The sequence below is a fragment of the Larkinella punicea genome, from assembly GCF_003334855.1.
GTDB classification, from domain to species: domain Bacteria; phylum Bacteroidota; class Bacteroidia; order Cytophagales; family Spirosomataceae; genus Larkinella; species Larkinella punicea.
Genome location: NZ_QOWE01000010.1, coordinates 57,672 through 173,014 on the forward strand (window position 1 = coordinate 57,672; position 115,343 = coordinate 173,014).

A 115,343-nucleotide genomic window follows, 5' to 3' on the forward strand; every position below is an offset into this window, starting at 1 on the left:
AACTCCGCAGCGTTACGACCGGGCAGAAAATTTCGCGGTTGATCAACTCGACATACAATCGCCGAAGTTCGGCCATCGCGTGGGTATTTTCCGTTCGAACCACCAGCACAACGTGTTGATCTTCACTGAGCGCACTAGCTAATTCATCCGAAAAGTCACCCAGTTGGGTCACAACGAAATTGAGAAGCGGGTGCAAACCGCCCGGTTTTTGCCGACTGTTCAGGTAGGTACTCGTGTCAAGCAAGGGGAATTTATGAACCTGATCGGTGGCGGAAAGCCAGACCGAATAATCCAGAATTTCTTTCAAGCCGTTGGGTAACATGAACGAAGCGGGCTGAGAACCGGTGTACAGGTAGTCGGCACCCAGGTCATTCATCCGCCATTTGTCGGGAACGGGCAGGTAAAAGTGGCCGATGGGCCGGAGTTGCTCGTGGTGGGTGACCGGTATTTCGGAATAATCGGCAATCACGCGCGGTACGTTGACCCCACCGAAATTGGCGACTTCGCGGGTTTTCCGCCGGGTATACTGATACGGATTGATGGGATACTGCCGGATTTCCGGAATCTGGCTGTGGCCCGCCCGTTTTGCATAGCGGTCGATGAGTGCCTGCGCTACCGGCGCTTCCAGTTCGGGATCTTCCGTTAGGGAAACCCGGACGGTATCGCCCAAACCGTCTTCCAGCAACGTGCCAATGCCAACAGCGGATTTAATCCGGCCATCTTCCGCTTCCCCCGCTTCGGTGACGCCCAAATGCAGCGGATACGGTTTTAAGCCTTCGGCATCCAGTCGCTGAACCAGCAAACGGTAGGCTTCTACCATCACCTGCGGATTGCTGGATTTCATCGATAGGACGATGCTGTGGTAGTTTTCATCGTCGCAAATCCGCAGAAATTCCAGGGCTGATTCCACCATGCCGAGGGGCGTATCGCCGTAGCGACTCAGAATCCGGTCCGACAGCGAACCGTGGTTGGTGCCAATCCGCATCGCCGTGCCGTATTCTTTGCAAATCCGGATCAGCGGCAGGAATTTGGCCCGAATCCGTTCCAGTTCGGCGGCATAGGACGCGTCGGTGTATTCGATCACTTCAAACCGCTTCCGGTCGGCATAATTGCCGGGATTGATCCGGACTTTTTCGACGATGCGGGCGGCCAGTTCGGCGGCATTGGGGGTAAAATGTATATCAGCGACGAGGGGTGTCGTGTAGCCCCGGGCGCGTAATTCCTTGCGGATGTTTTCGAGATTTTGGGCTTCCTTGACGCTGGGTGCCGTAATCCGGATGTATTCGCAGCCCGCTTCGATCATTTTAATCGACTGTTCCACCGAACCCAGGGTGTTCATGGTGTCGATGGTCGTCATCGACTGAACCCGGATGGGATAATCGGAGCCTAACGGGACGTTGCCGATGGGAACCGTGATGGTTTTGCGACGGGAATATCCGGTTAAGGAGTTGCAATAGAGAGCCGGTTTTTCGGCGGATGGTACTAAAGACGGTGTTGCGAAGTCAAGCATAGCCTAAACAGCGAGTGCGGAAGAGGATACAAAGGTACAAAACCGGCGCGTTTTCCCCGCAAAAGCTAGTAATAGAACCCGCTTTTCTCCGAAATTGTTCATTTCGGAAAGTTAGAAAAAGAGATGTATATACGTTGATAATCAGTCGGTTATTCTATTCTTCAACCTTGGTGCCTTCGTCTACCCGAATAATATAGGCCGCACCGCCCTGGCGTTCAATGGCTTCGGCGACGGCTCCGGCATGACCGGGCGCGTAGGCAAACATACACCCACCGCCACCCGAACCGTTAATTTTACCGCCCAGCGCCCCGGCATTCAAAGCTGCTTCGAGCATCCGGTCGATTTTGGGTGTCGAAATGCGTTGGGCATCCCGCAGATTGGTGTGGTGGCGATTGAGCAAGTTGCCAAGCCGGATGTGATCGAGATCGGCTGATTCCAGCACCTGGCGGGCTTCGCGGAGGAGATCACGATTCGATACCGTGCCCTCCAGCAGCGTATTTTCTCCGCCCGATAAGAAAGGGCGGTAGTCGTCAAGTTCCAGAACATCGGTGGTATGGAGCGAGAATTCCGGGTTGACAGCTTTGATTTTCCGGACAATCTCGTTGACGCCATTCCGCACCCGGCCCAGAATATCCAGCGTATCTTTGGCTTCCAGCGAGTCGCCCAGCACGAAAGCACCGAGTTTGGGCCGTAATTCTTCGATTTCGATGCGCGGTTCCGATTCCAGATAAATAACATCGCCGATGGCGGTGGAATAATGATCCATCATGCCGCCCGGTTCGCCAAATTCAAGCACTTCGGCTTCATTGGCCAGGTTGCCAATTTCCTGCCGACTCAGCAGACGCGGACGGTCGCTCAGGCGCATCAGAAAATGCAGCCAGGAAGCCACCAGCGCCGATGAACTCGACGTACCGGAATTGATCGGGATATTTCCGTGAACCTCACATTCCACCCCCTTCGAAAACCGGTAACCGTGTTTTAACAGAACATTGTAGCTGCTCCGGAAATAATCACGCGGTTTGGTATACACCAGACTGGCGTCTGATAGCTCGAATTCTTCCCGCTCGTTTACATCCGGCAGATTGATCACCACTTTCCGATCCGCCCGGTGTGAACCGGTAATCCGGATTCGCCGGTTGATGGCTGCGGCAATGACGGGCAGCCCCAAATAATCCAGGTGTTCGCCGAATAAACAGATTCTGCCGGGGGTGGAAACGATTAATTGACTCATTACCAGGTGTGTTTTTTGCTTCCTGACAGCGCGTAATACAAGATGTAGCTTAGCAGGGGCAGGATCATAGCGTACGCTAATTTCGGACTAACGGCGTCGGTTAGGTAACCGTGCAGCAGGGGCAGTAACGCACCACCGGAAATACCCATAATTAATAAAGCAGAGCCTAATTTGGTGAATTTTCCCAGCCGGTCGAGCGACAACGGCCAGAGGGCCGGCCAGATTGGCGCGATGGCGAAACCCAGGAGCGCGATGCACAAAACGGACGTGAAACCGTCGGTCAGCAAAGCCCCAACGGTTAAAACCAGTCCGAGACTTGTGCCAATGATGAGTGATTTCTGTTGCGAAAGGAAACGCGGAATGAGAATGATGCCCAGAATGTAACCACCGAGCATACCGTATAAAGTATAGGCCGTAAAGTATTTGGCTTGATCATTGGAGAACCCCAGCGCAACGCCGTAATTGATGATCGTGTCGCCCGAAATGACTTCGACTCCCACGTAGCAAAAAATGGCCAGAACGCCGAGTACCAGGTTGGCATGTTGCCAAACGCTATCAGTAGTTAATGGCTTGGTTATTATGTTTTTATCTTCTTCCTGCTCTTCAGATACTTCAGGTAAAGTCGAAAACCGGATCAGCATGGCGAGTACCAACAAAACGCCCGTCAGAATCAAATAAGGCGTTACCACTTTATTCAGCGATTCTTCGGCCGATATGACATTGGCACCGGTTAACAACAAACCGCCGAAAATAAACTGGCTGATAATCCCCGCTAATTTGTTGGCGACACCCATGAAGCTAATCCGTTGTGCGGCACTTTCGCGGGGGCCGAGGATGGTCACGTAGGGATTGGAAGCCGTTTGCAGAACCGTTAAGCCAATACCGATCAGAAACAAACCGACCAGGAACAACGGATACGAAACCGCCTTGGCAGCCGGTATGAACGTGACTGTGCCGATGGCCATGATGATGAGGCCCAGCGACATCCCGTTTTTAAATCCCGTTTTCTTGAGCAGCCAGGACGACGGAATCGCCATGAGCGTGTAGGAAATGAAAAACGCCGACACCACCAGGTTCGAACCCACGGTGCTGAGCTGAAAAGCCTGTTTGAAAAAGGTAATCAGCACCCCATTGACCCAGGTGACAAATCCGAAAATGAAAAATAACATGCCGACAATGAGCAGCGGCCCAAGGTAGCTATTGGTTGAATTCCGGGTTGCAGTCGGAGTCATTTTTTGTGAAGTTTGGAGAAATTGAGAACGAGCCTGCAATATAGCACGCGGTCGTTCAATATATTTTAAATTTTTTTATTAATTAAGAATTTTATTCTGATTATCGGGCCGTTGCCGAATTAATAGTCATCCGTTAACGCAAAAATGGGTTTATTCGTCTTCCATTTTCCGCGCGTAAAGTCCGGAATTTCAATCGGTTTGCTGCCTTTGGCGATGGATTCTTCCGAAAGTGGACTGATGGCGCTCCAAACCGCTGCGTCATACACGTCGATTGGGGGTGGCACTTTCCGTTTGACGGACTCGATAAAGGCCCGGATCACGAAAAAGTCGATTCCGCCGTGGCCCGCATTTTCGGCGGTTTGGGCGTGGCGCTTCCATATCGGGTGATCATATTGGTCCTGGTATTCTTTAAAAGGCTCCCACTGGTGCGGTTTGGCGCTTTTTCCTTCAATATAAATGGTTTTGCCATCGTCCATCCAGATGCCTTGGGTTCCCTGCGCCCGGAAGCCCAGCGAATAGGGGCGGGGTGAGTTCGTATCGTGCATGATGACGATGTTTTCGCCATTCGCACAGTTGATGACCGTCGTAACGATATCGCCCAGCTTGAAATTCACTTTGGCGTTCGGGTGATTGGCTCCGCCTTTGTCCACCACAAATTTGTGCAGACTCCGGGCTTTGGTCGCGGTGGACGTCAGGTACGTAAACCGGTTGCCGCGATTGATGTCCAGCCAGTGGGCGACCGGCCCTAAACCGTGGGTAGGGTACAGATCTCCGTTGCGATCGACGGAGTGTTGGGTGCGCCAGCGGGCTTCGGAATAGCCTTTGGCTCCGAATTCGACGCCTTCTTTGCCCATGCCGCCGTTAAACTTGACGGTTCGCAGGTCGTGCTGGTACCCGCAGTGGGCATACAGCATTTCGCCGAACAGACCCTGACGAATCATGTTCAAAACCGCCATGACATCGCGCCGGTAGCAGACGTTCTCCAGAATCATGCAGGGCATCCCGCTTTTTTCCGATGCTTCGATCAGATCCCAGGATTCTTTCAGCGTAACCGTCGCCGACACCTCAACGCCCGCGTATTTACCCGCTTTCATCGTAGCCACCGACATCGGAACGTGCCATTCCCAGGGAGTGGCAATCACAACGCCGTCGATGTCGTCGCGTTTGAGCATGTTCAGAAAATCTTCGTCTGTTTTGCCAAAAACCGCCGGCTCGGGCCGCCCGGCTTTGCTAATCATGGCTTTGGTGCGGTTGATGGCATCGGGATCGATGTCGCAAATGGCCGTAATGGCCACATCGTTCCGATAAATGGCCTGATCGACGTGGCTGCGGCCCCGGCCACCCACACCGATAAAAGCCAGCCGGACTTTTTTGTCCTGGGCCGGGGCACCGGTCAGAATGGTCGGAAATAAATGGGCGGAAGAAACGGTTGCGGCCGCAGAACGCAAAAAATGACGTCGATTCGTTTTCAAGGAGGTTCGGTCGTTAAGGGTTTGTTAAGGACTAAGCCGTAAAAAAAGGCAAAATATCGGTAGAGCCAAAAAAATGACGGGATTACTTGTATTTTTATCCGTGGCGTTGTCCGCAGGCGTCTCCGGAAGGCTTATAAATTTCTTAAAACCGCCGGTATATACGTATGAACCAAATCAGAAACCGGGCTGTTATCCCTGCGAAACTGACTGAAATTGCTTCCTGAAGGCGGACTATCCCACCGCTTGACGGCTCAAATGTGTTGCAGACAACCTTTCTGACGACATTTTGGTCGAGAATTAGTATCAATCGAAAAATCCGGGCGACCGGTTCTGACAGAATGGACAAAAAACGGGTAGCAGTGTTCCGTAAAGAACACTTCAACGCGGCTCATCGTCTCCACATTCCGGAATGGTCGGATGAAGAGAACAAACGGGTTTTTGGCAAGTGCAATAATCCTCATTACCACGGCCATAATTATGAGCTGATTGTGCAGGTCACGGGCGAGGTTGACCCTGTTACGGGTTTCGTCATGGACATGAAATTGCTCAGTGATTTGATCAAAGACCGTGTTACGGACCGGTTTGACCACAAAAACCTCAATTTAGACACGGAAGAATTTAAAACCCTCAATCCCTCCGCCGAACACATTGCCATTGTTATTTACGATTCGCTGCGCAGCCAGCTAGATTCATCTCTGGATTTGAAAATCAGACTCTATGAAACCGAACGGAACTTCGTTGAATACCCGGTCTAACGGCCATCATCCTGCTTATGACCTGCTTCATGACGTAACAGTCGATGAAATGGGTGATGACCACGTGGCGTCTTCCATCGAAACTCCGTTGCGTGATGATGCCTTTGACTTGAGTGATGAGGCAAAAATGGACCTGATTGAAGGCCATTTTCGGCACATTATGAACATTTTAGGCTTGGATTTAACCGATGACAGCCTGAAAGGAACGCCCCGGCGTGTCGCTAAAATGTACGTGAAGGAAATTTTCAGCGGACTCAATCCGGCAAAAAAACCGCAGGCGGCCCTGTTTGAAAACAAATACCAGTACAATGAAATGCTGGTGGAAAAAGGCATCACCGTTCATTCGCACTGTGAACACCATTTTGTCCCGATCATCGGCCGCGCCCACGTGGCCTATATTTCGAGTGGGAAGGTAATTGGTTTGTCCAAACTCAACCGCATTGTGCAGTATTTCGCCAAGCGCCCCCAGGTGCAGGAGCGGTTAACGGTGCAGATTGCCAATGAGTTGAAAGCCGTGCTGGAAACCGAGGACGTGGCGGTGGTAATCGACGCCCGGCACCTGTGCGTTTCGATGCGCGGGGTCCAGGATGTCAACAGCTCGACGGTTACGGTGCATTACGGCGGCAAATTCAAGTCCGATGAAGCCACCCGCCAGGAATTCCTGCGCCACGTTAGCGAACCAACCGCTGCTTTGTAGTTAAGAGTGATGAGTTAAGAATTAAGAGTTAATGGCACAAGCACGCATTTAACTTTTAATTCTTAACTCATCACTCTTAACTAAATTAGAGTTCCCACGCGCTCCAGAAGCGCTTTTGTTTTTTTGATGCCTTCGTATTCGCTCAGGGTTGAGCCTTCGTATTCGATCCCGGCGATGCCTTTGAAACCGCTGTCTTTCACGATTTTCATCATGCGCATGTAGTCGGTGTCCGTGCAGTTGCCGCTGGCGTCGAAATCGTGGGTTTTGGCACTGACACCCTTGGCGAACGGCATCATTTCACCCACGCCCTTGTAGCGGTCGTATTCTTCCACACATTTGCCGCCCCATTCGGAATTGTCGCTGCGTTTGATGCAGAAATTGCCGAAATCGGGCAGAATACCGACGTTTTTCATGTTGACCTGCTTCATCACGCCCGTCAGCCACTGGCCGTTGGACGAGTAACTGCCGTGGTTTTCGACAATCACGTTGATGTTCATGGTTTTGGCAAATTCGCCCAGTTTTCCCAGTCCTTCCACGGCGGCTTTGGCCACTTCTTCTGCCGTTCCTTTTCCAAAGGCATTGACGCGGATGGTTTTGCAGCCCAACGTTTTGGCGCATTCGACCCAGGGCTTGTGTTTTTCAACGGCTTCGTTGCGTTTGGCCGCATCGGTTTCGCCCAGGTAGCCCTCTCCGTCGATCATAATCAGGTGATTCCGAACGCCGTTGTCCTTGCAGCGCATCATCAGTTCTTTTAGATAGGTAGCATCCTGCGCCTTGTCCTTGAAAAATTGGTTGACGTATTCGACGATATCGATGCCAAATTCATTTTTAGCGAGGGCCGGAAAGTCCAGGTTCGTAATTTTTTTCTCGTTGAACAACGCCTTGTGCAGCGACCATTCGGCCAGGGAAATCTCGAAGAACGGTTTTTTGGCAGCGGCCTCAGCCAGAGCGGGAAAGGCCGACGCCGTGGCGGTCAGGACGCTGAGTTGTTTTAAAAAGGAGCGACGCGATGTCATAGGTTAATCGTTTTAAATGGGTTAATCTCGAAACTGGTACATGTATCAGGAGGAAAGATACTAAAAAGGTCCTTTTGATTTAACCACCAACTGAATGGATTTTGAAATCAGTTTCTAATGCAATACATTTACGGTGTACTATCTATCTAATACACTAATACAGATAGAGGGCGATCTCACAATGACCATTAACGTACTATTGACTTCACCTTGTTAACCTTACTTTGTATGTTCAGAAGCTTTTTAATTACGGCATTTAGGAATCTAAAAAAGAACAGATTATACGCTGTTATTAATTTATTGGGCCTGTCTCTCGGCGTTGCTTGTTGTATGGTCATTTTCGTAATCGTCAGATATGAAACTTCCTTTGATAAATATCACAGCAAATCGAGTCGAATTTACCGGGTGAACTTATACCAACAAACTGAAAATGGAACCCAGTTTAATGGTTGTAATTATTCACCTTTGGCAGAGGCTATCCGAAAGGATGTTTCTGGGCTCGAAGCGGTGACCGGTGTCTATTGTTTACAAGTTTACCAGTTTTCCAGAGGAACCGATCTATTTGAAGATCAATACGCTTTTTTTGCTGACCAGCACTATTTTGATGTCTTTGATGTGAAGTGGATAGCTGGTAACAAAGCGGACGCGTTAACCAATCCGAATTCTGTGGTTGTTACGGATGTTTTCGCCGAAAAATTTCTTGGCGGACCCCGTGAAGCCCTGGGGAAAACTTTTGTGTTGGAAAATAAGCTAAACCTGACTGTGTCGGGAATTGTCGAAGCGCCCCCTACAAACACGGATCATCCGTATAGTATTCTGATATCTTATCCGTCACTGGCCATGTTTGTCCCAGACCAGGTCAATAATTGGGAAACAGTTGGTGCTGGAGCAACTTATGTGGTATTTAACCACAACACGAAAAAGGATAAGATCGATAGTCAGTTCAAAAATGTTGTCAATAAATATCTGAGAGAGGACAGAGCGAAAAATACAACATTTTTTTTACTGCCCCTGGAAGATAACCACGACAGGAATTACGATTACACCAGTTTTACCTACGACTTCCCGGTACCGGTTATGACAATTTTGGCAATCATTGCCGGAATGATTGCTTTTATTGCCTGTATTAATTTTGTGAATTTGGCAACAGCCCAATCATTGAAAAGGGCCAGGGAGGTAGGCGTTAGAAAAACCATGGGCAGCAGCCGTCTTCAGCTCATTGTACAGTATGTGACTGAAGCTTTCATCATTACGTTGTTAGCTGTTGTTGTGGGATTGGTACTGTCAAAGGCAAGTTTAACGCAGCTTAATCAGGCATACGGGGTAAATTACCAATTAAATTTTTTAAACGACCCCTCTACATGGCTGTTTAGTGCCTGTGTGACTATTTTTGTAACCCTTTTGGCTGGTTTTTATCCTTCCTTTATCCTATCAGGATACAAACCTGTTTTGGCCCTGCAATCCCAAACTTTTAAAGGAAAATCCAAAGGGCTCCCGATCCGAAGAGCACTTGTTATTTCACAATTTGCCGCTGCACAGCTATTGATCATTGTAACGACCATTATGATCAATCAGGTTAGTCATTTCAAGGATCGTCCAACCCCTTTCGATCCAAAGAAAATTGTTGTGATTCCATCGCTTCGGGGGAATGAAAAGCAGCAACATCAGAAGCTGCGGTATGAATTACAAAAAGTGCCGGGCCTCGTTAGCTATAGTTTTGGAAACGTGGGCAACGAAATGGGCGAAATCTATATCGACAAGCAAAAAAAACACGCTGGAATGATCAGCTATGCTGACACCTCATACATTCACACCTTTCGGATGGAATTGTTGGCGGGAAGGAATTTGTCTTCCGATACGGACGGAACTTCTTCACAGGTCCTGGTCAACCAGGCTTTGATCAAGACGCTGGGCCTTGCAAATCCCGCATCCGCTATTGGGAAGACCTATGTATTGAAGGGAAAGACCGTTGTGATCCGAGGAGTCATCAGGGATTCTTATACACAGCCAATGAGCAATAAAGTTGATCCCGTAAGCATTCTGTTTAACCCACACAAATTTACAGGCGTAGCGATGAGTATCTCCGCCAGTAACGCATCTGAAACCCTGGCCGGTATTGAGAGGGCCTGGAAAAGCGTTTACCCGGATTACCTTTGTAAATATCAGTTTATGGATGATTCTTTGAACCGGGAGTATGGATCGTATAATGTAATGTTTTCTATTCTCGGAACCGCTTCTTTTCTGGCCATATTGATCGGATGCCTGGGTTTGTATGGATTAGTTTCCTTTATGGCGATACAGCGTACAAAAGAAATTGGGATTCGCAAAGTATTTGGGGCTACGATCTCAAATATTATGATGATGTTCACAAAAGAATCGGCAGTGCTGATTATGATCTCTTTTGCAGTTGCCGCCCCACTGGCACATTTTGCGGGTATCGGAATGTTGATGGAATTTCCTGAGCGCGTGGAGCCAGGAATAGGAATTTTCATAACTGGTTTTTTTGCTTCACTGCTTATCGCACTGTTTACGGTAGGCTATCGCTCTTTTATTGCGGCCATTCAAAATCCTGCTGAAAGTCTCAAAAGTGATGGCTGAAAGATCCTGGGGATTGGAAGATGGGGAAAAGCCGAATAGTTCCCTCCCGGTTTAGAATGCCGCTTGATAAATATCTATTTTGGGAGGTGTATAACTAAAGTATAACTCAAAAAGGAAAAAGGCCCTCAGCAGCGTGTGCGGGGGCCTTTTTAACCGAGATATGAATACAACCTGAATTAAGTATCTCATTTGAGCACTAAATTCTCACCGAAAATTACAAAAAAGTTGATAACGGCCAACTTTTTTAATCGGATTTTGTGAAATTTTTTTGAAAAAGAACCGCATCAATTCGGCTCGGCTTCCGTGACAAAGTGTTTTTGGTTGGTCGAAATGTTGGCAATCGTCCATTCCACATCACCGGAGAACGCGTGAGCCCGCACCGGACAGTCGGCAATGCGGCAATAGTGGCAACACTCGGGCAAACACGGATCGACGTGAATGAATATTTCCACTTCCGTATCAATTTCCCGCTTCAGCACCTCTTCAAACTCGTGAACTTCCTGGTGAACCTGCGCCAGCGTCCAGTAGTAAGGCAACGTCAAATGGCAGTCGATGTGCAGATCGGCCCCGTACCGCTGCACGCGCGTGTTGTGAATATCGATCCAGTTGCTGCGCTTGTGCTGATTCAGAATGTTGAGAATGCGTTGTAGCAGCGCCAGATCGGTTTCGTCCATCAAACCCGCTACCGAGTGCCGGATCAGGCCGAGGCCGTTGAAAATGATCACCCCGGACAGAATGAGCGACAACACACCGTCGAGCCAGGTCAAATCGGTGAGCCAGATGAGGCCGATGCCCACCACCACGATCAAACTGCTCAGGCTATCGACCAGCAGGTGACGGCCGTCGGCAATGAGGGTGATTGAACGGGTTGACCGTCCGTTTCGGATCAGCAGCCAGCCCACCAGGGCGTTGGCCACCGTGGTCAGGGCAATCAGCGCCAGACCCCAGTCCAGGTTGGTGATGGATTGCGGATCGGAAAAGGATTGAATGGCCTGGAAAATGATGAAAAGCCCCGCCGAGAGAATTAACGCCCCTTCAAATCCAGACGAGAAAAATTCAATTTTACCGTGGCCGTACGGATGATTTCGGTCGCGGGGCTGTCCGGAAAGGTAAATGCTGTACAAGGCAAACCCACTGGCAATCACGTTGATAATGGATTCGAGGGCATCCGTCAAAACCGCCGTGGACGACGTCAGCCACCAGGCCGTGAATTTGAGAATCATCAGTGCCACACTCAGTCCCAATGAGATCGACATCCACTTGTATTTGATTCGCTGACTGGGTTGCATGAAGCCGTTGGCTGGTTTATAGCCTGCAAAGGTAGCAAACTGTAAAGGATTTCTCTTTACATTTGCTGGTATGGAGTTTACGGAAAATCCCTGGAAAACGCTTACGTCAACGGTTGTGTACGACAACAACTGGTTGAAAATCAGACATGAAGAGGTGGTTACACCCGCTAACACCCCCGGCATCTATGGGGTGGTCAGTTTCAAGAATAAAGCGGTGGTCGTGGTGCCCATCGATCAGGATGGGTATACCTACCTGGTAGGCCAATATCGCTATCCGCTCGATGAGTATTCCTGGGAGGTGCCGGAAGGCGGTGCTCCCGTTGGCACGGATTTGCTGGAATCGGCCCGGCGCGAACTGAAAGAAGAAACCGGTCTGGAAGCCGAAAAGTGGACGATGATTGGCCGCATTCACACCTCCAATTCGGCCACCGACGAGGAGGGCTTTCTGTACATCGCCGAGGAACTGAGCCAGGGAGCGCACGAACCGGAAGAAACGGAACAATTGCAAATCCGGCGGGTTTCCTTAGCGGACGCCGTTGACATGGTGATGAATAGTGAAATTACCGATGCCCTCAGCGTCTGCGCCCTGCTGAAAGTAGCGCGCTTGAAACAGATCTGATCGCATGATGATTGAAGCTATTTTCTACGGTTTCATAGCGGGTATTCTGCTTTGCCTGACGTTCGGAACCGTATTTTTTTCCCTGATGCAAAACAGTGTCGACAATGGCTACCGCTCGGGCATCAAGATTGCCTTTGGCGTGGTGGTTTGCGATGCCATTTTTGTCGTTTGTGCGTTGTTCGGTACGGCTTTTCTACCCCAGATCGACGGTTTTGAGTTCTATTTAACGCTGTTTGGCGTGATTCTCCTGATGGCGATGGGCGTTGCCAACCTCTTTAAAGGGACGCCCCGGCTGGCGTATCCGAAAACCCGCTTCGGTAATTTCCTCTACTACTTTACGACGGGTTTTGTCCTGAATGCCATCAATCCGATCAACTTCATTACCTGGGTTACGCTGGCGGCTTACCTGACCAATTCGCTGCACTACAGCCACCAGGAACGCTACGGTTTTATGATCGCCAGTCTGGTCAGTATCTTCCTGACCGAATCGGCTCTGGCGGTTTTTGCCCACAAACTGAAACGTTTTTTTACGCCCAAAGTCGTGCTGATCTTTAACCGGGTCACCGGGGTCGTCTTCATTTTCATTTCCCTGCAACTGGCCTGGACCCGGCTATACGATCCACTGATTGCGATGTTGAAGCAATAACCGGACATAACCCCGTCAGCGATTCTAACCCCGTCAGCGGTCGAAGACCCTGACAGCGGTTAGAATCGCTGACGGGGTTACAGGCGCGCAGCACCCACTTCGATGCCCTGCGTTTTCAAAAAGCCTTCCCAGTCGGAGATCATATTTTTCTTCAAAACCCGGGGAAATTTGTTCTGACCGCCCATTTTTCCCTTGGCTTCCATCCACTTGTAGAAGGTAGTGGCGGGTAAAACAGTAACAAATACATCCTTGAGGGCGTGTCGGCGTTCCACCGCGTAATCATCATTCAGTTCTTTCAATTTGGCGTCGATGAGGTTTTTCAAAACCGTTTCATCGACCGGGTCGTTGGTGCCAATGTACCAGTGGTGGGCGAAAAGAGTGTCGTGGGAAATACCGGCGACCGTAAACTCCCGCACATCGATGTTGAGTTCCTGCGAAGCCAGCTCAACGGCTTTGTTCATGTTATCCACCGACAGGTGTTCTCCGCACAGGCTCAAAAAGTGCTTGGTGCGTCCGGTAATGACGATCTCGCTGTGTTTTTTGGAGACAAATTTGATCGTATCACCGATCAGATACCGCCAGGCTCCCGAACAGGTCGAAATCAGCAGGGCGTATTCCTTTCCTTCCTCCACTTCGTCGATCATCAGCGCCTGTGGTTTGTCGATCACCTCGCCGTCGGCATTGAAATTTTCGTCGTTGAAGGGGATAAATTCAAAAAAAATGCCGTTGTCGAGCACCAACTGCATGCCTTCCGCGTTGGGGTGCGTCTGGTAGGCAATAAAGCCTTCCGACGCCAGATACGTTTCGATGTAGGTGATCGGACGGGCCAGCAGGTGCTCAAAACCGTGCCGATAGGGTTCGAACGATACCCCGCCGTGGCAGAACACCATCAGATTCGGCCAGATGTCGTGAATGGTTTTGACCTTGTAATGGGCGATGATTTTCTCCATTAGCAACTGAATCCAGGCCGGAACGCCCACCACAAAACCGATGTCCCACTGACTCGCCTGTTCCGTAATTTCGTCCAGTTTCAACGCCCAGTCGCGTTCCTGCGCAATTTCTTTGCCCGGTTTATAAAACTGCTGAAACCAGAATGGAATCTGGCTGGCCGTAATCCCGCTCAAATCGCCTTCAAAATGGTTATCGCGGTAATTCAGTGTCGTGCTGCCCCCCAGCATCAGAAAGCCCTTTTCGTAGAGTTGCGAGGGCAGGTGCTGGTAGCGACCCAGGCTCAGAATTTGCCGGATGCTGGTTTTCTGAATCGCCTTCGACATGGTTTTTGTAACGGGAATGTATTTGGAAGCTGCTTCCGAGGTGCCGGAACTCAGCGCAAAATACTTGACCCGACCCGGCCAGCAGACGTTTTTTTCGCCGTTGATCGACCGTTGCCACCAGTCCTTGTAAATCTTGTTGTAATCATAAATGGGAACAATCTCCCGAAACTTGTTATAAAATGCCTTTTCGTCTTCGAAAAAGGCGGCATTCTCAATATCTTCAAACTGAAAAGCCTGTCCAAATTGCGTGTAACGGGCTTTTCCGATCAGCTTGACAAAGGTTTTCTTCTGTAGTTTGAGGGCATTCAATTTTTTCCGCCGAACCACGTTGGTCAGCGAAATACCCCTTTTCAATAAGCTTCCTAATAAGGCCATAGGGCAAAATCGTTAGGATTGTTGTTTACCGGTTTCGAGCAGTTCATTCGGTTCAGCGGGCGCCGGGATGGCCGAATTCCGTTCGTTGATATTCCAGGATTTCATCGTTTCAATGATCTTGTAATCCGTCAGATCCAGTTGGCAGGGAACCACCGATGTGCAGTTTTGCGACAGCGCGTATTCGTCGGTATCCTCGCCGGTATCGTCATTGACAAATTTTCCGGACATCCAGAAGTAGCTCCGGCCGTAGGGGTCCTTGCGTTGATCGAATTCTTCCTGCCAGCGCGCATCCGCCTGCCGACAGATCCGGATTTCCTGCAAAGGTTTGTCCGATTTGGCCGGAAAATTGACATTCAGCGTAACGCCTTTGGGAATACCGTGTTCGAGGGCGTGTCCGGCAATTTTCAGAATATGGTCGTGGGTATGGGAAAAATCGGGTTCGTGGGCGTAATCACAGAGCGAAAAACCGATCGCGGGAATGCCTTCGATGGCCGCTTCGATGGCCGCCGACATGGTTCCCGAATACAGCACACTGATGGACGTATTGCTGCCGTGATTGATGCCGCTCACCACCAGATCAGGACTGCGGTCTTTCAGCACAAAATGTTTCGCCAGCTTGACACAATCGGCGGGCGTCCCGGAGCATTCATAGGCGGGCGTCCCCGGATAAAGATCGACTTCGTTTAAGCGCAGGGGAGAGGCAATCGTGATGGCGTGACCCATGCCCGACTGCGGGCTGTTGGGTGCAACCACCACAACGTCACCCAGTTGTTTCATTAAACCCACCAGCGTTCGAATGCCGTGGGCGGTAATGCCATCATCGTTTGTGACTAGAATAAGCGGTTTTTGTTCCGACATGATACTTCGGTTTGTGTGTTTACTGGATGCCAAAGGTAAGGGTTTCGTCTCTTTTCCCGCTCGTCTCCCATCTTTTCCGTTAATTTTGTACGGCTAAATCGTAAACTACATGTCACTCGAGTTCAAAACCGCAACGCTTTCCGACATCGAATCCATCATTGCCCTGCAGGAACAAATCTGGGAGCCGACCTACCGTGCCATTCTCGACCAGGAACAGATTACGTACATGTTTCAGGCCATTTATTCACAGGAGGCCCTCCGGGAGCAAATGACCGTCGAAAAACAGGAGTTTATTCTGGCCTTTTCCAATCTGAAATTGACCGGTTTTGCGGCATTCTCGCGGAATGAAGCCGACGACGAGCGGTTTAAGTTACACAAAATCTACGTATTGCCGACCGAACAGGGCAAGGGAACCGGTCGGCTTTTGCTGGAAGAAGTCATCCGTCGGTGCCTGGCGGCTGGCGGAAACCGCCTGTATCTGAACGTAAACCGGTATAACAAAGCCCGGCAATTCTACGAACGGCTGGGCTTTAAAGTGGTCCGGGAAGAAGACATTCCGATTGGACCGTACTGGATGAATGATTTTGTTCTCGAAAAACCTTTAGTGACTCAGGGTTGATTGCTGACTCCGGTAGCCCAGCAGGGGCGAATACCCCCGCGTTTCCTTCGCGTAATAGCCGGTGCCGTCGTAGGGGCGCAGGGCCGGATCGTTTTTGCAGGCATCCGCGCAGGTTCCCTGGTGTTCGGCTCCACACGCTTCGCAGAGCGTTACGTGGTTGTTACAGGCCGGGCTGGCGCAGTTAATCATTCGATCGGTGTGGGTGCCGCAGCGGTAGCAGGTTGAAATCACCACCGGGTTCACCTGGTTGACATCGACCGCGACCCGGTTATCGAACACGTAACACTTGCCGTCGAAGTCTTCACCGCCTTCTTCAATGCCGTATTTGATAATACCGCCGTGAAGCTGGTAAACGTTCTCAAACCCCTGATCGAGCAGGTACGCACTGGCTTTTTCGCATTTGATACCGCCCGTGCAATACGTAATGATTTTTTTGTTTTTCAGGTGTTTGATTTCGTCCATGTGCTGCGGCAGTTCCCGCAGATTCTCCATGTCGAACGTAATCGCTCCTTTGAATTTGCCGACGGAATGTTCGTAATTGGAACGCATGTCGATCAACACCACGTCTTCGTCGTCCTTCATCTGCCGGAATTCATCCGGTTCGAGGTGAATGCCGGTTTTTATGCGCGGGTCAACGGGCAGGTCGGAATTGACGATCTCGTCTTTCAACCGCACGTTCAGTTTCTGAAAAGCGTGGCTGGCGTAATCATCGACCTTGAATTCCAGGCTTTCAAACCGCGGGTCGGACTTCACAATCCGCATGTATTCGTCACAATCGGCGGGCAAACCCGACACCGTGCCGTTCAAACCCTCGGGCGCGATGATGATTCGGCCCAGCAAATTGAGCCGGATGCACAGCCGGTGGTGTTCATCCCGAAACTGCTCCGGGTTTTCAATGGTTGTATAGCAGTAATATAATAAAACGCGATAGGGCTTCATAACACAAACAATTCCTGTCACTGGTTCACACACAAAGATACAAAAAGTATCCCTGACGTCCACGTTTGGGTAACTGATGACCGCTATGCACATCGCGATAACCGGAAATATCGGGGCCGGCAAAACGACACTGGCCCATTTACTAGGCACACATTATGGGTGGGAAGTCCTGAGAGAAGCCGTCGATGACAATCCGTATCTGGTGGATTTCTACGAAGATATGAGTCGCTGGTCGTTCAACCTCCAGATTTATTTTCTGAACAGCCGGTTTGAGCAGATGCTGACGATCAATACCGGAAACCGGTCGGTGGTGCAGGATCGAACGATTTATGAGGATGCCTCCATTTTTGCCCGCAACCTGCACGAGAGCGGTTTGATGAGTCCGCGCGATTACCAGACCTACCGCCGGGTGTTCGAAAACTTGCTGGAACTGGTTCGTCCGCCGGATCTGATGATTTACCTGCGCGCGGATATTCCCAAACTGCGGGAGCAGATCCGCAAGCGGGGCCGGGACTATGAGAGATCCATCAGCCCGGCGTATCTGGCGAATTTAAACCGGTATTACGAAGCTTTTACGGCCGACTACACCGCCGGAAAGTTGCTGGTGATCGATGTGAACGAGCTGGATTACGTGAACAGTTCTGACGATTTACGGGCGGTTATTGCGCGGGTTGATCGGGTGTTGGGAGTGAATTGAAGCCATTACGCTATCACCTTCGCTTCCATCTGCCCCTCGTCCAGCGGCTGCATCAGCTCCCTGATTTCGGCCTTGGTCAGCTCCGGGTCAAGCCAGCGCCGTTCTTCTTCGCGGTTCAGAATGAGCGGCATGCGCTTTTTGGTGTTGTGGATGTAGGCCATCAGCGGGTTGGCATTGGTGGTCACGATCGAGAACGTCGGCCGGTTTTTCCAGACCGAATAAATGCAGCCCAGCGCAAACGGTCTTTGATCCGTCAGGGTGATGTAATACGGAATTTTCTGTTTCCCTTCGTGACGCCATTCGTAAAAACCGTCGATCAGCAGCAGGCAGCGTTTCGAGCCGATGCTATCCCGAAAAGACGGTTTTTCGAAGATCGAATCTTCCCTGGCATTGAGGGTCATGTTGGCCAGTTCGGCCGCTTGGTCTTCTTTGGCCCAGGCGGGTAGTAATCCCCATTGAAAAAGCTGGATTTCCCGCGGATTTTCCTGCGTAATAACGGGCAACAGCGGATGAGTAAAACCGGAAATTTTTCCGGCTGGAACGTACGAATCCGGATACTGAGAGATTTTATTCAATTTTGCCAATTCGACCAGTTCAGCCAGGGCATTGACGGAATAACACATGGAAAAATCAGTTGTTGAGCACTTGTAAGATACCAAATTTCTCGGCTATAAGGAAGAGAATGCCGGGCCATAGGATGGAATAATAGGTGAAAAAGATTAAAAACCGTACCGTAAAAGTAGCTAGTGGTCAATCCCGAAAATCAGGATCAATTTTTGTTAGGCATAGCAATTATCAGACAGCTATATAAAGTATCTAAGAATAAACCTATCTTGCACTTTTAGAATCTCTGGGCCTTTTCATGAAAATCTTTATTCTCTCGCTGCTGGCCTTTTTCCTGGTTTTTTCCGCTTCCGTAGCCCAGACGGGGCCGGTACGGTTTAAGCACATTACTACCCATGACGGACTTTCCCAAAGCAATGTCACCTGTATTATTCAGGATCAGCAGGGCTTTATGTGGTTTGGAACGCAGGATGGACTCAATCTCTACGACGGTTATTCGTTTACGGTTTACCGCAATGATCCACACCGGCACAACAGCCTGAGTGATAATTATGTTCGCTCCCTCTATGAAGACCGGCAGGGCCGCCTGTGGGTCGGAACCGACGCCGGGGGGTTATGTCTGTTTGATAAAAAAACCGGAGGCTTTACATCGTATAAACGCATTGAGCGAGATTCTAAAAGCTTGAATAACAACCGGGTAACTGCCATTTCCGAAGACCGGAACGGCCATCTCTGGATCGGAACCGACGGAGGTCTCAACCGGTTCAATCCCGTCGACCATACCTTTACGCCTTACAGCCATCAGCCCGGTGTCCCCACCAGTTTGAGCAGTGATTTGGTTCAGGATGTGGTGATCGACCGCGCGGGCCGGATCTGGGTATCGACTTTTGGCGGAGGGCTCAACCGGCTGGATACCGTCACACATACGTTTCAGCACTATGAAAACCGCCCGGCCGATCCGTCGTCGCTGAGCCACAATAATCTTCGGCAACTGTTTGAGGATTCGAAGGGTCAACTCTGGATTGCCACGGAAGGGGGCGGGCTCAACCGGCTGAATCCCGACCTGGAAACCTTTACACGCTATCAGTACAATTCGGCCGATCCGGGCACCATTAGTCACAATGATTTGAATTCGCTCGGAGAAGATCGCCATGGGAATTTATGGATTGGAACCGAAAACGGTGGAATCAGTGTGCTCAATCAAAACCGCACCAGGTTTACCCGGTATCTGTACGACGAAAACCAGGAAGACGGCATCAATGATGCGTCGGTGTATGCCATTTGCCGGGATCGCAGCGGCAACATGTGGATTGGTACGTATAACCAGGGAATCAATTTTCTGGATCACCAACCGGCCAAATTTGTGCTCTACAGGCGGGATAAAAATAATCCGAATACGCTGAACAACACCAACATCATGTCGATGCTGGTGGACCCGCAGGGCAATTTGTGGATGGGAACGGATGGGGGAGGCTTGAATGTCCTGATGAAATCCACACAAAAATACCAGTACTACAAACACCGTCCGACCGATCCGGGCAGTGTAGGCAGTAACTTTATCATGAGTGTCTATCAGGATTCCGACAAGGATATTTGGGTGGGAAACTACAAGGGAGGTCTCAGCCTGTTTAATCAATCGACCGGCACGTTCACCAACTTCCGGCAAACCAACAATGCCAAAGGACTCAGCCACGAAACGGTTTGCACCCTCGTTGAGGGCAAAAAAGGAGAAATCTGGCTGGGAACGCTGGGGGCTGGTATCAGTCGGTACGACAAAAAAACCGGGCAGTTCACGCACTTCCGGCCTGACCCTTCCCGCCCCGGCAGCATCAGCGAGGGCTACATCAGTTCACTCTGCTACGACCACACCGGCACCTTGTGGGTAGGGACGGAAGGCGGTGGTTTAAACCGGTTTAATCCCGAAACCGGCACCTTTACAGTGTACCGGCACAACCGGCAGGTGGCCGGCACGATCAGCCATAATTTGATCAACAGCCTGTATGAAGACCCCACCGGCAAACTCTGGGTGGGCACCAACGGTGGTCTGAACCGTTTCGACCGGCGAAAACAGACTTTTGTGGCTTTCCGAAAGAAAAACGGGCTGACCAACGAAGTGATTCGGGCCATTACCAGCGACCGGCGTGGCAACATCTGGATCAGCACCAACAAAGGACTCGCCCGCTTCGATCAGAACAACCAGACGTTTCGCAATTATGACACCGGCGATGGCCTGCAACGGGGTTTTTTCAACCGCATGTCGGTTTTCAAAACCAGGCAGGGCGAGTTATACTTTGGGGGCATCGGGGGAATGAACGTGTTTTCACCCGATAGTCTGCGGGATAATCCCGATATTCCGCCGGTTTACATCACGAGTCTGCACGTTTTCGACCAGCCCGTCTGGCTCCGGTCGAACAAAATCAGCCTATCTGCCGAACAATCGACGCTTACCTTCGAATTTGCCGCCTTGAATTATTCCCTGCCCGAAAAAAACCAGTATGCCTACAAACTGGAAGGGTTTGATCAGGGCTGGAACTACAAAAACCACAAACGGGTGGTTACCTACACCAACCTCGACCCCGGTTTTTACACCTTTCGGGTGAAGGCGTCCAACAACGACGGCGTTTGGAATGAACAGGGGACGGCTTTCCGGGTCATCATCAAACCGCCGTTCTGGCAAACCTGGTGGTTCGGATCGCTGATGGCCCTGGCATTTCTGGCCAGCCCCAACCTGATTATCCGCTGGCGAACCCGGGCGCTCAAGGCCCAAAAAGAGAAACTGGAAGAAATCGTGACCGAGCGGACGGCCCAGGTGCTTTACCAAAAAGAAGAACTCCAATCCCAGTCGGAACATTTGCAGGCCCTGGTTGAAGAAATTCACGAGCAGCAGATACAGGAAAAAAAGGCCCGGGAAGAAGCGGAGCAAGCCAACCAGGCCAAGAGCGTTTTTCTGGCCACGATGAGCCACGAAATCCGGACGCCCATGAACGGCGTGCTGGGCATGACCTATTTGTTGCAGGAAACGGAACTGTCGGAAGAACAGCACGAATACGTCGACACCATTCACCAGTGCGGAACGAACCTGTTGGGCGTAATCAATGACATTCTTGATTTTTCCAAGATCGAATCCGGAAGTCTGGAACTGGAAGAGGGCGACATCGACCTGCTGCATTGTGTGGAGGACGTGCTGGATCTGTTTGCCGGAAAAGCCGCCGAAAATGGGCTGGATCTGGTCTATCAGTTTGAGCATCAGGTGCCGCTGCATGTGATTGGAGACGGGTTGCGGTTGCGTCAGATTCTGATCAACCTGGTCGGAAATGCGGTCAAATTCACCCACAAAGGCGAGGTGTTTGTGCGGGCCGACGTTCGTCAGCGCATCAACGACAACGAGCTGGAGCTGGCGTTTCAGGTACGGGACACGGGCATTGGCATTCCTGAAGACAAACGTCAGCGGCTTTTCAAGGCGTTCTCCCAGGTCGATTCATCCATGACCCGGCGCTATGGCGGAACGGGTCTGGGGCTGGCCATCAGCGAGCGGCTGGTCAAATTGATGGGTGGTGAAATCGACGTCGAAAGCGAGGAGGGCCGGGGCACTACCTTCACCTTTACCGTTCGTTGCCGGGTCAGTCAACAGGCCAAGCGGCATTATATTTTGTTCAATACCACCGAAAACGAGGGCAAACGGGTGTTGGTGGTCGATGATAACCAGACTAACCTGACCATTCTGAAATCGCAACTTGAGCAGTGGAAGCTGGTACCGGTTACGGCCTTGTCGGGCGCCCAGGCGCTGACACTTCTGTCGGCCAATCCGTTGTTTCAACTGGTTGTTACCGATATGCAGATGCCGGGAATGAACGGGGTGGAACTGGCCCGGAACATCCGGATGCAGCATCCCCGGCTCCCGATCATTCTGCTGAGTTCGGTGGGTGAAGAAACCCGAAAATCATACCCGGATCTTTTTTCGGCGATTCTGACCAAACCCATCCGCCAACAGCAGCTTTTCGATCTGGTTCAACGGCAACTGAAACAGCCCGACGAGAACCAGTCGACGGTTTTTCGACCCATTCAGCACAGTTTATCCGACGACTTTGCCCGGCAAAACCCCCTCGATATTCTGGTTGCGGAGGATTATCTGGCCAATCAGAAACTTATTCTGAACATTCTGAACAAGTTGGGGTATCAGCCCGATCTGGCCCAAAACGGGAGCGAAGTGCTGGCCATGTTGCAGGGAAAATCGTATGATGCCATTTTGATGGATGTTCAGATGCCGGAAATGAACGGTCTGGAAGCCACCCGGCGCATTCGCCGTCAGGCTGGTCCGCAGCCCATCATCATTGCGATGACGGCCAATGCCATGAAAGAAGATGAGCAGGAGTGTCTGGAAGCCGGCATGGACGATTACATTTCCAAACCGCTCTTGCTTGATGTGCTGAAAACCGCCCTGGAAAAAGCGTCAGTTCGGCGGCAGCAGCGGGTATAGGAGAGAAACCGGGTTTAAGTGAGCAGAAAAAATCCCTATTGCCTGGCAATCTGCACTTGATGATTTATTGGAAAATGCAAGGTCAGATTACAGGAGCAACCCGAAGGTGAAAGTGTCCAATAATAGCAATCCAAATAATAGTAGGACTTACGTCTGATAAATTTATTTGCATTTAAAACGCCCCTCGATCCCGAAACGTCGGCCCGGCCTAAAGGGGACTTTTAGCATCCGGATTTGACAGTCCCCTTTAGGCCGGGCCGACGTTTCGGGATTGAGGGGCAAAAAGCGAAAGTCCTAAATAGGTTTTGGTGAATTTTTTAAACTGTAGATTTTAAAAGATGAGAATAGTCATTAACCCGTTCAATGTACCAGTCAGAATGAGTATATCTCAAAATTGTCAATGAAGTGTTGTTTAGCTGAATTTTATGAGTCATCGCAGGAGAAGAGTCCAATATTTTACGCAGCAAGCACTTTATTGCCATACCATGTGTAACAATTCCAACTGTTACTTCAGAAGGTAACGTCAAAAGTGGACTTATAAAATCATACATTCTATTTTCCACCTCGAACTGGGATTCCCCGTTGTGGTCCTTAAAATGCCAATTGTCAGTACTCATGATCCGTACGGTTTCCTCTGTGTATATCTGAGTTCGTAGCTGACCTTCCCAATCTCCCATCCATTGCTCCTGTAGTTGGTCCGAGAGCAGGGCTTGAGGTAGATTAGCAATACGTCCAATAATGGCTGCAGTTTGCACGGTTCGTTCGGCAGGACTGGAAAACCAATGCTTAAACTGAATACATTCTTCTTTTAATCGTCGGCCAAGCTTTTCTGATTGCGCAATTCCCTCGTTTGATAACAGGTAGTGGTTAGAACGGCCACATATCAAATGCGGTTTTTGGTTTCCTTCACTCTCTGCATGACGAATGAGGTAGAATGTAGGCATAAGTTTAAAGTTTATCCTGAATTATTTTAGGGATTAAAGACACCGGTTTGAAACAGAAAAACCGCCAAATCAGCTTGATTTGGCGGTTTTAGTTCTTTTCTGTGTCCACGGAGGGATTCGAACCCTCACACCATGACGGCACCACCCCCTCAAGATGGCGTGTCTACCAATTCCACCACATGGACAGGAAACCGTATTTTTTGTGGATGCAAAAGTAGACACTTGCGCTCAAAAAACCAAGACGTCCTTACTTATTACTAAAAAATGATGCGACCATCAGTAAGTGCAGCAAGCTCCGTGCCTTTATGACCCAGAACGTATAGTGGGTCGTAACCGGCCGGACTGGTTCGTTCATCATAGGTTAGCACTGAACCTGGCTCTTCTCCCGATAGAAGAGCCAGTGTTTTTTGGAGAGGTGAGAGGATAGACAAGAGAGACAAAAAGAGTACGTTTGAAAAGTCTCACCTCTCTTGTCTATCCTCTCACCTCTCTCTGATCTATTCTTCCCGCAGCACCACCACCATTTCATCGATGGCGGCCCGGATGTTGTCGCGGACGTCCAGGATAGACGCTTCCATCATGTAACAGGGCGCACTGATAATCTTGTTTTCCCGATCGACTGAAATTTCCCGTACGGTTTTCATCTCGGCGTGGTGGCCCAGCGAAGTAATTCCGGCAGCAATTCCACTGATTTCGTACGGACTTTCTTCCCGATCCGAACCCACCGTGAGCGTGGCCGAAATCCCGCTGCCTTCCAGGGCTTTGGCCAGCGTGGTGGGGCTCATGCACAGCGCGACAATCGGTTTCTTGAGCGAAATCAGGTCGAGGATGAATTGCTTCACCGGTTCCAGAATCGCTCCCTGCGGGCCTTCGAATGCCCATTTCGTAATATTTTTGGCCGTGCCGAAACCGCCCGGCATCACCAGACCATCCAGTTCGTCGGCAGTCAGGGTGGCCAGATTCCGGATGTTGCCCCGTGCAATCCGGGCCGATTCGACCAGCACGTTGCGGGTTTCCGGCATTTCTTCGCCCGTCAGGTGGTTAATCGCGTGGTATTGGTCCACATCCGGCGCGATGCAAACCGTCTCGGCGCCCACTTCCGCCAGGGCCAGCAGGGTCAGGACGGCTTCGTGAATTTCGGTGCCGTCGTAGACGCCGTTTCCGTGTAGCAAGACTCCGATTTTCATAATTCAGGGGATCAATGAGGTGGTTTTTTGGGGAAAATTAAGCCAAAAAGTTGTAACTTCAACGATTCATTTCAACCTTCGCCGGACGAAACGAAATTCTGCTAGTAGTAAACAAAAAGAAAATAACAGAGAGCATATGGCAATGGAATTAGTAGGTAAACTGGTGAAAGTTTTACCTGAACAATCGGGTCAGGGGAAAAACGGAACCTGGACGAAGCAACAATTTGTACTCGAAACCATCGACCAGTTTCCCAAACAAGTCTGCCTGATGGCCTGGGGCGAAAAAGCCGCCGAACTGGCGCAGTATGCGCCGGGCGACACGATGAAATGTGCCATCAGCATCGAATCCCGCGAATACAACGACCGGTGGTATACCGACGTGCGGGCCTGGCGGATCGAGGCAGCAGAAGGCGGTGGAGGAGGATACGAACCGCAACCGGCCCCAGCCGCTGCCCCCCGTCGCTCCGAGCCCCGCGCAGCCGCGGCAGACCGTCCTCTGACGACGTTTGAAGAAGAAGACAACGGACTTCCGTTCTAAGGCTAAACTGACCAACCGGGTGATTTTTGGTTCTGCCGAAAATCACCCGAATCAGAGTTTGGAAAACAGCTTTTCCATCCCTTCATCGATCTGTTTCTGAAGCTTCTCCGGCTTCTTCGGGATAACCCCTTCCACAATTCCCTGCCAAACCATCTCATTCCGCTTCGAATCGATCAGGTGTACGTCGATCGTTCCCTGCCGGTATTTTCCCACGGGGACTTCCTGACTCCGCCAGCTATAGCGCCGTTGCCCGATGTAATAGGGCGGATCGGTGCGAAAATTCGTTTCACGGGTCTGCGTCTTCTCATCGACGGCAATGCCGATGTTCATCATCAGATCCGGCTGCGTGTCCACCCGGCGCAAACCCTTGCTCACCAGTTGTTTTTCAATGGCGGTTTTCAACGCATCGACCTGTGACCGGTAAAAACCGCTCTGGGGAATATCGCCCGTCGATTCGATGTCTGAAAAGGCAAACGTTCGATAGTTCGACAACGCAAAGTTGGGAGCCGGTTCGGTTTTAACGACACGAATCGAGCTACAGGCAGCGCCTACCATCAAAAGAAAGAAAAGGCAGGCCGGTGTGAGGGCTTTCATGGATTGGATGGTTCATTCATTTGCTTTTAAAACGAATGGCCGGTGAAAAAGTTGGCGGGAGCGTAAACGGATGGTGGAATGCAATAAAAATCCCGCCCCTGAGAAGGATGCGGGTTCGTGAAGAAAGCGTGTCTTCGCTGTATTTTTGGTGATCCGGCTGGGATTCGAACCCAGGACCCATACATTAAAAGTGTATTGCTCTACCAGCTGAGCTACCAGATCGTTAGCAATTGTCAGTGATCAGACATGAGGAACTCGATGCGACTGAAGAATTAACACTGAAAACTGTAGACTTCTTATTTTTTTAGTGATCCGGCTGGGATTCGAACCCAGGACCCATACATTAAAAGTGTATTGCTCTACCAGCTGAGCTACCAGATCGGAAAAAGGAGCAGATGAAAAGAAATGATATAAACCGTAACCTTTCTACTTTTACCTTTTGTAATTTTGAGTCGCTTCCCAAAATTGCGATGCAAAAGTACCTTTTCTGACGTGAAAATGCAAGGTCACTCTTTAAAATTGCTCTATTTTTTTTCATTTGTGCTGTTCCTGCGGGTCGGAAATGCAGTCGCAGCATCGACGTCCGTCACCCTCTATCAGGCTGATTCTCTGTTTGCTGCGGGGCTCTACCCGGCTGCCGTAGAGGCCTATGAATCCCATCTGCGAAAAGGCTACAAACCAACTGATCCGATGCTTCTCAAGCTGGCCTACGTGTGGGAAAAGCAGGGTGACGTGGCCAAAATGCTCTATTACCTGCAAGTTTATTTCGACCGCCGACCCGACGAAGCCATCCTGAAAAAAATGCACGATGTGGCGATTCAGAATAATCTTAGAGGCTATGAAACCGACGACCTGAATTATTTTTACCTGTTCTATAAACAGTACGGACTTTACATCACGCTGGGGCTGGTGTTGCTGGGGACCTACGCCTTTGGCATTTTCTGGCTGAAATACCGCAACCACGAACCGGCCCGCAGGCGGCATAAACTCATCGTCCTGGCCTACCTCACGGGCTTGCTGCTGCTGGTCAACTTGCCCGAACGCTACCAGTCCGGGATCATCAACCGCGACCGCGTTCTGCTCCGGCGCGACCCTTCTTCGGCGGCTCCGGTTGCCGATGTCATCAACCGGGGCCACAAAGTCAACATCCTCGGCAGCCAGGACGTCTGGCTCCACGTCTTCTGGAACGACGGCCTGTATTATGTCCGTAAGGATAGTGTGTGGTTAATTTGAAATGAGTTAAGGATGATGAGTGAAGAGTTAAAAATTAAAAGTAGGTAGGACTTTCGCTTTTTGCCCCTAAATCCCCTAAAGGGGACTTGGACGCGGCTTAATCCGGACGCTATAGGTCCCCTTTAGGGGATTTAGGGGCAAAAGCGAAAGTCCTAGTTGGCTGACGCAAGCTGAAAATAAAGTGCGTCAGCCAACTCTTCACTCATAACTCTTCACTAATTTTTTTTCCTCAAAGGTGAGTCTTTCTCCTTCGCCAGGGTGTTGTACACCATCCGATCCATGAGTCCGGGCATCCATTTGTTGAGGAAAACCGTCAGCTTCCCCTGAAAGGTCAGAATCAGGTCGCGTTTCCGGCGCTTGACGGCCTTTACGATGTGATCGGCACATTCTTCCGCGCTCATCATTTTACTCTCGTCACGCATCGTTTCTCCCGCCACCCGGCCCTCGTTGTTCAGGGAGGAAACGCGGATGTTGGAAGCCGTAAAACCCGGACACGCCACCAGCACGTGAACGCCGGTGTCGAGCAGTTCGGTGCGGAGGGCTTCCAGAAAACCGTTCATGGCAAATTTAGAGGCCGAATAACCGCTGCGAACCGGCAGCCCCCGGTAGCCGGCAATCGACGAAATGCCGACGATGGAACCTTTGGTTTTCAGAATGTGGGGCAACGCGTAGCGGGTGGCATACACCGTTCCCATGAAATTGATGTCCATCACTTTCCGAATCACGTCCGGGTCCACATCCCGCAGCATTGAGCGCATGCTGATGCCGGCATTGTTGATCAGAATATCGAGTCGGCCATAGGTTTGGATGGTCGCATCGATCAACTTCCGGACGTCGGCTTCCTGGCTTACGTCGGCCTGAACGGCCAGGGTATCGATGCCGCTCCGGCGCAATTCATCACGGACGGTTTCGAGCGATTCGGGCGAACGGGCGCAAATGACGATGGAAGCCTGCTCGCGGCCAAACGCAAAAGCGAGTGCTTTGCCAATTCCCGACGAAGCACCCGTAATCAAAACAACTTTATCTTTCATGAAACTGGGGAAATTCCGGATGAGAACCGAAAGGGGGGCGGATAAATAATTATCAGTTTTTGGTAGAAACTTCTCATTTTAATAAGTTATCTAGGTATTGCCCGCCTGAGGTTGCAGAGAATTAGAGCAAAGTTAGTATTATTGCGGAGCAATCTGGACCATTTACTATTTACGATTTATGAAAAGAACATTTGCGTATCTGATGACCGCCTTTGTGGCAGCAGCCCTGACGGTGACATCCTGCTCACCCATTAAAGACGCTCCCGACAAGAATGATACGGTCGAATTTGTAGCCACCCTGAACGGTGCGCAGGAGGTGCCCGGCAATGCTTCGGCAGCAACCGGCACAATGACAGGTACTTATAACAAAGCCGCCAAGGAACTGAGCTATACCATCAATTACACCGGCATAACGCCGACGGCTGGCCATATCCACCTGGCACCCGGTGGCCCGGGGACGAATGGTGGCGTTATCATCCCGTTTGCCTCCCTGACGAGTCCGATTAGTGGAAAAAGCACGCTGAACCAAGTGCAGGAAAACGCCTTGATGGAAGGTCGGCTGTATGCTAACCTTCACACAGCTTTGTTCCCCGCTGGAGAAATTCGCGGTAATATCATGCGGAAAGAGTTCTAAAAATTGACTCCGTTAAGACGCACAAAAAAAGCGATCCCGGAAAGGATCGCTTTTTTTGTGCGTCTTAACGGAGGAGTGTCACCGTGCCTTTGTACGACCGGTTGGTGTACTGAATCAGATAAAAATACTGCCCCGGTGGATAATCCTCCCCATCCCAGCGGAAAAGCCGGTTGGTGGATGAAAAAACCGCTTTTCCCCACCGATTCACGATGTCGACCCGGCGAAACTGGTCGGAGCAATTGTCCAGCGGTAAGTTAGGAACGCTGAACACATCATTTTTGCCATCCTCATTGGGCGTAATGACGTTCGTAATGGTGATGTTGTAATCGACCGGAATGTCTTTCACTACGAAGGTGACGCGGGTCGTATCGTAGCGGTTCGGGCAACTGCTGTCCTGCGAAATAAAATCGAGTTCAAATGTGGCCTGCTCTTTTCCCTGTAGCACCGAGCAATCGGGTTGCCAGACAAAGGGTGAGGTCAGTGGCCCCGGCCCGGTTTTGTTTTCAAACTGCATACCCAGGCTTTTCCAGTCGAAATTTCGCCCCACCGCCGTTAGTTTCAGCACGTCGGGATCGGGATCTTCGGCAATGGCATCGAAGCGAACCGCGGCCGGAACCGAGTCGCCGTGCGTAATGGTCAGCTCAACGACCGGATCGGTCAGCGTGGTTCGGACCGTGGGCGGTCGGCCGGTTGCGGGTGTTGCTTTCAGCCGGACGGTTACCGTGTCACGCAGATTTCGGTTGCAGCGGGTGTCGGTCACGATGAAATCAACGACATATTCCGTGTTTTTGACCTGATCACACTGCGGATTCCAGTTAAATTGCGAACTCACCGAACCCTGTCCCGAAACCGCGGAGAAGCTCATGCCGACCTGAGCGAGCGTAAAACCGCGTCCGACGGCCGTCAACGTGATCATATCCTGGTCGGCATCGGTTCCCAACACGTTGAACTGAAGGTTTTTGCCCGCCTGTATGGTCGTCTGGTTGTCGGGCAGGGTCGTTTCTGCATCCGGTCGGCGGTTGAGTTCTGGTTCGAGTAGCAGGGTGACGAAAAGCGTGTCTTTCAACCCTTGTGGACAGCCCTCGTCGGTCGCCAGCAGGGCCAGTTGCAGCGGTTTTCCATCGGCCAGGCATTTGTCGAAACAAATACGGGTCCGAACCGAATCGCCGGAAGTGCGAATGGTCACTTCATCCGGTGAAAACGTAATCCCCTGCGCCGGGCCGTTCAAGACCGACAGCTTGACCTTCTGGTTGGCATCCAGGTCGGTGACGTACACATCCACGCAATTGGCATCCTGGGTGCTTAATTTCAATACCGTGCCTTCTTTGTAAAAAGCCGACTGTCCGGTCTGGCGCATCGCCACGGCGGGCGGGTTATTCTTCTGGCAGTCGATGACTTTTAACTGGAAATCCCGACGGACGAGGCCGATGCGCTGGTAAACGCCCGACGCATTTTTTCGGTACTCTTCCACTTGAACGCAAAAAACAAACAGACCCACCTGCCCGGCGGTTACGGTAAGCTGGCCGGTTCGGGTATTGACCCGCAACGGCAGCGGCCCCGGAATGGCCCGATCCTGGTTGAGTCCGCTGCTCCACCGGACTTCGGGATAAGACGAACTGGGCAATGCCACCTGCGGGCGTGGGTTTTGCGACGTGCTGAAACCGTTGTAGGGTGTCACGAGCCGGTAGGCCAGGCTGTCGCCGTCCGCGTCGGTAGCACCAAAATCGAACGCAAAAGGCTGGTTGATGCAGATGTAATCGCCCTGCACAGGCCGGAAGGTCGGCGATGAGTTGAAAATGTCCGTGCTGCCGGTTCGCTGGGCCGGAAACTCCAGGTAAAACGTGGAACCGGCCTGAGCGGGATTCTGGATGTTGCTGATGGAATTGTTGCGGCAACAGCGCTCCCAGACCATGTAATAGCCGCGCGGATCGTTGAACGCATTGAGATTGAACACCACATTTCCGCCATATTTCAGCAAACGCGTACGAAGCGACGGCAGGGCACACTCCGGTTTGGTGTAGTCGACGGGCTGCGAGCCGATTTGCGGCAGTTCGACCGAACCAATGAACGCATTGTCGCCTTTGCGGTAAATAAAAATGACAACGGTGGGATCTTCGGCCTGCGGATTGCCGTTCAGATCGTCGAAATAAAGGTTGAGGTTGATTTGATGGGTAAACGGGTTTTGATTGGTCAGTCTTTTCAACTCCAGTTCTCCCCCCACGATGTGCGTTGCCAAAGCCGGAAAAATCAGGCCCATCCAGCCCACTACCAACCAACACCACCAGGCTGTAATCCGATAAAACTGTTTCATTCAAATACGGATAGGGTTGTTGAAACCAAAATACGGTGCTTAATTTACAGAATTTATTACAGTTTATTATGTCAGGAAAGACCCAAAAGATGTCGCAACGGTTGCAAGCGATTCGGATTGATGATGTTGCGGCTGAAGGAAAATGTTTGATTCGAACGGATGAGGGAGTCATCTTTGTGGAAGGCCGTTCGGGCGGGCCGGTAGCAGCACCGGGCGACGTGGTCGATATTCGCATTGTCAACCGGAAAAAACAATACCGGGAAGCGGTGGTTGAAAAAATACATTCCTTTGGGCCGAGCCGGGCCGAACCGTTTTGTCCGCATTTTGGTACCTGTGGCGGGTGTAAATGGCAACATATTCGCTACGATGAGCAACTTCGGTTTAAGGGCCAGCAGGTGTTCGATCACCTGACCCGGATCGGGAAGGTGCAACTGCCGCCGGTTCGACCAACCCTACCCTCTGTGCAGACCACCTATTACCGCAACAAACTGGAATTTACCTGCGCCGACGGCCGGTGGATCACCGAGGAGGAGATTCGCTCCGGAATGTCGGTGGACAAACGGGCGGTCGGTTTTCACATTCCGAAGCGGTTTGATAAAATTCTGCCCATTCAGCATTGTTATTTGCAACCCGATCCGTCAAATGCCATCCGGCTGGCGGTGGGGGCGTATGCGTTCGAGCACGGTTTTACGATGTATAACCTGAACACGCACGTCGGTTTTCTGCGGACAGTCATTATCCGCACCGCTTCGACGGGGCAGGTGATGGTGGTGGTGCAGGTCGCCGAGGACCGGCCGGAGGAGTTGGCGGGACTGATGGACATGCTGAAAACGACCTTTCCCCAAATCGCTTCGCTGAATTATATTCTGAACACCAAACTGAATGATTCGTACCAGGATCAGACCGTGGTTCCGTATTGGGGAAAACCGTACATCGAGGAGCAGATGGAGGATGGCAGCGGCCAACCGTTAACCTTCCGGGTCGGCCCCAAATCCTTTTACCAGACCAATGCGGCCCAGGCCTTTGAACTCTACAAAATCACGCGCGACTGGGCGGGGCTGACGGGGTCGGAGCGGGTGTATGATCTCTACACCGGAACCGGAACCATTGGCCTATTTGTGGCCCGGAAAGCGAAGCAAGTGATTGGTATTGAGTACATTGAAGCGGCTGTTCAGGATGCGCGGGTGAATGCGTCCATCAATGGAATTCACAACGCGGAGTTTCTGGCGGGCGACATGGGGACCTTGTTGACACCGTCTCTTTTCAATAAATACGGCAAACCGGATGTGGTCATCACCGACCCACCCCGGGCGGGCATGGACGAAGCCGTGACGCGGAACCTGTTGCTGGCTGCTCCCCAACGCATTGTCTACGTGAGTTGCAACACCGCCACCCAGGCCCGCGATCTGGCCATTCTGGACGAATTATACGAAGTGAAAGACGTTCAGCCCGTTGACATGTTCCCACACACCCACCATGTGGAAAATGTGGTGAAGCTGGAGAAGAGGAATTAAGAGTGATGAGTTAAGAATTAAGAGTTAAGAGTGCGTCAGCCAACTCTTAACTCTTAACTCTTAACTCTTAACTCTTAACTCAAAACGGTGTTTCCTGTTGGTTGGGGTCGATGTGGCCGAAGTTGGTGAAGTTGCCGCCCGGCGTATTTAAGGTATTGGCTTTGCTTTTGACAATGCCGCCCTGGTTTTCGAAGGTCTGCGCGCCGGACGTTTTGGCGTCGAAACCGGCCGACGGACCACTGAATGGGGGAGGAGTCTGCGGCATGAAGAACGCATCCAGATCGGCAAACTTGGTGTATTTGCCCACAAAGCGCAATTGAACGGTATCCAGCGAACCCGACCGGTTTTTGGCAATGATGACCTCACCGATTCCGGATACGGAATTACCGGCTTCATCGGCGCTAATGCCGTAGTATTCAGGACGGTACAGGAAGATAACCATATCGGCATCCTGTTCGATCGAACCGGATTCCCGAAGGTCGGAGAGTTGCGGTTTTTTGTCGCCACCCCGGGTTTCAACGGCCCGGCTTAACTGTGACAGGGCAATGACCGGAACGTTCAGCTCTTTCGCAAGGTTTTTCATGGCCCGCGAAATCGAGGCAATTTCCTGTTCACGATTACCGCCCATTTTGCCCGACGTGTCGCCCTGCATCAACTGCAAATAGTCGATGACGACCAGTTGAATATCATGCTGGGCTTTCAACCGGCGGCATTTGGCGCGTAATTCCAGAATCGAAAGGGCTGGCGTGTCGTCGATGAAGATCGGCGCTTCAGTCAGTCGCTGGATTTTATGGTGAAGCTGCGCCCATTCGTGCGGAGCCAGATTTCCTTTCTTGATTTTTTCACTATCGATCTCCGCTTCCGCCGAGATAAGCCGGTTGACCAACTGAACCGACGACATTTCAAGCGAGAAAATCGCCACAGCCTGCCCAAAATCAACGGCGGCATTGCGGAGGGCGCTCACGACGAAGGCGGTATTGTGCGTAACGGTCATGTCCTCCAGGAGGAAGAGCCGGTTGCCATCAATCTCAAAACCGTAGTAGTCGTCTACCTTATCGTATTCAATTTCGATACCGGTTACCCGCCAGTCGACCGGACTCGCCCAGTGCCGCGCTTTTTTTCGAAGTATTCGAACCGGAATCCGGTTAATGTCACCGTAGATCCGAATGCGGTATACTTCGCTTTCAAAACCGATGCTGCGAATCGACGCTTTCTTGGCGTGAAGTGACGTTCGAAAGCCCAGCGAATTGCTCAGATACTGAATCTGCTGCGCAAAATCGAGGTACTTCGAGGTGATTTCGTAGCCATTTGACTGTTCCAGGAAATGCCCGTCACTATCGATCAAACCAGCCAGCAAACTCAACCGGTTGGCGGTTGAATTGGTCAGGTAATTCGCCGGGATGTGTTTGTTTTGCAGCAGGTTGAGCTGGCGTAATTCATTTTGCAGGGAGAAAAAGGTTCTTCCGCCCCGGCTTCCTTTTGTGATGGCGTAGTTGGCACACTTCCCTTCCTGCGTATATTCACAAACTTCCAGTTCCAGTTCGGCGGCATACTCCTGCAGGTAATTCACGATTTCGGAATCCTGGGTCGTAATCCGCGAACTGTAGGAGTGCCCGTCGCCCAGCCACAAGCCGATGAAATATGGATCGACCGGTACGGATTTTTCAGGGTATTCGACGGCTACTTTATAGCCTTTGTAATTCGATTTGAACTTGGTCGATTTGGTGAGGTAATCCCGAACCGTAATATTCAGAACATCGCCCCGTTGGTGTGAACCTTCGTTGCGACTGCGTTTCAGCGATAAGATATGGCTTTCATTGACCCGGTAATCGATCCCGTGGTTTTGGCGGACCCAGAACATGCGCTCCTGCCCACGGGCGATGGAAAGCACCCGACGGGGTGTAGAATCGTCGCCCATCAACAAATCACCCGCCTGAACGTCTTCGACTTTTTTGAGGGTGCCGTCAAACATGACCACCTTTGTGCCTTTGCCCAGGCATTTCCCCATCCCTGGCCTGGCCGCCAGAATGATCAATTCCGACCGCTGCCAGCCCGACGTCAGCCGGTCGAGGGCACTGAATCCCGACGGAACGCCCGTCAGGCCGTCTTTCATGTTCTTTTTCTGCTCCAGTTCCTCCAGGGCCTGCCGCATGATGGTACTCATGTCGGCGTAGTTCTTGCGGATGTTGGATTCGGAAATCTTGAACATCGACTGCTCGATGCGGTCGAGGAGGTTGAAAACGTCGGTGGTATCTTCGTAGGCGTCGCGCTGGATTTCGTTGGCAACCGTGATGAGCGCGCGTTTGATGGACGCTTCCGCAATGACGCGGGCGTGGTACTCGATGTTGGCGGCCGAGGTAACGCGGGTCGTGAGTTCCGTCACGTAGCCACCGCCCCCCACCATCTCAATTTCACCGGTTTTGCGCAGTTGCTGCGTCACCGTCAGCATGTCGACCGGTTCGGCATTTCCGAACAGGGTGACAATGGCGTTATAAATCCGATTGTTGGCTTCCTTGTAAAAACTTTCCGGCTTCAGAATGTCGATCACAGCCGAAAGCGCATCTTTTTCAATCATCAACGCACCCAGCACCGCTTCTTCCAGATCGATGGCCTGCGGGGGCAGCTTGCCCAGCCCCGTTGGCGTCAGCATGTGGTTTACACCGTCGGACAGGCTACGCCGATTGCCCATGTAAGGGGTCTTCCGAAAGTTAGAATTAGTAGGGCGATCGTTCTCCATTGCTTTGCAAGTATAGCCAATCGGTGGTAGAATGAAAAGCCGACAGGCCGGATGTCGATCGGTTCCGGAACGGTTGGCAGGTCACTAAGTTGTTGTCTCTAAAGTACATATTCCCCGACTGGCAGGGTGAAAAAAAAGTGAAAATGTTTTTTGTTTTTAGCTTACGGTTAATTCGATTTTATAGCCTTGCTGACCCATAGAATTCGGGGTTGACACTGGAAAAGGCAACTGATTAATCGTGAAGGATTTGCACAAATTTGGCAGGATTTGGAGATAATAATTGACGATTTTTGTTGTTTACTACGTATGATCCTCTAAATTTAGAAAGAAAATAAGGATCGGTCACACTGAAAATATGAACGGAGATTTGGTAGAAAAAGTAATCACCCTTGACAATGTATCGCTCATCGACTTTTTGGGAGTTGAAAACAACAACATCAAAGAGGTAGCAGCCGCCTTCCCGATGAGCAAGATTATATCCCGCGGGAACGAAATCCGTATTAAAGGTACGACCCCGGAGATTACGCGTATTACCGACATCCTGGACTCGCTGATCGAGCACTACCAGAAATACGGAAAACTCACCCACGAGAATGTTCGCAGCTTTCTCAAAAACAACGAACGTGAGCCGGTTGCGCTGCCCCAAACCGACGACAACGTGCTGGTGTATGGCACCAAAGGCGTCATTGTCCGGGCCAAAACCGCCAACCAGCAGCGGCTGGTGGATGTGTCCGAAAAATACGATCTGGTTTTCGCGGTGGGTCCGGCCGGAACCGGGAAAACCTACACCGCCGTGGCCATCGCCGTGCGCGCCCTGAAAAATAAGGAAGTACGGAAAATCATCATCACCCGCCCGGCGGTGGAAGCCGGCGAGAATCTGGGCTTTCTGCCCGGCGATCTGAAGGAAAAAATCGATCCGTATCTTCGCCCGATTTACGACGCGCTGGACGATATGATTCCCGCCGAAAAGCTGAAACTCTACATCGAAAGCCGCACGATTGAAATTGCTCCGCTGGCGTATATGCGGGGACGCACGCTCAACCATGCGTTTATCCTGCTGGACGAAGCGCAGAACACGACGCCGATGCAGATGAAGATGTTTCTGACGCGGATGGGACCAAGCTCCAAAGCGATCATCACCGGCGACCGTTCCCAGATCGACTTACCCAAAAACCAGCGCTCCGGGCTGACCGAAGCCGTTGAATTACTGAAGGATATCAAAGGAATCGGCTTTGTAGAACTGGATGGCAGCGATGTGGTGCGCCACCGGTTGGTTAAAGAAATTATCACCGCGTATGAACGGGCTGAAAAATAGGCAACTTTTTGCTGCGCTGGGATTCCTACTCAGCATCGGTCTAACGGAGTCACGGGCACAAACGCCCGTGACTCCGCAACGCTGTGGCATCGATGTGCGTGAGCAAACCCTTCAACGACGGGATGCGCAGCGACTGACCAAACGCCTGAAGCTTAACGAAAAGATTGAAGACCTTATTCGGCAGCGAACCGAAGAACCCGGAAAAGCCCGGGTGGGAGAGGTTGTTTACCGGATTCCGGTGGTGGTGCATGTGGTGCATACCAACTCGTCCGGTTTTGTGGGCGGGGCCAACAATTCCAACATTTCCGACGAGCAGATTGCCTCCCAGATCCGGGTTTTGAACGAAGATTACCGCCGGATGGCCGACACCCGGGGCTTCAACACCAACCCGATTGGGGCCGACACCGGCATTGAATTTTTTCTGGCCCGCACCGATCCCGACGGGCTTCAAACCACCGGCATTACCCGGCATTATACCCAGAAAACGAGCTTTAACATCTACGACGGTTCCAGTGGTGACGACGTTCAGTTGTCGCAGATTGCCTATTGGCCCAGCGATCAATACCTGAATATTTGGGTGACGACCTTACGGAACGATTACCTGGGGTACGCCCAATTTCCGGAAGCGGAAGGCATTGACGGTCTCTCGTCCCTGGAAAATGAATTGACAGACGGCGTCATCATCGATTACCGGTATTTTGGCAGCGACATCGGGGCCGTTACGAGCCCAACTTATCGGTATGGCCGAACCACCACGCACGAAGTGGGTCACTGGCTGGGACTGATTCATACCTGGGGTGATGCGGTTTGCGGAACGGATTACTGCAACGACACGCCACCGACCGAAAGTGCCAACCAGACGACAGCCTGCGCCGAGCGGTTTTCTACCTGCAACGGTACCCGAACCCGCAACCAGATCGAAAATTACCTCGACTACACCCCCGATGCCTGCATGAATTTGTTCACGCAAGATCAGCGAACCCGGATGCGGGCGGTGATTGAAGCCAGCCCCCGGCGTCAGCGCGTGGTGCGGTCTGCAGACCCGTTGCCCCAAACCGAATCGCTGACGGTGAATGTTTTTCCGAATCCTTCCCAGAAACTATCGACACTGGAAGTGCTGTTCACCGGTTTTCAATCGTTTCAGGTCGACATCACCGATCTGTCGGGGCGGATCGTCCGCACCCAGAATTATACCAATTATCCCAGTTCTTCCATCAGCCTGCCGTTGGATACGCTGGCTCGGGGTGTTTATTTTGTGAAAGTGCATACCGACAAAGAAACGGCGTCCAAAAGGTTGCTGATTCGTTAAATACTGGTTTGCGGTAAACCGACTAACTTTCCTGCCGTATGATTGAAGTGATTCAGGTTATCCGTCCGGCTGAAATGCAGCAAGTTTTTGCCATTCGAGAGGCTGTGTTCGTGAAAGAACAGCACGTTCGGGCGGAAGATGAGTATGATGAATTTGAAACCACCAGCCGCCATTTTCTGGCTTTCTGCGACGGAACACCCTGCGGAGCCGCCCGCTGGCGTACGACATCTAACGGTGTAAAGCTGGAGCGGTTTGCTGTTTTGGCCCCTTTTCGGGGCAAGGGCGTCGGTCAGGCGTTGGTTCGGACGGTGCTCGACGATGTGCTGAGTCAGCAGCCGGAACCCATCGAGTCGGTTTATCTGAACGCCCAGCTAACGGCCATGCCGCTGTATGCGAAGTTTGGGTTTAAAGCCGTTGGTCCGATGTTTGAAGAATGCGGTATTCAGCATTACAAAATGGTGCTGCCCGCTTCGTCCTTTCCGGCCTGATGCTGCGCTGGAACGCCTTCCCGTTTGTTCGCTACGTCGTGGCACTGATGAGCGGAATAACCGCCTATCTGTATTTTCCGGACTATTTCCGGCTTGTCACCGGCATACTCCTGATTGGCTTCCTGAGTTTGGGCATGCTGTTTTTCGTAAGAGACAAACCCCATGCCGTCCTCAAAGGCATCGCCGGCTGGCTGACTCTGGGAGCCATCGGCTGGCTGGTGACTTCGTTGCATACCCCGCTGAACGACCCTGCGAATCTGGTTCACCTCCGCCGACCCATTCGGGCGTATGAAGCCGTGGTGGGCTCACAGGCCGAAAACCGTGCCAAAACCTTTCGGTTGGAACTGGAGGTGCGGAAGGTGTTGACCGATCGCACCTGGCAACCGGCGAGCGGACGTCTCATCGTCTACATCGATAAAACCGTGGCCCAAAAACCGCGCTACGGCGATGTCTGGCTGGTTCGGGGTGAGCCCCGGACGATTGACCCGCCCCTGAATCCCGGCGAGTTTAACTACAAACGGCACCTGGCCCACCGGGGGATCTACCACCAGCAGTATTTACGACCGAATGATCGAGTCATTCTGGGCTATCGTCCTTTAAATCAGTTGACTGCACAAGCATACAAAATCAATGAATGGGCCGACAGCGTTTTTACCAGTCATCTGGGGAACGGCCAGGAATTTGCCATTGTAAAAGCGATGATTCTGGGCGTTCGCGACGGCATCGATCCCGAACTGCAGCAAGCCTATTCGGCGGCTGGAGCGGTGCATATCCTGTCGGTTTCGGGGCTACACGTGGGGGTTTTGTTTGCTGCGGTCAGCTTTGTGCTGGGTTTTGTGAAGCGCCGAAAGGGCGGAAAATACGTCTTTGCGGTGATCATGCTGGCATTGCTCTGGTTTTACGCGCTGATGACCGGTTTTTCCGCCCCGGTTTTGCGGTCGGCGTTTATGTTCAGTTTGCTGCTCATCGGCCAGACCCTGGGGCGCGCCAACAGTCCCCTCAATACGCTGGCAGCATCGGCATTCCTGATTTTACTGCTTGATCCGTACGCGATGACGACCGCCGGTTTTCAGTTGTCGTACCTGGCCGTTGGCGGCTTGACCCTCTGGTACGAAAGCCTCTACCAGAGCCTGACATTTCGATTCTGGCTGGCCGATAAGATCTGGAAAATAACGGCCATGTCGCTGGTGGCGCAAGTAATTACCTTTCCGCTGGGTGTGTATTATTTCCACCAGTTTCCCACCTACTTCTGGCTAGCCAATCCGCTGGTGATTCCGGTTTCGTCACTGGTTTTGATTCTGGCGATGGGGTTGCTGGTCGTGGGCTGGATTCCGTATCTGGGTTTGCTGGTTGGAAAAGCACTGTTTGCATCGATGTGGCTCCTGAATCAGTGCATCATCTGGACAGAGCGACTGCCGCATTCCATCCTGAAACCACTCATGGCCAGCGGTTTTGAACTGGGGCTGTTGTATGCGATTATTCTGTTCGGAGCGGCATTGCTGTTGTTCCGGAAAAAACGATTCGGCTGGTGGCTGGCCATCAGTGCGGTTTTGCTGACCGGGTCGGTTGGGATGACCACACTCCATCGAAAAAAACAGCGGTTGCTGCTGGTTCATTTCGTGCCGCACCAGTCGGCGATCAGTTTTGTAGAGGGCAACAAGGCGGTTTTGCTGAGCCGGGATTCGCTGTCGGATCAAAGCCGGGAAGTGACGTTTTACATCCGGAATACCTGGGACAGTCTGGGCGTCGACCGAATCACGTATGCGCAACCGGGTCAAACGAACCCTGGATTGCCGCTGTTTCAGAACCGGGCCATCACGCTGGTGAACTGGCAGGGAAAAAGTGTACTGATCATCAACCGGCTGCCTGCCCGGAAAGGGTGGCGATTGCCCGCCGTGATCGATTACGTCATCATCAGCCGGAACGCGCTGCAATCCTGGAGCCAACTGAAAGGCCGCGTAGCCGCCCGGCATTTGATTTTCGATGATTCCAACAAAACCCCGCTGACGGACCGGTTGCTGGCGGACGCCCGAAAACTCGGCATTCCGTGTCACTCGGTTCGTCAGCAGGGCGCGTATCTGGCGACCTTTTGAGGATTATTTCAACACTTTCCGGATAAAATACTGGTTGCCCAGCCGAATCGTCACCAGATAAAACCCTTTGGGCAATGACTGCACCTGAAGCGTCTGGCTGTGACTTTTCCCGGTTTTGTTCCCACGCTGGCTGAGCCATTGTTTCCCGCTCAGGTCGGCCACCTCGATGTAGATAATGCCGGTTTCGGCGGTTTCAAATTCAACGCTCAACTGATTGGCCACGGGATTCGGGAACACACGGACCGCGGTAGTTTGATCCCCCAGGATGACAGACAGGATTTTCGAATAGGCAACCGTTCCGTCCGCATCGACCTGTTTCAACCGGTAATAATAGGTCTCGGCCAACGCACCCAAATCGGTGTACCGGTACTCTTTCCGGCCATTTTGTGTGCCAAACGGGTCGATGACTTCGCCACTGATGGGTGAAAAATCGAGGGCATTATAAGATCGTTCAACGATGAAAAACCGGTGATTCAACTCGTTGGTCGTTTGCCACTCCAGACGAACCCCGGTTTCCAGCGGCTGGGCACGGAAGTAGGCATACGTAACGGGCATGGCGTTGGCACAACCCGTGCAGTTGGTCGTCACCGTGGCCGAACCCAGGTTGGAGGGCGTAAAGGTGCCGGGGAGACAGACCAGCACATCCGGGGAAGTGGTCAGGGGATTGTTCAGAAAGGTCTGCCCATCCTGGGGTTGAGCAATCGACAGACAGCCTTTGGTCGACTGGGCGGTGGTTTGATTGGAACTATTGTTCTGGAAATACTGGGTATGAATCTGGCCCATGTTGGCCATACAAATACTGCCACTGCCGTTGACCCGCGTCAGATTCGTTACATTGACCGTACCGCCATCGACCACCAGACTGCTGTTGATGTCCAGCGAGTTCATGTTCAGCACCCCGCCGTTTTCAACGATCACCCGGACGTTGTTAAAACTGGTATTTGAGGGATTGGAAAGCGTGCCCTGTACCCGGATATCCCCCGAATTGGAGTTGAGATTGGACAGGCTTCCGGAATTGTAAATCAAGATGCCACCGTTCAGGTTGGAATTGGTAAGCGAACCGCCACTCATGCAGACAACAGCCCCGCTAGGAATGGTCAGGTTCGAAATGGCGGTGGTGATGCAGTACGTGCCGCTGGCCAGTGTTTGATTACCGGTGGTTAAGGCTACACAGCCCGAGCAGGAGGGAACTGGGGGCGTACATTGTGCAAAGCCGGATTTTGGTAAAAATGTAACCACTAAAACGAAAAAGTAAATGATTTTTTTCACGGGAAAGTCTTGATTAATAGATCAATCCCAAAAGTAAATCAGCTTGCATAGACAAGCAAATAATAGTGACTTTTTCTTAAGTAATTCCTGCAAGATGCGCACCGGAGCACAGGCAACTCTGCCCCATCACTGTGCTGTCCAGCCGCCATCGATGGGCAGAGCCGCCCCGGTTAAGGTAGCCGCACTTTCGGACGCCAGAAACAGACAAAGTGCGGCAATGGATTCGGCGGGGATGAACTGTTTGAGAGCCTGTTTGGCCAGTAATATTTTTTCGACTACGTCTTGCTCTGAAAGCTGGTGGGTTCGGGCCTGATCGGCAATCTGTTTGTCTACGAGGGCGGTTTTGACGTAGCCGGGGCAGATGGCGTTGGCGGTAATGCCGCAGGGGGCACCTTCGAGGGCGATGGTTTTGGTAAAGCCAATTAAACCGTGTTTGGCCGCGACATAAGCACTTTTGTATTCAGACGCCACCAGACCGTGGGCCGAAGCGATGTTGATGATCCGGCCGAATTGCTGTTTTTTCATGAACGGCCACACGGCTTTCGTCAGGTGAAAGGCCGAAGTCAGGTTCACGCCCAGAATGGCATCCCAACGGTCTTCCGGAAATTCCTCGATCGGTGAGACGTACTGAATGCCGGCGTTGTTGACCAGCACGTCAATTCCTCCGAATTTTTCCCCGGCCCGGCTTACCATTGCCCGCAGGGCGGCCGGGTCCAGCATGTTCGCCGGATCAAAGTCCGCGTTAATGCTGAATTCTGCCGCCATCGTTTCGGCCAGTTGGGGGCCGTTGGCTTCCAACCCGTTCAGAATCAGATTGTAGCCCTGCTGGGCAAAGGCCGTGGCAATGGAAAGGCCAATGCCGCTGGTGCTTCCGGTAATCAGAACGGTTCTTTTTTGCATCATTTCAGGATGAATTAGCACCCAAAGCTACAACAGAGCGGGAATAGTTTGGTCACGGAAAGGCGGTTTTCCGGGCTGAATGTGTGCTTCGACCCGGAAAACCGCTTACTTTTGTGAAACCGTTTGTTTACAAATTCATTACCAACCCGATCCAGTATGGCCTCCTTCGATATTGTCAGTAAAGTTGATTTGCAAACATTAGACAACGCTATTAATGTGGCAATCAAAGAGATAGCGAACCGGTATGACTTGCGGAACAGCAAAACCAGCGTAGAACTCAATAAAAAAGACCTGACGGTGAAGATCGATACCGACAACGACATGAGCCTGAAATCGGTGGAGGATATTCTGCTGACCCGGGTGATCAAACAGGGCGTCGATGGGCGGAGTCTGGACTTCACCGCCGAGCCCCACCAGTCGGGAAACCGCCTGCGGCACGAGCTGAAAGTCCGGCAGGGGCTCGACAAAGACCAGCAGCGCAAAATTCTGAAACTGATCAAGGAAAGCTTTCCGAAACTGACCGCCCAGGCCATGGATGATCAGGTGCGGGTGACGAGCAAAAAAATCGACGATCTGCAGGCTGTCATCGGGATGTTGCGCCGGGCAGAACTGGAAATATCTTTGCAATTTGTGAACATGAAAAGCTAAACTTTTTTGCTGAACACTGCGTTCGTCAGGTATGGAAAAACTGGAAAAAATCCGTAAAGCCTATACCGACTATGTGCTTGAAAACGGAACCCCACCACCGAGTGTTTTTCAATTTGCGAAGAAGCTGAAAATTTCAGAAGCGGACTTCTATCAGGAGTATACCTCTTTTGAATCCATTGAAGCGGATGTCTGGCTGTCCTTTTTCAAACAGGCCCAGCAAACCGTTGAGTCTGATCCGATTTACCAGACGTATTCGGTCCGCGAAAAGCTCCTCGCGTTCTATTATACCTGGGTGGAGGTGTTGAAAGCCCAGCGCAGTTTTGTGGTGTTTAGCTACAACCAACTACGCCCGTCTACCGCCAATCTGTCGCCCATGGCGAAAGCCCGGATGGGAAAACCGTCGCCCCGGGTCCTGCAACTCTTCAAAGAAGCCTACTACGACTACGCTCGGGATTTGCTGGCCGAAGGCCGGGAAAGCAAGGAGGTCGAACCCCGGCCGTTCCTGTCCGACCGCTACGCCGACGGCTTGTGGACGCAAACCCTGTTCATCCTGCATTTCTGGGTCAACGACGTCAGCAAGAATTTTGAAAAAACCGATACCGCCATCGAAAAATCGGTCAACACCGCCTTCGATCTGATCGGCCGCTCCCCGCTGGATTCGTTGTTCGACCTGGCGAAGTTCATCTATCAAAATAAATGATGGGTTGTCAACGATGAATTATGAATGATGAACGATGGATGTGCTCATCATTCATCCATCGTTCATCATTCATAATTCATCGTTCAATTTCTGTCATTTCCAGCCATGAAAACGCAAAACCATATCCCCACCACCAAAGTTGCCCGGGCCAGCCAGTTTGTGAAGGCAGGGGTGAAAGTCGGCGGGAATTATTTGAAGCATTACGGGAAAAAGTTACTCGATCCCAGCCTGACGAAAGAAGAACTGCATCAGGACAATGCGACCGATATTTACAATGCCCTGAGCGAACTGAAAGGCAGCGCGCTGAAAATGGCGCAGATGCTGAGCATGGACCGCAACATCCTGCCGCGGGCGTACGTCGACCAGTTTGCCATGTCGCAGTATTCGGCCCCGCCCTTGTCGGGGCCGCTGGTGGTCAAGATGTTCCGGACCTATTTTGGAAAATCCCCCCAGCAGATTTACGATCGGTTCGAGATGGAAGCGGTCAACGCGGCCTCCATCGGGCAGGTGCATCTGGCCTGGAAAGACGACCGGAAACTAGCGGTGAAGGTGCAGTATCCAGGTGTCGCCGACAGTGTCAGTTCGGATTTGCGAATTGCCAAACCGCTGGCTATTCGGCTGCTGAACCTGAACGAAAAGGACATCAACCGGTATATGGGGGAGGTGGAGTCCAAATTGCTGGAAGAAACCGACTACGAACTCGAACTGAAACGATCGATGTACATTTCGGAGCAGTGTGCGTCGATTCCGAACCTCGTTTTCCCGAAATATTACCCCGATCTGTCGAGCAAACGCATTCTGACGATGGACTGGCTGGACGGTTTTCACATGAAGGATTTTCTGAAAACCAATCCGTCGCAGGAAATCCGGGACCGCATCGGGCAGGCTTTGTGGGATTTTTACAATTTCCAGATTCACGACCTCAAGCAGGTTCACGCCGATCCGCACCCCGGTAACTTCCTGATGCGGGCCAACGGCACGATGGGCGTCATCGACTTCGGCTGTGTGAAAGTGATCTCCGAATTCTTTTACGACAATTATTTTCGGCTGATCAATTTCGACATGCTCGACGATGAGGAAGCCACCCTGGAAACGTTCCGCAATCTGGAGTTTATCGTTCCCGAAGATTCGCCGAAAGAGCAGGCCTTTTTTGTCGATCTGTTCAAGAAAATGATCGTTTTGCTCGGAAAACCGTTCGAGAAACAGACCTTCGATTTTGGGGATAATTCCTATTTCGACACGGTGTATGCGTTTGCTGAAGAACTGGCCCAGGTGGAAGAACTGAAAAACTCGAAAGTCGCCCGTGGCTCGCAGCACGGTTTGTACATCAATCGGACGTATTTTGGTTTGTATTCGATGCTCAACGAACTGAAAGCCAAGGTGATTACGCACAAGCCGGATTGGCTGGTTTCCAAAAAACTGCGACTGGAAATGGAAACTGCGGCTTGACAAGCGGGTAAATAGTTTTAAGTTTATGGTTGGATAGGGACACGGATTGAACGGATTCAGCGGATTTTCACGGATAAAATCTGTTTAATCCGTTCAATCCGTGTTCCCATCAATCTATCTACTATAAACTAAGTTTGATGAGCAAGCCCCGGTTTGACGATATTTTCATGGAACTGGCCGTCAATCTTTCGAAGCGGTCGCACTGCATCAAGGCGCAGGTGGGTGCGGTGTTGACGAAAGAAACCCGGATTATTTCCATTGGCTACAACGGGCCACCGTCGGGAACGCACAATTGCGACGAAGAATTTCCGGAAGTCGGCTGTCCGCGCGACTCCAAAGGAAGTTGTTCACTGGCGCTTCATGCCGAGCAAAATGCGATTCTGTACGCAGCCAAAAACGGTGCGGTGATTGAAGGGGCAACCATCTACGTCACGCTGTCGCCCTGCATCGCCTGTGCGCGGATTATCTTCAGTATGAAAATTGCCAAGGTGGTTTTTCTGCATTCCTACGCGCAGTACAAAGGCATTCCGACGGACGAGGGTGTCGAGTTTTTGCGTAAATTCGGGGTAGAAACCGTCCAATACCAGCCCACGGCGGGGTTTGAAACTGTGCTTGCGCAGGGCGACCCGCATCTGTAGGCGGTCTGATCGATGAATATATTAGCACATGCGTACCTATCGGGCGATGATGAAGGGCTGTTGATCGGCAATTTTATCGCGGATTTCATCAAAGGAAATCCCGGTCATCCCCGGCATGGGTTATCGACGGCAGTGCAGCGCGGCATCTGGCTCCACCGCCAGATCGATCAGTTTACGGATCATCATCCCCTGGTGGAGGAAATGCGAATATTGGTTCGGCCCCGTTGCCATAAATACGCCGGAGCGGCCATTGATGTGTTCCTGGATCATTTTCTGGCAGTTCACTTTACGGAAATTTCCGGACGGTCGTTGACTGAATTTGTGCCGGCCTTCTACCAGTTTCTGAAAAACCACCGGACTCAATTGCCCGATGCCGCCTGGCGCATGGCCGGTTACATGATTCAACACGACTGGCTGACGAATTACCAGTTTCTGGAAGGCATCGACCGGAGCCTGAAAGGAATGTCCCGGCGCACGGCATTTCCGTCGAATCTGGACACCGCCATCGAAGATTTGAATGATAATTACGCTAGTTTTGAGAAGTATTTCCGCCGGTTTTTTCCTGAATTAGAACAGCATGTGCGTGATTTTCAGGCGATGAACCCGCCGGTTGTGTAATCGTTTCTTTTTTTTGTTTTATTACGTATATAGAGTACCGTTATGACCCCGGCTATTGACCAGATTCTGAAAGATGTTCGGAAGAAAAACTTTGCACCCCTGTATTTGTTGCACGGTGACGAAACGTATTTCGTGGATCTGATTGCGGATGAAATCGAAAAAGTGGCGGTTCCTGAGCACGAAAAGGGTTTTAATCAATTTACGGTTTTTGGCAAGGACACCCAGGTGGGGGCGGTAATCAACCTGGCCCGGCGCTATCCGTTCATGGCCGACCGGCAGTTGGTGCTGGTGAAGGAAGCCCAGCAGATGGGCGGTTTGAATGAAAAAGCCAGCCAGTCGTTGCTGGAAGATTACGCCAAATCACCGCTGCCTTCCACGATTCTGGTGTTGTGCCATACCGGCCCCTACGACGAACGCAAGGCCCTCGCCAAAGCCATCGGCCAGAAAGGCGTATTGCTGAATTCCAAAAAACTGTATGATAACAAAGTGCCGGACTGGATTGGGGACTATTGCCGCCAGCAGAACGTAAAAATCAGCTTGAAAGCCATCCAGATGCTGTTCGACTACATTGGCAACGACCTGAAACGGCTGGCCAGTGAGATCGACAAAATCATGATCAACCTGAAAGTCGGCGAGGAAATCAGCGCCGACACCGTGGAGCGGCTCGTCGGCATCAGCAAGGAATACAATGTGTTTGAACTGCAAAAAGCCCTCACGTTGCGGGATGTGCTGAAAGCCAACCGGATTGCCGATTATTTCGGTCGGAATCCGAAAGACAATCCGTTGCCGCCGATGCTGATCATTCTGTACCAGTTTTTTACAAAAGTGTTGATGGTACAGGCGTCCCGCGACCAATCCGAAAAAACCTTATCGACCTTGCTGGGTGTTCACACCTTTTTTGTGAAGGACTATCTGCAAACCGCCCGGGCCTATCCGTTGTGGAAAGTGGCCGGGATCATCCATTCCATCCGGCAGGCCGATGCGTTGTCGAAAGGCATCGAGGCACCGTCGCTGAACGAAGGCGCTATTTTGAAGCAACTGGTGTACGAGATTCTGCACTAACCTTCCGCCCCCCCGGTGTTTCGCCCCCCACCCCCTAAAGGGGGGCTTAAAAAAAACGGATCTAGAAGCCCCCTTTAGGGGGTGGGGGGCAAAAACCGCTGACCCAGTCAAAAACGCAAAAAACCGCCTGAAGGGGCGGTTTTGCTTTTCGTAGCGGGGACGAGAGTTGAACTCGTGACCTCAGGGTTATGAATCCTGTGCTCTAACCAACTGAGCTACCCCGCCAGATTTTTCGTGCCACAAAAGTAAGAAAAAAAAACATCTACTCCAACAAACCTTTTTGAGTCTCGTGTTAAAATTCTGCTAACTTTGCCACATTACCTATTAAAAATCACTGATATGGAAAACTATAAATTTATTGCGGAATACGAGCTGCGGGCATCTCCAAAGGTCCTTTTTCCCTATATCAGCACGGCTTCGGGCCTCTCTCAATGGTTTGCATCGAAAGTAAACGTCCGGCCGGATCATCAGTTTGATTTTTACTGGGACAACGAGAGTCACCCCGCCAAACAGGTTTCCATGCGTCAGAATAAAAGCGTTCGGTTCGAGTTTTTGAATGGCAATGACACCCCAACCGGCGAACATACCTACATCGACTTCCGGGTGGATGTCAGCGAACTGACCCAGTCGACGTTTCTACGCATCACCGACTACTCTTCCAATACCGATCCCGACGAACTTAAATCCCTTTGGAACAGTTTAATCGATAAGTTAAAAGAAATCGTGGGAAGTTGATTGCCAATGAAAAAAATTGACAAGCTCATACTGAAGTCGTTTTGGGGGCCGTTCGTATTGACGCTTTGTGTAGTCGTGTTTATCTTTCTGATGCGTCTGATGATGTTTTACATCGACCAGTTTGTATCGAAAGACGTGGAGTTGCAGGTCTTTGCTAAGATCCTCTTCTATTTCAGCCTCATTACCATTCCCATTGCCCTGCCGCTGGCGGTGCTGCTGTCATCCCTGATGACCTACGGGAACCTCGGTGAATTCTTTGAACTGACGGCCTTGAAAAGCGCCGGTATTTCCCTGACCCGGGCCATGCGCCCCCTGCTGATCGTCGCCACCGGCATTGCTATTTTCTCCTTCTGGTTCAACAACAAAGTCGCCCCCTGGGCCAACCTTAAGGGCTACAGTCTGTTGTGGGACATTAAATCGTCGAAGGCCACGCTGAGCATCAAAGAAGGGATTTTTTACAACGATCTGCCCGGTTACAGCATCAAAGCGGATAAGAAGGATGGCGAAACCCTGCGCGGGATGGTGATTTACAAGCATCAGGAAAACGGTATGGAAACCGGAAACCGCGAAATTATTCTGGCGGATTCGGGACGCATGTTTACCACGCCCGACAAACAATACCTGATTTTTGAGTTGTATAACGGCAACGATTACACCGAATATACCGATAACACCAGCGGTGTAACGTATGCCAGCAACGGTTCGCCCAACCAACTGGCCAAGTTTTTGCGGAATGGGTTTCAGCACTACAAGCTCCGGATCAGCCTGGATTCATACGGGTTGAAACGGACGGACGAACAGCAGTTCGAATACCACGAGTACATGAAAAATCTGACGGAGCTGGCCACGCTGACCGATTCGCTGAAGAAAGAACTGAAAGCCAGCCTGGCCGGAACGGCGACAACTTCCCGGCAATACTATAGTTACCAGTTCAAGCAGCCGCAACCCGTGATCGTCACCAATCCCAACACGCCGGTGCCGCCCGTGGTGAAGGCCGGCAAGTGGATCGATTCGCTGCTGGCGCGGCCTGTGGAGGCCCGAATCAAGGGCGAAACCAACGAAATGGCCTTGTCGCAGGCCCGCAACATGCTTTCCTACGCCGAATCGAACCAGACCTATCTGAAAGAGAAAGGCAAAACCGTCAACCGGTATGAACTCGAGAGCCACCATAAGTTTACTCAGGCCATTTCGTGTTTCATCATGTTTCTGATCGGGGCGCCCCTGGGGGCGATTATCAAAAAAGGCGGTTTTGGTATTCCGGTGCTGGTGTCGATTATCTTCTTCATTCTGCTGTACGTTCTGACCCTGACGGGCGATAAATACGCCAAAGATGGGTTGATCTGGGTACCGGCCGGGGCCTGGATGGCGAACGCGATTTTGCTGCCGGTCGGGCTTTATCTCATGAAACAGGCCCGCAACGATTCCCGGCTGTTTGACAAGGATGTCTACGTCATCGCCTTCGAGCGGCTGAAAAAGCGGTATATCAACTGGCGCACGAGCCGCCGGGAAACCCGGGTCGCCTGAAATATTCTGCACCGGTTTTTCAGCAGATAAGAAATAAAATCGTACTTTTGCGTTTCATTCATTTTTTCATTACTATTAGCTATCTGACGATGTATTTAAATACCGAGAAAAAGCAAGAAATCTTTGCTGCTCAGGGGTTCAACAGAACTGCGGAAGACTCTGGGTCGGCTGAATCTCAGATTGCACTGTTCACATTCCGGATTAACCACCTGACAGAGCATCTGAAAAAGCACAAACACGATTATGGCACCCGGCTTGGCCTGCTGAAACTGGTAGGAAAGCGCCGTCGGTTGCTGGATTATCTGATTAAAAAAGATATTAGTCGTTACCGGGCCATCATTGTCGAATTAGGTCTCCGGAAGTAATTCCTTCTTTGCATCAGGGAACCCCTCAAACCGGTTCCCTGATTTCATGTTTTACGTTTCGTATTTACGCTGTTTTTTAGATTTTTTTACGTTCGGATGGTCCGACGAAGCGGTCTGCGAGTAAGTTTAGTATAGTTGCGGTCTTTCAGTAGAAACAATCGGTTTATAAAGCGGCAGTCGTGTATTATTCTCTAAAGTATGTCACAAATCATCACGCAATCCATTAACCTTCCAGACGGACGTACCATCACCATCGAAACGGGCAAACTGGCCCGTCAGGCCGATGGTGCCGTAGTCGTTCGGTTGGGCGATACCATGTTGCTGGCAACAGTGGTCTCGAATAAAGAAGGAAAAGAAGGCGCAGATTTTCTGCCCCTTTCCGTCGATTATCAGGAAAAATTCGCGGCTTCCGGTCGCATTCCGGGGAGCTTTCAGCGCCGGGAAGGCCGGTTGGGCGATCACGAAGTATTGATCAGCCGCCTGGTTGACCGCGCCCTGCGCCCCATCTTCCCCGAAGATTATCATGCCGACACCCAGGTCATGATCACGTTGATTTCGGCGGATGCCGAAGTTCTGCCGGATGCCCTGGCGGCTTTGGCGGCATCGTCCGCCCTGGCGGTTTCGGACATCCCCTTCAACGGGCCGATTTCCGAAGTACGGGTTGCTAAAATCGACGGCGCTTATCAGATTAACCCCAAAACCTCCGATCTGGAACGGGCAACGCTCGACCTGATCGTGGCCGCTACGGCGAAAGACGTTTGTATGGTCGAAGGCCAGATGAACGAGTGTTCGGAAGAAGAAGTGGTCGAGGCCATTAAAGCCGCTCACGAAGTCATCAAATTGCAGTGTGCCGCTCAGAAAGAACTGGAAGCCGCCGTTGGCAAGCAGGAGAAGCGGGTCTACAGCCACGAAACGCACGACGAAGAACTCCGTCAGTTGGTTCACCAGCAGTGTTACGACAAAGTTTACGCGGTGGCCCTGCAGGCGAATAAAAATAAGAAAGTTCGCAGCGAATCGTTCAAAGCGGTTTTCGACGAATTCAAGAATATTCTTTTCCCGGATGGCGACGTCGATGGCTTTAAATTGTCATTGGCGAAAACCTATTTTCACGATGTCCAGTGGGAAGCCTCCCGCCGATTGGTGCTCGATGAGCGCTATCGCCTGGACGGCCGGAAGCTGGACGAAATCCGTCAGATCACGACCGAAGTCGATTACCTGCCTTCGGCCCACGGCTCGGCGGTGTTCACCCGCGGTGAAACCCAGTCGCTGACCACGGTGACGCTCGGTACGAAAATGGATGAGCAGATTGTCGATCAGGCGATGCTGCAAGGCTATTCCAAATTCCTGTTGCATTACAACTTCCCGGGCTTTTCGACGGGTGAAGTGAAACCGAACCGGGGCGCAGGTCGCCGGGAAATCGGTCACGGAAACCTGGCGCACCGCGCGTTGAAGAAAGTGTTGCCACCGGAAGCCGACAATCCGTATACAATCCGGATCGTTTCCGACATTCTGGAATCGAACGGTTCGTCATCGATGGCCACGGTTTGCGCCGGAACGCTGGCGCTGATGGATGCCGGGGTGAAAATCAAAGCACCGGTGGCCGGGATTGCAATGGGATTGATCACGGACAATGCCGGTAAATACGCCGTTCTGTCCGACATCCTGGGCGACGAAGACCACTTGGGCGACATGGACTTCAAGGTAACGGGTACCGAAGCCGGTATTACCGCCTGTCAGATGGATATTAAAGTCGACGGTTTGTCATACGAGGTGCTGACCGAGGCTCTGCACCAGGCCAAAGCCGGTCGTCTGCACATTCTGGGCGAAATGAACAAGTCCCTGACGGCTCCCCGTCCGGAACTGAAACCCCACGCCCCGCGCGCGATTACCATCAAGATCGACCGCGAGTTTATTGGTGCCGTAATCGGACCAGGCGGTAAAGTGGTACAGGAAATTCAGAAAGAATCCGGTACGACAATTGTCATCGAAGAAAAAGACAATGCCGGTTATGTTAACATCTTCTCGACCAACCAGGTCGGAATGGACAAAGCGGTTTCCCGGATTCGGGGCATCGTCACCGTTCCGGAAGTGGGCGAGATTTACGATGGAAAAGTAAAAACCATCATGCCGTTCGGCGCGTTCGTCGAGTTCCTGCCGGGTAAAGATGGATTATTGCACATTTCCGAGATCAAGTGGGATCGTCTGGAAACCATGGATGGCGTACTCGAAGTGGGTGAAGAGGTCCGGGTGAAGTTGATTGAAGTCGACAAAAAAACCGGAAAATACCGTCTCTCGCGGAAAATACTACTGCCCAGGCCCGTGAACAAAAATCCAGCCTGATTTGTTACATTTTAGTGTACAGAATCAGTTTATGATTTCGTTACCAATTGGACTTGCGTAGGCGGTCAGCCGATGAAGTAGTATTAAAACCGGACTGCCGGAAGGCAGTATTCCGTACATGAGACAGCTAAAGATTTCAAAACAGATTACCAACCGCGAGAGCCAATCGCTTGATAAGTATTTGCAGGAGATTGGTAAAGTGGATTTATTAACGCCCGACGAAGAAGTTCAGTTGGCCCAGAAAATCCGGGAAGGCGACCAGTTGTCGCTGGAACGGCTGACCAAAGCCAACCTCCGGTTCGTTGTATCCGTAGCAAAACAGTATCAAAACCAGGGTTTGTCATTGGGTGACCTGATCAACGAGGGAAACCTCGGTCTGATCAAAGCCGCCCAGCGTTTTGACGAAACCCGGGGGTTCAAATTTATTTCGTACGCCGTTTGGTGGATTCGCCAGTCGATTCTGCAAGCATTGGCCGAACAGTCGCGGATTGTTCGGCTGCCGCTGAACCGGGTGGGTTCCCTGAACAAAATTTCCAAGACGTTTTCCGACCTGGAGCAGAAATTCGAACGCGAACCGTCACCGGAAGAACTGGCCGCCGTGCTGGAGATTTCGGCGGCCGAAGTGGTCGATACGCTGAAAATTTCCGGTCGTCACGTGTCTATGGATGCGCCGTTTGTGCAGGGCGAAGAAAACAGTTTGCTCGACGTTCTCGAAAACGATGGCGAAGACAAACCGGATTCGGGCCTGATCAACGATTCCTTGCGGAAAGAAGTACAACGGGCCCTGTCGACGCTGACTCAACGGGAAGCCGATGTCATCACACTCTATTTCGGTCTGAATGGCGAACACGCCATGACGCTCGAAGAAATCGGGGAGAAATTTAACCTGACCCGGGAGCGCGTTCGGCAAATCAAGGAAAAAGCCATCCGCCGTCTGCGGCATACGTCCCGTTCCAAAGCGTTGAAAACGTATTTGGGGTAGACGAATTGTAAGAATACGCCGAGATCGTAAAGAAAAGCCGGGAATGCAGAGATACTTTGCGGACTCGGCTTTTTTTTGTGATCTCATTTTACTAACCCTCCGATTGTTGTGGCTATTCATCAGCACGTACTGAATCTCGTTGAATTGTGTGTCCGCAAGGGCATTCGGCAGGCCATCGTTTCACCCGGTTCCCGCAGCGCACCCATCACGCTGGCCCTGGCGCGTCATCCGGAAATGACCACCCGTGCCGTGGCCGACGAACGCTCCGCCGGTTTTATTGCGATGGGCCTGGCGCAGCAACTTCGTCAGCCGGTGATTCTGGTCTGTACGTCCGGCAGTGCGGTCTATAACCTGGCCCCCGCCGTGGCCGAAGCCTACTTTCAGGAAATACCGCTGCTGATTCTGACCGCCGACCGGCCCAAAGAATGGACGCACCAGCAGGACGGGCAAACGATTTACCAGACCGACATTTTTGGGAAGCACGTCAAACAATCGTTTGAACTGCCCGCCGATTTTGTCCACCCCGATGCCCGCTGGTTTGCCGAACGGGCGACGAACGAAGCCGTCAATCTGGCGTGGGCGGAACCGCGCGGTCCGGTACACATCAACATTCCGTTGCGCGAACCGCTGTATCCGGTGGGAGACGAAACCTTTCAGTATCCGGCCGTTCGGGTGATTGAACAACTGACGGCGGCATCGGCTTTGTCGTCGGAAACCTGGCACCGTTTGCAGGAGGAGTGGGAAACCGCCGAGCGGAAATTGATTGCCATTGGACAGGGGCCGCACGATCCGGCCTTGCTGGCGATTCTGAAAAAGATCAGCGAAGAATGGCGGATTCCGGTGGTGGGCGATGTGATTTCGAATCTGCCGCGCAACGGGGAGTTCGTCACGCAGCAGGATATTTTTCTGAGTTCTGCCAATGAAGAATTGAAAAATAACCTCGTACCGGATTTGCTGATCACCTGCGGCCAGTCGTTCATTTCGAAACAACTTAAAGTGTTCCTGCGGAATCACCAACCCAAAGCACACTGGCAGATTCAACCGCATAACCGCCTGGCCGATCCGTTTCAGTCCCTGACGCGCCTGATCCCGCATGAGCCGACGGCTTTTTTCGAAAAACTATTCTCGGATATTGATTACCAGCGGTTTGTGAGCAATGACGACGAGGATTCCGACGACAATTTTCAGGAGCAGTGGCAAACCCTGGATCGGAAAGCGACGCGCCTGCTGAGTCAATTCCTGAAAGACGAGACGGTTTTTCACGAATGGGCGGTCATTCAGCGGATTCTGGATGAACTACCCGCGGACAGCCAGCTTCACGTGGCCAACAGCATGCCGGTTCGGTACGTCAATTTTTGCGGAATGCCTGAAAACCAGCGGGTGGAGGTGTTTGCCAATCGCGGAACCAGCGGCATCGACGGTTGTTTGAGTACGGCAGTGGGCGCGGCTTTGACGACGGATCAACTCGTGACGGCCTTGATTGGCGATGTCGCCTTCTTTTATGACCGGAATGGCCTTTGGAACAACCTGGTTCCGGCCAATTTGCGCGTCATTGTGCTCAATAACCACGGCGGCAACATTTTCCGGATCATCGACGGGCCGTCCAAACAGCCGGAACTCAGTGCCTATTTTGAAACGAGCCAACCGCTTTCGGCCGAAAATACGGCAAAAGACGCCGGTCTGGCGTATACGAAAGTGGCCTCGTATGGCAATTTAAAAACCGCCCTGGCGGATTTTTTTTCAAAGGCTGATCGGGGCAAATTGCTGGAAATTGAAACGGACCGGTATGTCAATGCAGAACAATTCCAACGGTATAAACAACTGGTGCAGGAAACCTTTTTAGATCGACAAAACCGTTAAAACGGTTTCCTAAATCTATATTCCGATTTTCTCTAAACCCACGGTTGGAAACCGTGGGCTGTTAAAAAACGGTTAGAGTCCCCGTTTTTAGGTTCGAAATGAACTAACGGCAAAACCGGGCGGTTTGCTCTTTCGCCAGTTCATCGCCCGCATTGACGCCAATTTTCCAGGTTTGACACGCCTGTGTCACATCACCCGCTTGCTGATACGCCTGACCGAGATAGGCATATACATTTTCGACCGAGGCATCGAGCCGCTCGGCTTCTTTCAAAGCTGCGATGGCCTGAGCGGGCTGATTTTTGGCTATATAGTAAAGGCCCAGATTGCGGTGTGCCCAGCCGTTCTGGTCATCGAGTTTGATGGATTGCTGAATGAGTTTCAGGGCATCGTCCGGACGATTGGTTTGGAGCAGCAAATAGCCCTTGTTGTTGAGGTAATACGGCTGGGTGGGTTGCAGCGCCAGGGCCTTGTCGGTCAGTTTCAGGGCTTCCACGTATTTCTTTTCCCGACTTAAAATCTGTCCCAGGTTATTGAAAGCAAAATGTTGTTTCGGATCAACCTGAGTCGCCTGCTGGAAGTCGGTTTTGGCCAAATCGAATTGTTTCTGGTTGAAATACAACACCCCCCGGTTGGTCAGGGCTTCGGCGTTTTTGGGGTCCAGTGCCAGGGCTTTTTCGTAGGCCGCCTGAGCCGATGAAAGGCGGTTTTGTTTGACCTGCAGATTGCCCAGCCGGACGTAATAATAGGTCGAATCCCGGTAAACCGGCTGAATTTTGGTTAAATCGTCGCTACTTCCTTTGAGATCATTCAGATCCGACCGAACTTCGGCGCGGTTGAAGTAAGCCTGCCAGAATTCGGCATCTTTGTCAACTGCCCGGTCGTAGTCGGCCAGAGCCGCCTGGAGATCGCCGAGCCGGTACTGCGCCAACCCGCGATTGTTGTAGGCATCGGCAAAATCAGGATTTTTTTCGATCGCTTCGTTGTAAAACCGGATGGCCTGCCGGTATTCGCCGGTTTTAAACGAAACGTTTCCCCGTTGGAAAAATAGCGCCGATTCGTCTTTATCTGAGTTCGAACAGGCGAAAAACAAAGAACAATGAATAATAAATAATGAATACTGAATAACGAATGTTGAATTACGAAAGGGTGTATGGGAAGTGATGGGAGCCATGATTTGGGAATTTGGCATTAAATAAGTAACCTAACACTGTTAAATGGTAACAAAATGCGGTATATAAAAGAAATTTCGCATCCGGCGTTTCGGATTGGTCTCTACTTCTGGAACAACAAATACCTGATCAAGATCGAAGCCGGTCAGTATGAACAAACCTACAAGATCAGTGAAATGGATGTCAGTTCCGATGAAGAAGTGATCCAGTTGCTGGATGAACCGTTCATGCAACGGGTGAACGAACGATTCGGCCAGATGCACGCGGATTTTATGGAAACCATTCAACGGCACGAATACTAGACTAACTGCTCGTCACCGAGAGCCATTTTTTATACAACGCCCTTTGCCCGTCCGTCGGATTCGCAACCGGCTCGATTCGAAAAGCGGCCAGCGGATTTCCCGTCAGTTTGGCGGATACGGTTTTTAGTTCACCACCCCGATTCACGAGCACCTGAATGGTTTGGTCGGGGTGATGGGTGTCCAGTATTTTATCCAGATCGTTATTCACCCGCCGGTTGTCGATCGACAGAATTTCGTCGTTGACGTTCAAGCCGCTGATCCAGGCGGGGGAATCGCGCCGAACGGCGGAAACCGTGAGTTTGCCATCGGCGTATTTCGTCATCGCACCCAGGTAGGCGTCCTGTTTGCTGGCGCTGGCGTCCACCAGTTTGAGCCCCACTGGGTTCAGAAATGCATTGTAATCAATTTTAGCGGTTCCGAACACGTATTTCTGAAAGAAATCATCCATTCTGCGACCCGCAACCTGTTCAACGGCCTGCTGAAATTCATCATCCGTAAACCCGCGTTTCAGCTTTTTGTAATACGTCGCATATAACAACCGCATGACATCGTCAAGGTTTTTCTGGCCGTTGGTGTTCGACACAATCGTTAAATTCAGCAAACCGCCGAGAACGCTGCCTTTGCTGTAATACGAAATGGTGCTGTTCATCGAATTCTCATTGGGCCGATACAGCTTGATCCACGCGTCAAGACTTGATTCGGTCACCGATTGCACCTGGTTCCCCGGTAAATTCTCGATGCCGGAGATTTCACTGCCCACGGAACGCAGGTAAGCTTCCGACGTCAGAAAACCGCTTCGTTTCAGGATCATAGACTGGTAAAACGTCGTGATGCCCTCCGAAACCCAGAGCAGATGGGTGTAATTTTCATTTTCGTAATCAAACGGGCCGAGGGCTTTGGGGCGAATGCGCTTGACGTTCCAGAGGTGGAAGTATTCGTGGGCGACCAGACTCATCAAATTCTGGTAGAGCTGACCGTTCAAAAACGCGTTTCGGGTAATTTGCAGGGTCGTGGAGTTGGCGTGTTCCAAACCGCCCCCGCCGGTGGGCGTCTGGTGGATGATAAAAGTATAATCTTTACAGGGATGCTCACCAATGACCTTGAAAGCTTCCTCACAAACCCGTTTCATGTCGTCGGCCAGCCGGGTTTCGTCGTACAGTTTCTCGCCGTATACCGCCACCGTGTGCGGAACACCGGCTGCTATAAAGGTAAACGTATGTTGATTTCCAATTTCAATCGGGCTGTCGACCAGCGCATCATAATCGGCTGCTTCGTAGGTGTTGGACTGCCCGGCGACGCTGGCAAGGCCGGTGTTGATTTTTTTCCAGTCTTTGTACGGCTGAATTTGTAGGCGATGGGGACGGTTTCGCAGGTGATCGACGTACAGGAAGATGCTCGCGCCGTTCAGATACCCGTGGGAAGCGTCGATAAAACTGGTCCGTACGCTAAGTTCGTAGGCGTAGACTTTATAACGAATCGTCAGCGGGCTGGCCGTGGAATAGACGCGCCAGGTGTTTTTCCGGATTTTCTCGGAACGCACCGGTTTGTCACCCGCCGAGGCCCGAAACCCTTCCACGTTTTTGGCATACTCCCGAATCAGGTACGACCCCGGGGTCCAAACCGGCATTTTTACGTCGATATAACCGGTAGAGCCCGTTTTGGAATCGGTAGAGGCTCCGCTTACCTGCATTTCCACTTCAAAATAATGGGTTTGCGGTTCGGGCATCGACAGGGTATAGATAATGGAGGGAGTCGTTGCGAAAGGGGGGACCAAAGTGGATTCCGGTGCCGGAAAAGCCGCGTGGACGAAAGCCGGCAGGCAGAGTAAAAAGAAAAGCCAATGATTTTTTTTCATACGGAAATGCGTGTACTTTCGTTTTCAGATGGTAGAAACCCGTTCTTACGACTGACAAAAGTAATAACGTAACTACGATAAAGAAAATCTGTTTAACCCCAACGTATGCGTCCGACCCAGTTTGGAAAGGCATTCCACTTATCGGTTTTATTAACCTGCTCGGTGCTGGCAATGCCGGCAACCGCCCAACGAACCCTCAGTTACACCGAACCCGACGTCCTGTTCAGGAACGGGCTGGAGTGGTTTGAAAAAAATAACTATGCGGCAGCGCGCCAGGAATTCCTGCAATACCTGGACCGCAAAAAGCCCATTACCAACATCAGTGATCAGAATGCGGTTTCGGCGGAATACTACATTGCGCTGACGGGTCTGTATCTCGACATTCCGGAAGCGGAGGTTCAGGTGGACCGGTTTGTGAAAACCCACCGCGAACACCCGAAAGCCGGGCTTTTGTATGGCGATCTGGGAAAATACTACTTCGACAAAGGCGACTACGACCGGGCGATCACGTTTCTGGAAAAAGCCATCAAGCAAAGCCAGAACGCAAACGGCCAGGCCGAAAGCAAGTATCTCCTAGCGATGGCCTACTATTCGAAGCAGGATTTGCGGGCGGCTTTGCCCTTGCTGAACCAGATTAAACAGGACCCTGGTCTCGAACAGGCGGCATCGGCCTCGTATTATGCCGGTGTCATCAATTTCCGGCAGGGCAATTACACGGCCGCAATGGCCGATTTCAAGCGGATCGAAAAGAACCCGACCTACCAGAACGAAATTCCGAACTGGATGGTACAGTCGATGTACAAAGCCGGTCGGTATGACGACTTGCTGGCGTATGCCCAGCCGTTGCTGCAGCGGAACCGGGGCAATGCGGCCCAACTGGCCGAGGTGGCGCTGTTCACCGCCGAGGTGCTTTACAAAAAAGGCGATTTCGCCAAAGCCATTCCCTATTATAAGCAATACAGCAACATCAAGGGCCGCAGCGTTCCCCCGGCGGTTCAGTTCCGGTACGGCGACGCGTTGTTCAAAACCGGGGATTATACCGGGGCCATCGCGGCTTTGAAAAATGTCTCGGCGGGAAAAGATACGATTGCCCAGTATTCGGCCTACCGATTGGGGATCAGTTACCTGCAAACCGCCAATCCGACGTTTGCACTGAACGCCTTCGATCAGTCGGCCCGGCTGAATTTCAACAAGCCCATTCAGGAGGAATCGGCCTTTAATCACGCCAAACTCCAGCTCGATCTGAACAATGGCGGTGATGCTGTAAAAGAATTTACGGATTTCCTGAAACGCTATCCCGACAGCAAGTTCGAAAACGAGTCGAACGAACTGCTTAGCGAAGCGTATTTCTCGTCTAATAACAATGCGGCCGCCATTTCGTACATCGAAGGACTGAAACGGCGGACTCCGCGGATCAACGCGTCATACCAACGCATCACCTACAACCAGGCCGTGACGGATTTCAACGCGGAACGCTACGACCAGGCGATTGCCAATTTCGATAAATCCCTGAAATATCCGGTCGATTCCGATCTTCGCAACAACGCCCTGTTCTGGAAAGCGGAAACCTTCTCGGCTATGCGGAAATACGATGAGGCCATTCCGTTGTACCAGCAGGCCATGCGTTCCGGGAATGTCTCGGGTGATTTGCAGGGCAAGAGTTTGTACGCCCTCGGTTATGCTTCCTACAATAAAAAGAACTATCCGCAGGCTATTACGTATTTCCGGGATTTCATTTCCAAATCCGGGAGTTCCGACAAACAGGCGCTGGAAGATGCGACGGTTCGGGTGGCGGACAGCTATTTTGCGACCAAGAATTACAACGAAGCGATGCGGTTTTACGACAATGCCATCGCGCAGGGTCGCATCGACCGCGATTATGCCACCTTTCAGAAGGGTTTGATTCTGGCCTTCATGGAGCGCGACGTGGAAGCCAAAGCCCAGTTTGAAAAAGTACTGACCCAATTCCCCAATTCGCGGTATGCGGATGATGCGTTGTTTCAAATGGCGAATGTGGACTTTGAGAAAGGCGCTTACCAGCAGTCTATCCGCGGGTTTAGCCGGCTGATCAATGACAAACCGAAAAGCTACCTGATTCCGGCGGCCTTGTTGAAACGGGCGACGGCCAATACCAACCTCCAGGTTTACGAACCGGCGATTCAGGATTACAAACGGATTCTGGATCAGTTTGGCGGAAGCCCATCGGCACCGGGTGCGTTGCTCGGTTTGCAGAACGCCCTGAGTGATGCCGGTAGATCGGAAGAATTCAGCAGTACCTTGTCCAGTTACAAGAAGAATAATCCCGGCAGCACGGATGTACAAAAGGTTGAGTATGAAAATGCTAAGAGCCTATATTTCAATGAGAAATATGCACAGGCGGTGACGACTTTGCTCGGCTTTATCGACGACAATCCGGGAAGTCCGCTGGTGTATGAAGCCCGGTATTACCTGGCTGATTCCTACTTCCGTTCCGGCGATTTACCGAATGCCCTGCGGTATTATTACCTGGTCATCAGCGACAACAAATCGGATTTTGTGACCCGCGCGGCTGCCCGGGCGGCTGAAGTCGAACGCCAGCAGAAGAATTACCCGCGCGCCATTCGGAACTACCGCACGGTGCTGGCGCAGTCGAAAAGCAAGAACGAACAGTCGCAGGCGGTTTTGGGTTTGATGGATACCTATTACGAAACGGGCAATTATGACTCGACGCAGGTATCGGCCCGAGAAGTGTTGTCGATGGGGAACGTGGTGCCGGGTGCCCAAAACCGGGCGCAGTTGATGCTCGGGAAAGTGGCTTACGCCAAGGGGGATTTCAAACAGGCGACCACCGAGTTCGACAAAACCATCGCCCTGGCCAAAGATGAACAGGGAGCCGAAGCCAATTATTGGATCGCCGATATTCTGTACCGGACCAAAAAGCACAAGGAATCCATCGACGCTTTGCTGCGGTTCAACTCCGATTTTGCGCAGTACGACTACTGGAAGGGCAAAGGATTCATTCTGGTTGCCGACAACAACGTGGCGCAAAACGAGATCGCTCAGGCCAAAGCCGTGCTGAACTCCATTATCGAAAATGCTGAAAATCAGGAGATTGTTGCGGAGGCTAAGCAGAAACTGGCCGCCATCGAGAGCAAAAACTGATCGCTTTTCCGAAACCGGACCGGCTTTATTCATTCAACTAACAGACATCCGAATCACAGCGATTCAAACAGCATACCTGCATGTTCTTACCAAAATCATCCATCGACCATCTTAGATTGCTTTTGATCGTTACGGGCAGTTTGCTGCTCACTTCGGTCGATGCATTGGCGCAACAGACCCCGCGCCCCACCACGCCACCCGCCCGGGAAGGCGAGGTGGATGATCAGGAGATTACCATTGAGAAAAACCGCAAGATTGAAATGCCGGCGGCCAACCGCCTTTTCAATAAAATACCGTCCATCAAACCGTCTACCGAGCAGCGCAAACTGACTTACGAATTCAATGACCGGTCGCTGTCGGTGGGAGATCCGAAGCTATCGCCTTCGGCCTTGCCCATTCCGGCGGCCCAATCCGAGCAGCAGGAACTCTTCAACAATTACGTGAAACTGGGTGCGGGGAACTACAGTTCGTTTTATGGCGAAGCGTTCGGCAGCGGTCAGGTGATGGAGAACATCGCCGTCGATGGGTCTTTCAAGCATTTGTCGTCGGGCATGGGTCCGGTGGACGGCAAAAATTCGGCTACCTCGGAAAACCGCCTGAAGCTGAACGGAAACTACCAGACGGATGCTTTCAAGGTTTCGGCCAACCTGGGCTACGACCGGGAAGCGTTTTATTTCTACGGGTACCGTCGCCCGCAGGAAATCGACCGGCAAACCATTCGGCAGAAATTGACCACAACGCAGTTTAGGATTGGCATCGAAAACGTTGACCCGGATCGGAACATTGACTACTCGCTGAAAACCGGGATCGTGAACCTGACCGATAATTACGAAGCGACCGAACTCGACTGGGGAACCAACCTGAAAGGCTCGGTGGGGATCTCGGATCAGTTCGTTGCCCTCTTTGCCGCCGATGCCTACGTCACCCAACGGAGCGACGGGCCGGTCGATAACCGGAATTTGTTCCGGGTAAAGCCTACCTTCAAATATTCTAATTCGCTGCTGACGGTTACGTTCGGGGTTAACGCTGTTAACGAATCCGATAAACGCCAGAATATCAACCGAACACGGGCATTTCCGGTTTTAGACCTCGATGTGGTTCCGGCTGGGAATATTCACTTTTTTGCGGGTGTTGACGGCGACATTAACCGGAATACATTACGGACTTTTCTGGGCGAGAACCGCTGGCTGGCTCCGCAGGTGGTGTTGGCAAACACGGAGAAAACCTGGGATCTGTACGGCGGAAGCAAGGGTGAATTGGGAAGTGGTATTTCCTATGAAGGAAAAGTATCGTATGCCCGCTACAGGAATTTCTATGGTTTCAACAACACCTGGCCCGACACCTCGCAATTCTTTGTCGTCTATGACGGCGATCGTTCCCACGTCCTGACGGTTTCTGGTCAGGTGGGGTATACCTACAAGGAAGTGTTTCGCTCTACGCTGCGGGCCGACTTTTATGACTACAGCCTGAGCCGGATGGAAGCCGCCTGGCACCGGCCGACGATTTCGGGCTCGTGGTCGAATTCGTTTATCGTGAATAAAAAATTATTTATCACGACTGATTTGTACCATTATCAGGGAATGAAGGGCAAAAATTTCGTTACCAATCAGATTGTCACCCTCAAACCGATCTGGGATCTGAACCTGAAAATTGACTATTTCCTGGGAAAACAGGTTTCAGCGTTTGTTTCGTTAAATAACATTATAGGGTCTAATTATCAGCGGTATTTGTATTATCCGCAACAAGGACTTAACTTTCTCGGAGGATTGTCGTATAGCTTCTGACACTGCCTTAACCGAAAAGCATATGGTACCTGTATCGGAGTATCTCAAAAAACTGTTGTTTCAGTACGATTGCCTCGTGGTTCCCGAACTGGGCGGTTTTATTCTGCACTACATTCCGGCCACGTTTGTGGAAAGCACCGGAACCTACCTGCCTCCCCGGAAGAAAATCGCGTTCAACGAAGCATTGAAACTGGACGATGGTCTGCTGATCAACTACATGATGCTTCACGAGGGATTAACCCGCGATGAGGTGTTTCAGGTGATCCGGCAATTTGTGGACGAACTGAAGCAGGATGTGCGCCAGGAACGCATTTTTACGATAGAAGGGCTGGGCCTGTTCTCGGAAAATGAGGAAGGGAAGCTGCAGTTCGACCCCGAAATCCGCCATAATTTTCAAGGCGAGTCGTACGGTTTTCAGCCCATTGCGGCCCGTATGGTAACGGCTGTTGAGGAAGAAGAAAAACCGCTTGCGCTCGTTAAATTTGCCCCGGAAACGCCCATTGCAGTAGAAGCGGAAGAAGTTCAGACCGAAACGAAGGTGATTGAAATGCCCGTAGTGAGAAACCGCCGGCAATACCTGGCGTGGGCCGCTGCGGTTTTGCTGATCTGTTCGCTCGGTATTGTGACCGTAAAAAAATCGCCCTCGCAGGTGCTGAGTAGTTTGAACCCCTTCGAGTTGTTTGTGAGCGATGATGAGGATGCTCCGGTTACCGTTGCGGAAACACCAGCGACACCCGTTGAAACGGAGAAAGCTGAGCCGGTTGTTATGCCGGTTTCGAGTCCGGTAGTCGTTCCGACTCCGGTGGCTGAACCGGTTAAACCCGCCGTGGTGGCCGAGTCGATAGCACCCGTTGTGCTGGAACCAAAGAAAACCGAAATCTACTACCTCGCCATTGCCGGCAGTTTTGCCAGCGTTCAGAATGCGAAGCGTCTGATGCGTCGCCTGCGTCGGGAGGGTTTCGAAACGGCGTATATTCTGCCGCATTCCAAAAAGAAAGAACTGATCAAAGTAGCGGCCATTGGGTCGAATGATAAAACCGAAGTGCTGGCTTCGCTTGACAAGGTAAGCCGGTTGTCCGGTGCGAGCGCCTGGGTGTGTAAAATTGAGTGAACTGAACCATTAGGACTTTGGCTTTTGCCCCGTTCCCCTAAAGGGGACTTTGCGCATCCGGAGTAACCTGTGTCCAACCCTTTAGGGGAACGGGGCAAAAAGCAAGTGTATCAGAATTATTAGACGTAAGTCCTAACCTTATAAACTAGCAAAAGGCAGCCCACGGCTGCCTTTTTGCTTCAGGTGAACCGAACAATTCACGAAATCGTTTTAATTTTGCCGGTGTTGAACAATAGAGGCTACCGGTAGTTCCGTTAATTGGCTAAACACCTGCATCCATGAGTCGCGTCATACTGGAAAATGAGAATGAATACCGGGTAACGGCTTTTGCCGGATCGTTCGCCGTTTGTGCCCTCCTTTTTTTCCTGCTGCTGTACATCCGGTTGTGGCAGTCGGTTCCGGATCCCCCGCCGATCGAATACGTGGAGGTGAACTTCGGGACCGACCTGGTGGGCAGTGGCAACATTCAGACGTATAACAAAGCCAACGATTCTAAAAATAAGGAGGAAGTTAAAAAGGAAGAGGACAAACCGAATCCGAAAGTGACGACCACCTCGCGCGTGGAGAAAACACCGGTTTCGCCCGTTCCCAAGATTGTGGACGCCAAACCGAGTAAAGTGGTTACTGAAAAACCGGACATCGCCAGCAAGATTGAAAGCCCGGTGACGGTTCCGGAAAAGGCAGAACCCAAAAAAGTAGAAGCGACCACGCCCAAACCGACGCCCGCGCCACCCAAAGCCGAACCCGTTGCCGAGCCTAAGAAAGTGGATGCGAATGCGTTATATAAAAAAGGCTCTTCTGGAGGGTCGAATGGAACGGTAGGAAAAGCATCGGGAACAGGAGGGAATAACAATGGTGACGATGCATCGGGTGTGGGTGATAAAGGCAATCCGGATGGGAATATCAACGCCAAGCAATTCTACGGCACACCGGGTGGAACCGGGTCCGGCGTTTCGCTGAATATTGCCGGCTGGCGTTTGGCCACCAACCGCATTGCCCAGGATAATTCGGGAGAAAGCGGAAAAATCGTTTTCGAAATCAAGGTGGATGACAAAGGTGATGTTACTTTTGTGCGGGTTAAGGAAACCCGGGTAAGTCCAACCGTGACGGAGTTTTACAAACAACAGGTGTATAAATTGCAACTGGTGCAGAAAGCGTCGGCTGCTCCGCCGATTTCTACGGGTACTTACACCATTAACATCCGCTCAAACTAGTACCGAATGATGTATTCGGAAGCGATTGATTATTTGTATGCGCAGTTGCCAGTCTTTCACCGGATCGGAGCGAAGGCCCTCAAACCGGGTCTGGACAACATTCTCAAACTCTGCGAATACCTGGGAAACCCTCAGGAAAAATTTCGAACCATTCATGTTGGCGGCACGAACGGCAAAGGCAGTTCGTCGCATTTGCTGGCCGCTGTGCTGCAATCGGCGGGTTACAAAACCGGTTTATACACGTCTCCCCATCTCAAATCCTTCACCGAACGAATCCGCGTCGATGGCTTTCCCATGCCGGATGCGGAGGTGGCTCATTTTGTGGAAACCCACAAGGCGTTTATCGAGGATTTAAAGCCCTCTTTCTTTGAAGTAACCGTTGGTATGGCTTTCGACTACTTCGCGCGTCAGAACGTCGATTTGGCCGTTGTAGAGGTAGGGTTGGGGGGACGCCTGGATTCTACCAACATTATTACCCCGCTGGTGTCGCTCATTACCAACATTGGCTGGGATCATAGCGATATTCTGGGCGATAGTCTTCAGAAGATTGCCTATGAGAAAGCCGGAATCATCAAACCGGGTGTTCCGGTGGTCATCAGCGAGTACGATGCCGAAACGTACCCGGTTTTTAAGAACCGGGCTGAGGAATGCGGAAGTGACATTTTGATTGGTTCAGATTTCTATAAAGTTACTGATCTGGGGATTCATGCCGATGGCCGGCATTTTTCACTGGAACCTTACGACGGTGGTAAATTCGAGTTATCGCTAGCCTTATTGGGAACTTATCAACTCAGAAATGTGGCTGGCGTATTGTCGGTCCTGAAGGTCCTGTCTACTCCGTATATTCTTAATAATTCGATAGCTGAAGAATTTAAGGCAAAGTTATCAGAATCAGCGGTTCAAGCTGGTTTTGCCAAAGTCGTTGAATTGACCGGCTTAAAAGGCCGCTGGCAAATTTTACAACAAAATCCCACTGTGATTTGTGATACGGCTCACAATGAACCCGGTATCCTGAGTGTGCTGGAGTCGTTGCAAACGGTTTCATACCAGCAATTGCATCTGGTCGTGGGGTTTGTGAAAGACAAGGATCTGTCGAAGGTAATTCGTTTGTTTCCGAAAGGAGCGAGGTTCTATTTCTGTCAGCCTGACATTCCCCGGGCGCTGGATGCCGAGGTTCTGGCAGAAGCGTTTCGCGCGGAGGGATTTGCGGGTGATGTATTCCCGGATGTGAATCAGGCGCTGGAAGCCGCTAAAAGTCGTGCCAACCCGGCGGATTGTATCCTGGTGACCGGAAGCACGTATGTTGTTGCAGAATTAAACCAATTGGAAGCGTGAGTAGAAAGAAGCTTTCCCGTTTTGAACACAATCGCGTCAGTGAGAATGTTCTGGAGCCGGGAAAAGAGTTATTTGACACCATCAAGGGGCATTGGCGGGAACGGTATTTTCGGAATGCCAATCCGATTGTAATTGAAATCGGCTGTGGGAGAGGAGAATACACGATTGGGCTGGCCCGGCATTACCCACACCTGAATTTTATCGGCATCGACCGGAAGGGTGACCGGATTGCGCAGGGGAGTCTGCTGGCGCTGGAAACCGGATTAACCAACGTCGCTTTTTTGCGGACGGATATTTACCGGATTCAGGACTTTTTCGGAAAAGATGAGGTGAACGAAATCTGGATTACCTTTCCGGATCCGCAACCCCGGGTGAGCCAGTTGAAAAACCGCTCGACGGACGCCCGGTTTTTGAAGTTGTACCGGGAGATATTGATCGACGGTGGTTTGCTTCACTTGAAAACCGACCACGACGATTTCTTTGATTTCAGTATTGAGAGTTTGAGTCATAACGGATTTGAGGATTTGGTCTCGACCCGCGACTTGTATGCCTCCGAAATGAATAACCTTCACCTCGGAATCAAGACCAAATACGAAGAAATTTTTACCCGAAAGGGATTTTCGATAAAATACTTAAAATGCAAAAAGGCGGGCTATTAACCCGCCTTTTTTGGTGCCAAATCTTTTTATATTACAATTTAGCGATCAGGTCGGCAACCCGGCTTGAGTAGCCAAATTCGTTGTCGTACCAGCCGACGATCTTCACCAGTGTTCCGTTGGCGGAAGTCAGTTTCGAATCGAAGATACACGAGCTTGGGTTTCCAACAATGTCGGTTGAAACGATTTCATCTTCGCAATATTCCAGAATTCCTTTCAGCGGACCTTCGGCTGCGGCTTTCATGGCTGCGTTGATTTCTTCTTTCGTGGCTTCGCGTTTCAAAATGGCGGTTAGATCCGTCACTGAACCGTCGGGGATGGGTACCCGAAGGGCATAACCGTCGAGCTTCCCTTTCAATTGCGGCAATACCAGACCAACGGCTTTGGCAGCACCTGTCGAGGTCGGAACAATCGACAAAGCGGCTGCCCGGGCCCGGCGCAGGTCGGAGTGAGGAGCATCCTGAAGATTCTGATCGGCGGTGTACGCGTGAATCGTCGTCATGTAGCCTTTTTCAATGCCAAAAACGTCGTCCAGAACTTTGGCCATGGGAGCCAGGCAGTTCGTTGTACAGGAAGCATTGGATAGAATGGTTTCAGCACCCGTCAGGGTATCTTCGTTGACGCCCAGAACAACCGTTGGAATATTTCCTTTGGCGGGAGCGGAGATCACTACTTTTTTAGCACCAGCGGTCAGGTGTTGACCGGCACCGGCTTCATCTACAAAACGACCGGTTGATTCCAGCACAACGTCGACGCCCAGAGTGCCCCAGGGCAATGCTTTGGGATCACGTTCTGCATATGCATGAATTTTTACGCCATTAATGGTCAGGCTTTCGCTATCGGAGGTAACGGTGCCTTGAAATTTACCGTGAATGGAATCGTATTTTAATAAATGAGCCAGGGTTGCATTATCAGTCAAGTCATTGATTGCAACAATTTCAACATTTTCTTTTTCGAGGAGTCTTCTGAAAGACAGGCGGCCGATGCGGCCGAACCCATTGATGGCGACTTTGATTTTGCCCATTGTGTGTTTTAATTAGTTAGCAAGAACGGTACAAAGATAGTATTACAAATCGAAACGTAAAGGTAAGTTTAAAAGGGGAAGTCATAAAATCACGTAAGGACCGGCGAAATTTATGGAGGCAAAACGATTTGTTTAGTAAATGAGATGATTACATATTTAGTATATTTATGACCAATTGCTAATATCAATTACATATTTTGAGTATTATTTTAGCAATTTGCTAACGTTTCATTGGTTTTTTACTAATTTTAATAGTATATCATTCCTGTTTTCACTAATTAGGTTTACTTATTATTCACTAATCTCACCCTTTCACTATCTGCCTATCGGGTACTTATTCTCTACTAAATTGAGATCCGAATATTCGATGAAATAATTTATTACCTGCTTAAAAATGGTTATTTTTATAGTCTGTTTCTACCAGGCCATTTTACATTCAATGGCTTAAAATAGGAGCGACCCTATTCCTTTTATTCGATTTTAGCTTGCTTGAACACTCTAAAAAACGATACGTCGCGCAATCCTGACCGCTCCAAAACAGCGGACTTTTCCACCAGCCTGCCTACCTGTAAACCGATCGATTACGGTTTATTAAAACCACGCGGCTTGCATCGGACAAGCTCAATCCGGAAAGCGCAATCGTCTGGACCCAGCGTGATCGAGCCGTCAGTTAATCAGATCACTCACCTTAGCCTGCACACCAGTTATGTAACCTCAGTCAGTAACAATACTCATTTGTTGCTGACTGACCGATTATTAACCGGCGCTTTTTTGAAACGATACGGACAAAAGTCGATTCGCTATGGTCTTTTTACCATTCATGCAGGAAACCAAAAACACACTCTTCAGGCGGAGTACATGTATAATATATTTGTATTATATTTATTCAGTAACATACATCTCCGGCTTGGTACGTACTCATTGATTGTCATTTTTTGGTATCCTTGTTTTGCTGATAATAAGCACGGTCTTTATCAGTCTTTTTAACATTCTGACAAAAGCATTAAATAGTAAAAAACCGACAAGAACGATTTTAGAAAAAAATCTATAAGTATGATCGAAATCAAGTAGTTATAATAATCAAAATGAACAATTTCTATAAACAAATTTTTGAACTATGGAGTACATAAAAGTAATTGAAGATTGCTGGTCTGATCGTTCTTTATTAACCAATTCTGAAACCCTGGAAACCATTAAGAAGGTGATTGCCGAACTCGACGGCGGTCGTCTGCGCGTGGCCGAACCGGGTGGCGAAGGAGGGAAGTGGATCGTGAACGAATGGATCAAAAAAGCGATCTTACTGTATTTTGTTTCCCAAACGATGAAGACCGAAGAAGTCGGCATTTTTGAATTTCACGATAAAATTCCGCTGAAGACCGACTACAAAAGTCGCGGTGTCCGGGTCGTTCCACCAGCCGTTGCCCGCTATGGCTCCTATATTGCTCCAGGAGCGATCCTGATGCCGTCGTATGTGAATGTCGGCGCGTACGTCGATGAGCGAACCATGGTCGATACCTGGGCTACGGTGGGCAGTTGTGCGCAGATCGGAAAAGACGTTCACCTGAGTGGGGGCGTAGGCATCGGCGGGGTGCTGGAACCGCCCCAGGCGTCACCCGTTATTGTAGAAGATGGCGCCTTCATCGGCTCCCGCTGCATCGTCGTGGAAGGCGCACACATTGGCAAAAGAGCCGTCCTCGGAGCGGGGGTAACCATCACCGGAAGCTCCAAAATTATTGACGTCACCGGATCGTCACCGATCGAACACCGGGGTTATGTGCCCGACAATTCCGTCGTCATTCCGGGTACCATTGCTAAAGAGTTTGCAGCCGGGGTGTATCAGGTTCCCTGTGCGCTGATTATTGGTCTGCGAAAGGAATCGACAGATTTGAAAACGTCGCTCAACGATGCACTGCGCACGAACAATGTAACGGTTTAAGCCACGATACATATGTAATCGGATAGCCTTTACCTTACTTAATTCACAAAAGCCAATTTTACATTAGTAACGTTGGCTTTTTTCATTTGTAAACAATTGACATTTGTGCTATTTACATCAATAACTTTTAATAGTTTACAAAATACTTGTTCCTATTTGTAAACTATTTACTTTTGTAAAAACTATGCTACTATGAATGTAAATGACAAAATTAAACAGGTACTGAAGGATAAGAACTTAACCCCTTCTTATTTCGCCGATGAAATCGGGGTTCAACGGTCGAGCATCTCCCACATCCTCTCGGGACGCAACCGGCCCAGCTTCGACATCATCCAGAAGATCATTCGACGGTTTCCTGAATTGGGTTACGATTGGATACTGGAAGAAGATCAGCCCTTAACAAATGTAAATCCTCGTCCGGTCGCCATTCCAGCCATTCCGCGCAAGCCCAGCCCACAACCCGAAATTGTAGACGAAAAACCGCCTTATATAGCCCCGCCACAATCGTCTGTAGCGAAAAATAAAGAAGAAAAAACCATAGAGCGAATTCTGGTTTTCTACACCGACGGCACCTTCCGGGAGTACTCTCCGTCGTAAATAATTGGAGAATCCTCCACAACCTGCTACCTTTGTCGCATTAGGTGCCGCCTGCTGGTTTTGGCAGGGTTGGCTTAATAGGGAAGTCGGTGCAAAACCGACGCTGTCCCCGCAACTGTAAACCCGTACGAACTGATTTCCTCTTCTTGCCACTGTCCGGTTTGGTTCGGATGGGAAGGCCGAAATCAGTGGGTGAGCCAGGAGACCTGCCTAAAACAACGATGCTCAGTTTCTTTCGGGTGAAAAGGAAACCGGGTTTTACGGCTCCCAACCCTTTTAACGAGGGAATTGACGCCCACTTTTTTACTTAATTCAGCTATGATGCGGTATAGAGACGGGATTATCCTGTCCTTACTGGTGGGTTCGTTTTCGGTTGTGAACGGCCAAACCAGCGGTACTGACCAAACGTTACCCGCCGTAACGATTCGGGGAACCACGCCCGAGCGGTTTTCGGCCGGGCAGAAAACCCAGCGGATCGACTCCGTGACGCTCGAACAATTCCGGTTTCAAACGCTGACAGATCTCTTAACCTATACAACCCCTATTGCGTTTAAGGTATACGGTGCGGGGCAATTATCGACCGCTTCGTTCCGCGGTACCTCGGCCAATCACACCGCCGTGCTCTGGAACGGAATCAACATCAACCAGCCAACGCTCGGGCTAAGCGATTTTTCGACCCTGCCCGTCACCGGTTTCGATCAGCTCGCGGTTCAGTATGGCTCCTCCGCCAGTTGCGTGGGTTCGGATGCCGTGGGGGGCAGCATTCTGCTCATGAACAATCCAAAGTGGCAACAACCCGGTTTTCAGGCTTCCGTCGGGCAGCAGCTCGGGAGTTTTCGCAATTATGGAACCCAGCTTGGGATTCGGTTTGTGAGTGATGCTGGAAAACGCTGGCAGATCGCCGGGAAATCGTTCTTCTACACCACCAACGCCAACAACGATTTCCCGTATCGCGAACGCGGCAATTACTTCGTGGAGCACTCGATCACCAAACAGAAAGGCTTCATTCAGGATTTGTATTTCCGAAACCAGAAAAACCAGCAGCTTTCGGTGAACCTCTGGTTGACGGACAACGATCTCACCGTTACGCCCTACGATACCACCGTTCGGGAACGAACCCGCTCGCAATCATACCGGTTTTTAACAACCTACGAAACCAATAAACTCACGCTGCGACTGGGCTGGATTCGCGACATCATCGATTACGCACGCGGAAATTTCAACAATCCCAGCCATTCCGAAACCGATCGACTAATCAGTCGAATTGAAAAGGAGTTTACACATTCCTATCAATCAGCGGAAGTTTCGCTGCGACTGGGGGGCGAGTGGTCGCATTACCGCACACAGGTCGACGGCTACGGCGATCAACCGATTCAGGAAGACCGTGCCGATCTGTATGCGCTGCTGCGGATGCAATGGTCCCGGTGGCTGATCTCGGCCAATCTGCGGCAGGCATTCGTCACCCGATTTGATCCGCCGATAACGCCTTCCCTGGGTGTGGAGTATTCTTTGGTAAAAACGAGCCAAAGTGCGCTGACGGCCAAAGCATCCGCCGGACGCAGTTACCGGGTTCCCACGCTGAACGAACGGTATTGGAAAGTACTGGGCAATCCGGACATTCGGCCCGAGAACGGGTTTAATCTGGAAGCGGGTTTGGCAAGCCGATGGATTCCCACCGAACACTTAACCGTGACATCCGAAGCCACGGTTTTCCGAAACCGCATCGACGACTGGTCGTACTGGAATCCGGAGTCCGGCTACCGGGTCGAAAATCTGCAACTCGTCGTAGCTCGTGGATTGGAGTGGAATGGTTCGGTAACCTATTCCAGCGCAAACTGGCAATCGGGCTTGACCTTGGCGTATGCCCTGACGCGGTCGAGCCAGGAGCGGGTCTACAACGCCTATGCCCAGGACATCATCGGCAAACAACTGGTGTATGTTCCCAAACACAGCGGCCGGTTTTCGGCCTTTGTGGCAAAAGGCAAAAACCGCCTGACCATCCAGAACCAGGTGAATTCCCGTCAGTACATCACCTTCGACAACATTCAGTTTCTACGCGGCTACCTGCTAACGAACGTGTTGCTCGAAACCCAGATCAAGCTCGGCCCCGTCGCAACCCGGATTCAGGGACAGATCAACAATGTGTTTGATACCGTCTACCTCAATGTCAAGCGAAACGCAATGCCGGGCCGCAACTTTACCATTCAATTAATCTGTAATCTGAATACCCCAAAACAATGAGAAAAGTAACTACCGCACCGTCGGTCCGATTGAAACTGGCACTTGGTCTGCTGGTCGCCCTGAACTGGTCCTGTAACAATGACAACGACGATCCGCAAGCCCTGCCGTATGGTTCAGGGGTTCTGGTTGTCAACCAGGGAAATTTCACCGACAACAATGGGACGATTTCATATTTTCCGCCCACCGGCTCAACGGCTTCCTACGATATTTTCAATCAGGTCAATCAGCGTTCCCTAACCGGAAGTGTTCAGGCGTATACAGAAGCCGATGGAAAAGGATTGATTCTGGTCGATAACACCACAGCGGGTCAGGACAAAGTCGAAATCGTGGATGCCAATACCTTCAAGTCACTGGCGACCCTGAAATCGCCGGAAATTGAAAACCCCCGCTCGGCGGTTCGGGTGAGTGCCAACAAAGTATACGTGAGTTGCTGGGATCTTTCCGGTGATTTTTCAAACGGCACGTTTTACAAAAATCCGGGATACATTGCCGTCGTGGATTTAACGACCAACACCGTAACCAAAAAAATACCGGCGGTGAAAGGAGTGGAGACGCTTCTGCTGGCGGGTAGCGAGGTGTTTGCCGGTTCGACCGGTGGTTCTACCAAACTTACGGTTATCGACATCACCACCGATCAGCTTAAAACCGGTATCGAGATTGGTTCCAATCCAAACCCGGTGGCCGTCGACGGCAACGGCAAACTCTGGGTGTATAGTGGCGGTGAAATGATTCGGGTCAACCCGCAGAGCAAGGCGATTGAAAACCGCCTGAAGATTGGAACCGACAAAACCCGCTCGCTTTCAAAATTCCGGTTGAGTTCCGACAAACAATACTTTTACTTCGTGAGCAGTTACTACGGTGATGCTTCCGAAAATTACAGGGAAAAAGGCGAGACCTATCGTTTTTCGGTCAACGACACCAGTGTTCCGGCGACCACACCCTTTATCAAACGGTTGTTCAGCGGCCTTGCCGTCGAACCGCAATCCGGCATCATTTACGGCGGGTATACGCCATCTTACAAACAGGCGGGTTACGTCTTCCGCTACCAGGCCAGCGGAACCCTGATCGATTCCGTGAAAGCGGAAATTGCACCATCCGGTTTTTATTTTAAATAGACAAGAGAGGTTAGACAAGAGAATAAAGACCAATACGATATACTCATGCTCCAGCGTTGTCTTTACTCTCTTGTCTAACCTCTTTACTCTTACGATGCAAAAAGCAATCATCAGTTGGAGCGGGGGCAAGGATTCGGCTCTCGCTCTCTTTTTCTGCCAGCAAGCCGGACACTATGATGTGGTGGGCTTGCTCACGAATGTCAATGAACAATTCGGACGGGTCAGCATGCACGGCGTCCGCACCGGGCTGATCGAAACGCAGGCGCATGTTCTTGAACTGCCTTTGCATACGGTTCAATTTCCCGGAGACGTCTCGATGGAACTCTACAACACGCTGGTTAAACAGAAACTGACAGAGTTGAAAAAACAGGGCGTTACGCACGTGATTTACGGCGATATTTTTCTGGAAGACCTGCGGCAGTACCGGGAACAGCAACTGAGCGAGGTAGGTTTGCAGGGTGTGTTTCCATTGTGGAATCAGAACACGACGGTGTTGCTGGCCAAGTTTGTCCAGGCCGGTTTTAAAGCCGTGCTGGTTTGCGTGAACGAAAATCAATTGCCCAAAAGCTGGGCCGGTCGCGAGTTGGACGCTACGATTTTAAAAGATCTGCCACCGTCGGTCGATCCGTGTGGTGAAAACGGCGAATATCATTCCTTTGTCTACGACGGACCGATTTTCAAAGCACCGATACCATTCAAAAAGGGCGAAGTAGTCCGGCGCTCGTATGCTGCTTCGGCAGACACCAATCAGTGGGACACCCAATTCATCTTTCAGGATTTGATTTAATTCTCCGCTCAACTCTTTTGTTTCTCTATTTAACTCCGCGAAACCCCTTTATTAGTTCCACGTGAATCCATAAATCATTGATCTATACGACCTTCTATAACCCATTATCTTCCAGACCCTTACAGGGACATTTACAAGCTGATTCTGCCACAAAAAAATTGTTGTATAATTTATATTATGTTAACTAGTGTTTTCATTTCTCTAAGTATTCTGTTCCACCTCTTCCGTTTCTTGCTTCTCCTCATCCGGTAATCGCTTCAACCGTTTCTCAAGATGTGTATACCAAAACGCCAATGCACTGTTGAGTAAAATACCGATGGCTACGGATGTCAGCCGACCGCGTAAACTTGCCGTCATAATCGCCATAAAAGCCAGCCAGCCCCAAACACCAATCATGGTCACGGTGATGAGTACCTTTGTAATCTTTATCATTACTACCTCATTAAAAAGCTCCGACCTCGCTTTCACAAGATCGGAGCTTTTTATGGAATAAAAAAGGCAGCCTTTCGAGCTGCCTTTTTGGTTATTTGCTTTCGACGCAGGGAATTTTCTTCTCTTCGAACTGCTTCAGAATATTCTGAAGGTTCGTCAGGTTGTCGTTCAAATCCTGGTCGGTATCTTTCACCGATTTTGCTTTTTCGAAATACGGCAGTGCCTGTTTGAATTTCCCGCAAACCTGGCCTTCGATTTCCTTGCCTTTGGTCTGGTAGTCTTTCATGTCCATCATCTCCAGTTGTTTCCGGATCTGAACGGCTTCGTTAAAGTAAGCAGCCCCAAGGTTGAAGTTCGCATCGAAGTTATTCGGATCAGCCGCCAGCGCTTTGGTGTAGTAGTCTTTGGAAGCGACCCGGCTTTCCTCAACCTGCTTGGTCAGCTCCGCAATTTTCTGCTCCTGATTGCCAGCCGCTGCGCTCGCCTGAGCCTGCTCCGCAACTTCTTTCTCCAAACCGGTGATTTTTGTTTTGGAATCCGCGATCATCTGATTCACCCGCGCAATCTGGTTTTTCACATCGGCGTTCTTCGGCTCTTTCTTCGCGCGGGCCGTCAAACGGGTAAGCTCATTCTGAGACTCTTTCAGAACCACTTTTTCTTCGCTCAACTGCTTGGTCGCGTTCGGCCCTTTCTTGGCACTGCTCATCAGCTTCGACAGTTCTTCCGTGCCTTTGTTATTTTTGTCACCGTAAAGGCTGGCAAGCGTCAATAAATGGTTTACGTTGTTGGGGTCTTTGGCAAGCTGCCCTTTCAGTACAGCAATCGCATCATCCATTTTACCCGACGTAACCAGGATGCTCGTTTTCTGGGTAGCCAGGTCTTTGCTATTCGGCAAGGTGGCAATTCCCTTATCGATCGTAGCCAGGGCTTTCTCAATTTCCTTGTCCTGATAGTACAGACTCACCAGCGTGGTGTAGACCGACTGATCTTTTCCGCCGTTCTCGATATACCGCTCAAAATGCGCTTTCGCATCACTGGGCTTCTCGGTGTTCTGGGTAAAAATACCGGCATACAAAGCCGCCGTGGTGTCTTTCGGATTGATCTCCCCTGCTCTGGACATCAGCGCAGCCGCGTCTTTGAAGTTTTTCGCCTGGTACTTATAAATACCGGAGTTCATAAACGCCTGAAACAAGGTCTGCCCTTTCATGGCTTCTTCTGCTTCTTTGGCCATTTTACCCGGACCGCCAGTTTTTTTATCTTTATCCAGTTCGACTACTTTCTTATAGGCATCGTAGGCAACGGTTGCCGCATTCGAGTCCAGTTTAATAGCCTGCGTAGCAATGTTCTCGTACGTTTTAGCGCGATCCATCCACGTTTTGGGCTTGACAGAGGCCTTCTCATCCGTGATTGCCTTGTCGCTTTTTTCTTTCTCACTCTGGAAAGCTTTTTCGGTTAGAGCATCAAGCCCTTGAGCATACGATGCTCCTACTGATAAAAATCCCGCCAGTAGGAAGAACGAGAATCGTTTCATATGACTAAATTTTGTGGTTGAACGTTGTTTTTGATTTTATTCTGGAAAGTACTGAATAATTTATGGGAATATCAAGCCATTTGATCAGAGGGTGCTTCCTCCGAACCGTCGACCGGCGCTTCCGGCACGATGCCATTCCCTTCAATTTCAACATCTTCCTCCCGGGCGATGCGGGTCACCGACGAAATTTCGTCGCCGTCGCGCAGGTTGATCAGCCGCACCCCCTGGGTGTTCCTACCAATTACCCGCACCTCATCGACGTGCATCCTGATGGCCGTTCCCGACTTCGTGATGATCATCATGTCATCCGAATCGGTTACTTCCAAAATGCCTACCAGATTACCGACTTTATCCGTAACCTTCAGCGTACCAACGCCCTTCGCGCCCCGGTTCGTCACCCGGTATTCGTCGATCGGTGACCGTTTTCCGAATCCTTTTTCCGAAACCACCAGCAATTGAGCATCGTCGCGACCGATGCAAACCATACCGACGGCTTTCACCCCCGGCTCTAAATCGATGCCGCGAACCCCGGCGGCCGTCCGGCCCATCGGACGAACCCGGCTTTCATTAAACCGGACGGCTTTCCCCAGGCTCGACGAAATGACAATATCGTTCTGTCCATTGGTCATACAGACATTCAGCAGGCGGTCTCCCTCCTCTTCATTGATCGTGATGGCAATGATCCCGTTCTGGCGCGGACGCGAGTAGGCTTCCAGCAGGGTTTTCTTGATCGTTCCCTGCTCCGTACACATCACTAGGTAATTGTTGTTGATGTAATCGGCGTTTTTCAAATCCTTCACATTGATCACCGCCCGCACCTGATCGTCAGACTCGATGTTGATGAAGTTGGCCAGCGGCCGACCTTTCGAATCCCGCGCGCCTTCCGGCAGTTCATACACCGGCAACCAGTACAACCGCCCTTTCTGCGTAAAAATCAGCAGGGTGTTGTGCATCGTCGCCATGAACAAATGCTCCGTAAAGTCGTCTTCTTTCGTTTTGGCCGCGCGCGAACCAACTCCTCCCCGGCTCTGGGTCCGGTATTCGGTCAACGGTGTCCGTTTGATGTAGCCTTCGTGCGAAATCGTAATCAGCATTTCATCGTCGGCGATCAGCGACAGATCGCTGATGTTGCCGTCGCCCAGAATACTGATTTCGGTCCGGCGGGCGTCGCCGTAACGGGCTTTGAGTTCGAGCAGTTCGTCGCGGATGATTTGCAGTTTCCGTTCTTCGCTCGCCAGAATACTCCGTAAATCGGCAATCAGTCGGGCCAGTTCTTCGTATTCCGCCACAATCTTGTCGCGTTCGAGACCGGTCAGGCGTTGCAGACGAAGTTCCAGAATGGCTTTGGCCTGAATTTCCGATAACTTAAACCGGTCGATCAGTCCGTTTTTGGCAACCTCGGGATCCCGCGAACTCCGGATGATTTCAATTACCGCATCCAGGTTGTCCAGCGCAATCAGCAGACCTTCCAAAATGTGCGCCCGCTTCTCGGCTTCGCGCAGTTCATATTGCGTCCGGCGCGTGATCACCTCCTGGCGGTGCTCCACGTAATACCGGATCATGTCTTTCAGATTCAGCAAAACCGGGCGGCCTTTCACCAGCGCGACGTTGTTGATATTGAAAGCCGACTGCAACTGCGTATGCTTATAGAGGTTGTTCAGAACGACGTTCGGAACCGCATCCCGCTTCAGGTCATACACCACGCGCAATCCGTCGCGGTCCGACTCATCCCGGAAAGCCGAAATCCCTTCAATCTTTTTATCATTGATCAATTCCGCCGTTTTTTCCAGCATCATGGCTTTGTTGACCATGTAGGGAACGTCGGAAACGATGATCTGGGTCTTGCCCTTGTTTTCTTCAATGGTGGCATGGGCCCGCAGCACAACCCGGCCCTGGCCGGTCCGGAACGCATTCCGAACACCTTCGATACCGTAGATGGTAGCCCCCGTCGGAAAATCCGGCGCGGTGATGTGCTCCATCAACTCATCGATGGTAATATCGTGGTTATCGATGTAGGCCACGATCCCGTTCACCACTTCCGTCAGGTTGTGGGGAGCCATGTTGGTAGCCATCCCGACGGCAATACCCGACGAACCGTTCAGCAGGAGGTTCGGCAGTTTGGCCGGCATCACGGTCGGCTCTTCCAGGGAGTCATCAAAGTTCGACTGAAAGTCGACCGTCTCCTTATAAATATCGGTGAGCAATTCCTCGGCAATCCGCTTCAGCCGCGCTTCGGTATACCGCATGGCGGCCGGAAAATCACCGTCGATGGAACCAAAGTTCCCCTGACCATCTACGAGTGGATACCGTAACGACCAGTCCTGGGCCATCCGTACCATCGTACCATACACGGATGAATCGCCATGCGGGTGATATTTACCCAAAACCTCCCCAACAATCCGGGCCGATTTTTTGTGAGGTTTGTTATAATTGACTCCCAGTTCAGCCATTCCGAAAAGCACCCGGCGGTGTACCGGCTTCAGGCCGTCACGGACATCGGGCAAGGCGCGCGAAATAATGACCGACATCGAATAATCGATGTAGGCACCGCGCATTTCGTCTTCAATGTTGATGGGAATAATGTTGGTGGAGTTGTTCTGTTCTTCTGTCTCTTCTGCCATAAGAAGTCAATTCTCTGTCCGATAATACGGACGAAGCGATGGTTAAAAAAGTGGAACCGCCGGTTTGGAAATTGTCAGACGGTTTGAGGCTTGTTCTACGATACGCCTATCATACAAATATGCAAAAAAATCGCCACAAATAAAAGTATTTGCCGCGTGAAGTGCAATTTCTGACCCTCCGGACTGATGCCATTTTTCGCGCCATTCCGATCGTATTCGTTCCGACCGCCCCAAAAGGCTTTTCCGGTGAAGGGTTCCGGCAGCGGCCGGACCAGGACCGGAGGCCGGAATGAATCAAAAACCGGCATGCCAATCGGCAGGTCGTAAACGATCGCGTTCCGGAGCCAATCGACCCATATCTTACCACAACGTATGTTTTATAATTTAAGAAAGGCCATTGTATGATTTAAAAAGTTTACCGGGGGTTAAAATTGTATTTGACATATATTATCTATATTTGACAAAACTACCTTCATTCCCATTCGGCAACTTTTTCAATGGCTTACAAATACCGCATTATCATTACAGACGACGACGACGATGACCGGCTCCTGTTCAAATCGGTGTTTGATTCCAGTTGGCTGGATTGTGAGGTTGCCTTCGCCGGTGATGGGGTCGAACTGCTCGACCACCTGAATACCACCCGTCAACTGCCGTCACTGATCTTTCTGGACCTGAATATGCCCCGGATGGACGGATTTACGACCCTGATCGAACTGCGCTCCAATCCAGCCTTCCGCTCCATTCCGGTGATTATTTTTACAACCTCTTCGCTGCCCGAACACATTACCCGCTGCTACCAACTGGGGGCCAATACGTACTTAACAAAACCACCTGGTTACCAACAGCTTACAAATTTAATCAGCCAGATCCGGACGTTCTGGCTCGACACCGCCCGGATTCCGGCCAGCACCTGACCCCAAGCCCTAACCCGTTGTCGTTTCGGCGATTCCGGCCAGATTACCCCCCGGCGAACAGACCCGCCCATCCCCCGGTTTTGATAGCCGAAAAAAACACGATTTCCAAACACAACGCCCGATTCAACCATTTTTGGACTAAAATTTGAGGGGGTTTTTATGCCTGGACAAATCGAACCATTTGTCTGGTAAAAGATAAGTACATTCACTCAACGGGAAGTTAGTCCAACACATGAAAAGCCGGTTTTTTTCGGGCAAAACCAGTATTCCTATTTTTTATTACCGCTGTGGTTTACTGTTTTTTTTACTACTGGGTTGCTCACTCCTCCATGCGCAATCAACCGACTTTCCTCCTCCGGCCGCGCGGCAGGGGGTTCTGGATCTTCGGCGCGTAAACCTCGATCAAAAAATCGTTTCGTTGAACGGAACCTGGAAATGGTACTGGCACACGTTACGAAACCCCGGCGACCCCGAAATCCCGTTTGAATACTGCCCATATCCCGGAATCTGGAATTCCCAAACCTGGAAAGGCCAGCCCCTTCCCTCCTACGGCTACGCCACCTACGCTCTGACCGTTGTGCTGCCGCCCCAACACCCTCCACTGGCTCTCAAACTCCCCGACGCCTACACCGCGTACCGCCTGCTCCTGAATGGGCGGGAACTGGCCCGGAGCGGCACCCCCGGCACATCAAAAGAAACCACAACGCCCTACTGGTCGACCCAGCTAAAAAACATTCCAGAAAAGGCCGATACGCTCCAACTGCTGCTGCAAATTGCCAATTTCCACCATTCCAAAGGAGGCCCCTACAAGGCGATTCTGCTGGGCCGGGCCGACACGCTGACGGTAAAAGCAAACCGGGAGCTGGCCCTCAATTTTCTCCTGACAGGCTGCCTTTTCATGGGCGGATTGTTTTTTTTAGGCCTCTTTCTTTTCGGGCGACACGAAACCTCCATTCTCTATTTCTCGCTGTTTTGCCTGCTCTACAGCTACCGCATCATCGGTACGGATCAGTATGCCCTCCATTCCATCTTTCACCAGATCGACTGGTCGGTGACGCTCCACCTCGAATACCTCACGCTTTTTTTAAGCATTGCCGCTTTTATCCTTTATACCCGCTCCCTCTACCCCGCCGACGTTCACAAACGCTTTTTGACGGCACTGGCGTGGATTTGTCTGGCATTCGCCGGCATTACGGTCCTTTGTCCGCCCATCATTTTTACCCAATTGGTCAAACCGTTCCTCAGCCTGATGCCGATCTACATCGCCTATGCTTTTTACGTCTACTGGGTAGCGGCCCAACGAAAACGCCCCGGTGCTGAGTATTCCCTGATGAGTACCGCCGTGCTACTGGGGGTGTTTGTCATCATTATTTTTAAATATTTCCAGATCGCCTTTCCCGAAAATCTGGTGCTGTTCATCGGCTACATCGGCTTTTTCTTTCTGCAATCGCTGGTGCTCTCGTTCCGGTTTGCGTTTACGCTCAAACAGGCCAAGGAACAGGCGGAAGATGGCCTGCGGGCCAAAAGCGAATTTCTGAGCACGATGAGCCACGAAATCCGGACGCCCCTGAACGCGGTGATCGGCATGACGCATTTGCTGCTGCAGGACAAACCCCGACCGGATCAGAAACAGCACCTCGACGTGATGCTGTTTTCGGCCAAAAATTTGCTGCACATCGTCAATGACATTCTGGACTTCAACCGGATTGAAGCCGGCAAAACCACCCTGGAAGAAATCCCGATGGATCCGGCCACCATCCTGCACAAGGTCATTACCAGTTACCAGACGGCCGCAAACGAAAAATCACTGACCCTTTCGCTGACGATCGATCCCACCTGGAAAGGCAGGGTAATCGGCGATCCCACCCGATTGGCCCAAGTCATTTCGAATCTGGTTCACAACGCCATCAAGTTCACCATTCAGGGACAGGTACGGGTGAGCCTGTCCGTGGTTGAACAAACCGGGCAGGACGTCACCCTCATGATGGCCGTCGAAGACACCGGCATCGGCATTGCCCCCGAAAAACAGGAACTGGTCTTCAACCGGTTTACACAGGCCGATTCATCGATGTCGCGCAGTTACGGCGGAACGGGGCTGGGCCTGACCATTTGCCGACGGATTCTGGAGTTGCAAAACGTGGTCCTTCATCTGCAGAGCGAACCGGGGAAAGGGTCCCGGTTTTACTTCACGCAACAATTCCGGAAAATGACGGATCCGCCGGAAATGCTGTCTGAAAACCAACCCCTGTCGACCGATAAACCCCTGAAAGATGTCTGCATCCTGCTCGTGGAAGACAACGCGATGAATGTGCTCCTGGCTAAAAGCGTGCTGGAGCGGCTCGGCGCGTCGGTCGATGTGGCCGGCAACGGGCAGGAAGCAGTCGATAAACTGGATTCGGCCAAACACCGGCTGGTATTGATGGATCTGCAAATGCCGGTCATGGACGGGTATGAAGCAACCCGCATCATCCGCGAACGGAACGAAACGCTGCCCATCATTGCCGTTACGGCCAGTCTGGCGCAGGAAGTCGGCAACCGCGCCCAGGTGGCCGGTCTGAACGAAATTCTGGTCAAACCCTATAATCCGACCAGCCTGATGCGGGTCATTCTGCGCCACCTCAACCTGCCGGGTTGACAGACCGTCCCTGCCGTTAAATAATAACCCTGCCCTGGCTGCTCAGGTTTTAAGTATCTTACTTTCCAAAGTCAGTGCGATGCCGTCAACCGGATTTGGAAGGTCTATGAGCAAGCCCGTTATTTTTATCGCCAGCGCCAACCCGTCTACTCTGAACGATCTTCAGTATTTAAATGCGGTTGACGACGAAATCAAATACATCGACGAACTGCTGTATGATCTGGAAATAAACCAGGACATTGTCTATCCGACGCCCTCCACCAAAACCGATGCGGACAGTATTCATCGGGCCCTGGTAAAAATCGGTCAGGAACTAACCATTTTTCACTATTGTGGCCACGCCAGTCAAACCCACTTTGTGCTGTCCGATGGCATTTACAACCAGAACCAGCTCGTTAAACTATTGAGTGGAAAGAAACCGAAATTGATTTTTTTGAACGGCTGCTCCACCTACGGGTACGTCGATACGCTCCTCGCCCACGGCGTTGAAGCCATCATCGCTACGTCGACCGCCGTGCCCGACGGTCAGGCCAGCGAACTTGCTAAAAACTTTTATTATTCCTTTACCCGCCCGCACAAAACCCTCCAGCAGGCATTTGACGAAGCCGTTTCGAAATCGCCCCTGCTGTCCGAAAAAAAATCCACCTTATTTACGCGGGGCGGTTTCCCGACCGAAAACCCCGAGGTGCCCTGTGCCTGGGGGCTGTATTACAACCAGCCCGAGGTGTTGAAATGGACGCTGGTATCCAAACGGGAACCGTCTGAAAAAGTCCCCCTGATCGATCGTCAGAAGGCGTTTTTGTGTGACCGGGATCAATACCGCAACGTGTTCGATCCCAGCTTCAACCTCAGCCAGGGACTCGACGTGTTGTACCGACCGGTCCAGCATTACCTGATCGTGGGCGCAGATTACCAGTCTCCGCTGGGGCTGGCGCGAAAGCTGGTCTACGAGAAAATCACGAAAAACCCCAACCGGATTTACAACTACCCGTTCGACCCCAACGACCGCCGACGCGACGCCGACGACATGCTCGTCAAACTCAACCGCGCCTACGACACGCCCGTCAAGATCCGGCGCGAACTCTATAAAATCATCAAAGGCCAGGACGACAGCACCAGCCTGACGTTTGATGAGTTTCTGGGCATTCCGGCGATCAAAAACAGCCAGTATACCATTGTCGCCCTTCAAATCAATGCCGACGATTTGAACGAAAAAGTGCTGGCGTCGATCCGGCAGTTCATGACGGAATTTTGCCCGCCCGAAACCGGAACGAATTCGTCGGCCCATCCGTATCTGCTCTTTTTCTGGAACATTATTTTTACGCCGAAACAAAGCTGGTTTTCAGCTTTTATGCCGGGTAATTCCGTCAAAAAAATCCTGAAACCGTTCCGAACCTCCGGCCTGGTCGATCCCGACGACCCCGCCCGGAGTCCGCTCATTATTCTGAATCAGGATGACGAACTGCTGGCTGTTCCCGATCAGCGGAAATACCTCGAAGAATGGTTCCGGAACTACCTCCGGCACGCGCCGGATGCGGACAAAGAACGCGTGATTACCAGTATTTTTCAGCCGGATCATCCCGGAAAAATCGACGTCCCGGCGCTGGAAGACAAACTCCTGACGCTGATCGAACGCTTCAATACCCCTCAAACTCCCTGAAAAATGGCCCTGGTCGAAAAATTTGAATTTGACGAGCAAACGGAACTGAATGTTCCGCGGATGAAGAAAAATCCTTCGGATTACATCCTCGACTCAGCCCTCTACAACGCCGTCCGGGTGGCGATTCTTCTCAAGCAACCGTTGCTGCTGACCGGTGAACCCGGGACCGGAAAAACCCGGCTGGCCGAAAAACTAGCCGCCGATCTGCACACCCGATACCCGAACGAGTACCTGAGTAAACCACTGGTTTTCAACACCAAAACCGTATCGACGTCCACAGATTTGTTTTACCTGTACGACGCCCTCGGCCATTTCCACGCGACGCATTTTGAACCGGAAAAACCGGAGGTTTCCGCCAACGGAGCCGCTGCCGGAACGGTTTTGTCGATTCCGGAAAAACCGCCCGTTCCCGAGGTGGCCCGGCACATCCGGCTCCAGGCGCTCGGGCAGGCCATCGTGCTGAGCAATCCGGTGATGCTCGATAAATGCCCCTATCTGCCCATGAACGACGTAGATGCTTCCAAACCCCGCAGCTCGGTGGTGCTGATCGACGAAGTGGACAAAGCCCCCCGCGATTTTACGAACGACCTGCTGAACGAACTGGATCGCTTCCGGTTTCAGGTTCGGGAAGACGGCAACGCGGAATACGAAATCGGAACCAAAAACATCTTCGTCATCCTGACCAGCAATTCGGAAAAGAACCTGCCCGATGCGTTTCTGCGCCGGTGCATCTTTTACCACATCGAATTTCCGAAGGAAGATCAGCTCATGGAAATCGTTCTGAATCAAATCTTTAACAAAGAACTGGATCGAACCGAATCCGCATCAAAACGGCACGCTGTTGAACAGATGATTGCGGAGTACATTGCCTATTTCGTCACGGTGAAAAATGCCAATCTGAAGAAAAAACCGGCTACCGCCGAGCTCATTAGCTGGATGTATTTCCTGCGCGACGACATTCTTCACCCCCGCCCGCTGAAGGAAGTGGATGAACCCAAACGGCTGGCGAGTTACAGCATTCTGGCCAAACATGCCGAAGATTTTGCACTCCTCAAAACCCTGTAACGGTTTTTCCCGACGGCCATGACGCCCGTTTCTCCCCATCGACCGCTTCCCCTGGGCGAATTGCTCGAGCAACTTCGGCGGGAAGGCTTTGTGGTGACGCCGGAGGTGTACGACCGCTGTTTCCGAATCGCCGACACCTGGTTTCCGGACGGACTGACCACCACCGGGCAGCTACGTGAATTGAAGGAATTGCTCGGCCCGGTGGTGGTGCGCTCGGACATCGAGCAGGAAAGGTTCGGAGCGATCTTCGATCAGGTCGTCCGGTTCTCCGATCAGGCAGCGAAACAGACCGAAACTGCCGAAAAACCAGCGGATTCGCAAAAACCGCTGATGCCCGACCGACTGCGCTGGGCTACGCTCCTGGCCGCTATTACCTTGCTTCTCATTGGCCTGGTGGTTTATTACCTCCAAAAACCGGTCAACCCTGGGATAGAACCACCTCAAACACCATCCAACTCGACACAGTCGCCAGGGGTCGACACGACCAAAAGAATTGATCCGAGTCCCGTTGTCAGGCCGTCTTCGTACCCCTCTTTTCCGCTCATTCAGGCAAATCCCACACGAATCACCACCTACACGCGACAGACCGGGTATCTCCTGCTGGCGGTTTTGCTGGCCACGGTCGCAGCGGCCGCGGTGCTCTTTCGGTATTTTTTCCCGAGCCGAAAACGCCTTCCAAGCGACGGCCCGCCCTACTTTCTGACCTTCCCGGATCAGGAGAAAACGATCAAAGTCGCCGAGTCGATGGACGTCTGGGCGCGGCAATTGAACCAGCGCGATGAAGGCCAACGGCGGATGATGGATGTTGCGCGAACCATTCGGGCCACGGCCAGTCGGGGCGGTTATCCTTCGATTTATTACCAGCAAATCAAACTCCGCCCCCGGTATCTGGTGCTGATCGATCAACGCTCGACGTTCCACCAGCAGGCCCGGCTGTATGCCTATCTGGGGTCGGTGCTGACCGAAAGCGAGGTTGAGCTGGAAACGCTTTTTTTCAACAGCGACCCGCGTACCTGCCGGAGCGAAAAATACCCCAGGGGAATTGCCCTCAGCGATCTTTACCGGCTTCACCGCCATTCGTACCTGGTGTTGATAACGGAAGGCATCCGACTGATCGACTACGACCGGGGAACCGTGGCACCCTGGGTCATGAACGGGTTCGACGGCTGGGAGAAACGGGCCATTCTGACGCCGGTGTATCCCGAAAACTGGACGTCCATCGAGGCCATTCTCGCCCGGTTTTTCATCGTACTACCGGCCACCCCCGACGGGCAGTTGCTGCTCCGGACGTATTTTCAGGCGGGGGAGCATCCGACGTTTCAGGAACTGCGTCGCCAGTTGCAGGTCAACTCCACTACGGCCGCTGACCGGGGCTTTTTCGGAAAACCGGCCAGCAAACTGACCATCGCCGAAATCGACCGGTTTCTCGAAAATCCGTTCGACACTGAAAAACCAACCGAAGAAGAAATCACCCGGCTGAAACAGTGGGCCTACGCCACCGCCGTTTACGCCACGCCGACCTGGGAAATGACGTTGGCGATCGGCAAAACCATTGAACGCTTCCAGGGAACCGATGCCTTTGTCACCACCACGAATCTCCTGAAAATAACCGCCTTGCCGTGGTTGCAGCAAAGCAGCATTCCGGAACCGCTGCGTCAGGAGTTGCTCGCCCGCTTCGACGCATTGCCGACTGCGATGAAAACCGCCATTCACCAGGATGTCCTGCAGTTGCTTGAATCGGTCAGGACCAAGCCCGGTAGCCTGGCCGAAGAAGAACGGGAACGGCACACCTACGAGGTGATGCTCACCGATGAGAAACACCGGCTGGAAGCCTTGCGAAAACTGGCTCCGTTTCAGAAAGCCGGACTCATCACCAGCCCGACCGTCGACCGCCAGGTGGGCGCTCACGAACGCCGGAAAACCGTGGCCTATGGCCTGACGCTGGCGATCCTGGCGGTTTTCGGATTAGTAGCCGGGTATTTCATTTTCCCCGAAACCAGCCCCACCACCCCGGCGGGTTTGAAACGGTTTTTCTACACCACGTCCGATTCGCTTCGGGCTGATAGCGCCATGATGTATAATAATCTGGCGGCCAGGCTCTCGTTCGATAGTTTAAAAAATACAGACTTTGCTACCCAAATTGCTACCGCTGTAAAAACCATCGGCTATAAACCAGCGAACGACTCCATTGGTGCTACATACCAGAACGGACTTCATCGCATTACCAGCCGCTATCAATCGCCCACCGGAAAAAGGTCGGACGGTTTTCAGGCGGTTTCGGAAATGACCGCCGAGATTGAAGCACATCAGAAAACGTATTTGCCGGTTCTCGAATCCGAACTGTATTCGATGCAGATTGCCCTTTTGATGGCATCGCTCCGGCAGCGGAACACCTTCGAAGCGCTTTATAATTTGCACGCGGTACGGTTTCAGCGGGGCGTTTTTCTGGATTCCACCGGAAACAACAGCAGCCGGGAAAGGGATCTCGCAATTCGGGGAATCCGAAAAATCGTGGCCCCTACCTCCTGGTATTCAGCCCCCGGTTTTTTTCCGCAGGATTCCCTGCTGGTCGACTACCTAAATCTTTTAAATCAGAACCTGCAAGCCGATTCTCTTCTAATTCGTGTCGATGCGCTGGACAGCTACGGTGCCAACATGAGAAAGTACAGCAACCCGGCCTATGCCCAGGATCGGAGTAACCGGCAGATTCAGGAAATCAAAACCGCACAGCAAGCGGCTCAATTCAACCGCGTCAATTTGTTTCTGCCGAATGCGCCCCGGAACAAAAATCTGCTTGTGGTGCGGGTTCCGCGCCGGACTCTTTCGCCCGAGCGGTCGGATTCGCTGGCCCGACTCACTGCCGCCTGGATCAAACTTCACCTCGATAAGCCGGATTCTGCTCCCCCAACCATTCCCGCTACAGCAGTGAAAACCGCCCCGGTCAAAGCCCCCAGCGTCAAAACCCGGCCCAAAACGATCCCTGCGAAAACCGCACCCACCAAAGCTTCCAACCAAACGCCCGCCCAAACCAATTCGTATCCCACGCAAACCAAACCAGCCACGGACGAACGGCCCGCGACCTCATCGCCTGATCCCGAACCGGCGGCTGTCTCGCCCATCGACAACACCGCCAATGCCGACGTGAAACAGGAACCCCAGCCGACGGTCGTCCAGCGCGGAATTCCGGGCGATTACGGGGTGCTGGTGGGCGAGGTTCGGGAAACCCGGATGGTCAGTAATAACCTGTTTTTGCTCATCGCTGCCAATGGAGACTATTATCAGGTACGCATTGGCAATCAGCCGAATGCGTCGTACGGCAAGTCGTCGGATACGCCTATTTTAGCAATGGCGGAGAATGAACGGGTTCGGAAAATTCCGGGCTTCCAGCGGTTTAGCTCGGCAAAAGAGGGTTTTTATAAACTGGATAAAACCAGCACCTCTGGAGCACTTGATTATCTGCGCACGGGCGATTCGTACGCGGATTTCAAGGTCGATCGAAAGGCTTACCTGGGCGGTCTGGTCAGCGTTTCCAAAAAATCACCCACCCGGATTTACGTCTGGGGTGCCCGCTGGCAACCTGCCTCGTCTACGAACCCCTTCAAACTGCCGAACGGCTTCTATGAAATTCACTACGTCCACCAGAATCAGGGTTTTTATTCGCCGAACGATGTCCTGAACGCGCCCTGGCAGGATGGCGGGATTATTCTCGATTCGGGCAGTTTGAAAGCCATTGCCATCCGGTTTTCGTCCCAGTCGACCACGACGGATGCCAAGGGCGATCCGGTCAAAGCGACGGCGAAGTAAAATTCTGCATTCATTCCCGGCCATTCTGCTTTACCTTTGCGCGCGAATTCACCGAATCCCCGTAAAACCAAACCGGATGCGTACCGCTCTTTTCTCCCTCGTATTCTGCCTTGTTCTGTTCCAGACCGCCACGGCCCAAACCGCCAAACCCGTTTCCGATCCGGTAGAACTGGTCAATGTGTTGATGGGAACAGATTCCAAACCGAGCCTGTCGAACGGCAATACGTACCCCGCCATCGCGCTGCCCTGGGGCATGAATTTCTGGATGCCGCAAACCGGCCGAATGGGCGACGGCTGGGCGTATACCTACGCAGCCGACCGAATCCGGGGTTTCAAACAGACCCACCAGCCCTCGCCCTGGATGAACGACTACGGCCAGTTTGCCATCATGCCGGTGACCGGAAAAGTCCGCTTTGACGAGAACGAACGGGCAAGCTGGTATTCGCACAAATCCGAGGTGGCCAAACCGTATTATTACCGGGTGTACCTCGCCGATCACAACATTACGACCGAAATCGCGCCCACTGAACGGGCCGCCCGGTTTCGGTTTACCTTCCCGCAAACCGACAGTGCTTCCGTCGTGATCGACGCGCTGGACAAAGGCTCGTTCATCAAAATCATTCCCGGAGAGAATAAAATTATCGGTTATACGACCAAAAACAGCGGGGGTGTTCCGGCCAATTTCAGGAACTATTTCGTCCTGATTTTCGACAAACCCTTCACCTTTCGGACGGTTTTTCACGACAAAAAAGCCGACCAGCAGGTACTCGAATTTCAGGCCGACCACGTCGGAGCCGTCGTTGGTTTCAAAACCCGGAAGGACGAAACGGTTAACGTGCGCGTCGCGTCGTCGTTCATCAGCCCCGAACAGGCGGAATTGAACCTAAACGAAATCGGGTCGGACCCTTTCGAAACCGTCAAGCAGAAAGCCAAAGCCGCCTGGAATAAAGAACTGGGCCGGATTGCCGTGGAAGGTGGTTCGGTCGACCAAACCCGCACGTTTTATTCCTGCCTGTACCGCTCGCTGCTGTTTCCCCGGAAGTTTTACGAAATCGACGCCAGTAAAAAAGTGGTGCATTACAGCCCCTACAACGGCCAGGTCTTGCCGGGGTATCTGTTTACAGACACCGGTTTCTGGGACACGTTCCGCTCGATGTTCCCGTTTCTGAACCTGATGTATCCGTCGCTCAACGTACAGATGCAGGAAGGGCTGGCGAATGCGTACAAGGAAGGCGGCTGGCTTCCCGAGTGGGCCAGTCCCGGTTTGCGGAACACGATGATCGGTTCCAATTCGGCGTCGATTGTGGCCGATGCCTACCTGAAAGGCTTGCGGGGGTATGACATCAATGCCCTCTACGAAGCGGTTTTGAAAAACTCCGAAAACGAAGGCCCGCTGGATGCCGTCGGTCGCCGGGGTGTTTCGTATTACAACAAACTGGGGTATGTGCCGTATGATGTTAAAATCAACGAAAATGCCGCCCGAACGCTGGAATACGCCTATGCCGATTTTACGATCTATCAACTGGCGAAGGCCCTGAAACGCCCGCAGGCCGAAATCGACCGGTTTGCTAAACGCAGCCAGAATTACCGCAACCTCTTCGATCCGGCGACGGGTTTGATGCGGGGCAAAAACGAGGACGGGTCGTTTCAGAAACCGTTCAATCCGTTCAAATGGGGCGATGCGTTTACGGAAGGCAATAGCTGGCACTACACCTGGTCGGTTTTCCACGACGTGCAGGGACTGGTTGGATTGATGGGCGGCCCCCAAAAGTTCGTCGCCAAACTGGATTCGGTGTTTACCCTGCCGCCGGTTTACGACGAAAGCTACTACGGCAGCGTGATCCACGAAATCCGGGAAATGCAGATCGCCGACATGGGTCAGTACGCCCACGGCAACCAGCCGATTCAGCACATGATTTATCTGTATAATTACGCGGGGGCGCCCTGGAAAACGCAATATTGGGTGCGCGAAGTCATGAACCGACTGTATCTGCCCACGCCCGACGGCTATTGCGGGGACGAAGACAACGGCCAGACCTCGGCCTGGTACGTTTTCTCCGCGCTCGGTTTTTACCCGGTTTGCCCCGCCACGGATCAGTATGTTCTGGGCGCTCCGCTGTTCAAAAAAGCCACACTGCACCTGGAAAACGGCAAAAAACTGGTCATCAACGCCCCCACCAACAGCGGCCCAAACCGCTACGTCGACGCCGTGAAGCTAAACGGAAAACCGCATCCGGCCAACTGGCTGAGCCACCGGGTGCTGATGCAGGGCGGAACCGTCGATTTTACGATGAAAGCTACGCCGAACCAGCAACGCGGCACGAAACCAGATGCATATCCTTATTCGTTTTCGACCGAAAACCGGTAGATTTTCCCATTAAACCGGGTCCAGCCTGCGCAACTGGGTTTGCAAACCGAGGCTGCGAATGTCCAGTTCCTGCTCGATCCGACGGATGGACTCTTCGCTGAAGGTCCCCTGCTTGTGCCATTGAATGATCAGATCCCGCTGGTGGTTGATGACGGCGAGTTCACTCTCGACAAACTCCCGAAAGAAATTCGCAGCCGTGGGTGGTGCTCCTTTTTTGGGTTTTTCGTCCATTCGCAACACCCCGTTCAGGTAGTTGGTCTGTTGCTCAAACCGGGTTTTTAATTCACTCAGCACCTCGTCGTGCAGGTTCATGGACAGTTCGCCTTCGATATAGGTGATCGAACTGGTGGTGATGGCCAGGCGGATTTTCTTTTCTTCCTGCACGGCCTTTCCCGGCGGTTCCTGCACGTTGAGCCAGCGGATAAAAAACGGCAGCGTTAGCCCCTGGAGCACCAGCGTAACAAAAATGACCATGAACGAGATGAACAGAATCTCATTCCGCATCGGAAAAGCCTTTCCATTGCTCAGGGTCAACGGCAAGGCCAGCGCCGTGGCCAGCGAAACCACCCCGCGCATCCCGGCCCAGGAGGTGATGAACAGCTCGTTCGGTCTGAACAGGATACGCTTTTTCTTCCCCCGATCCAGTAACGTGCTGATGTACGCCAGCGGAAAAATCCAGACAATCCGGGTGACGATGGCTACGAAGCTAATCAACAGACCAAAGCCGATGAGCCGTCCCACGGAATGGTCTTCGATGTTTTTCAGGATCACCGGCATCTGCGACCCGATCAGGATGAATACAAAACCGTTCAAGAGAAAAATGAGAATATTCCAAAAACCGTTGATCTGCATCCGGGTTTGAAACGAATAAATTTCGTAGGAATTCCAGGCCAGATACAGGCCCGTCGACACCACCGCCAACACACCCGAAACGCCCAGGTGTTCGGCCAGCAAATATGCCACAAACGGCAGAAGTAGCGTGATGGTCGTGGCCACCGTCGGGTTTTCCAGCTTGTTGTGAATATGCCGAAAGAGGTAGCCGATGGCGAGTCCGATGGCGACGCCCCCGGCAGCAACCACCAGAAATTGCAAACCAGCCTGCCAGAAAATAAAACTCCCGCTGGTGACAGCCGCCACCGCATACCGGTAGGCAATCAGCGCCGATGCATCATTCACCAGACTTTCGCCCTCCAGAATGGTAATCAGCCGGTTAGGAAGCCCCAGGCCGCGGGTGGCACTTGTGGCCGCCACCGCATCCGGCGGGGAGGTGATGGCCCCCAGCACAAACGCCAGCGGCCAGCTAAAACCGGGGATGCAATAATGGGCGACCACGGCAACGGTCACGGTAGTGAAGAAAACCAGCCAGACCGCCAGCAAACCAATGGGTCGGCGGTAGGCTTTGAATTCGTGCCAGGAAATGTTGCCGGCGGCTTCGTATAACAACGGCGGCAGAAAAATCAGAAAAACCACTTCCGACTCCAGGTGAATGTCCGGCACGATGGGCAAAAAGCCCAGCACCAAACCGGCAATCACCAGCAGGATGGGATACGGTATTTTCAGTTTTTGGGTGACGGAAGCCAGGGCGGCCAGGATGGCCATTAATACTAAAACGATTTCAAGATTGGTCATCGAGACGGTTTCTGTTACAGAAAATGCTTACTTTAGAACGCTAAATCATCCAGCTATTACAACCGAATTAAGGTATGGGTTTTCAATTCGACAAGGCAGTTCGCCGGGGTATTTCTTTTCTCTTTTTTTCACTGATCTCCCTTTTCTCGTTCGGGCAATCGAAACCTTCGCTGGAACAACTCCGGCAACAAATTGAAGCCCAGTTGGCTAAACAGCCGGGCCGGTTCGCTGTCGCGTTCAAGGATTTAACCACCGGACAGGAGCTTTTGATTCATGAACGGGAAGAATTTCATGCCGCCAGCACCATGAAAACGCCGGTCATGATCGAGGTGTACAAACAGGCCACCCAGAAGCGGTTTTCACTGTCCGACTCCATTCTGATCAAAAATGAATTCAAAAGCATCGTCGACGGCAGTCCGTACAGCCTGAAAGCGACCGACGACAGCGACACGCTGATTTATACCAAAGTCGGCACGAAGCTCCCCCTTTCGGCGGTGATGTACGACATGATTATCCTGAGCAGCAACCTCGCCACCAACCTGATCATCGAACGGGTCGACGCCAAAAAAGTGATGCAAACGATGCGTGAAATGGGCGCCAAAGACATGCAGGTTCGGCGGGGCGTGGAAGACACGAAAGCGTTCCAGCAAGGGCTGAACAATACGACCACCGCTTACGACCTGATGGTGCTGTTCGAAAAAATTGCCACCGGAAAAGCCGTGAGTCCCGAAGCCTCGCAGGACATGATCCGGATTCTGCTCGATCAGCGGTTCAACTCCGTCATCCCCGCAAAGTTACCCAAAAACGTCAAAGTGGCGCATAAAACCGGGTCTATTACCTCGGTTCGGCATGATTCGGGCATCGTATTTCTGCCCGATGGCCGACAGTACGTTCTGGTGCTGCTCTCGAAAGAAATCAAAAGTGATGCCGCCGTGATCGAGTCCCTGGCCACGGTTTCCGGTATGATTTACCAGTATTTCATCCAATAAGAAGCCAACGCCAGCGTTTTCACTTTGGTTTGGACTATTATTTGCTTGTAAAACCAATAAATACAACCTACATTTTGCCCCTAAATCCCCTAAAGGGGACTTTACGCATCTGTACGTTAGACTGTCCAAGTCCCCTTTAGGGGATTTAGGGGCAAATTTGAATAGCCTACATAAGAACTATGAAAAAAATCTTCCTCCTCTTTCTCTTCATAGCCCGCTTTTTACCAGACGGGTTCTCGCAGGATATGTACCAGGGACCCAGGCCCGAAACCGTCTTTTCCGCAAGCTCCGAACTGGGGTTTCTGAAGGAATTTAATGAGAAATTCAAAACCGACTTCGATGCCCCGGCGCAATATGCCAAAGCGCAGACAACCGGTGTCGACGGCTGGGAAATGACACTGTTTTCGGCCCGAAAAGCACAACTGGCGTTCTATCAATCGCATCCGCAGATGAGCCAGTTTTCCGAACCATTCAAAAAATATGTTGAGAACTGCATCCGCTGGAATTACTGGCATTTGCTCATGGCCTGGCCCATCGTCCGGACCAACGCGCAGGCTACGCAGCAAACTGTGCCATCGCTGCCCGCCGTCATGCTGGAAGGTTTTGATGAGTCGAAAACGAACGATGAAACGGCAATGATTGCCGAACCCTATCGAAATTTCCTGTTTTATTACGTGACGTATTTCAATTCAAAGTCCCGGAATTTTGCCAAATATACGCCGGATGATCTGCACAAAATGCTTCCGGAAAAAGCCGGTTATGCCCGCCAGCACCTGAACGGAAAACCGTACCAGTATGCCCTGGCCCGGCTATTGCTCGATAATTGCGAAAAGGCAACGCCTTCGTCGGTGCGCGAAGTGTTTGCGGCCCTCACAGCCACCCCGAACGCAACGGCCTATACGGAACTGGTAAAAACACGCTGTGGAGACGTGATGAGCCGGAAAGACGAACCCAAACCGGCCGCAGCCGCTGCGAAGAAAAAACCGGTCGATCCGAATGTATTTTCGTTTCTGAACCAGAACGGCGAGTCCGTCACGCTGGACGATTTTAAGGGCAAGGTGGTGTATCTGGACATCTGGGCGAGTTGGTGCGGACCGTGCATCGGTGAGGTGCCGCACTCCAAAAAACTCTATGAGCGCCTGACGAAGAAGCAGTTGGAAAAAGTCGCGTTCCTCTATATCTCCATCGATGATTCGGAAGCGAATTGGAAGAATGCCTTAGAAAAACACCAGCTACCCGGCGACCAGGGCTGGTCGAAGGGCGGCTGGCGCTCGCGAATTGTGCAGTATTTTGGGGTTCAGAGCATTCCGCGTTACATCCTGATCGACAAAAAAGGCCAGATGGCCGATCTGAATGCCAAACGCCCCAGCACAGCCGATGCCATTTATGAGGACATCGTGAAACTGCTGGAGAACTGACCGGTTTTAATTATCCCGGATCGGCGTGTCCCGCGAATCGGCATAGGCTTTACCGAAATCGATTTTCTTCACCTGACTGGCTACGTACTGAATGCCCTGAAAAATGTGTTTCATGAACAGCGGTTCCGAATAATCCTTTTTGTCGTGGCCGAGTGTCGTACACCAAGTGTAACCGCCGTCGAAGTGGTAGTACCAGGCGGCCGGATAAAGATTGGTAAAAGAACCGCCAAACATCTTCACTTTATCGGGTTCCTCGCCGTTGAGGGAGGTCAGGTCGTGGGCCATGACTACGGTGGGTCCCGGTGACATTTCCTTGGTAAAATAGAATTCGTCCTCCTTCTCCCAGACTTTCGGAATGCCCTGCATCGACGGATGTTTGGTGTCGATCACGACGGTTTTGAACTTCTGAAATTTAGGATGCCAGGCGAAGGTGCCGCCAATCATGCGCTTGAACCAGGTCCAGTTCCGCTCGGTCCCCGTCACCGAATGCACACCCACAAAACCGCCCCCGGCTTCGATGTACCGCCGGAACGAAAGCCGCTGGGCGTCGGTGTCGAAGACATCGTTGTTGGTGCTGGGAAAAACCAGGAGCGTGTATTGTTTCAGGTTGTCTTCCGTAAAAACCGACGGCTGATCCGTGACGTCCACCTTAAAACCGTGTTCTTCGCCCAGCTTCTGAATGCTCTTTGCGGCAAACGGAATGTTGTCGTGGACGTATCCTTTCCCGTTTTTGGTATACACCAACACCTTGACTTTCTTCCAGTTCACCTGAGCACTCTGACCCCAGCCAACGGACGAAGTCAGCAGCAGCAAAAACAAACCAAAGCGCAATCCCGTAGCCAATCGATTCATGAATAGTTCGATAAAAAATTAAACTTTTAGTTTGACCTGCTGGGCCTGTTTCTGGGCTTTCAACGCCAGTTCCGTCGCCAGGAAACAATGCGCCTGGGTCATGGCGGTTTCGGTGCGGTTCAGAATATCATCGATGAGCTGGGTGCCGTAAGGCGTCGTTTCCTTGCTGCAGTCGATGTACTTCGTTTCCTTATTATCGACCAGAATCAGGTGGTTGCCGCCGTCGCGTCCGGCAATGTCGACGTTCTTCCGCAGCTCGATAAAACCGTCGGTGCCGAGAATGGTCAGCCGCCCGTCTCCCCAGGATTTCAGGCCGTCGGGCGTGAACCAGTCGACGCGGATGTAGCCGGTTCCGCCGTTGCCGCGCACCATCGCATCACCAAAATCTTCAAATTTCGGGTATTGCGGATGGTTCGTATTGCCAACCTGTGACGCAACGACTTCGGCCTGGGTGGAACCCGTGAAAAACAGAAACTGGTCGAACTGGTGCGAGGCAATGTCGCAGATGATCCCGCCAAACCGCTGCTTGTCGAAAAACCACTCGGGGCGCGTTTTGGCATTCATGCGGTGGGGCCCCAAACCGATGGTCTGAATGACTTTGCCGATCGCTCCGGCTTTCACCAGCTCACCCGCCTTCACCGTCGCCTTGTTTTCAAACCGTTCGCTGTACATGATCGAATAAATCCGCTTAGTGGCCTGCTGAACCTTGCGAACTTCGGCCAGTTGCTCGAGCGTCGTAATACCGGGTTTGTCGGCCATGTAATCCTTTCCGGCCTTCATCACCCGAATGCCGAGCGGGGCGCGTTCGTCGGGAATGCCGGCACTAACCACCAGTTGAATCGAGCCGTCGTCCAGAATTTCCTTTTCGCTTTTGGCGAGTTTGGCATCAGGGTAGCGCTTCGTGAACGCAGCCGCCAGATCCGGTTCTTTGGCGTAAAACGAAACAAGCTGCCCTCCCCCGCGAATGACGGCTTCGACCTGACCATAAATATGACCGTGATTCAGGCCAATGGCCGAAAACCGGATGCGGGCCGCTCCTTTCGGACGGCTGCTGCCCACCACGGGAACCGAATACGGGATTCCGGGAGCGGCCAGAAGTTCTTTGGGAAGGGCCGTCAAACCGGCGAGTCCGGCCGCGGTGGTAACGGATTCTTTGATAAACCGTCGCCGGTTGGCTTGTGATTTGTTCATGGTCGTTTCACTTTGTCGCGAGTTCACTTTTGGATTTCTTGGCCAGTTCGAGTGCCTGCGTGGTCGTGTAGTACTTCGAAATCATGTTCGGAACCTCCCAGGCGGGCAAGGCACCGGCTTTCAGATAATCGAGGTATTTTTGTGCCACACGGCCAAAATGCGCTTCGTGGCCTTCCTTGTATTTTTCCGGGATGACCACTTCCCAGCCTTTGGCAATTTTCTTCACCTCGACGCCCGGGAATTCTTTCTGGATATTCGGCAAAACCGTTTTCAGCGCAGCTTCCAGATCCGTGTTTTTGTCAACCGCTTCGATGTAGAGCGTCGGTTTGTATTGCTGCTCGGCCCCCTGACGAATGATCAGATTGGCTTTCGTTCCCCGCATGATCGAATAGTGGGTATCGCCCGTGCCTTCCGGTGCTTTGTATTTCCAGATCACCGATACCTTGGCGTGAACCCCACGAAGCTGGTAGTTGATTTCGCCATTGCTATACACCTTCAACACGCTGTCTTTCACTACATCTTTCTTGAGATAGTCCGGAAAAGCGTCCTGCTTGGTGATGGCTTTGAACTGACTCAGCGTCATGTCGGTCGTCCAGCGACGGGCCGACGTCAGGCTAATATCCTTTTGGTAATCAATGGTTTGTTCCGGAAAACATTCCCACTGCACCAGATCGACGAGGTGAGTGGTTACATCCACGATGCCTTCGCCCTGCTGGGCTACATCCATAAACCAGGATGGACGGGTCAGGATGCTGCCCGAGACGTTCTTGTAAAAATGGTGAACACTTTCCTTGGTAACCGCCGGATTTTCGGGTGTTCCTTTTTCCAGTGTTCCGAACAAATCGGCCTGCTGTGAGAAAGCCCGTTGCAGCATCGTGCTGATCTCGTAGCGTTCGGTCATGATGTCATACAACAGCACCTTGTTCTTTTCGGCGGTCGCAAATGCCTCTTTCAACTGGTCGAAGTTGGCCGCGCTGATCACCATCGGTTTGTCGGCCAGAACGTTAAATCCGGCACCCACAGTTTTCTGGATGTAGTCGGTTTTCAGGCGGTTATTGCCCGCCATGACCACCACATTCCCGGCCTTGTCGGTTAGCATTTTATCGAGAAAATCAGTACCCAGGTAGACGTCTTCATGCCAGTGCGTCGGGTCTTCCGGGCGAGCGTTGTAGCCCTTGATTTTATCCAGATGAAGCTGCACATCCGGGCCGTCCGGGGCGTAGACATGCACCGTCGAATCGACGCCATCAAACATGGTTTTCTGCACCAGGGCCGCATGAAAATGACCGGGGTCGAGGGTAATCAGATGAATCATGTCATCTTTCTTTTGATCTGACTGACAAGCGGTGAGTAAGGCAGCCATCAACAGGCTGCCGGCAACGGGGGCTACTTTCATTCGAAGCATTTCGGTTAAACGCACTGATTATTTTGATTTGGTGGAGGCAACAACTTGAATGGCATAGGGCGACCGCTGCGTGCGGGACAAGAGTTTATTGGCCTCCGCATCGTTCTTAAACTGCTCTTTTTTCGGGTCCCAATACAGTTTCCGATCCAGTTTCATGGCTGCGTGGTGGAGCAGACAGGCCGAACACGACCGGTGACCTACTTCGGCGGGGGCAATGGGCTCCTTGCGGCTCACGATGCTTTCCAGCCAGTTGCCGTGGTGTTCTTTGCTGACCGGCAAATGAATTTCGTTTGGCCCGATCACTGACTCCAGAATCTTCGGATCGCTGGCATCCAGGGCTTTGGCAGCTTTCTGTTTGGCAATGGGATCGCTGGCGGTAACGGAGGAATCGCCCCGCGACACAAAAATCCAGCCGTCGGTGCCTTCAAACTTGATCCCGTTGGGCAACTCGTTGCTGACCACCATCCGGACGCCGTTTTCGTACAGGGCTTCGGTGCGGAAAATACCATGAACATCCCACAGGCCTTTCTTCGGAAAATCGGCTTTTCCCCAGATTTCCACCGGCCCGGTGTATTCGGTATTCATGGCCCAGTGGGAGCAGTCGATGTGGTGCGAGCCCCACCCGGTGATCATGCCCGCGCCGAACTGTTCGCAGCGCAACCAGCCCGGACGGTCGTAGTCTTTCTGCGGATGGACGCGTTTTTCGGTATAATAAACCTCGGGCGTTGTGCCGAGCCACATGTCATAATTCAGATTTTTCGGGATCGGCATTTCCGGTTCTTCCTCGCCGGAAGGGTCACCGGGCAAGCCGACGGACACGGTTTTCAACTGACCAATCCGCCCGTTGCGAACGAGTTCGGCCGCAAACCGGAACTGGTGCGACGACCGCTGCTGACTCCCCACCTGCATGATCCGCCCCGTCCGTTTCACCGCATCGGCCATCAGTCGCCCTTCCGAAATGGTCAGCGACGCCGGTTTTTGCATGTATACATCTTTTCCGGCATTGACGGCGTGAACCACCATCGGCGCGTGCCAGTGGTCGGGCGTGCTGATCAAAACCGCGTCGATGTCCTTGTTGGCCAGCAACTCGCGGTAGTCGCCATAACCCCGCACACCATCGTACGATTTACCGGTTTTCTTGGCGTAAACCCCATTGACGAGTTGTTTCCCTTCTTCGACGCGCTTGCTGTCGACATCGCAGACGGCCATGATCAGGGCATTGTCATACTGCCAGACACCCGGCATGTCGTGCGTCCGCGAAATGCGGCCAACGCCAATCGCGCCGACGTTGATGCGGTTGCTGGGGGCATTTCTACCAAAGACCGAGGCCGGTACGATGGTTGGAAAACCGCTGACAAGGGCGGTTGTTGCGAGGGCTCCTTTGGTGGTCAGATCGAGAAATTTTCTCCGGGAGACCACTGATTTTTTTTCCGGTGCCATAGTTAGCAAGGTTTGAAAAGGCTTTTTTGGTAGAAACCTATATCCCCAACCCCCTAAAGTAGGCCAAATGGTCGTCATTTTGCAGCCCTCTTTAGGGGGTTGGGGGTATATCTGTAACCATAAGCGACGACGCACCGATTTTTACTATTCATTTTCCGCCGAAGGTGCCGGTATTGTCGGTACCGGTTCGCGTTTCCGGAAAAGAATCCTCCACTTAAGGCCCCGTTTTTTCCACTTAACCAAAATATTTTCCACCGTAGGCGGGTTCCGTTTTACCTTGCGGCCGTAAACGAAACAACACACCTGATGAATCTGAATGTAAAGTTAGTCCCCTCAGCGTTGGGGCTCGTGATTGGCCTGGCCATTCTGGCCGCCGGTGGCCCCGAATACGGAGTCGTTCGAACCAAAAAACCGGTCAATCCGGCATCGGCGGTTCATAAAACGAATGGGAAGACGACGACTCAAAAGAAACCGGGTCGGTCGGCGGTAGACTGCCGTACGGCCTATGTTGGTAAACAGACCCGGAATGAGCCTCTGGAGTGGCCTATTGAAAACTACAAATAATACTGATATTACCCTGACAATCAACCTTATACCACTGAATCCCAGCCGGTTTTAGCCGTTCTTCTGCAAAGAGCGAAACCGGTTAATACCTTTGGAGGGGTTAAATAAGCGGTCTCCCGGAATGGCTTTGTGTTGCTGTTTACGCACCAGCGTCCGGCTTAAAAAGCCTTCGCTCGCGGGCGTATGTTCCAGCAATACGGTAACTTTTTTGTTCAGGTGTTCAATTTGAAGCTGTAAATCAGCCAGTTGTTTTTCTATGTTTTTCATGGTGCAAATGCGTAGGGTGTGTAAATCAATAATTGCTTTAGTACAATTACAAGACTTTAACGATTCATCTCCAGTTCACTATTAATCTCCTACCCAATACTACAATATTCTGATCAAAAGAGTTTTACAGAATTTATTTCTTAATAAAGGTTTGTTCTATCGTCAAGCTATATCACCGAATAATACAACAATTGGCAAAATCTTCAAATATATACTTCCAATAGTCATACGGCAAGATTTGGCGGTTTCGCCCGCTGTCTTTGCGGCCCATTCAGTATCTTTCGGAGCCTTACACGCCCGACATGAAGAAACTGTACACCGTAGCCGTAGCCCTGCTGGCTTCTACCCTTTCATTTGCCCAAAAATCCAAAGACACCTGGGACGTTGCCACGCCCCGGGGGCCTGCCAAAGAAGTCAGCCTAACGACCACCGAAGGAACCTGGATGAACCTCGACGTGAGTCCGGACGGCCGCGAAATCGTGTTCGATCTTCTGGGCGATCTTTACACGCTACCCATCACCGGCGGCACCGCAAAGCTCTTGTCGGGCGGTTTGCCCCTGGAAGTTCAACCCCGCTACAGCCCCGACGGCCAACGGATTTCGTTCACCAGCGACCGCGCCGGGGGCGACAACATTTGGACCATGAACCGCGACGGCTCCGGGTTGCGCCAGATCACGAACGAAGACTTTCGATTGCTGAACAACGCCGTCTGGACGCCCGACGGCCAGTATCTCGTGGCCCGGAAACACTTTACGAGCCGCCGTTCGCTGGGGGCGGGTGAACTCTGGCTCTATCATGCCGGGGGCGCAACCGCCGGTTTGCAATTGACCAAACGGAAAAACGACCAGCAGGACGCCGGAGAACCCTGCGTTTCGCCCGACGGGCGGTATGTCTATTTTAGTGAAGACGTGAGTCCGGGGCCGATTTTTCAGTACAACAAAGATCCCAACGGCCAGATTTACGCCATCAAACGGTTTGACCGGCAGACGGGCGACATCAAGAATATTGTGACCGGCCCCGGTGGTGCGACCCGCCCGCAGGTTTCGCCCGACGGACGGCAACTGGCGTTTGTCCGGCGGGTTCGGACCAAAACCGTGCTGTACATCCACGATCTGAAAACCGGGGAGGAATTTCCGGTCTTCGATCAGCTCAACAAGGACCAGCAGGAAGCCTGGGCGATTATGGGCCTTTATCCCAACTACGACTGGCTGCCCGACGGCAAGGAACTCGTGATCTGGGCCAAAGGCAAACTGTTCCGGGTAACCGTTCAAACCGCCAAAGCGGTTGAAATCCCGTTCACGGTGAACGCCAAACTGACGGTTCAGGACGCGGTTCGCTTTCCGCAGACGGTTTTTTCGCCCACGTTCGATTCCAAAATGATCCGCCACACCCGGACCTCGCCCGACGAAAAAACGCTGGTTTTTCACGCAGCGGGTTATCTCTACCTGAAAAAACTGCCCAACGGCCAGCCCGAACGGTTGACCAAAGAAACCGCCAGTTTTGAATACGAACCCAGTTTTAGCCCCGACGGCAAATTCCTGCTCTACACCACCTGGAACGATTCGTTGACCGGCAGCATCCGCAAACTGAATCTCCAGTCCCGCAAAACCGAGACGCTGACCCGCGAAAAAGGCTTTTATAACACCCCGGTTTTCTCGCCCGATGGCTCCCAAATTGTGTATCGCAAGGGAACTGGGAACGGTTTTATGGGCTTTGCATACGGCAAAGAACCGGGTTTATACGTCATGCCGGGCGACGGCGGTGCCGCCAAATTCATTCGGGAAGACGGCGAAGAACCGCTGTTCAACCCCACCGGCGACCGGATTTTTTTCGTGGAAGATGGCGCAACGAAAGCCTTCAAAAGCGTTACGCTGAACAATTCCGACGAGCAAACGCATTTTACCTCGCAGTATGCCACCCGGTTTGTGCCAAGCCCCGACAACCGCTGGATTGCGTTTCAGGAGCTTTTTCAGCTCTACATCGCACCCTTCCCGGTGAGCGGAAAAGCCGCCGATCTCTCGGGTGGAACGAAAGCGTTTCCGTTGTATAAGGTAACGCGCGACGCCGGGGATTATCTGCACTGGTCGAACGACAGCCAGAAATTGCACTGGACCATTGGCCCGGACTATTTCACCCGATCCATCCAGAACAGTTTTGCCTTTGTGGAAGGTGCCCCCGAAAAACTACCCGCCATCGACAGCACCGGAATACCGATCGGCCTGAAGCTGACGACCGATGTTCCGAAAGGCATCGTGGCATTCAAAGGAGCCACCATTCTGACGATGAAAGACGATGCGGTGATTGAAAACGGCGTGCTGGTGGTTCAGGATAACAAGATTCTGGCGGTTGGCCTGGCCAGCTCGGTCACGATTCCGGCGGGTGCCAAAATCATCGACGCCACGGGCAAAACCATCATGCCCGGTTTGATCGATTCGCACGCCCACATCGGCACCGGCGACGGCAAATCGCCCCAACAACAATGGTCGTATTTTACGAACCTGGCCTATGGCGTCACGACGGTTCACGATCCGTCGTCGAATACCGAGATGGTTTTCAGCCAGTCGGAAATGGTAAAAACCGGCCGGATGCTCGGACCACGGGTGTACTCGACCGGAACGATCATTTATGGAGCCGACGGCGATTTCAAGGCGGTGATCAACAGCCTGGACGACGCCCGGTCGCACCTCCGCCGGATGAAAGCCGTGGGAGCCTTTTCCGTTAAAAGTTACAACCAGCCTCGCCGGAATCAGCGCCAGCAGATCATTCAGGCCGCCCGCGAACTGGGCATGATGGTGGTGCCGGAGGGCGGTTCGTTCTTCAACCACAACCTGACGATGGTCATGGACGGCCACACGACGGTGGAACACAACCTGCCGGTCGATCCGATTTATAAAGATGTTGTGTCGTTGTGGAGTAACAGCAAAACCGGTTATACACCGACGTTGATCGTGAGTTTTGGCAGTGTTTCCGGCGAATATTACTGGTATCAGAAAATGAATGTCTGGGAACAGGAACGTCTGCTGCGGTTTACGCCCCGCGCCGTGGTCGACAGCCGGTCGCGTCGGCGGACGATGTTGCCCGATGAAGAATTCGGTCACATCGGAAATTCACAAACCGCCAGACAACTCGCGGATGCGGGCGTGAGCGTTCACCTCGGTGCCCACGGGCAGTTGCAGGGACTGGGTGCGCATTGGGAACTCTGGATGCTCGGCCAGGGCGGCATTTCTAACCTGCAGGCGCTGAAACAGGCCACGATTGGGCCGGCCAAAAACCTGGGACTGGACAAGGAGATTGGTTCGTTGGAAGCTGGAAAGCTGGCGGATCTGCTGGTGCTCGACAAAAACCCATTGCAGGACCTGCGCAACAGCCAGTTCATTCAGTATGTGATGATCAACGGGCGGCTATTCGATGCCGCCACGATGAACGAAACCGGGAACTACACCCGGACGCGCGGCAAGTTTTTCTGGGAAAACAACCGATCCAACGACGCCTTCGACTGGCATGCCGAAACGCAGAGCTTCGGACACATTCACTGCGTGTGTCAGGGGTTGCATTGACCCCGGTATTTTTGCCGTATAATATATTAGTCTGGCAATCCGTTTCTTATTCGGCAGTGAAAACCACTGAACTAAAAATATTTCAATACATTGCAGCCACAAAATAAGCCTGAAAAATCGATCTGTATGAAAAAAGCCCTCCTGCTCCTGTTGATGGGAACTACTCTGTTCGTAAGTTGTAGCAAAGATGATGACGATACCCCGGCGGTGAAAACCAAGGCTGAGTTAATTGCCCGCACCTGGGAAGTTCAAACCGGTATAATCACGGTAGGTGCCTACCCGGCTATCACTGGTTATACTAAAGGTGTCGCTGCGAACCCGTTGGATATGAGCAAGTTTCGTCTCGAATTTAAAAGCAATGGTGACTTGGTTCAATCCGGGTTAGATGGTACCTCTTCAACCGGAAAATGGGCATTGTCCGAAAATGACACAAAATTGACCCTGACTTCTACTCAACTTCCCTCTGGTGATTCCTGGAAAGTTGACAACTTGACGGAGCAAAATCTGGACATCAGCCGCGATATCGCTGGCAATTCTACTGCTCCGGGGGATTTGTACTGGAAGAATCTGATTGATAATTACGGAAAGCCTCTTAATATTTCGTCAAAAGACGGTGCCAAAATCGTGGTTAAAACCATCCCGGTTAACTAAAATCTAACATCTCTTTTAAACCAGAATAGCCCCGAAATCTCCATTTCGGGGCTATTCTGGTTTAAAACCGTTCCATTATTGGCCATAACATGGAAACTAACCCTCAACGCAAAATTACCACGGTTCCCCGCAGCAAAGGCGCATCCGGCTTATAACGGATTGTATATACGTAAGCCCCCGGTGGCACCAGATCCCCTTTCAACTTGCCATCGAAGGGATGAGCGTAGCCGTCGGCCGATTGATAAATCACCTCACCCCAGCGGTTGAAAACCGCTACTTCGACGGCCGGAAAAGCGTCTACGCCTTTTAATTCCCAGACATCATTCTGGCCGTCGGCGTTGGGCGTGAACGCGCCCGGCACCCAGATTCGCTCGTAGACCGTTACCACCACCGTCCCCTCAGCCTGGCAGCCCGTCGCGTTTTCAACTTTCAACGTATAAACGATATCGTCTTCGATGGCGACCACCCGCGCATTGGCTTCAGTCGGATCGGCCAGATAGGTGGGCGGTGACCACGCGAATTTCACCGGATCACCGGTTAATACCGGGCTGATGGTCAGCGAAGTACCCATCGAGGTGATCATTTCTTCCGGTAACAGAATTGTTGGAATGGGGGCCACCACGGCGGTTTGCTGCGCCACGGCCGCCGGACATTCCGGCGCAAAGTTGACCGAATACGTCAACACGTGGTTTCCGATCCCGGCGGCTTTCGCATCATACTGCGTTCCCGACACGCCCGGCCCTCCGAAAGTTCCTCCTGCCGGTGTTCCCGTCAGTGAAAAAACCGGGCCTTCCGTACCGCAAACCGGCGGAACGGCGTCCATCGTAACGGTGATGGCGGGAATCTGCGCAACGGCGAAGGGGGCGGATATGGCTTTGCAACCATTTTCCGCGGTTACTTCCACGACGTAGGTTCCGGCGGTTTGCACCGGAAAAACCGGATCGGTGACCGTTGCGACGGGCTGACCATCCCGTTGCCAGGCAAAGCTGACCCCACCGACGCCTTCCAGCGTCAACGCAGCACCGGGGCAAATCCGGTTTTGCGATGAACGGATAGCCGCCTGCACGGCGGGTGCGCGGGTAATCGAAAGGGCACCGGTATTGTAGATACAGCCGTACTGCGTCTGGGTTAACACAGCCCGGTATTCTCCCGGCTGATTGACTGTCAGGGTGTTATCGACAGAAGGCGTTATTAGCAATTTATCGTCTTTAAACCATTGGTAAGCGATGTCGTTTCCTCCCAAAACCCGCAGGACGACGGAACCATCCGTGGCGCACAACTGCCCGGTTACATTGAGATCCGAGGTGAGATCCACCACCTTGAGCGTCACATTCTGGGAACCGCTGGCCTTGCCGCACTGGGTTTTCATCGAAACAAAAACCGAATACGCACCCGGTTCGTTAACCTGGAGTTTGGTGCCGGTGGCATCGGGCAGGTTCAGGCCGTCGCGTCGCCACTGGTAATTCCAGTCCGGGTTGACGGTCGTCTGGAGTTCCAGCGTTTTTCCCTTGCAGATCGTAAATTCGGTATTGGCCGGCAAACCGGTGGCCCAGACCGTGGGGTTCGGGGCCGTAACCGGGGGGCAGTCGATCACCAGAAACTGAAAGTCCCGCCGAACCTCCCCAATTTTCACCCCGTTGCGGTATTCTTCTACCTTAACCGCAAAAACGAACAACCCCAACTGGTTGGGCGTCACCGACAACTGCCCGCTCCGGGCATCAACGGCCAGCGTCGGACTGCCGGGAATGGCGCTGTTGGCGCTAAAACCGCTCAACCATTGGACATCCGGATACGGCCCGGCGGTGGCTTCCTGATTGCGGCCCGTTCCGTTTTTGTTGAGGGGTGTCACCATCGAATACCGGAGTTCATCGCCATCGGGGTCGGTGCCGCCAAAGGCAAACGAAAAAGCCTCGTTGATGCAGAGGTATTCGCCGTTGATGGGATTGAAGCGGGGGGATGAATTATTGAAGTACTGACCGCTTTTTTGCAGAGCCGGAAATTCGAGGTAAAACGTAAATCCGGTTTGGACGGGGTTGTTGATGTTGTTGATCCCGGCGTTGCGGTTTTGGGTCTGAAACGACATATAATACCCACCGGCATCGTTGTAAAGGGCGGGATCGAGCTGAATGTCAGCCCCGAACGTGGCGGCAATCACCCGCTGATTCTGCGAGGTGGCACAGGCTTCATTCGTAAAGACCACACGTTCCCGCTGAGCCGTTTCCGATACGGTGAATACCAGCATCCGGGCGTTGTCGCGCAGTCGGAAAATCCCGATCTGCCCCCCGGTGGTTTGGGCCGCCCGGTTGTTGTCTTCGAGGTAATTGATCACCGTGATTTGAAAGTGTCCCGGCACATCGCCAATCGCCCGCATTTCGATCTGCCCGCCGACCTGGTGGGTAGCCAAAACCGGAAAGGCAAAGCCCAGCAGCAGAAGCCAGAGCAAAGCTCGGTTAAAAACGGGAAGCATGGGTCAGACAGTAGAAATGGGCGATACGAACGTATTTTTAAAATACCATTCAGACCACTAAAGTTACTCTTTTTTAAATATCGTAACTTAAAATAAATACCGCAAAATCAAGACATGTAGGGAGTTGTACCGCCCGGCAGTCGTTCAATACGGTTCTCTACCGGTAAATACGCGGGAATGCATCTGCCCGTTGCAGATGTTACCAAATTTTGTTAAAGGGTTGATTTCCCCGAGCCTGGATCTATTTCCGCAAATCCCGGTATCCAATCAACTGAATGCCTTTGGCCTTGATGAGCGCTTTGACTTTAGGGCTGGTCCAGGCGTCGGTGACGCCCTGGCGGTCGACGGCCACCTGCTCGTATCCAATGTGGTGAATGGCCCGCAACTCCGGGGTGTCGAGTCCGGGATGGTCGACAAACAGGTAGGTTTTGCCGGTTTCGAGGCTTTCGAGCATTTTGGAAAAGCTCTCAATTTTCTCTTCCGAGGTCGCGTGGGCGCCCAGATAGCCGACGCCCGTCACGCCCCAATCCTGCATATTCCGATCCAGAATCAGGAGGTTGTATTCTTTCGCCAGCTTCAGAATCAGGGCTTTCACGTCGTCGCCCATGCCGGTGCAACCCATGTGACCCGAAACGTGGCTGATGCGGGGAATCTTTTTCAGGCCCATTTCAATCTGCGCCCGAAACTCTTTTTCAACGTCTTCCAGTTTCCAGTCGTTCTCGACCAGTGCGCGTTTGGGGTAGTTTTTGTTCGGATAAATCATCGGATAGAAATACCCGTCAGCATCGCGCAGGCTCGGGCAGGCTGAAACCGGTCGCCACTTCACATTGTCCCATTCGCTGGTCAGGGCCAGGTGAATGCCCACGTCGATGTCCGGAATATCTTTCAGCATCTCGACGGCTTCGGGAAACCAGGGCGAGGGTACAATCACTTCGATGGACGACTCAATGCCTTCTTTATAGCATTTCACCAACGCTTCGTTGCCCGAATGCGAATACCCCATGTCGTCACCCCGAACGATCAGGCGGGGCGGTTTGGGTTGAGCAAAAGCCGTACACAGACTAATAAGCAGGAATCCGGGCAGAAACAGGCAGTTTTTTTTCATCGGTCAGGGGCTGAAATCTATAAAGCCGGATTGCGATGGCCTATACTGGTTCTCCCCCGAATTAGCCACCCCTAGCGACCAGCTTACTTTAAATAATCATATTATTTGATAAAATAAATAAACTACATAATAAAATAAATATAATCATATAGGCAATATTTCTATATACAGATATACTATTCTGGTAAATTCAATATTTAGAATAAAAATTTTAATTATTTATATATTTTTAAAATATTATTTGGTTGAATCACAACTATTCAATTACATTAGATTTTTAATAATTTTAATAAATATGACCAAAATCAGCTTAATTTTTATTTATTTTTTTTAAAAAAGATATAATCTTGCCAAATTTAGATTGTATTATACACCTTACTGTTTTTAAAATTTTTAACCAAAAAACCAAAAAAGTTCTATTTCACTTCATTAATCACCATTCTCTATGAAAAGAGTATCTACCTCATGTTATGTGCTGTTTGCCCTGCTGTTCAGTCTGGCCAGCTATGCACAGGACCTTACCCTGAAAGGGCGGGTGACTTCCAAAAAAGACGGTGGTGGCCTTCCCGGTGCCAACGTGTTGATCAAAGGCACAGACCGCGGAAGTACGACCAATGCGAATGGCGAGTTTACGCTGAACGCCCCCGCCAATGCAACGGTCATTGTCTCTTTTATCGGTTTTAAACCCATCGAAGTGGCCATCGGCAGCAAAACCTCCATCGATGTGGCACTGGAAGAAGACGCGGCACTGCTCGGCGAAATTGTCGTAACGGCCCTCGGTATCACCCGCGAAAAGAAAGCTCTGGGCTATTCGGTCCAGGAGGTAAGCGGCAAGCAACTCACCCAGGCGCGGGAGACGAACCTCGTCAATGCCCTGTCCGGTAAAGTGGCCGGGGTGCAGGTGACCAACTCCAACGGCGCACCCGGTGCCTCCTCGCGGATGGTGATCCGGGGAGCCAGTTCCATCGGCAGCAACAACCAGCCTTTGTTCGTGGTCGACGGTGTTCCCATCGACAACGGCAACTACGGTTCTTCGACGGCGGTGGACTACGGCAACGGTGCCGGTTCGCTCAACCCGGATGATATTGAGTCGGTTAGCGTCCTGAAAGGCCCCAGCGCGGCCGCCTTGTACGGTTCCCGCGGAGCCAACGGCGTGGTCCTGATCACGCTGAAAAGCGGAAAAGGAGGCCGGGGCATCGGCGTTTCGGTCAACTCCAATACGGCTTTCGACAGCCCGTTCCGACTGCCGGAATGGCAAAATGAATACGGACAGGGCGGTAAAGGCCTGTTTTCCTACGTCGATGGTCGGGGCGGTGGCGTCAACGATGGCGTCGATGAAAGCTGGGGACCTAAACTGGACGGCCGGTTGTTGCCGCAGTTCGACTCACCCATCGGTGCCGATGGCAAACGGACGCCCACGCCCTGGGTTGCGCACCCGGACAACGTCAACCAGTTTTTTGAAACCGGCCGGACGCTGACCAACAACGTTTCCGTGACGGGCGCCAGTGACAAAGGTGATTTCCGTCTCTCGTTCACCGACCTGAACCAAACCGGCATTCTGCCCAACACCGACTACAAACGGCGGACGGTTTCGCTGAATGCGGGCTGGAATCTGACCAAAAAACTGAGCATCCGCGCCACCGGGAACTACGTGAAAGACGGCAGCGATAACCGCACCAACTGGGGCTTGTATTTCATCTGGTTCGGGCGGCAGGTCGATATGGAAAAACTGAAACAGTATCAGGCTCCGGGTAGTATTTACCAGAACAACTGGAACTACAATTACTGGACCAACCCCTATTACCAGCTCAACGTCAGCGCCCGCGAAAACGAGCGCGACCGCCTGTTTGGCAACCTGGCCGCTACCTACAAATTCACGCCCTGGCTCACGCTGACCGCCCGCACGGGAACGGATTTCTACGAAGACCGCCGGAAAACGAAGAATGCCGCCCGGACCGCCAACCTGTTCGACAGCTACAACGAAGAGCAGATTTACGTCCAGGAATCGAACTCCGACTTCCTGCTGAACGCCACGCATAAATTCGGCGAATTTGACGTAACCGCCAACATTGGCGGGAACCACCGCAAAAATTTCTACCAGCGGAACTACATGGGAGCCACCGAATTAGCCATCCCGCGTGTCTGGAACATGGGGAACTCCCGCCAGCGGCCGGTCACGGAAAACGCCTACAACCAGCGCGTCATCAACAGTGCCTACGCGTCGGCCAACATTGGTTTCCGGAGTTACCTGTTCGTGGACTTGACCGCCCGGAACGACTGGTCGAGCACGCTGCCGTCCAACAACCGCTCGTATTTCTACCCCTCGGCCGCCGTCAGTGCGGTGTTGACGGACATGTTCAATGTAAACTCGCCGGTGTTGTCGTTTGCCAAAATCCGGGGCGGTATTGCCCGCGTCGGGAATGATACCGAGCCGTTTAACCTGCTGCAAACCTACGCCTACGCCAACGCCTGGGGCAGTACGCCGTCGCTGGCCGAAAGCAACGCCATGCTGAACGCCAATCTGAAACCGGAAATCACGAATTCGTATGAAATTGGGGCGGAAGTGAAACTCTGGAACAACCGCGTGGGCGTGGACGTGACGTATTATGACAAACAGTCGTTCAACCAGATTCTGAACGTCAACATCTCCAACGCAACCGGTTTTGCCTCGAAACTGCTGAACGCAGGTCGGCTGGAAAACAAAGGGATCGAACTGCAACTGTCGGCCACGCCGGTCAAAACCGGTGCTTTTCAGTGGGACATTGTCCTGAACTGGGCCCGCAACCGCAACAAGGTGCTGGAACTGGCCGAAGGGCTGACGACGTATACGCTGAACCCGACCACCAACATCCGCGGCATGGGCGTTGAAGCCCGCATCGGTCAGCCGTACGGCACGTTCTTCGGACAAGGCTTCCTGCGCGACCCGAACGGCAACATCGTATACAGTGGCGGGGTGCCCCAAATCGACCCGGTTCGCCGGATTCTGGGGAACTTCACCCCGAAATGGATTGGCGGCATCCAGAACACCTTTACGTATAAAGCACTCTCACTGAGCACCTTGATCGACATTAAACAGGGTGGCGACATTTTCTCGCAATCGATCAACATCGGTCGCTACACCGGGGTGTTGAAAGAAACGACCTTCGGTCGGGAAGACGGCATCATCGGCGAGGGCGTTAAAAACATCGGAACTGCGGCCGAACCCAACTACGTGCCGAACGATGTGCGGGTTTCGTCGGAAGAGTGGCACCACAAATACTACTCGCTGACCAACAACGAAGGCACCATTTTCGACGGAAGCTTCGTCAAACTGCGGGAAGTTCGGTTGAGCTACGTCCTCTCCGGTCAGGTGTTTAAGCGGCTGCCTTTCCGGGACATCTCGTTCTCGATCGTGGGCCGGAACCTGGCGTTGCTGCACAGCAAAGTACCGCACATCGATCCGGAAACCAGCTTCTACAACGACGGAAACCTGCAGGGCATCGAAAACGGCCAGATTCCCACCACCCGCTCCGTTGGCTTCAACATCGGCTTCAATCTGTAACCAGTACTACCATGAAACGCAACACTTTTTCATTCCGCTATAAAGCCGCTGTAGCCGCGCTCATTTTGAGCATGTCGTCCTGCACGGAGAATTTTGATGAACTCAACACCAATCCCAACAACCCGACGGTAGCCTCCGCCGACCTCTTCATGCCCCACGGTATTCAGAGCGCGGTCGATGTATACTGGGGCGGTTCGCTGGGGCAGGACATTGGCTCCGGCATTTCGCAGCACTGGGCCCGGATTCAGTATACCGACGTCGATCAATACACGATTTCGAATGACATTATCAGCAATAGCTGGCGTGATTTTTACATCGAATCACTCGCTGACTACCAGCGCATTCACAAGATTGGGATTGAAACCGGCAACACGAATTACCAGGCTGTGGCTGTCATTCTGCGCTCCTGGGTGTTTTCATTGCTGACGGATATCTACGGCGACATTCCCTACAAAGAAGCAATCATGGGATTGGAAGGCTCGCTTCAACCGAAATACGACGCCCAGAAAGATGTCTACGCCGGTTTGGTGGCCGAACTGAAAGCAGCCAGTGACCTGATCGACGTGACCGACAAAAGCAAGGCCATTGCGGGGGACATTTTGCTCGCCGGTGACCTGACCAAGTGGAAGAAGTTTGCCAACTCGCTCAGCCTGCGTTTGCTCAACCGGATGTTGAGCAAAACCGACGCGCCCATCGACGTGAAAGCCGAAATCACCCGGATTCTGAGCGATCCCGCCAAATACCCGGTGCTGGCTTCCAACGCCGATAACATTCAGTTGAACTACCTGGCGGCTGTTCCCAACAACAATCCGATCAACGAAAACCGCAAAACCCGCGACGATCACCGCATCAGCGCAACCATCGTCAACAAGATGCTGGCGTTGGGTGATGCGCGGCTGGCGGTGTATGCCGACCGACCCGCCGACGGGGGCGAATACAAAGGGGTTCCGAACGGCCTGTCGGCGTCGGATGCCAATGCCCTCGGTTTGTCGAAAACTTCGAAAATCGGTGCCTATTTTACTAGCGCAACGGCGCCGGGTGTCATCCTGAGCTACGCCGAACTGCTGTTTATCAAAGCGGA

Annotated in this window: 85 protein-coding genes, 4 tRNA genes and 1 riboswitch (2 of these 90 cut by a window edge); of the genes, 53 read left to right on the forward strand and 36 right to left on the reverse strand. The window is 51.9% G+C overall.

Going from position 1 to position 115,343, the window contains the following annotated elements; translation table 11 throughout:
- The 4 genes from ispG to DUE52_RS13610 form a co-directional block, all read right to left on the reverse strand.
- Positions 1 to 1,510 carry the 5' portion of a (E)-4-hydroxy-3-methylbut-2-enyl-diphosphate synthase gene (gene ispG, locus DUE52_RS13595; protein WP_114406565.1) on the reverse strand. It extends 509 nt beyond the left edge of the window, so only the first 1,510 of its 2,019 coding nucleotides appear in the window; its start codon is at positions 1,508 to 1,510; the stop codon falls past the left edge of the window.
- Between the two features lie 154 nt (positions 1,511 to 1,664).
- Entirely contained in the window at positions 1,665 to 2,741 is a 1,077-nt protein-coding gene (locus DUE52_RS13600) for a GHMP family kinase ATP-binding protein (protein ID WP_114406566.1), read from the reverse strand.
- On the reverse strand, positions 2,741 to 3,973 hold the full coding sequence (locus tag DUE52_RS13605) for a sugar MFS transporter (RefSeq protein ID WP_114406567.1): 1,233 nt from the start codon (positions 3,971 to 3,973) through the stop codon (positions 2,741 to 2,743). The genes DUE52_RS13600 and DUE52_RS13605 overlap by 1 nt, the downstream gene beginning before the upstream one ends.
- 119 nt (positions 3,974 to 4,092) lie before the next feature.
- Positions 4,093 to 5,445 carry a Gfo/Idh/MocA family protein gene (locus tag DUE52_RS13610; RefSeq protein ID WP_114406568.1) on the reverse strand — a complete coding sequence of 451 codons (1,353 nt, stop codon included), beginning with the start codon at positions 5,443 to 5,445 and terminating at the stop codon, positions 4,093 to 4,095.
- Between the two features lie 338 nt (positions 5,446 to 5,783).
- On the opposite strand from DUE52_RS13610, the gene DUE52_RS13615 reads away from it, so the two are divergent.
- Both DUE52_RS13615 and folE read left to right on the forward strand, forming a co-directional pair.
- A complete protein-coding gene (locus DUE52_RS13615) occupies positions 5,784 to 6,200 on the forward strand; it encodes a 6-carboxytetrahydropterin synthase (RefSeq protein WP_114406569.1) in 417 nt (138 codons plus the stop codon).
- A complete protein-coding gene (folE, locus tag DUE52_RS13620; protein ID WP_114406570.1) occupies positions 6,163 to 6,897 on the forward strand; it encodes a GTP cyclohydrolase I FolE in 735 nt (244 codons plus the stop codon). The genes DUE52_RS13615 and folE overlap by 38 nt, the downstream gene beginning before the upstream one ends.
- 80 nt (positions 6,898 to 6,977) lie before the next feature.
- On the opposite strand, the gene DUE52_RS13625 is transcribed toward folE, so the two are convergent.
- Complete coding sequence (locus tag DUE52_RS13625; RefSeq protein ID WP_114406571.1) at positions 6,978 to 7,913, reverse strand: sugar phosphate isomerase/epimerase family protein; 936 nt, start codon at positions 7,911 to 7,913, stop codon at positions 6,978 to 6,980.
- A 228-nt stretch (positions 7,914 to 8,141) separates the two neighbouring features.
- On the opposite strand from DUE52_RS13625, the gene DUE52_RS13630 reads away from it, so the two are divergent.
- On the forward strand, positions 8,142 to 10,511 hold the full coding sequence (locus DUE52_RS13630; RefSeq protein ID WP_114406572.1) for an ABC transporter permease: 2,370 nt from the start codon (positions 8,142 to 8,144) through the stop codon (positions 10,509 to 10,511).
- A gap of 284 nt (positions 10,512 to 10,795) precedes the next feature.
- On the opposite strand, the gene DUE52_RS13635 is transcribed toward DUE52_RS13630, so the two are convergent.
- Positions 10,796 to 11,800, reverse strand: a complete 1,005-nt coding sequence (locus DUE52_RS13635; protein WP_114406573.1) for a cation diffusion facilitator family transporter — start codon at positions 11,798 to 11,800, stop codon at positions 10,796 to 10,798.
- Between the two features lie 70 nt (positions 11,801 to 11,870).
- Here DUE52_RS13635 and DUE52_RS13640 point away from each other — a divergent pair, with 70 nt between their 5' ends.
- On the forward strand, positions 11,871 to 12,419 hold the full coding sequence (locus DUE52_RS13640; RefSeq protein ID WP_114406574.1) for an NUDIX domain-containing protein: 549 nt from the start codon (positions 11,871 to 11,873) through the stop codon (positions 12,417 to 12,419).
- A gap of 4 nt (positions 12,420 to 12,423) precedes the next feature.
- Positions 12,424 to 13,065, forward strand: a complete 642-nt coding sequence (locus DUE52_RS13645) for a LysE family translocator (protein WP_374755898.1) — start codon at positions 12,424 to 12,426, stop codon at positions 13,063 to 13,065.
- Positions 13,066 to 13,142: 77 nt separating this feature from the next.
- Here DUE52_RS13645 and DUE52_RS13650 read toward each other — a convergent pair whose 3' ends face one another.
- A complete protein-coding gene (locus DUE52_RS13650; RefSeq protein WP_114406575.1) occupies positions 13,143 to 14,714 on the reverse strand; it encodes a GH3 auxin-responsive promoter family protein in 1,572 nt (523 codons plus the stop codon).
- A 12-nt stretch (positions 14,715 to 14,726) separates the two neighbouring features.
- Complete coding sequence (surE, locus tag DUE52_RS13655) at positions 14,727 to 15,572, reverse strand: 5'/3'-nucleotidase SurE (protein WP_114406576.1); 846 nt, start codon at positions 15,570 to 15,572, stop codon at positions 14,727 to 14,729.
- A 109-nt stretch (positions 15,573 to 15,681) separates the two neighbouring features.
- Between surE and DUE52_RS13660 the strand changes: the two genes are divergently transcribed.
- Positions 15,682 to 16,191, forward strand: coding sequence for a GNAT family N-acetyltransferase (locus tag DUE52_RS13660; RefSeq protein ID WP_114406577.1), 510 nt, complete (start codon positions 15,682 to 15,684; stop codon positions 16,189 to 16,191).
- Here the strand turns inward: DUE52_RS13660 and trhO are convergent.
- Positions 16,174 to 17,130 carry an oxygen-dependent tRNA uridine(34) hydroxylase TrhO gene (trhO, locus tag DUE52_RS13665; RefSeq protein WP_114406578.1) on the reverse strand — a complete coding sequence of 319 codons (957 nt, stop codon included), beginning with the start codon at positions 17,128 to 17,130 and terminating at the stop codon, positions 16,174 to 16,176. The two genes, DUE52_RS13660 and trhO, sit on opposite strands and share 18 nt — an antisense overlap.
- An 85-nt stretch (positions 17,131 to 17,215) precedes the next feature.
- Here trhO and DUE52_RS13670 point away from each other — a divergent pair, with 85 nt between their 5' ends.
- Positions 17,216 to 17,827, forward strand: a complete 612-nt coding sequence (locus DUE52_RS13670; protein ID WP_114406725.1) for a deoxynucleoside kinase — start codon at positions 17,216 to 17,218, stop codon at positions 17,825 to 17,827.
- A 5-nt stretch (positions 17,828 to 17,832) separates the two neighbouring features.
- Here DUE52_RS13670 and DUE52_RS13675 read toward each other — a convergent pair whose 3' ends face one another.
- Positions 17,833 to 18,450, reverse strand: coding sequence for an SOS response-associated peptidase (locus tag DUE52_RS13675; protein WP_114406579.1), 618 nt, complete (start codon positions 18,448 to 18,450; stop codon positions 17,833 to 17,835).
- A 239-nt stretch (positions 18,451 to 18,689) separates the two neighbouring features.
- On the opposite strand from DUE52_RS13675, the gene DUE52_RS13680 reads away from it, so the two are divergent.
- Positions 18,690 to 22,868, forward strand: coding sequence for a hybrid sensor histidine kinase/response regulator (locus DUE52_RS13680; protein ID WP_114406580.1), 4,179 nt, complete (start codon positions 18,690 to 18,692; stop codon positions 22,866 to 22,868).
- Positions 22,869 to 23,185: 317 nt separating this feature from the next.
- Here DUE52_RS13680 and DUE52_RS13685 read toward each other — a convergent pair whose 3' ends face one another.
- The 3 genes from DUE52_RS13685 to elbB all read right to left on the reverse strand — a co-directional run bounded on the left by DUE52_RS13685 (position 23,186) and on the right by elbB (position 24,999).
- Entirely contained in the window at positions 23,186 to 23,812 is a 627-nt protein-coding gene (locus tag DUE52_RS13685) for a histidine phosphatase family protein (RefSeq protein ID WP_114406581.1), read from the reverse strand.
- A gap of 102 nt (positions 23,813 to 23,914) precedes the next feature.
- Positions 23,915 to 23,997: transfer RNA gene (locus DUE52_RS13690), tRNA-Leu, on the reverse strand.
- Positions 23,998 to 24,309: 312 nt separating this feature from the next.
- Positions 24,310 to 24,999: an isoprenoid biosynthesis glyoxalase ElbB gene (gene elbB, locus DUE52_RS13695; protein ID WP_114406582.1), complete on the reverse strand. Its 690-nt coding sequence runs from the start codon at positions 24,997 to 24,999 to the stop codon at positions 24,310 to 24,312.
- Positions 25,000 to 25,141: 142 nt separating this feature from the next.
- Between elbB and DUE52_RS13700 the strand changes: the two genes are divergently transcribed.
- Positions 25,142 to 25,537 carry a DUF3127 domain-containing protein gene (locus DUE52_RS13700; protein WP_374755899.1) on the forward strand — a complete coding sequence of 132 codons (396 nt, stop codon included), beginning with the start codon at positions 25,142 to 25,144 and terminating at the stop codon, positions 25,535 to 25,537.
- A 51-nt stretch (positions 25,538 to 25,588) separates the two neighbouring features.
- Here the strand turns inward: DUE52_RS13700 and DUE52_RS13705 are convergent, their stop codons facing one another.
- The 3 genes from DUE52_RS13705 to DUE52_RS13715 all read right to left on the reverse strand — a co-directional run bounded on the left by DUE52_RS13705 (position 25,589) and on the right by DUE52_RS13715 (position 26,512).
- Complete coding sequence (locus DUE52_RS13705) at positions 25,589 to 26,131, reverse strand: DUF4136 domain-containing protein (protein ID WP_229312161.1); 543 nt, start codon at positions 26,129 to 26,131, stop codon at positions 25,589 to 25,591.
- Between the two features lie 146 nt (positions 26,132 to 26,277).
- A tRNA-Lys gene (locus DUE52_RS13710) sits at positions 26,278 to 26,353 on the reverse strand.
- Between the two features lie 86 nt (positions 26,354 to 26,439).
- Positions 26,440 to 26,512: transfer RNA gene (locus tag DUE52_RS13715), tRNA-Lys, on the reverse strand.
- A gap of 117 nt (positions 26,513 to 26,629) precedes the next feature.
- Here DUE52_RS13715 and DUE52_RS13720 point away from each other — a divergent pair.
- Positions 26,630 to 27,364, forward strand: a complete 735-nt coding sequence (locus tag DUE52_RS13720) for an SH3 domain-containing protein (RefSeq protein ID WP_114406584.1) — start codon at positions 26,630 to 26,632, stop codon at positions 27,362 to 27,364.
- A 215-nt stretch (positions 27,365 to 27,579) separates the two neighbouring features.
- Here DUE52_RS13720 and DUE52_RS13725 read toward each other — a convergent pair whose 3' ends face one another.
- Positions 27,580 to 28,395 (reverse strand): SDR family oxidoreductase, encoded by an 816-nt coding sequence (locus DUE52_RS13725; protein ID WP_114406585.1) that lies wholly within the window; start codon positions 28,393 to 28,395, stop codon positions 27,580 to 27,582.
- A gap of 178 nt (positions 28,396 to 28,573) precedes the next feature.
- On the opposite strand from DUE52_RS13725, the gene DUE52_RS13730 reads away from it, so the two are divergent.
- On the forward strand, positions 28,574 to 29,029 hold the full coding sequence (locus DUE52_RS13730; RefSeq protein ID WP_114406586.1) for a CHRD domain-containing protein: 456 nt from the start codon (positions 28,574 to 28,576) through the stop codon (positions 29,027 to 29,029).
- A gap of 64 nt (positions 29,030 to 29,093) precedes the next feature.
- Here DUE52_RS13730 and DUE52_RS13735 read toward each other — a convergent pair whose 3' ends face one another.
- Entirely contained in the window at positions 29,094 to 31,340 is a 2,247-nt protein-coding gene (locus tag DUE52_RS13735; RefSeq protein ID WP_114406587.1) for a T9SS type B sorting domain-containing protein, read from the reverse strand.
- A gap of 68 nt (positions 31,341 to 31,408) precedes the next feature.
- On the opposite strand from DUE52_RS13735, the gene rlmD reads away from it, so the two are divergent.
- Complete coding sequence (gene rlmD / locus DUE52_RS13740) at positions 31,409 to 32,854, forward strand: 23S rRNA (uracil(1939)-C(5))-methyltransferase RlmD (RefSeq protein ID WP_114406588.1); 1,446 nt, start codon at positions 31,409 to 31,411, stop codon at positions 32,852 to 32,854.
- 79 nt (positions 32,855 to 32,933) lie between these two features.
- On the opposite strand, the gene dnaB is transcribed toward rlmD, so the two are convergent.
- Positions 32,934 to 35,543, reverse strand: coding sequence for a replicative DNA helicase (gene dnaB, locus DUE52_RS13745; RefSeq protein ID WP_374755900.1), 2,610 nt, complete (start codon positions 35,541 to 35,543; stop codon positions 32,934 to 32,936).
- Between the two features lie 415 nt (positions 35,544 to 35,958).
- On the opposite strand from dnaB, the gene DUE52_RS13750 reads away from it, so the two are divergent.
- Genes DUE52_RS13750 through DUE52_RS13765 form a run of 4 tightly spaced genes read left to right on the forward strand, consistent with a single transcriptional unit; the run spans position 35,959 to position 40,796 of the window.
- Positions 35,959 to 36,906 (forward strand): PhoH family protein, encoded by a 948-nt coding sequence (locus tag DUE52_RS13750; protein WP_114406727.1) that lies wholly within the window; start codon positions 35,959 to 35,961, stop codon positions 36,904 to 36,906.
- Complete coding sequence (locus DUE52_RS13755; protein ID WP_229312162.1) at positions 36,887 to 38,215, forward strand: M43 family zinc metalloprotease; 1,329 nt, start codon at positions 36,887 to 36,889, stop codon at positions 38,213 to 38,215. Before DUE52_RS13750 ends, DUE52_RS13755 begins: the two co-directional genes overlap by 20 nt.
- A 38-nt stretch (positions 38,216 to 38,253) precedes the next feature.
- Positions 38,254 to 38,703 carry a GNAT family N-acetyltransferase gene (locus DUE52_RS13760; RefSeq protein WP_114406591.1) on the forward strand — a complete coding sequence of 150 codons (450 nt, stop codon included), beginning with the start codon at positions 38,254 to 38,256 and terminating at the stop codon, positions 38,701 to 38,703.
- Positions 38,649 to 40,796 (forward strand): ComEC/Rec2 family competence protein, encoded by a 2,148-nt coding sequence (locus DUE52_RS13765; RefSeq protein WP_229312163.1) that lies wholly within the window; start codon positions 38,649 to 38,651, stop codon positions 40,794 to 40,796. The genes DUE52_RS13760 and DUE52_RS13765 overlap by 55 nt, the downstream gene beginning before the upstream one ends.
- Positions 40,797 to 40,799: 3 nt before the next feature.
- Here DUE52_RS13765 and DUE52_RS13770 read toward each other — a convergent pair whose 3' ends face one another.
- Entirely contained in the window at positions 40,800 to 42,065 is a 1,266-nt protein-coding gene (locus DUE52_RS13770) for a T9SS type A sorting domain-containing protein (RefSeq protein ID WP_114406593.1), read from the reverse strand.
- Between the two features lie 126 nt (positions 42,066 to 42,191).
- Positions 42,192 to 42,968 carry a 3-hydroxybutyrate dehydrogenase gene (locus tag DUE52_RS13775; RefSeq protein ID WP_114406594.1) on the reverse strand — a complete coding sequence of 259 codons (777 nt, stop codon included), beginning with the start codon at positions 42,966 to 42,968 and terminating at the stop codon, positions 42,192 to 42,194.
- A 153-nt stretch (positions 42,969 to 43,121) separates the two neighbouring features.
- Here DUE52_RS13775 and DUE52_RS13780 point away from each other — a divergent pair, with 153 nt between their 5' ends.
- The 6 genes from DUE52_RS13780 (at position 43,122) to holA (ending at position 48,080) form a co-directional block, all read left to right on the forward strand.
- Positions 43,122 to 43,613 carry a YajQ family cyclic di-GMP-binding protein gene (locus DUE52_RS13780; protein WP_114406595.1) on the forward strand — a complete coding sequence of 164 codons (492 nt, stop codon included), beginning with the start codon at positions 43,122 to 43,124 and terminating at the stop codon, positions 43,611 to 43,613.
- Positions 43,614 to 43,644: 31 nt separating this feature from the next.
- Entirely contained in the window at positions 43,645 to 44,313 is a 669-nt protein-coding gene (locus DUE52_RS13785) for a TetR family transcriptional regulator C-terminal domain-containing protein (RefSeq protein WP_114406596.1), read from the forward strand.
- 105 nt (positions 44,314 to 44,418) lie between these two features.
- Entirely contained in the window at positions 44,419 to 45,762 is a 1,344-nt protein-coding gene (locus DUE52_RS13790) for an ABC1 kinase family protein (protein WP_114406597.1), read from the forward strand.
- 137 nt (positions 45,763 to 45,899) lie between these two features.
- The gene (locus DUE52_RS13795; RefSeq protein ID WP_114406598.1) at positions 45,900 to 46,400 is read left to right on the forward strand and encodes a deoxycytidylate deaminase; all 501 of its coding nucleotides are present in this window, start codon (positions 45,900 to 45,902) and stop codon (positions 46,398 to 46,400) included.
- Positions 46,401 to 46,412: 12 nt separating this feature from the next.
- Positions 46,413 to 47,018: an acyl carrier protein phosphodiesterase gene (locus tag DUE52_RS13800; protein WP_114406599.1), complete on the forward strand. Its 606-nt coding sequence runs from the start codon at positions 46,413 to 46,415 to the stop codon at positions 47,016 to 47,018.
- 42 nt (positions 47,019 to 47,060) lie between these two features.
- Positions 47,061 to 48,080, forward strand: coding sequence for a DNA polymerase III subunit delta (gene holA / locus DUE52_RS13805; RefSeq protein WP_114406600.1), 1,020 nt, complete (start codon positions 47,061 to 47,063; stop codon positions 48,078 to 48,080).
- A gap of 151 nt (positions 48,081 to 48,231) precedes the next feature.
- On the opposite strand, the gene DUE52_RS13810 is transcribed toward holA, so the two are convergent.
- Positions 48,232 to 48,305 (reverse strand) — tRNA-Met (locus tag DUE52_RS13810).
- Positions 48,306 to 48,419: 114 nt separating this feature from the next.
- On the opposite strand from DUE52_RS13810, the gene DUE52_RS13815 reads away from it, so the two are divergent.
- The 6 genes from DUE52_RS13815 to menD all read left to right on the forward strand — a co-directional run bounded on the left by DUE52_RS13815 (position 48,420) and on the right by menD (position 55,886).
- Positions 48,420 to 48,815 (forward strand): START-like domain-containing protein, encoded by a 396-nt coding sequence (locus tag DUE52_RS13815; protein WP_114406601.1) that lies wholly within the window; start codon positions 48,420 to 48,422, stop codon positions 48,813 to 48,815.
- Positions 48,816 to 48,821: 6 nt separating this feature from the next.
- Complete coding sequence (locus tag DUE52_RS13820; RefSeq protein ID WP_114406602.1) at positions 48,822 to 50,339, forward strand: LptF/LptG family permease; 1,518 nt, start codon at positions 48,822 to 48,824, stop codon at positions 50,337 to 50,339.
- An 89-nt stretch (positions 50,340 to 50,428) separates the two neighbouring features.
- Entirely contained in the window at positions 50,429 to 50,704 is a 276-nt protein-coding gene (gene rpsO, locus DUE52_RS13825) for a 30S ribosomal protein S15 (protein ID WP_114406728.1), read from the forward strand.
- Between the two features lie 198 nt (positions 50,705 to 50,902).
- Positions 50,903 to 53,044 (forward strand): polyribonucleotide nucleotidyltransferase, encoded by a 2,142-nt coding sequence (gene pnp, locus DUE52_RS13830; RefSeq protein WP_114406603.1) that lies wholly within the window; start codon positions 50,903 to 50,905, stop codon positions 53,042 to 53,044.
- Positions 53,045 to 53,162: 118 nt separating this feature from the next.
- Positions 53,163 to 54,026 (forward strand): sigma-70 family RNA polymerase sigma factor, encoded by an 864-nt coding sequence (locus DUE52_RS13835; protein WP_038118528.1) that lies wholly within the window; start codon positions 53,163 to 53,165, stop codon positions 54,024 to 54,026.
- Between the two features lie 108 nt (positions 54,027 to 54,134).
- On the forward strand, positions 54,135 to 55,886 hold the full coding sequence (gene menD / locus DUE52_RS13840; RefSeq protein WP_114406604.1) for a 2-succinyl-5-enolpyruvyl-6-hydroxy-3-cyclohexene-1-carboxylic-acid synthase: 1,752 nt from the start codon (positions 54,135 to 54,137) through the stop codon (positions 55,884 to 55,886).
- Between the two features lie 103 nt (positions 55,887 to 55,989).
- On the opposite strand, the gene DUE52_RS13845 is transcribed toward menD, so the two are convergent.
- Complete coding sequence (locus DUE52_RS13845) at positions 55,990 to 56,976, reverse strand: tetratricopeptide repeat protein (RefSeq protein WP_229312164.1); 987 nt, start codon at positions 56,974 to 56,976, stop codon at positions 55,990 to 55,992.
- A 135-nt stretch (positions 56,977 to 57,111) separates the two neighbouring features.
- Between DUE52_RS13845 and DUE52_RS13850 the strand changes: the two genes are divergently transcribed.
- Positions 57,112 to 57,357, forward strand: coding sequence for a hypothetical protein (locus DUE52_RS13850; protein WP_114406605.1), 246 nt, complete (start codon positions 57,112 to 57,114; stop codon positions 57,355 to 57,357).
- A gap of 1 nt (position 57,358) precedes the next feature.
- On the opposite strand, the gene DUE52_RS13855 is transcribed toward DUE52_RS13850, so the two are convergent.
- Positions 57,359 to 59,212: a M61 family metallopeptidase gene (locus DUE52_RS13855; RefSeq protein WP_114406606.1), complete on the reverse strand. Its 1,854-nt coding sequence runs from the start codon at positions 59,210 to 59,212 to the stop codon at positions 57,359 to 57,361.
- A 105-nt stretch (positions 59,213 to 59,317) separates the two neighbouring features.
- Between DUE52_RS13855 and DUE52_RS13860 the strand changes: the two genes are divergently transcribed.
- From DUE52_RS13860 to trmB, 6 genes are all read left to right on the forward strand, one after another.
- On the forward strand, positions 59,318 to 62,353 hold the full coding sequence (locus tag DUE52_RS13860; protein ID WP_114406607.1) for a tetratricopeptide repeat protein: 3,036 nt from the start codon (positions 59,318 to 59,320) through the stop codon (positions 62,351 to 62,353).
- An 80-nt stretch (positions 62,354 to 62,433) separates the two neighbouring features.
- A complete protein-coding gene (locus DUE52_RS13865) occupies positions 62,434 to 64,137 on the forward strand; it encodes a TonB-dependent receptor (RefSeq protein WP_229312165.1) in 1,704 nt (567 codons plus the stop codon).
- 22 nt (positions 64,138 to 64,159) lie between these two features.
- On the forward strand, positions 64,160 to 65,248 hold the full coding sequence (locus DUE52_RS13870; RefSeq protein ID WP_114406608.1) for an HU domain-containing protein: 1,089 nt from the start codon (positions 64,160 to 64,162) through the stop codon (positions 65,246 to 65,248).
- Between the two features lie 278 nt (positions 65,249 to 65,526).
- Positions 65,527 to 66,462 carry a hypothetical protein gene (locus tag DUE52_RS13875; RefSeq protein ID WP_114406609.1) on the forward strand — a complete coding sequence of 312 codons (936 nt, stop codon included), beginning with the start codon at positions 65,527 to 65,529 and terminating at the stop codon, positions 66,460 to 66,462.
- A 6-nt stretch (positions 66,463 to 66,468) separates the two neighbouring features.
- On the forward strand, positions 66,469 to 67,797 hold the full coding sequence (locus DUE52_RS13880; RefSeq protein ID WP_114406610.1) for a bifunctional folylpolyglutamate synthase/dihydrofolate synthase: 1,329 nt from the start codon (positions 66,469 to 66,471) through the stop codon (positions 67,795 to 67,797).
- Positions 67,794 to 68,456 carry a tRNA (guanosine(46)-N7)-methyltransferase TrmB gene (gene trmB / locus DUE52_RS13885; protein WP_114406611.1) on the forward strand — a complete coding sequence of 221 codons (663 nt, stop codon included), beginning with the start codon at positions 67,794 to 67,796 and terminating at the stop codon, positions 68,454 to 68,456. Before DUE52_RS13880 ends, trmB begins: the two co-directional genes overlap by 4 nt.
- Positions 68,457 to 68,487: 31 nt before the next feature.
- On the opposite strand, the gene gap is transcribed toward trmB, so the two are convergent.
- Positions 68,488 to 69,477, reverse strand: a complete 990-nt coding sequence (gene gap, locus DUE52_RS13890; RefSeq protein WP_114406612.1) for a type I glyceraldehyde-3-phosphate dehydrogenase — start codon at positions 69,475 to 69,477, stop codon at positions 68,488 to 68,490.
- A gap of 1,117 nt (positions 69,478 to 70,594) precedes the next feature.
- On the opposite strand from gap, the gene DUE52_RS13895 reads away from it, so the two are divergent.
- From DUE52_RS13895 to DUE52_RS13915, 5 genes are all read left to right on the forward strand, one after another.
- On the forward strand, positions 70,595 to 71,413 hold the full coding sequence (locus DUE52_RS13895) for a 2,3,4,5-tetrahydropyridine-2,6-dicarboxylate N-succinyltransferase (protein WP_114406613.1): 819 nt from the start codon (positions 70,595 to 70,597) through the stop codon (positions 71,411 to 71,413).
- Between the two features lie 192 nt (positions 71,414 to 71,605).
- Entirely contained in the window at positions 71,606 to 72,010 is a 405-nt protein-coding gene (locus DUE52_RS13900; RefSeq protein ID WP_114406614.1) for a helix-turn-helix transcriptional regulator, read from the forward strand.
- Positions 72,011 to 72,035: 25 nt separating this feature from the next.
- Positions 72,036 to 72,238: riboswitch (cobalamin riboswitch) on the forward strand.
- A gap of 90 nt (positions 72,239 to 72,328) precedes the next feature.
- The gene (locus DUE52_RS13905) at positions 72,329 to 74,251 is read left to right on the forward strand and encodes a TonB-dependent receptor plug domain-containing protein (RefSeq protein ID WP_114406615.1); all 1,923 of its coding nucleotides are present in this window, start codon (positions 72,329 to 72,331) and stop codon (positions 74,249 to 74,251) included.
- Entirely contained in the window at positions 74,248 to 75,366 is a 1,119-nt protein-coding gene (locus tag DUE52_RS13910; RefSeq protein ID WP_114406616.1) for a YncE family protein, read from the forward strand. Before DUE52_RS13905 ends, DUE52_RS13910 begins: the two co-directional genes overlap by 4 nt.
- Before the next feature lie 94 nt (positions 75,367 to 75,460).
- Entirely contained in the window at positions 75,461 to 76,153 is a 693-nt protein-coding gene (locus DUE52_RS13915) for a Dph6-related ATP pyrophosphatase (RefSeq protein WP_114406617.1), read from the forward strand.
- A gap of 201 nt (positions 76,154 to 76,354) precedes the next feature.
- On the opposite strand, the gene DUE52_RS13920 is transcribed toward DUE52_RS13915, so the two are convergent.
- The 3 genes from DUE52_RS13920 to gyrA all read right to left on the reverse strand — a co-directional run bounded on the left by DUE52_RS13920 (position 76,355) and on the right by gyrA (position 80,737).
- Positions 76,355 to 76,585: a hypothetical protein gene (locus tag DUE52_RS13920; RefSeq protein WP_133299836.1), complete on the reverse strand. Its 231-nt coding sequence runs from the start codon at positions 76,583 to 76,585 to the stop codon at positions 76,355 to 76,357.
- A 91-nt stretch (positions 76,586 to 76,676) separates the two neighbouring features.
- Complete coding sequence (locus DUE52_RS13925; RefSeq protein WP_114406619.1) at positions 76,677 to 78,116, reverse strand: tetratricopeptide repeat protein; 1,440 nt, start codon at positions 78,114 to 78,116, stop codon at positions 76,677 to 76,679.
- 71 nt (positions 78,117 to 78,187) lie between these two features.
- Entirely contained in the window at positions 78,188 to 80,737 is a 2,550-nt protein-coding gene (gene gyrA / locus DUE52_RS13930) for a DNA gyrase subunit A (protein WP_114406620.1), read from the reverse strand.
- 497 nt (positions 80,738 to 81,234) lie between these two features.
- Between gyrA and DUE52_RS13940 the strand changes: the two genes are divergently transcribed.
- From DUE52_RS13940 to DUE52_RS13965, 6 genes are all read left to right on the forward strand, one after another.
- On the forward strand, positions 81,235 to 81,654 hold the full coding sequence (locus tag DUE52_RS13940; RefSeq protein ID WP_114406622.1) for a response regulator: 420 nt from the start codon (positions 81,235 to 81,237) through the stop codon (positions 81,652 to 81,654).
- A 232-nt stretch (positions 81,655 to 81,886) separates the two neighbouring features.
- Positions 81,887 to 84,289: an ATP-binding protein gene (locus DUE52_RS13945; protein WP_114406623.1), complete on the forward strand. Its 2,403-nt coding sequence runs from the start codon at positions 81,887 to 81,889 to the stop codon at positions 84,287 to 84,289.
- Between the two features lie 34 nt (positions 84,290 to 84,323).
- Positions 84,324 to 85,949: a CHAT domain-containing protein gene (locus tag DUE52_RS13950; RefSeq protein WP_510186372.1), complete on the forward strand. Its 1,626-nt coding sequence runs from the start codon at positions 84,324 to 84,326 to the stop codon at positions 85,947 to 85,949.
- Between the two features lie 3 nt (positions 85,950 to 85,952).
- Entirely contained in the window at positions 85,953 to 87,014 is a 1,062-nt protein-coding gene (locus tag DUE52_RS13955; RefSeq protein ID WP_114406625.1) for an AAA family ATPase, read from the forward strand.
- Positions 87,015 to 87,032: 18 nt separating this feature from the next.
- Positions 87,033 to 90,818: a DUF2278 family protein gene (locus DUE52_RS13960; RefSeq protein ID WP_114406626.1), complete on the forward strand. Its 3,786-nt coding sequence runs from the start codon at positions 87,033 to 87,035 to the stop codon at positions 90,816 to 90,818.
- Positions 90,819 to 90,894: 76 nt separating this feature from the next.
- Complete coding sequence (locus tag DUE52_RS13965) at positions 90,895 to 93,186, forward strand: GH92 family glycosyl hydrolase (protein WP_114406627.1); 2,292 nt, start codon at positions 90,895 to 90,897, stop codon at positions 93,184 to 93,186.
- Between the two features lie 9 nt (positions 93,187 to 93,195).
- On the opposite strand, the gene DUE52_RS13970 is transcribed toward DUE52_RS13965, so the two are convergent.
- On the reverse strand, positions 93,196 to 94,815 hold the full coding sequence (locus DUE52_RS13970; RefSeq protein WP_114406628.1) for a Na+/H+ antiporter: 1,620 nt from the start codon (positions 94,813 to 94,815) through the stop codon (positions 93,196 to 93,198).
- Between the two features lie 74 nt (positions 94,816 to 94,889).
- Here DUE52_RS13970 and DUE52_RS13975 point away from each other — a divergent pair, with 74 nt between their 5' ends.
- Both DUE52_RS13975 and DUE52_RS13980 read left to right on the forward strand, forming a co-directional pair.
- Entirely contained in the window at positions 94,890 to 95,804 is a 915-nt protein-coding gene (locus DUE52_RS13975) for a serine hydrolase (protein WP_114406629.1), read from the forward strand.
- 179 nt (positions 95,805 to 95,983) lie between these two features.
- A complete protein-coding gene (locus tag DUE52_RS13980) occupies positions 95,984 to 97,222 on the forward strand; it encodes a TlpA family protein disulfide reductase (RefSeq protein WP_114406630.1) in 1,239 nt (412 codons plus the stop codon).
- Positions 97,223 to 97,228: 6 nt separating this feature from the next.
- Here DUE52_RS13980 and DUE52_RS13985 read toward each other — a convergent pair whose 3' ends face one another.
- Genes DUE52_RS13985 through DUE52_RS14000 form a run of 4 tightly spaced genes read right to left on the reverse strand, consistent with a single transcriptional unit; the run spans position 97,229 to position 102,110 of the window.
- The gene (locus tag DUE52_RS13985) at positions 97,229 to 98,074 is read right to left on the reverse strand and encodes a ThuA domain-containing protein (RefSeq protein WP_114406631.1); all 846 of its coding nucleotides are present in this window, start codon (positions 98,072 to 98,074) and stop codon (positions 97,229 to 97,231) included.
- Positions 98,075 to 98,092: 18 nt separating this feature from the next.
- Complete coding sequence (locus tag DUE52_RS13990) at positions 98,093 to 99,265, reverse strand: Gfo/Idh/MocA family protein (RefSeq protein ID WP_114406632.1); 1,173 nt, start codon at positions 99,263 to 99,265, stop codon at positions 98,093 to 98,095.
- A 7-nt stretch (positions 99,266 to 99,272) separates the two neighbouring features.
- The gene (locus tag DUE52_RS13995) at positions 99,273 to 100,661 is read right to left on the reverse strand and encodes a putative oxidoreductase C-terminal domain-containing protein (RefSeq protein ID WP_114406633.1); all 1,389 of its coding nucleotides are present in this window, start codon (positions 100,659 to 100,661) and stop codon (positions 99,273 to 99,275) included.
- A gap of 27 nt (positions 100,662 to 100,688) precedes the next feature.
- A complete protein-coding gene (locus DUE52_RS14000) occupies positions 100,689 to 102,110 on the reverse strand; it encodes a Gfo/Idh/MocA family protein (protein ID WP_114406634.1) in 1,422 nt (473 codons plus the stop codon).
- Between the two features lie 306 nt (positions 102,111 to 102,416).
- On the opposite strand from DUE52_RS14000, the gene DUE52_RS14005 reads away from it, so the two are divergent.
- On the forward strand, positions 102,417 to 102,674 hold the full coding sequence (locus DUE52_RS14005; RefSeq protein ID WP_114406635.1) for a hypothetical protein: 258 nt from the start codon (positions 102,417 to 102,419) through the stop codon (positions 102,672 to 102,674).
- 51 nt (positions 102,675 to 102,725) lie between these two features.
- On the opposite strand, the gene DUE52_RS14010 is transcribed toward DUE52_RS14005, so the two are convergent.
- Positions 102,726 to 102,941 carry a hypothetical protein gene (locus DUE52_RS14010; RefSeq protein ID WP_114406636.1) on the reverse strand — a complete coding sequence of 72 codons (216 nt, stop codon included), beginning with the start codon at positions 102,939 to 102,941 and terminating at the stop codon, positions 102,726 to 102,728.
- A 302-nt stretch (positions 102,942 to 103,243) separates the two neighbouring features.
- Between DUE52_RS14010 and DUE52_RS14015 the strand changes: the two genes are divergently transcribed.
- Entirely contained in the window at positions 103,244 to 106,498 is a 3,255-nt protein-coding gene (locus DUE52_RS14015; RefSeq protein WP_114406731.1) for an amidohydrolase family protein, read from the forward strand.
- A 126-nt stretch (positions 106,499 to 106,624) separates the two neighbouring features.
- Complete coding sequence (locus DUE52_RS14020) at positions 106,625 to 107,149, forward strand: hypothetical protein (protein ID WP_114406637.1); 525 nt, start codon at positions 106,625 to 106,627, stop codon at positions 107,147 to 107,149.
- A gap of 103 nt (positions 107,150 to 107,252) precedes the next feature.
- Here the strand turns inward: DUE52_RS14020 and DUE52_RS14025 are convergent, their stop codons facing one another.
- The gene (locus tag DUE52_RS14025; protein WP_114406638.1) at positions 107,253 to 109,616 is read right to left on the reverse strand and encodes a T9SS type B sorting domain-containing protein; all 2,364 of its coding nucleotides are present in this window, start codon (positions 109,614 to 109,616) and stop codon (positions 107,253 to 107,255) included.
- Positions 109,617 to 109,857: 241 nt separating this feature from the next.
- Positions 109,858 to 110,721 (reverse strand): polysaccharide deacetylase family protein, encoded by an 864-nt coding sequence (locus tag DUE52_RS14030; protein WP_114406639.1) that lies wholly within the window; start codon positions 110,719 to 110,721, stop codon positions 109,858 to 109,860.
- Positions 110,722 to 111,166: 445 nt separating this feature from the next.
- Between DUE52_RS14030 and DUE52_RS14035 the strand changes: the two genes are divergently transcribed.
- Together DUE52_RS14035 and DUE52_RS14040 are read left to right on the forward strand one after the other, a co-directional pair.
- Positions 111,167 to 114,262: a SusC/RagA family TonB-linked outer membrane protein gene (locus DUE52_RS14035; protein ID WP_114406640.1), complete on the forward strand. Its 3,096-nt coding sequence runs from the start codon at positions 111,167 to 111,169 to the stop codon at positions 114,260 to 114,262.
- A gap of 11 nt (positions 114,263 to 114,273) precedes the next feature.
- Positions 114,274 to 115,343: the 5' portion of a SusD/RagB family nutrient-binding outer membrane lipoprotein gene (locus DUE52_RS14040; RefSeq protein ID WP_114406641.1), read on the forward strand. The gene runs 391 nt beyond the window's last position; 1,070 of the gene's 1,461 nt are visible here — the first part of the coding sequence; its start codon is at positions 114,274 to 114,276; the stop codon falls past the right edge of the window.

Coding starts and splice junctions, on each gene's coding strand:
- DUE52_RS13985 (WP_114406631.1), bottom strand. CDS start 98,074: ATGAATCGATTGGCTACGGGATTGCGCTTTGGTTTGTTTTTGCTGCTG.
- DUE52_RS14035 (WP_114406640.1), top strand. CDS start 111,167: ATGAAAAGAGTATCTACCTCATGTTATGTGCTGTTTGCCCTGCTGTTC.
- DUE52_RS13600 (WP_114406566.1), bottom strand. CDS start 2,741: ATGAGTCAATTAATCGTTTCCACCCCCGGCAGAATCTGTTTATTCGGC.
- DUE52_RS13760 (WP_114406591.1), top strand. CDS start 38,254: ATGATTGAAGTGATTCAGGTTATCCGTCCGGCTGAAATGCAGCAAGTT.
- DUE52_RS13960 (WP_114406626.1), top strand. CDS start 87,033: ATGACGCCCGTTTCTCCCCATCGACCGCTTCCCCTGGGCGAATTGCTC.
- gap (WP_114406612.1), bottom strand. CDS start 69,477: ATGGGCAAAATCAAAGTCGCCATCAATGGGTTCGGCCGCATCGGCCGC.
- DUE52_RS13685 (WP_114406581.1), bottom strand. CDS start 23,812: ATGCCTACATTCTACCTCATTCGTCATGCAGAGAGTGAAGGAAACCAA.
- DUE52_RS13940 (WP_114406622.1), top strand. CDS start 81,235: ATGGCTTACAAATACCGCATTATCATTACAGACGACGACGACGATGAC.
- DUE52_RS13730 (WP_114406586.1), top strand. CDS start 28,574: ATGAAAAGAACATTTGCGTATCTGATGACCGCCTTTGTGGCAGCAGCC.
- DUE52_RS13660 (WP_114406577.1), top strand. CDS start 15,682: ATGTCACTCGAGTTCAAAACCGCAACGCTTTCCGACATCGAATCCATC.
- DUE52_RS13800 (WP_114406599.1), top strand. CDS start 46,413: ATGAATATATTAGCACATGCGTACCTATCGGGCGATGATGAAGGGCTG.
- DUE52_RS13670 (WP_114406725.1), top strand. CDS start 17,216: ATGCACATCGCGATAACCGGAAATATCGGGGCCGGCAAAACGACACTG.
- DUE52_RS14020 (WP_114406637.1), top strand. CDS start 106,625: ATGAAAAAAGCCCTCCTGCTCCTGTTGATGGGAACTACTCTGTTCGTA.
- pnp (WP_114406603.1), top strand. CDS start 50,903: ATGTCACAAATCATCACGCAATCCATTAACCTTCCAGACGGACGTACC.
- DUE52_RS13815 (WP_114406601.1), top strand. CDS start 48,420: ATGGAAAACTATAAATTTATTGCGGAATACGAGCTGCGGGCATCTCCA.
- rlmD (WP_114406588.1), top strand. CDS start 31,409: ATGTCAGGAAAGACCCAAAAGATGTCGCAACGGTTGCAAGCGATTCGG.
- DUE52_RS13755 (WP_229312162.1), top strand. CDS start 36,887: ATGAACGGGCTGAAAAATAGGCAACTTTTTGCTGCGCTGGGATTCCTA.
- DUE52_RS13630 (WP_114406572.1), top strand. CDS start 8,142: ATGTTCAGAAGCTTTTTAATTACGGCATTTAGGAATCTAAAAAAGAAC.
- DUE52_RS13780 (WP_114406595.1), top strand. CDS start 43,122: ATGGCCTCCTTCGATATTGTCAGTAAAGTTGATTTGCAAACATTAGAC.
- gyrA (WP_114406620.1), bottom strand. CDS start 80,737: ATGGCAGAAGAGACAGAAGAACAGAACAACTCCACCAACATTATTCCC.
- DUE52_RS13955 (WP_114406625.1), top strand. CDS start 85,953: ATGGCCCTGGTCGAAAAATTTGAATTTGACGAGCAAACGGAACTGAAT.
- trhO (WP_114406578.1), bottom strand. CDS start 17,130: ATGAAGCCCTATCGCGTTTTATTATATTACTGCTATACAACCATTGAA.
- DUE52_RS13835 (WP_038118528.1), top strand. CDS start 53,163: ATGAGACAGCTAAAGATTTCAAAACAGATTACCAACCGCGAGAGCCAA.
- DUE52_RS13765 (WP_229312163.1), top strand. CDS start 38,649: ATGCGGTATTCAGCATTACAAAATGGTGCTGCCCGCTTCGTCCTTTCC.
- DUE52_RS13920 (WP_133299836.1), bottom strand. CDS start 76,585: ATGATAAAGATTACAAAGGTACTCATCACCGTGACCATGATTGGTGTT.
- DUE52_RS13605 (WP_114406567.1), bottom strand. CDS start 3,973: ATGACTCCGACTGCAACCCGGAATTCAACCAATAGCTACCTTGGGCCG.
- folE (WP_114406570.1), top strand. CDS start 6,163: ATGAAACCGAACGGAACTTCGTTGAATACCCGGTCTAACGGCCATCAT.
- rpsO (WP_114406728.1), top strand. CDS start 50,429: ATGTATTTAAATACCGAGAAAAAGCAAGAAATCTTTGCTGCTCAGGGG.
- DUE52_RS13915 (WP_114406617.1), top strand. CDS start 75,461: ATGCAAAAAGCAATCATCAGTTGGAGCGGGGGCAAGGATTCGGCTCTC.
- DUE52_RS13860 (WP_114406607.1), top strand. CDS start 59,318: ATGCGTCCGACCCAGTTTGGAAAGGCATTCCACTTATCGGTTTTATTA.
- DUE52_RS13980 (WP_114406630.1), top strand. CDS start 95,984: ATGAAAAAAATCTTCCTCCTCTTTCTCTTCATAGCCCGCTTTTTACCA.
- DUE52_RS13675 (WP_114406579.1), bottom strand. CDS start 18,450: ATGTGTTATTCCGTCAATGCCCTGGCTGAACTGGTCGAATTGGCAAAA.
- DUE52_RS13775 (WP_114406594.1), bottom strand. CDS start 42,968: ATGATGCAAAAAAGAACCGTTCTGATTACCGGAAGCACCAGCGGCATT.
- DUE52_RS13970 (WP_114406628.1), bottom strand. CDS start 94,815: ATGACCAATCTTGAAATCGTTTTAGTATTAATGGCCATCCTGGCCGCC.
- DUE52_RS13910 (WP_114406616.1), top strand. CDS start 74,248: ATGAGAAAAGTAACTACCGCACCGTCGGTCCGATTGAAACTGGCACTT.
- DUE52_RS14030 (WP_114406639.1), bottom strand. CDS start 110,721: ATGAAAAAAAACTGCCTGTTTCTGCCCGGATTCCTGCTTATTAGTCTG.
- DUE52_RS14000 (WP_114406634.1), bottom strand. CDS start 102,110: ATGGCACCGGAAAAAAAATCAGTGGTCTCCCGGAGAAAATTTCTCGAT.
- DUE52_RS13855 (WP_114406606.1), bottom strand. CDS start 59,212: ATGAAAAAAAATCATTGGCTTTTCTTTTTACTCTGCCTGCCGGCTTTC.
- DUE52_RS13850 (WP_114406605.1), top strand. CDS start 57,112: ATGCGGTATATAAAAGAAATTTCGCATCCGGCGTTTCGGATTGGTCTC.
- DUE52_RS13705 (WP_229312161.1), bottom strand. CDS start 26,131: ATGAAAGCCCTCACACCGGCCTGCCTTTTCTTTCTTTTGATGGTAGGC.
- DUE52_RS14005 (WP_114406635.1), top strand. CDS start 102,417: ATGAATCTGAATGTAAAGTTAGTCCCCTCAGCGTTGGGGCTCGTGATT.
- DUE52_RS13990 (WP_114406632.1), bottom strand. CDS start 99,265: ATGAACAAATCACAAGCCAACCGGCGACGGTTTATCAAAGAATCCGTT.
- DUE52_RS13925 (WP_114406619.1), bottom strand. CDS start 78,116: ATGAAACGATTCTCGTTCTTCCTACTGGCGGGATTTTTATCAGTAGGA.
- DUE52_RS13975 (WP_114406629.1), top strand. CDS start 94,890: ATGGGTTTTCAATTCGACAAGGCAGTTCGCCGGGGTATTTCTTTTCTC.
- surE (WP_114406576.1), bottom strand. CDS start 15,572: ATGTCGGAACAAAAACCGCTTATTCTAGTCACAAACGATGATGGCATT.
- DUE52_RS13895 (WP_114406613.1), top strand. CDS start 70,595: ATGGAGTACATAAAAGTAATTGAAGATTGCTGGTCTGATCGTTCTTTA.
- DUE52_RS13965 (WP_114406627.1), top strand. CDS start 90,895: ATGCGTACCGCTCTTTTCTCCCTCGTATTCTGCCTTGTTCTGTTCCAG.
- DUE52_RS14025 (WP_114406638.1), bottom strand. CDS start 109,616: ATGCTTCCCGTTTTTAACCGAGCTTTGCTCTGGCTTCTGCTGCTGGGC.
- DUE52_RS13650 (WP_114406575.1), bottom strand. CDS start 14,714: ATGGCCTTATTAGGAAGCTTATTGAAAAGGGGTATTTCGCTGACCAAC.
- DUE52_RS13995 (WP_114406633.1), bottom strand. CDS start 100,661: ATGAAAGTAGCCCCCGTTGCCGGCAGCCTGTTGATGGCTGCCTTACTC.
- DUE52_RS13700 (WP_374755899.1), top strand. CDS start 25,142: ATGGAATTAGTAGGTAAACTGGTGAAAGTTTTACCTGAACAATCGGGT.
- DUE52_RS13870 (WP_114406608.1), top strand. CDS start 64,160: ATGGTACCTGTATCGGAGTATCTCAAAAAACTGTTGTTTCAGTACGAT.
- DUE52_RS13615 (WP_114406569.1), top strand. CDS start 5,784: ATGGACAAAAAACGGGTAGCAGTGTTCCGTAAAGAACACTTCAACGCG.
- DUE52_RS13635 (WP_114406573.1), bottom strand. CDS start 11,800: ATGCAACCCAGTCAGCGAATCAAATACAAGTGGATGTCGATCTCATTG.
- DUE52_RS13945 (WP_114406623.1), top strand. CDS start 81,887: ATGAAAAGCCGGTTTTTTTCGGGCAAAACCAGTATTCCTATTTTTTAT.
- DUE52_RS13735 (WP_114406587.1), bottom strand. CDS start 31,340: ATGAAACAGTTTTATCGGATTACAGCCTGGTGGTGTTGGTTGGTAGTG.
- DUE52_RS13865 (WP_229312165.1), top strand. CDS start 62,434: ATGTTCTTACCAAAATCATCCATCGACCATCTTAGATTGCTTTTGATC.
- DUE52_RS13720 (WP_114406584.1), top strand. CDS start 26,630: ATGCAAGGTCACTCTTTAAAATTGCTCTATTTTTTTTCATTTGTGCTG.
- DUE52_RS13905 (WP_114406615.1), top strand. CDS start 72,329: ATGATGCGGTATAGAGACGGGATTATCCTGTCCTTACTGGTGGGTTCG.
- DUE52_RS13875 (WP_114406609.1), top strand. CDS start 65,527: ATGAGTCGCGTCATACTGGAAAATGAGAATGAATACCGGGTAACGGCT.
- DUE52_RS13640 (WP_114406574.1), top strand. CDS start 11,871: ATGGAGTTTACGGAAAATCCCTGGAAAACGCTTACGTCAACGGTTGTG.
- DUE52_RS13625 (WP_114406571.1), bottom strand. CDS start 7,913: ATGACATCGCGTCGCTCCTTTTTAAAACAACTCAGCGTCCTGACCGCC.
- elbB (WP_114406582.1), bottom strand. CDS start 24,999: ATGAAAATCGGAGTCTTGCTACACGGAAACGGCGTCTACGACGGCACC.
- holA (WP_114406600.1), top strand. CDS start 47,061: ATGACCCCGGCTATTGACCAGATTCTGAAAGATGTTCGGAAGAAAAAC.
- DUE52_RS13880 (WP_114406610.1), top strand. CDS start 66,469: ATGATGTATTCGGAAGCGATTGATTATTTGTATGCGCAGTTGCCAGTC.
- DUE52_RS13795 (WP_114406598.1), top strand. CDS start 45,900: ATGAGCAAGCCCCGGTTTGACGATATTTTCATGGAACTGGCCGTCAAT.
- DUE52_RS13790 (WP_114406597.1), top strand. CDS start 44,419: ATGAAAACGCAAAACCATATCCCCACCACCAAAGTTGCCCGGGCCAGC.
- dnaB (WP_374755900.1), bottom strand. CDS start 35,543: ATGGGCAATCGGCGTAGCCTGTCCGACGGTGTAAACCACATGCTGACG.
- DUE52_RS13725 (WP_114406585.1), bottom strand. CDS start 28,395: ATGAAAGATAAAGTTGTTTTGATTACGGGTGCTTCGTCGGGAATTGGC.
- DUE52_RS13680 (WP_114406580.1), top strand. CDS start 18,690: ATGAAAATCTTTATTCTCTCGCTGCTGGCCTTTTTCCTGGTTTTTTCC.
- DUE52_RS13785 (WP_114406596.1), top strand. CDS start 43,645: ATGGAAAAACTGGAAAAAATCCGTAAAGCCTATACCGACTATGTGCTT.
- DUE52_RS14015 (WP_114406731.1), top strand. CDS start 103,244: ATGAAGAAACTGTACACCGTAGCCGTAGCCCTGCTGGCTTCTACCCTT.
- DUE52_RS14010 (WP_114406636.1), bottom strand. CDS start 102,941: ATGAAAAACATAGAAAAACAACTGGCTGATTTACAGCTTCAAATTGAA.
- DUE52_RS13820 (WP_114406602.1), top strand. CDS start 48,822: ATGAAAAAAATTGACAAGCTCATACTGAAGTCGTTTTGGGGGCCGTTC.
- DUE52_RS13900 (WP_114406614.1), top strand. CDS start 71,606: ATGAATGTAAATGACAAAATTAAACAGGTACTGAAGGATAAGAACTTA.
- DUE52_RS13645 (WP_374755898.1), top strand. CDS start 12,424: ATGATGATTGAAGCTATTTTCTACGGTTTCATAGCGGGTATTCTGCTT.